Raw genomic sequence first — 113,862 nt, 5'->3', positions numbered from 1 at the left:
GACGACCTTCTGCTGATTGCCGCCGGACATTGATGTCACCTCGAAATCCGGGTTGGGCGCTTTGATCGACAGGTCGCGGATCATGTCGCGCGTGGCCTGTTTTTCGGCGCCGGCATCGATGTGAAAGAAGCGGGCGAAGCGTCCGAGGCTTGCGAGCGTCAGGTTGCTGGCGATGGATAGCACCTGCACCAGCCCCTGGCGCTGCCTGTCCTCCGGTATCAGCGCCAGGCCGCGCCGGATGCGGCGTGTGGTGTCGCGTTCGCGAACCTCGATGCCGTCGATGAAGATCTTGCCGGTTGAATGCTTGTGTCGGCCCATGACGCTTTCGAAGAACTCGCTGCGGCCGGCCCCCATCAATCCATAGATGCCGAGAATCTCGCCGGCGCGAACGGAGAGCGAGACATGGTCGACGGCAAGGCCGCCCGTGGAGCGCGGTAGGCTTATCTCCTCGGCGCGGAAGGCTTCCTTGCCGATCGTGTGGCTGTCGCCCTTGGCAAAATCCTTGGCGTCCGATCCGATCATCGACCGGACGATCCATTTCGTATCGATATCGCGGACCATCGCCTGGCCGGTGATCTGTCCGTCGCGCAGGACGGTGATGTAATCGCCGATCCGCATCAGCTCTTCCAGCCGGTGCGAAATATAGACGATTGCAACCCCTTGCGTCTTCAGTTCGGCGATCACCTTGAACAGGATGTCGACTTCCGCCGCAGACAGCGCCGATGTCGGCTCGTCCATGATCAGGATACGGGAATTGAGCGAGATCGCCTTGGCGATTTCGACAAGCTGCTGCTGCCCGATCGGCAGATCCTCGATCATGGTCTCGGCATTGATGCCCGCATCCAACCTCTTCAGGAACTCATTGGCCTTGGTGATCTGTGCCTTGTGATCGATGCCGAAGATGCCGCGCGTGATTTCCCGTGTCGCAAAAATGTTCTCGGCGACAGACATGTTGGCGAAGAGGTTGAGCTCCTGGAAAATCATGCCGATGCCGCGTGCCTGTGCGTCAGCAGGGCTGTCGAAATGAACAGCTTCGCCTTCGAGGACGATGCGGCCGACAGTCGGCCGTTCCACGCCGGCGATGATCTTCATCAGCGTTGATTTGCCGGCGCCGTTTTCACCGACAAGCACATTGACCGCGCCGCGCCGCAGCTCGAGATTGGCGCGCTTGACCGCAACGATGCCTGAATAGACCTTTGATACGTCTTCCAGGCGAAGAATGATGTTGCCCTCTGTCGTATCGCTCATGCTCATTGCCTCAACGCCAATGCCGAAGGGGTGATCAGGGGAAGCTGGCCGGAGGTGGGAAGCGGGAACGCGCCAGTCACTGTGACCACCTTGCCCACAAGGCCATCGCGCGGCAGGGCCGCGAGAAAGGATGTGTTTGCCTTCTCATTGAACGCTTTGCCGAACTGCGCCCATTCGATCTGGTTTCTGAATTCGTTGAAGTCGAGGAAACCCAGCGCGTCGCGCAAGGCTGTGCCACGGATCGCAGGACCGATCTGTACCTTCGCGTCCGCCTTGCCGTCGCCATCCACGTCGATGTCGAGGGTCGCTGCACGAGAGGCCGTATCCGCGGCGACGATCTTGCCGGTGAGCTTGACCGCATAGGTCCAGGGCGATGAGGTCTGCTTGCGCGGATTGCCATAGTTCGCGCCGGCCTCATCCGGGTTGGATGCGACTGCCTGCAGCACCGTCTTGAAGTCGCCGGCGCGCTTCTCAAGGTCGGGGAGCACTTGCGACTGCCAGATCGCGTCGACCTTGGCGGCGGGGTCGAAAGTGGTCTTTGCCGCCTCCGCCGCCTTTTCCTCAGGCGTCGGTGTTTTAATGATCTTGCAGCCAGGCAGCGCTGCGACCAGCATGACGGCCACGACCGCGCCTCTGATCCTCAACATGCAATGCACCTCTATCTCACAGGAAACGTATCTGGAGAGCGTGGGTTTTCCACGCTCTCCTTGGTGCTCGGTCCGCCATCAGTTCTTCAGTGCGAAGGTCTCAAGCTTGTCGGCATTGTCAGCATTGATAAGGACGCAATCCATCAACTGCTTCTCGTCTTTCGGGACCGTCTTGTTCTTGATGTAGGCGTCGGCCTGTTGAACCGCGGTCTGGGCCTGGGCATAGGCCGGCTGCATCACCGTCGCCTTGATGCCGCCCGCCTTGATCGAGTCGCGCACATCGTTGGAGCCGTCGAAGCCGACGACGATCACGTCCTTGCGGCCGGCTGCCTGAAGCGCTGCGATTGCGCCCATCGCCATGGTGTCGTTGCCCGAGATCACGCCCTTGATATCTGGGTTCGCCTGCAGGATGGTTTCCATCTTGGCGTAGGCTTCGGTCTGACTCCAATTGGCTGATTGCTTGGCGACCAGCTTCAAATCCGGATAGTCGTTAAGGACGTCGTGATAGCCCTGCGAGCGGATGCCGGCATTGGTGTCAGCTTCACGGCCGACGAGTTCGGCATAATTGCCCTTCTCACCCATCAGCTTGACGAACTCCTGCGCGCCGAGCTGTGCGCCCTGGTAGTTGTTGGAAACGATCTGGGCGACGGCGATACCGGTGACGTTGATTTCGCGGTCGATGAGGAAGGAGGGGATGCCGGCATCCTTGGCCTTCTTAACGGCGGCAACCGTCGCATCGGCGCCGGCATTATCGAGAATGATGGCCTTGGCGCCACGGCCGATCGCTGTGTCGATCACTTCGGACTGCTTATTCGCGTCATCGTCATGCGACATGACGAGCGTGTCGTACCCCAGCTCCTTCGCCTTGGCTTCGGCGCCGACGGACTCAGCCTTGAAGAAGGGATTGTCGAAGGCCGGCGTGATGATGGCAATCAGATCGGCCGAGAAGGCAGGTGCGGTCGTGCCCAGGGCAAGAGCGCCGGCAAAGGCCGCGAGCGTCAGTCTGCGTGTCAGTTTCATGGTTTCCTCCCAGTTATGAAACAGGCCCTGTTCCCAGCAGGGCAGAAAGGGAGGGCAAGCCCTCCCAGGATGTCCTCAGGTGATGCGCTGAATGCTTGCGGCAATCTCCTGCGGTTCGAAAACCTTCCTCCAGTCGTCGCGCATCAGGGCGGGGATACCGAACTCGATTGCCTTGTTACAGGCATCGGAGAACACGCCGTCGACTTCCTTGAAGATCACGGCGCCGAGCACGTTCATATGGCCGAGCAGGAAGTCGCGGGCAGCTTCCGCCGGCACGCCGCGGGCAACGCATTCATCCATGGCCTGACGCATGACGACGAGCAGGGATGCGCAGACCGTCTCGGAAAGGCCCGGCTCGAGCATCGCCATCTGCTCGACGGTGACGCGGTGTGAGCGCATGACGGGTGCCCAGATGACCTTGGCGATTTCTTCGCCGAGCGCGTAGGCGCTTTCCGGCCCCTGCATCAGCGCCGAAACGATGTGCTGCTTGGCAAACAGGCCGCCGAAATGGTCCTTCTTCGCCTGCATGTCCGTTTCGTCATTGAAGATCGGCGGATGGCAGGGATGGGTGACGAAATAGGTAAGATTGTCTCGCTGCGGCAGATGGCCCGCGAAGGGAGCGGCGGCATCGAGCGCCACAACCATTGTTCCCGGCTTCAACTTGTCGACGATACCGGCGGCGACCTTGCCGATCGCCGTATCCGGTACAGCAAGGATGACCACATCGGCACCGTCAAGGGCGGCGTCCGCCGGTACGCAATCGATGGCGAGGTCATTCTTCAACCTGGCCTTGCCGGCATCGCCGACCTCGACATGGCGCACGTCGAAACGCGAGCCTTTCAGATTCTTGGCGAGCCGGTAGCCCATTTTGCCGCCGGCGCCGAAAAGAGCAATTGCAGTCATGTCTTCCTCGCTCTGTTCATTTCTACGGATTGGAGCACATACTGGTGTAATGAGTCAATCACCATGCCATGTGATATCTTACCGGGGCGTCGATAGACCTTCGCAATGCTCCCCGCGCACAGATTTGTTAGGAAGCAGACGAGACTTAGATTTGGTCTGTACATAGATAGGCAGCCGCGTTGGCGCTTCGTGAGAACCAACGGGTTGAATGCCTAAGCGCCAAACAATCGCCTACTTTATTAAGTTACAAATTATAAAAATGAACGTATTAAAGTATATTTTGAAGTTATATCTGGCGGGTCGCGCTTAAACCGCTGGTATTATCGCGCTGTAGTTTTGGATATTTCTAGTAAATTCTTAATTTAATCATCGAAAGATTGATCGGCCGTGTTATAATCCGCTCTTCCGATGGCAAGGGCACGGAAAGGTAATTCTCGGATTACTCGCCAAAATGATCGGAAGAAACTTAATCGTGAGTCGAAGGGTCAACTCGATAGGCGGGGGATGGGAATGGTCATCGACGAACCTGAACCCATTGGGCATCGGCCCCCAGCGACATCAGGTGAAACCTTACGAGCATTGTGCGCGGAGATTTGCGCTGCAAGGCAAAGTCAGAAGTTGAATATCGTCGTAGATGCCGGGCAACGGTTCAAGCCTGAGTCAGTCTTGCTTCCACAAGGTATGTCGAAAACCCTCGAATTACTTGGTTCTATCGACACGCGATCTTCGGTCGAGCGCGCCGCGCTTGCTCGGAAAACGTTCAAAGACCCGCGACCACAAATCCGCGCGCTATTTCGGCGCGCTCGGCTGCATCATACGCTGCAGATCGAGATAGCATACGGCGTCGTTGAGACGCTCATGTCAGCAGCTTTGGCCAACTCCATCTCCTTGATGCCACAAGCAAAGCTCGAGGACAAAGACGGGGGAATTGCTTATCATTCGTTGGCTGTCAGCGCCTTGATGATTGCATTCGCCCGAAACCTAGGGTTCAACTCAGAAACCGTAAGGCTGCTTGGCTTGGGCGGGCTGCTGCACGATATCGGAAAAATGGCTATACCGGTCGCCTTGCTGCAAAAATCAGGCCCGCTTGCAGTCGCAGAGCTCACGGTTATCCGGAAGCACCCGGAGCGGGGTCGCGAGATGATTGCGCAGATCGCTGGCGTGCAGACAGAAGTTTTGGATGTCTGCCTCTATCACCATGAAAGGTTTGATGGCACTGGCTACCCACACGGACTTGTCGGGCGCGATATTCCTTACGTAGCCCGCATCGCGTCGATTTGCGATGTGTATGACGCCCTTATAGCGGTGCGACCATATAAGCGGGCTTGGTCTCATCCGGAAGTGATCAGCTGTATGCTCCGATCAGAGGGACAATTTGACCCTGATCTTCTGGATGCATTCGTATCCTTCGTTGGTGTTGAACGGGATTTGTAACCGCTCGAGCGCGCAGGTCCAGCCTTGTGGCGATAGAGCCATCCAGCATGGCGTCGAGGGCAATATCGTGGGCGCGCATGGTAGAAATCCTGTCGAACCGTCGCTGGGATCGTTGGACTAGCTATGGCGAGAGCCATCGCTTCCAGGCCTTCAACGCCAGATCGCCTCATGCTGGCCCGGAGGTAGGAATTGTGTTTTGCGGTATCTCAATTGAAAGCTGACTGAAAGGTTGCTCGTGCAAGCCTGCCTGGCTTCGTGGAGGAAGCTTATGCCAAGGCGGTGACCAAGTGTTGCCGCGGCATTCAAACAGGAGGAGAATTTCATGCGTGCATCCAGCGTTCTCACATATTCGGCGGCTTTTTCCCTTGCCGTGACTGCTGCCTCTTTTGCAGCAACGGCCGCGCATGCGGCCGACAAGATTTCGATCATGGTGGGTGGCTATGAGAAGCAGATCTATCTGCCGGCCAAGCTTGCCGAGGCGCTTGGCTATTTCAAGGAGGAGGGGCTTAGCGTCGAACTTCTCAACGAGCCCGCCGGCGTCGATGCGGAAAACGAGATGCTCGCGGGCGCCGTCCAGGGCGTCGTCGGCTTCTACGATCACTGCATAGATCTTCAGGGCAAAGGCAAATTCGTCGAATCCGTCGTGCAGTTCAGCCAGGCGCCAGGCGAGGTGGAGCTGGTGTCCAGCAAGCATCCCGAGATCAAGTCACCCGCCGATTTCAAGGGCAAGAGCCTCGGCGTCACCGGCCTCGGTTCCTCCACCAATTTCCTCACGCAGTATCTTGCGGTTAAAAGCGGCTTGAAGCTCAGCGACTTCACCTCGGTTCCGGTCGGCGCCGGCCAAACCTTCATCGCCGCCTTGCAACAGGACGCCATCCAGGCCGGAATGACGACCGAGCCGACGATTTCGCACCTCTTGAAGACTGGCGAAGCCAAGGTTCTCATCGACATGCGCACCATGGCCGGAACGAAGGCGGTTCTCGGGGGCACCTATCCCGCCGCGTCACTTTACATGCAGGCATCCTGGATCAAGGATCACAAGGAGGAAACGCAGAAGCTGGCAAACGCCTTCGTCAAGACGCTGCATTTCATCAACACCCATTCCGCTGCCGAGATTGCCGACAAGATGCCGAAGGATTTCTACGTCGGCGACAAGGAGGGCTATGTGAAGGCGCTCGAAAACGGCAAGGCGATGTTTACCCCGGACGGCGTGATGCCGGAAGACGGCCCGAAGACCGTTCTTGCCGTTCTTTCGGAATTTTCCAAGAATGTGCAGGGCAAGACGATCGACCTGTCGAAGACCTATACGACGGAATTCGTCAAGAATGCCAAGTAAATAGTGCTGCTCCGCTCCCGGTGTTGTCCGGGGGCGGTTTACGCCTCGAAATTCAAACTCTCCCTTCATCGTTGGATGAAATCGGCAGTAAAACTCAACAGCCCCGACGCGCTCGATCGTCATGCGTACCTGCGACTTGGCCGACAGATCGACATCGAAACTGGCGTCGCGCGCGGTCGCAGTGTGGTGGAGTATTTCACCGTTGCGCCAGAGATCACGTCGCCGACGTGAAGTTGGTCGGTGGCGGGTCGAACTTCATCTTCGCAACGACATTGATATTCGTCCGCCGCCGTGCCGATCGCCGTCGGCCGCAATCCGGCGACGATGACGGGCGCACTATTGACCGCTTTGTGACAGGCCGCTTCGTTATCAATATAAGCCTTGGCGAAAGCAGATCCGTTCCGCGGCCCCCATTTGGCCAGTTCTTTGGTCGCCTGAGCGTTCACGACCTGCTGACCTCATTGTCTTCCGGCGAAACTCCTCCCTCAACAGAATTGATATCGGTGCCTTTGTGATTGGAATGCTATTTTTGAGCATATCACCCATTGCGGCATTCTGGTTTGCATATCTTTCACTTCGTCAGCATCTCAGAATCATTCAGGCCGCCACCGTCGCTTTCGCTCTTGTTGTCTTCGCAAGCTTCGTTTTTATCGCCTTAATTGGCTGGGCGAACAATTGAACTGCGATGGAGCGGTCGCTGGTGCAGACCCGTTCGAGAGTACGATTTGAGCATTGGTTGCCGCCAACCTCTGCCGGCGATCCATGAGTTCAGCAACCACGATCGCCGCCTTTCGCGAGTATGAAGCCTGCGTTGACAGGATTGTCTGCCGGTTTTGCAATCTTGAACCGCTCGATCCGGCCGACGATTACCCAATAACTGATGACCGCGCCGATGACATGCAGTCCGACATAGAGGAGTGCTCCATGGAAAGAGCCGGTGCCCTCGATAATATAGCCGATCGCGACAGGAGTGATGACCCCGCCGATACTGCCTGCAGCGTTGAACAGGCCGCCGGTCAAGCCGATCGCTTCTTTCGGCGCCGTGTCGGCAACGACGGTCCATCCCAACGCCCCGAAGCCTTTGCCAAAGAAGGCGGCACACATGATTGCAACAACCACGGCATTTGCATCCGTATAGTTGCACAGGATGATCGCGGAACTCAGGCCAAGCCCGATGGTAATCGGTACTTTCCTGGCAAGGCTGAGGGAGCCCGATCTACGCAGCAGCCAGTCAGAGAAAAATCCGGTCGAGACGCCGCCGATGCATCCGAAAATCGCCGGCAAGGATGCCACGAACCCGGCCTGAAGCATGGAAAAATGTCTCTCCTGAACCAGATAGCTCGGAAACCATGAAATAAAGAATGTCGAGAGCGTTGAAATACAATATTGGGCAAGGAAAATCCCGAGCAACATGCGGTTTGTCAAAATTTGCCGAGCGACTTGTCGAGCCGGAACTTGTGCTTCGTCGCCTTTGATTTTCTCTCCACCCACATCGGTCAAGGCGCCGCCAGCCTTGATGTAGGCGATCTCCTCCTTCGTCACCCGCGGATGACGGCTGGGAGCGAAATAGGCCACCCACCAGATGATCGCCAAGACCAATCCGGTCACCCCCATGACCGAGAAGATGTGTTGCCAACCGAAGTAATGGAACAGCGCGCCCATCAAGGGGGTAAAGATAGCCAGCGAAAGATACTGGGCCGAATTGAAGATTGCGCCTGCGACGCCTCGTTCGTCAGAAGGGAACCACGCTGCGATGACGCGGGCAGAGGCCGGAGTTACCGGTCCTTCCAGTAACCCAAGTACAAACCTCAAGACGTAAAGTGCAACCACCGGATAGGCAAAATAACCAACACCGCTGACAAGGGCGATCGCGATCGACCATCCGGTCAACGAAATCAACATGGCAGCCTTAGCACCCGTCCGATCGACGATATATCCCGATGGGACCTGCGCAATGAAGTAGCTCCACGAGAATGCAGAAAAGAGCCAACCCATATTCACGGCGCTGATGCCGAGATCTTTTGCAATGCCTGGGCCCGCGACGGAAAGCGTTGCCCGGTCTCCGGTGCTGACAGCCAGGATAACGGTGATGAGCGCGAGTACAATGAACCGTTGATAGCCGGCACGCGGCACGCCGAATGCTGCGGAAGCATGGGTTGTCATTCAAAGAGCCTTTCGGAGGTCCGGATCCTGCAACATCCTTTGATAGCTGCGCGTCCAGCTCGACCGAGGAAGTGCGATCGTTGTTTGAGGGCAAGCTGCGGCTGGATCAGGCCCTATGGCGTGATGATCGATGGCCCACCGAACGCTGGCCCCAAGTCGCGGATATTCGCCGCCAAAATGCTGGCAAAAGCGTTAGGTTTTCTTGCATGGCGCATCCTCCTCAAGACTCCTCAACCTTGTGGCGACTCCATCTGCCGAATTCCGATGTCGACAGAAATCTGAAATCTGATATACCAGATGTCATACCCATGAAGGCCAGTCAATGAGATTCAAAAGATGATTGAAGTGAAGCAGGACGCGGGAAGAAGCGTGGCCTTTGAAAGAATTGATCCGGCTTTTCAGGTCACCGTCCGCGATCATGTCTATCGTGCGATCAGAAGCGCCATCTTGTCGGGTGCTTTCGCCACCGGCGAAAGGCTCAAAGAGCGTCAGCTAGCGGAGCAATTCGGTGTCAGCACGACGCCCATCAAAGAGGCGTTGCGTCAGATCGAAACGGAAGGCCTTGTCGAGACCTTACCGCGCCGCGGCGTTGCCATCCGTTTCGGTACGCAATGGGCGGAGGAGATGATCCTTGCCCGTGCAGCACTTGAATCAATGATCGCTCGTCTTGCCGCGAAACGCATAGACAAGCGGTCGGGAACGGAGCTTCTTGCGACCGTTGATGTCATGGAAAAGGTAACGGCATCCGGCGATGCCGATAGGCTAATTGCACTCAATGAGAGCTTCCACGATGACATCCATCGCATCTCTTGCTGCGGCTATCTGGCGAAACTCATCGAGCGTCAGCAATTTTACGACGCAAGCATTCGACGCGTCATTCACCTCGATCCCACGGAGCGGCAAAAGGCGCTCGATGAACACGCAAGCATCGCAAAAGCGATTATTTCGGGTGATGCCGATTTAGCGGAGCGAGTGATGCGGGATCATGTGGTTCGTTCAGGCGAGACCTATGTAGGCATCGTCTTTGGAAAGCAAAGAGATATATACGCAGTGGCGAGAACATGATCTTCAACGGAGCTTAAAACGCGACCACGTAGCCGGCTCTGCCGGAAGACTGTTCACTGAGGATTCGGTGAAAAATGGGATAAACGCAGGACGATCTAGGTCAATCGCATAGCAAGGCGCGAAAAGGTTGGCGACGGTACGGAATGCCAATTGGTTACTCTAGGCTCGGTTGGGAGCGGGCGCCGCCTGGCTCCGGTCGTCGCTGAATGAGTGTTCGGTGACAGCCTAGGTTGCGACAACCATTTTTTCCTTTACGATCCAATGTTTTAGCCTATCTAAACACAGGCGTTGCTCTGACTTTATTGCGACGCTCAAAAGCGGAGTTGGGCGAGATGGCATCAATCAACGATTGACGCCCCTTCTGTCTATCATTGCGTGCAAGATTTCGTTCGGGCGGGGCGACATGGAATGAAAGATGCGCAAGAGGCTCGGGGACGAGCCGATTTCAGAGACATTGCCTCTGAGCTCACGGAGCGATACGTTTTCGACATGATCCCGGAAAGTGGAAGTGCGAGAAAGGCAACCATGCGTGGGAGCGCGATATACTCCGTCCGCTCTGCAGGATCGCAGAAGTTCCCAGCCAGCGAACATTCCGTCGGAATTGTGCTGGCGACCGCACGGAAGTTGAGAGCTTCGCGCGGCAGCGACAGGATCAAGGAGTACGATGCACCGGTTGGCTGCATCGCCATTAGTCCTGCGGGCGTCGATGATAGCTTAGCCTGGTTGGCGACCAGAAAAAATCTCGTCGTAGCGATCCCCCCCGAAATTCTAGCCGAATTAGCGGTTCATGAGTTCGACGGCACGGATGTGGAGCTTGAGCCGCCGGCTTTCGGTACAGTCGATCTCTGGGTCCTCGACATAGCTAAGAGGGTCTGCGCCGAGCTAACCGGAGACGTCGCTCCAAATGAGCTCTATCTGGACTCATTGGTCACGCTGTTCGGTGTTCACCTTCTTCGTACCTACACCAGCCGAAAGAGACCCTCTGTGTCACTCAAGGGTGGACTCTCCCCCGGTGGCGCTCGACGCGTACGGGAGTATCTAAGCGAACATTTTACGCAAAAGACAAACGTCGCCGAACTCGCGTCTGTGGCCGGAATTTCACCGAACCATTTCATAGTGAGGTTCGCGCGGACGTTTGGAACACCGCCGAACCGATATCTCATTAACCTGCGTTTGGATTTTGCGGAAAAGTTGCTGGTCGAGGGCGAGCTCGCGATTGCCGAAGTCGCCTACATGGCCGGATTTTCGGATCAAAGCCATTTGACTGCTACCATGAAGAGGTACAGGGGAAAAACGCCGACGGAGCTGCGATTTCGCGGGTAATGGATAGGATGTTGATTTGCGTGGGCCGAGCTGCGGGGCTTCGATGGAGAAGCCAGATCCCGTTGATCTGGACGTGAGCGAGCGAGGAAGGCTCTGCCTCGTTGTGACATGAGGCGGAGCCTCGCTCGCCTCATGTATTGCTCTTCAGCGGGCAATCTGGAACATCCGGTCGTCGGTTACGCGACTGAACGCTCCGGGGCGAAGGTGTCACGACGCTTGTGCGAGAGATAGGCCTGGAGATCTTCGATCGTCACCAGGAGCAAGCCGTGGCGTTCCGCGAAGCGTTCGAGGTCGGGCAGGCGAGCCATGGTTCCATCGTCATTCGCGACTTCACAAATCACGCCAGACGCCGTCCGCCCGGCAAGTCTCGCCAGATCGACAGCGGCTTCGGTATGTCCAGGCCGGCCGAGAACGCCTTCGAGGTGCGCGCGCAAGGGAAAGATATGACCCGGACGCGCGAAATCATCGGGGCGGGAACCGGGTGTGACCAGCGCGCGGACCGTCGCGGCTCGGTCAGCCGCCGAGATTCCCGTCGTTGTTTCCGGAATATAGTCAACGGACACCGTGAAAGCGGTCTTCAAAACTTCCGTGTTGCGCGGCACCATGAGTGGGATTTAAAGCTCGTCGAGTCGCTGGGCAGATCTTCCGTCGCCACCTTGATTTATATCGTAATACGATATAAACAGTCGAACTACCGCAATAGCAGCGTACCGCGCGCACAAGTCAATCGCATCGCGCTACGCGACATCCCTGCGCGGCTTTCGATAAAGCGCTTGAGGATTAGCGTTAAAAGTTCATGATTTGCTCGACCAACTGCGTCACGATGGCGGACAAACGAGAAAGAGCAAGCGGTGGTAAACGGGCCGATCCATCAGTTCCTGATTTACAAGATCGTGCCGATCGAAATCGACGGAATCGATTTTTCGTTCACCAACGCTTCGCTATTCATGGTGGCTGCAGCGGTCATCTCTGCGGGTTTCCTATATTTCGCCACTTTCAGTCGAAGCGTCATCCCGACCCGCACGCAGTCTGTCGCGGAAATGTCTTACGAATTTGTCGAGTCGATGCTCAGGGAAGGAGCGGGGACAGAAGGGATGAAATTCTTTCCGATGGTCTTCTGCCTGTTCATATTCGTATTGACCGCGAATATGATTGGCATGTTTCCCTACTTCTATACCGTTACAAGCCAGATCATCGTCACATTCGCGCTTGCACTGTTCGTCGTCCTGACCGTCATCATCTATGGTTTCCGGAAGCACGGCCTCGGCTTCCTGAACCTCTTCGTGCCGCATGGTGTGCCCGCAATACTTCTGCCGCTGGTCGTGACGATCGAAATCATCTCCTTCTTGTCGCGGCCGATTTCACTCTCGGTTCGTCTTTTCGCCAACATGCTGGCTGGCCATATCACAATCAAGGTGTTTGCAGGGTTCGTCGCCTCGCTCGGTGCTCTGGGAGTGTTCGGCGTCGGCGGTGCCACTTTTCCCCTGATTATGACCGTCGCCCTCACCGGTCTTGAGTTCCTCATGGCCTTCCTACAGGCCTATGTCTTTGCCTTACTGACTTGCTTGTACCTCAATGACGCGATCCATCCTGGTGGACACTGAGGTATCTAAATTGAATCGCGGTATGGAGTGATGATGTGGACGCCTCCGCCCGAGAGAACGGCTCTCGTGGTATCCGTTTTACGGTTGGATAGAGAAACAAGGAGCATCCGCATGGAAATCACCACGATCGGCCTTGATCTGGCCAAGAGCATTTTTCAAGTTCATGGCATCGATGCGGAGGGGAAAGTTGCCGTGCGGCGTAGCCTGCGTCGCTCAGATGTCCTGATGTTCTTCAGCAAGCTTGAGCCGTGTCTGGTCGGCATTGAGGCCTGTGCAACGGCACATCATTGGGCGCGAGAGATCGAAAGCTCTGGGCACACCGTTCGTCTAATGCCACCGGCATATGTCAAGCCCTATGTGAAGCGGAACAAGAATGACATGGCCGATGCCGAAGCGATCTGCGAGGCAGTGATGCGGCCAAATATGCGGTTTGTCGCCGTGAAGACAGCAGCGCAACAATCGGTTTTAATGCTGCATCGCTGCAGGGCGCTGCTGGTCCGGCAGCGAACTATGCTCGCCAATGCAATCCGTGCGCATCTCGCCGAATTAGGCATCGCCATGCCGAAAGGCATTCGCACTTTCCTGACAGCGCAGAGTGCGCCCCAAAATGAGGGGAATGATGTTCCCGATCTCGCCCGAAGAGCGCTCGAGCCCATGGCATTGAGCCTCATCGAGCTGGGTAAGCGCATCAGAGAACTAGAAGTGGACATTGTGCGCGAACACCGCGCCAATGAGACCAGCCGCCGATTGGAAACAATTCCCGGATTTGGTGTGACCTCAACAGCGATGGCCGCAACCGTTGCAGATCCGACGGCCTTCAAATCAGGCCGTGAGTTTGCCGCCTGGCTCGGCCTGACGCCACGAGAGAATTCCTCGGGCGGCAAGCAGCGCCTTGGAGGTATCACCAAAATGGGAGACGGATACCTTCGAACATTACTCGTCGTCGGAGCGACAGCAGTCATTCGCTTCGCCCGCGAGGAGGGATCCGCCAAGACAGCGTGGATCCGCAAGCTCATGGAGAAAAAGCCCGCGAAGGTCGTGGCGGTTGCGCTCGCCAATAAAATGGCGCGCATAGCTTGGGCGATCATGACGAGAGGGGAGGTTTACCGTGTTATCCCCGCTTAAACAGACATGGGCTTTAACACGATAACGCGTTGGTGAGGACGAAAGACACTTGATGAGAACCGGTCAGAGCCGGGGCTTGGAAAGCCCGAGGGGTTCAGCGACATAGAGCGCGCTGGAGTGATTAGGGATCCAATCCGCGGAGGTTCATCAGGGCCAGCAGCACAACATGCTGCATCGAAAGGCCGGACATATGACTGCAACCGACCAAGCTCAGAATGGTGTCAATTATCGTCTTGCCAAGGAGGCGTCCACATATGAACCCCTCGGGCTGGACCACGGGATACGGATAAACTGATACACTCTGAGTATGGTTTTCTGATCAGGCTTTGGTCAAGGGATTGGCCTTTTCTCTTCTCTTTTGTGCCGCGGCGGCCGAGCTGGCTTTGAAGCGGAAGCTGTCGTTTCCTGCTTCCAGGATATGGGAACGGTGGGTCTCTGTTGAAATTGATCGTTTCGAACGAGAGATTGAAGCGTTCTATCGACGATCGCGATTTTTCACCGTGGCATGAAAGTTAATTAGTCCAAGGATTTTCCCGCTTCGGTGAATTCAGCCGTCCATGGGATCCTAATTCAGATCTCCTGGCCCGATACTGCAGCCAAGGTCTGTTAGCAATCCATCTGTCAGGCCGTAGATCCAACCGTGAATGACAACTTCTTCGTTGGCCCGCCACGCGGAGCGAATGATCGGTGTTCGCGCCAAGCGATCCACCTGCGCAATGACAGAGAGTTCACAGAGCCGCTCGAGGCGTTGGTCCTCGTTCTTGATACATTCAAGACAGCTAAAGTTTCTGTCGGCAACATCGCGGATCGGCTGCAGCCAATGGTCTATGATACCGTGACTTTCACCATCCATTGCCGCGCGTACGCCGCCGCAGCCATAATGGCCGCAGACGATGATCTGTCGCACACCGAGTGCCCCAACGGCGAACTCGACAACCGACAACAGATTGAGATCAGTTGGATGTACGAGATTTGCGACGTTGCGCTGGACAAAAACCTCACCCGGTTCAAGTCCCGTGATGACATTCGCCGGTACGCGGCTGTCCGAGCAACCGATCCACAGATAATCAGGTTTCTGGATAGCCGAAAGATCGCGAAAGTAGCTCGGATTCGCGTTGATTTTTTCGGCGGCCCAGACCTTGTTGTTGGAAAGCAGTTTGGCGATCATCTGTGAAGAGGCCCCGCGAGCAAGGCCAAAAGAACAATCGCAAGGGCTTCTTCTGTCCTACGCTTTACAAAACAGTCAAACATGCTGATCTCCGACGCCGATTGCTCAAGACCATTTCGCTGGGATAGTCAAAAGTCAATGCCCAGCCAACGGGAACTTTGCGGTGCGTTTTCCACGAGCAGGGAAATAGAGAAGTATCTAATGCCAATTGGGTAGAGGTTTGTTGGCTGTTTGCGTTCAGCGACCGATATTATGGAGTTTTGGGAGAGGATGATTTAGGCCGCTCGAACAACTAACCTCGCTCCCGCTTAATTCGTCGCATGCGCATCCTGTCAATAGACGGCTCCCGATCCTCTATGAGGACACTCATTGTTGTAGGGTGCTTTCGTTTTCGAAGGCTAGGTGCGATAGCGTCCAAAAGCTGGTGTGCGTCAGGCAACGCTATAGATCGTGGATCGGTGTCAGCTTCTCGGACAAATGCGCGGATTCCAATGATTTCAGGGCGTCCAATCGCTTGCAGTGACAAGAGCGGTGTCCTTACGGAACATGCATTGTGAGCTGCAGATAGGCTGCAAGGCTGACGACTGAAAGGCCGACAATTGCGACCGGGTAGGAGAAGCTCTTGCTGATGACCGCAAGCGCCAGACCAAGCAGGACGATTGCTGTTCCAAACAACAATCCCTTATCGGCAACAGACAATGCAAGGGCGGACAGGCTGACGGCTGCTGCGACCATCGTCACGGGCATCTGGTTTTGGAGACTGTCGCTCAGGCCGGAAAAGGTGAGCAAGAACCTATTCCAACTCAGCCCAATCGCAACGCTCAAAAGCAACGGAAGGAAAATTTGCAGCATGAATATGGTCTCTTCGGATGGTCTTACTATGGAGAGGCAATTTATATGCCAATGAAGAAAGACAACGGTCGAACGAGATAAATAACCAGCAGGCGCTGGTCATTGCCTGTTTAAAGAGCGGCCTGCCGTTCTGTTTCGCACTCGGGCGAAATCCGGTGGGCTTAAAGCCTTGCGAGAAACAGCAGCATGGACATCGACGACAACATGATTATTGCCGGATCGGTTGCCTTTGAAGCCCAAAGGCGCGAAAAACCGAGGCCAATTCCTAAGACGACGCTGCCGCTTATTGGGCCATAGTAAAGGAAGCCGAAACCAATTGCGGCGACGGCGACACTGGACGCAAGGCTCGTTTTGAAAGATAGCAGTAGTTGTGCGGGAGCCTTCGGGTCAAAGACCGGAATGAAGGCGTTCCAGCTCAGCCCGATTGAAAAGACCAGCAGCAACTCGTTCACCAGATTGGCCGGCATGAATTGCGTCCTGGCGCGGATGGAAGAAGAGTTGCATGGGAGTTCATCGGCGCCACGATCCGAGTTGCGTGATAATCACGTCCATCGGAATGTCGTGACCGAGTGGATGAATCGTTTCGATTCTTTGCGATTCAAAGCCGACGCCGATGATCAGAGGCTTGCGGTCGAGGGCAGCGAGGGTTCTATCGAAAAATCCGCCGCCATAGCCAAGCCGGAATGATTGCGCATCGAAGCCAACGAGCGGCGCTATGACGACGTCTGGAACGGCTTCTTTGCCTTCTGCCGGCACCGGGATGTTCCATACCCCGCGTTCAAGCCGCTCACCTATTTTCCAGGATCGGAAGATCAGGGGTTTTGCCTTGTCGACGACCACGGGCAACAGGCAATCCACGCCGCGGGCCATCAAGGCTGCCATCCATCCTCGAAGGTCCGGCTCTCCCAGGAATGGCCAGAACAGGCTGACATGCTTGCCGGCGACATCCGTGACGATCTGATCGAGATAGGTCGCGATCAAGCGTGCGTAGTCTTCGCGTTGTGCGAGCGACAAGGCCTTTCGCTCGTCGATCAGCCTTAGCCGTTGCGCCTTTCTCCATGTGACGATATCCGAGACGCGGTCCTCGCTGGACGAGATGCCGCTATAAGCGGGATCGACTTCATGCAGCATGCAGGCGGGTGACGCGTATTCGTGGGTTGCTTCGTCCCTTTGATCCCGATCCGATTTTGCCATCCGCTCTTTAACGCTCCCGTTCCATGGCTCGATGTCGAAACATGCTTGAGCTGCGACAATGATTTTTATATAGGGAATGATAGGGCAACTTAATTCCTGAATCGAGATCTTTCCGTTGAACCTTTCATCGATCGAGATCTTCCTCGCCGTCGCCAGCGAGCGAAGCGTCACCAAGGCTGCTAGAGCACTCGGGCGCGTGCCATCGAATGTGACGACACGCATCCAGCAGTTGGAAGATTATCTTGACGTTTTGCTCTTCAGCCGCGACGGCAAGAAGATGACCCTGACGAAGGAAGGCGAGACGTTTCTGATCTATGCTAATAGGCTTGCCGCGCTTGCACTTGAGGCACGTCAGGCGGTCAGGCCTCTGCGCCCATCGGGCACATTGCGTTTGGGAACGATGGAAAGTACGGCGGCAAGCCGGTTGCCCGCGGCGCTTAGCCAATTCAATCAGATGTGGCCGGATATCTCGCTCCAACTAACCCTTGGCGCGTCCCGTGATCTTGCCCGAGATGTTCTGCTAGATGTTTTGGACTGCGCGCTGATCGCCCGGCCCCCCAAGGCGATGCTGGATGAAGATGCAGGTCTTGATGCCGAACTCGAGCAGCTCGAGGCCGAGCCGGTGTTTGTCGAGGATCTGCTCCTTGTATTGCCATCCGGTCATCCATCGATCCGATCGGCAGCCGACTTGCGGGTCGGATCAATTGCCGCCTTGGAACCCGGATGCACCTATCGAAGGATCGCCGAAAGCTGGGCGCGCCAGTCGAGCATATTGCAAACGACCGAGCTTGGTTCCTATCATGCGATCCTGGCAAGTGTGGCGACGGGCAATGCGGCCGGTGTCATGCCAAAGTCGGTCCTCGATCTCATGCATTGGCCAATGACGTCGCCGACGCATCAACTCGCCACCGTCGACACCGTCCTCATCTATCGTAAAAACGATCGTCCGAGCGCGTTCAATGCGTTTCAAGAGGTTCTCGGCACCACCAGGGGCAGGGGCCTGCGGCTGGCGACGAACTAGCCGGAGCTCTCCCTTCATTCACGAAATACCCGTCTCAAAACTGGTTTCATCATGCAGCACCCAGACTCCCAGAAGGCCGGATCCAGCCGGTTCCGCTTGTTTGCCCCGATCCTTGCCGGAGCAACCTTACGCGAACGAATGATCGCTTGTCTCGGCGCCTTGATCGGTATCGGCCTTACCGGCGTCATCAGCGGCTATCTTTTCGGGCAGGGGCCACAACTTCCGCTCATCGTTGCGCCCATGGGTGCGTCCGCGGTGCTGCTTTTCGCGGTGCCTGCAAGTCCGCTTGCGCAACCCTGGTCGATCATTGGCGGCAATACCATTTCCGCCATGATGGGTATTATAGCAGCCTATCTCATTCATGATCCGATCATCGCAATCGGCGTCGGCGTCTCGCTTGCGATCGGTGCCATGTCGTTGACGCGGTGCCTGCATCCGCCGGGCGGTGCCGCAGCCTTGACAGCCGTCCTCGGTGGCCCGGTTGTTGCGGGCTGGGGGTTCCTGTTTCCATTTGTGCCGGTTGCCTTGAACTCTTGCATACTCGTCGGCCTCGGGTTGGTGTTCCACAAACTCTCCAGACGCAATTATCCGCATGTGGTCGCGAAGCCCGCGGAGAATACCCATCAGACGCGCGACTTGCCGCCGCCCTTGCGCGTGGGTTTTCAGGAGGAAGACCTCGACGCGGCGTTGGAAGTGCTTGATGAGACCTTCGATATCGACCGGGCAGATCTCAGCCGCCTGTTGCGGCAGGTCGAACAGCAGGCGGTGGTGCGCTCGCATGGAGACATTCGCTGCGCCGACATCATGTCGCGCGATGTCATCGCCATCGGCAGGGATGCCGAGCCGGATCATGCGCGGCATCTCCTGCTGAAACATAATATCCGCACATTGCCGGTGAAGGACAAAGAGGGCCGGCTGCTTGGAACGGTCGGTTTGCGCGAACTGTCGGAAAGCAATGACACCATCGCGCAAGCGCTATCGAAGCCCGCCATGGCCGATGCCGGCGATCCCGCTCTGTCGCTATTGCCTGTTTTGACGGATGGGCGCACGCATGCGGTGATCGTCGTGGATACCGAACGGCAAATCCTCGGTCTGATATCGCAAACGGATCTGTTGAGTGCCATGGCGCGGCTTCTGCCGAACAACGACGCCGCCTCCGTCAGTGTCGCTTGAAATAGGCGTGAAGCATTCGAAGCGGGTTCCCTAAGCGCGGTGACTGGCCGACTACTCGATTTTCGCCAGGCTGGCGGCGAGATCCGATAGCAGATCTTCTTCGGCCTCCAGGCCAACCGAAACCCTAAGCAACCCTTCCTTTATGCCGGCGGCGTGGCGAGCCTCGGCACCCATGCCGACATGGGTCATGCTTGCTGGATGCGCAACAAGGCTTTCAACGCCGCCCAGCGATTCGGCAAGAGTGAATATCCTCAGCCCCGCCACGAAATGGCGGACCGCCTCAAGCCCCCCTTCAAGTTCGAAACTCAACATGGCTCCGAAACCGGATTGCTGCCGCGCCGCAAGCTCATGGCGGGGGGGGGTCGGCAGACCGGGATAGTGGACCACACCGACCTGCGGATGCTGCGAAAGAAAACGGGCGACGGCCATAGCCGTCGTCTGCTGTCGTTCGATCCGGGCAAAAAGGCTCCGAATGCCGCGCAGAGTGAGATAGGAATCGAATGGCGATCCCGTGACACCGATCATATTTGCCCAAGCCTTCAATTCTTCCACGTCATTCGAGCTTGCCGCGACGACGGCGCCACCAACGACATCGGAATGGCCGTTCAGATACTTTGTCGTCGAATGGATGACGAAGTCGGCGCCAAGGGCGATCGGGCGCTGCAGTGCAGGCGACAAAAAGGTATTGTCGACCACGAGGCGTGCCTGCACGGATTTCGTCTGCTGGGCAATGACGTTGATGTCGACGATGCGCATAAGCGGGTTGCTCGGCGTTTCAACAAAGACGAGCGTCGCGCCGCGGCTCAAAGCTGAGGCCAGGGCTTCGTGGTTGCCTTGATCGATGAACTCGACGTGAAAATGTCCTTTGTCTCGCAAGGCGGTCAATAGCCGATAGGTCCCGCCGTAACAGTCATGTGGGGCAATCACCCGATCACCTGGTTTCAGGAGGCTGAGCACAAGATTGACGGCGGCCATCCCGGACGAGGTCACCACGGCTCCGGCGCCACCTTCGAGCTTTGCCAGTGTATCGGCCAGCAGATCGCGGGTCGGATTGGACGTTCTGGAGTATTCATAGGCCTGTGCTTGCTCGAACTGTCGAAAGGCGAAGTTGCTTGAAAGGTAAAGGGGTGGGGTGACGGCACCATAAGCGATGTCGTCTGCTATCCCATTTGCCGCCGCAATCGTTCTGAAGTCCTTATTGATCGACACCGGTCAATTGCCTTTCACGAATTGGAATTGCCGCTTGCGGCGTTGCGCATCGCCAGTCGATCGATGGGTCGCAAGCTGCGCGAAGGAGATATTGCTGTCCGTGGGACGCCTCCATCGCAGATCGCGCCCTTGTGGCAACTATAATTTCTATTTTAAGAATGACAATGATTGATCATTCTTTATTATCGCTGAATAGCGCTTTTACGTCCGAGGGAAAGGAGGGCCAACGATGTTTGTCGAGCGTGCGCAAAATGGAGACTTTATCGTAGACTCCTCGGAGATTGCCGATCGGTTCGGTCTGTCACTGAGCGAGTTTCGCGGTCACATGCAGCGGGGTTCTATTACGTCCTCGGTGGAGATGGGCACAGCGGACAATGAAGGCACGAGGCGTCTGTCGCTGCGATTTGGCAATCGACTATGGCGGGTCGTACTAGACGATGAGAACCAGATCCGGCACGAGGAGATGACTTTCCTTCGCAGTAGTGCGCGACCGCCCGCATCTTGATGCGGGCGCGGCCTTCCAGACATTCCGTTCAAGCACGTCGTCGTGGACGAACGCCGCTCAGACTTACTGCTTGGTGATGAAATCCATGAGAACGATGGCCTGATCGTGTTCAATATCCCTCGCTCCGTAGAGAAGCGCCGCCGTTGATTGCCGGATCTTCTCTCTGAACTCGCAAAACACCTTTAAGTTCCTTGTAAGTTACTCTTATGTTCCCCTTGAGTTTCTCCCGGCAGCGACAGAACTCACGTCGCTTTTCGGATCGCGACCGAACCAGTGCCGAAGGTCAGCGCTTGGGGCAATATCCCCCAGCCAGATGTGGATATGTGCTTCATTCTTGCTGGTGTCGTGGGGCCATAACCGGTCGACAAGGACCTGCGTGCCGTCACCTTCGACTGCGGGCTCATAGATCCGTTTGATGTGCACAGTCGTGTTTCAATCTACCGTTTTTCGTGATTGCTCCGAAGTTGTCGTCCGTTCTTGCCGCATTCAACTGAAATGGATCGATCCTAAGTGGTCATCGAGTGGCCGTGCTGGCATGCGGCTGATTGCTATTGGACTGGGGGGTCCGCACCACAGCATAAACTATGCTGAATAGAGACTGTCTGGCTCGAAAACTCGCAAGCCGGAAGTGAAATGGGCAACAATAGCTAGACACGTCTCATGGTGACCCGACAGTCGGAGCCGATTTATCGATGCGCATCTTTTCGAGTGTTGCAACCACTCGATCGGCCATACCGGCACAACGCGTTCCATCGAAGGGAAAGAGGGCCGAGAACGCACCGGCGAACTGCCTTTCAATCGAAAGCCGCATCAATTTGCGGGCTCGATGCAGGCGGGTCTTGATCGTCTCCGGCTTGATGGTAAGGAGCGACGCCGTTTCTTCCGTGCTTAAACCTTCCACCTCTCGCAGGATGAAGACCGTGCGGAATTCGTCGGGCAGCGCATCGATCGCAAGTTCCAACAGATGTCTGGTCTGATTTCGTGCAAGTTCTGCCTCCGGATCGACCGGTGACAACGAGGAGGGGAAGTGCAATATCCCGCTACTCAACGTCTTGCTTTGCATATCGATGTCCTCAAGCCCGGTAAAATCGCGCCGCCGCCGCACGCGGCCGAGGGCTTCGTTAAGCGCAATCCTTGTCAACCAGGTCGATAATCTCGAATCTCCGCGGAAAGCCGAGAGGTTGGTGAATGCGTGCACATAGGTTGCCTGCACAGTGTCCTCCGCCTCTGCATCGTTGCCGAGGAGGGCGCGAGCCGTGCGAAACAGACGTTGGTTGTTGCGCTGGACGATAGCTCTGACGGCGTGCTCATCGCCGGCCTTGGCGCGGGTCACGAGTTCATCTTCCGAACAGGCAGAAAGATCCGGCCAGTGTCGTTTGGCGGCGGGGAGAGCGATCATTCGCAACTCCTCTTTCCATCATCTACGAGAACGAATGGCGGCTTATGGCTGGACATTCAGCTTTCCGGTCATCGTTGGGTGAAACCGGCAGTAAAACTCAACAGCTCCCACGCGCTCGATCGTCATACGTGCCTCCGACTTGGCCGGCAGGTCGATATCGAAGCTGGCATCGCGCGCGGTCGCAGTATGGCGGAATATATCATCGTTGCTCCAAATGATCACGTCGCCCACGTGCAACTGATCGGGCGGCGAGCCGAACTTCATGTTCGCAACGACAATTTGATATTCGGCCGCCGACGCCGCCGAGCCGATCGCCATAAGAAGCAACCCGGCGGCGATGACGGGCGCACGGATCGCTTTCATCGCGCCCATCGTCGGTCCTACTTCATCATAGCGGCAAGGTGTTCCGCATGCATCTGATGCTCCTTGAAGAGTGCAAGACCAATTTCTAACAGCGACTTGAGCTTCGCATTCTTGGCCGATGGGATCAATTGATCGGCGAGCGTGCTATTGACCGCCTTGTGATAGGCGACTTCATTGTCGATATATGCCTTGTCAAAGGCAGATCCGTCGAGGGCGCCGAGTTTGGCCAGTTCCTTGGTCGCCTGAGCGTTCAGCGACTTGCTGATCTGATTGTCTTCTGGCGTAACCTTGAGCTGTTTGACCAGAGCCAGTGCCTGGTCGTTAACCGCCTTGTGGTCACGCTCCATGGTCTTGGCGAATTCGATCACGTCCGTGTTCTTGCTCTTCTTGAGAGCCTGTTCGGCAGCAGTCACATCGATTTGGCCCGCCGTATAGGCGATATGAGCGATCTGCGGATCGGAGATTTTGGCATCAGCGGCGATCGCCGCGGTGCCGGCGAGGCCGAGCAGGAATGTCGCGGCAAGAATGTTTTTGAACATTGTTTTCCTCCTATTGTCATACGATCCAGAGCGGTCAACGGATCCGAGACCCGCCATCGATCACTAGCTTCGAGCTGAAGCCAGTCATTGGATGGAGTTTGGAGAAAAAGGTTCCCGAAAAAATCGCGAATGTTTGCGAGACAACTCCGACGGCAATGTTGGGATCATTTGCGGCGACTCGCGGTCGCCACCAGGACAACGCAGGTGCGTCTTCTATGTATATCCATGCCTTTATGGATCGCGATTGAAATCGCGGTCAACAGTATACATCCAATGGCGCATGTGATCGAGCAAAAGCGCAATGTCATACCGCCATTCCAAAGCGAGAAGCCTGAGATCCATGGGGCCGGATCGTAGCCGCATATAGAGTGTTCTTTTGAGGTCGGCGAGCTCGTCCGCGGTCGGTGAATGCTGCGGTGGGTGCCTCAGTTTGCCGCCACGCGACAAGCGCTCGGCAAAAAGCTCTAAATCAGTCTTCGTTTCGACGGTCGGCTCTGCCATCAAACTATCCTCCCGGGCCGAAAATATATCGTATTGCGATATATTGCAACATCACCATGCAAGCACCGTCGTCGTCAGGTGACTTTCGCTTGAAGGCGTTGCAGGATCGTGATGAGTTCGGGCGCCATTTCCCGTATTTCCGTCAGGTGCACAGCGCTGAGCCGCAGCAAGACAGCGTCTGCCTTCGCGGTCAACGTCAATGTCTGGCGCCGCTTGTCCTCCGGGTCTGAATGTCGTGTTACCAAATCGGCGGCGCTCAGTCGCCCAACGAGCTCGGTCGCCGTGTGCGGCGCGATCAGCAGACGGTTCGCCAGCAATCCGATCGTCATTGCGTCCTCGACAGGATGTCCCTTGATTGCCAGTAAAGCCTGATGCTGCTGGCTCGGCAGACCCTCTTCCTGGGCAGCAGATGTGCTGAAATCCATAAATCTGCGCAGCGTGTGGCGTAAATTGGCAAGCGCCTCATAGTCGCTGCCACTCAAAGTTTCCTTCGTCATCTTCACAATCTCAGGTTTTTCGTTGACTCTAGCCAAAAAGATTTATGCCATCCAGGCGATCTTCTCCAGCTTGCGCCGATCTTGCAGGACGCGTAGTGCCTCCATCAGCTCCGGGGCCATTTCCCTGATCTCGTGCAGATGTGCACCACTAAGCTTCGCCAGAATGCGCTCGGTCTTGTCCATCAATCTTACGATCTGACGTCGGCCATCGACCTTGCTTGATACACGCTCGATGTAGCCCGCGTCGGCAAGCCTGTCCACAAGCTCTGTCGCGGAATGTGGCGCAATCAGCAGTCGGTCGGCGAGCATCCCGACGGTCATCTCCTTTTCGGGAGGCAATCCTTTGATCGCTAGCAGCGCTTGATGTTGCTGTGGCGTCAGGCCGAGGTTCGATACTTCAGCGTTGCTGAACTCCGTAAATTTTCTGAGCGCAAAGCGCAGGTTCGCAAGGGCCTCATAGTCTCCTGGCGAAAGCGAATCCTCACGTGCTTTTGTGGTCATGCTCCAACTCCTTCGCTTGCACATATTGATTTATATCGTATCACGATATATGTGAAGCGCCGATGAGAAAATGTGCCTCCGCTGAAGAGCAGCGTGGTTTGGAGACAACGCATTGAAAAACCCCGAAAGCATACCCCAATATCGTCAACATGATTTCACCGGAGGCCTCGCTCGACGAGAGGCAGGAGATTTCACCACAGACAAACGCGTGCTTTTGTTGATCGGCATGGCCATCATTGTCGGCACTGGCGGCGCGCTGGCAGCCTGGGTGCTCGTCAATTTGATCGCGCTCGTGACGAATGTGGTGTGGTTCGGACATTTCAGCACTCAAGCCTCTTCACTTGCGAATGCGTCACGGTCGCCCTGGATGGTGGCAGCCCCGGTGCTCGGCGGTATCGTGATCGGCCTGATGGCCCGGTTCGGTTCAGAAAAGATCCGAGGCCACGGTATTCCTGAGGCCATCGAGGCCATCCTGATCGGGGGAAGCCGGATGTCACCCAAGGTCGCGCTTCTGAAGCCGCTTTCATCGGCCATCTCCATTGGAACGGGTGGCCCCTTCGGCGCGGAGGGCCCGATCATCATGACCGGCGGCGCCATCGGCTCGCTGTTTGCGCAATGTTTCCACATGAGCGCTGCCGAGCGAAAAACGCTGTTGGTTGCCGGCGCGGCAGCTGGCATGACAGCCATTTTCGGATCACCGATTGCAGCGGTGATGCTGGCTGTCGAATTGTTGTTGTTTGAATGGAAACCGCGCAGCTTCATTCCGGTTGCCGTGGCGGCTTGCGTCTCGATCTACTGGCGACCACTCCTGTTCGGACAGGGCCCGCTCTTCCCGACCAATTTTCAGAGCCATCTTCCCTGGTGGAGTGTGTTCCTTTGTGTTGCGATGGGCATCGTCTCCGGCCTGCAGTCGGGCTTACTGACGACGTTGCTCTATAAAATTGAGGATGCCTTTGAACGACTGCCGATCCATTGGATGTGGTGGCCTGCACTCGGTGGTCTGGTGGTTGGGCTCGGTGGGCTGATCGAACCGCGTGCGCTTGGCGTCGGCTACGATATCATCTCGGACCTATTGGGCAGTCATATTGTTGCCAAAGCCGTCCTTGCCATCCTCCTCGTCAAGGCCGGAATTTGGCTGGTGGCACTGTCTTCCGGAACGTCAGGGGGCGTACTTGCGCCGCTCCTTATTCTCGGGGGAGCGCTTGGATGGCTTGTTGGACTGATCTTTCCCGGAGATCCAGGCTTCTGGGCCCTTCTTGGCATGGCCGCTATGATGGGTGGTACGATGCGCGCACCTCTGACCGGGACCTTCTTTGCCGTAGAGATTACCGGCGACATCAGCGCGCTTGTGCCTTTGCTCGCGGCGACGGTTACAGCTTATGCAGTGACCGTCCTGCTGCTTCGCCGTTCCATTCTGACCGAAAAGATCGCACGTCGAGGCCAGCATATCACCCGCGAATACGGTATCGATCCCTTCGAACTGACACGCGCTGCTGACATCATGGTCCATCCGGTTGACACCTTGCCCGGCTCCATGACAATCGGCGCGGCCTGCGACTTCTTTTCCTCCAGAGAGAAAACGCATCGACTCTATCCTGTCGTCGAAGACGATGACAGGCTTTTGGGCGTTGTGTCGCGTGCGGACGCACTTCGTTGGCAGGGCGACAAGGATCTTGCGGATCAAACCCTTACAGACCGGGTTTCTGATGCATCAGGCCCAATTGGCCATCCGGATGACACGGTTGGCTTCGTCGCAGACCTCATGCTTGCTGCAGAAACTGGCCGAATACCGATCGTGGATCGCGCGTCGGGAAAGCTTGTGGGTCTAATTGCCCGCAAGGATCTGCTGCGCCTTAGAAGTGCGCTGAAATCCTCGGAACTGGAGCGCCGCCCTTACTTGGGCACGCAGTCGGGAGCTAAGACAGTGACGGAATGACTTTGGTGGAACACCGAGCGAGCATCCATGCAGGTAATGAGGCCGCAGTCGGCGGCCTCGCAGATCTTTCCATGTCCTTCGCCAGTACGTTGGTCCATGCGTTTGGAGCGTCGATAAATAGCACCTTTCGATAGCATCCCGCGACCTCTTGGTGGAAGTTGCCGATTCCCACGTCAAGTCAGCCGCCATTTCGCGGCGTGGTGCGTCAAGCGTAGATGACGGGGTAGCCCGGTTAAGCAATTCGCTATCTTTGTCGGCTAGTTTATTGAAAATTTACCATGCCGAGGAGGAGGCCGTAAATGAAGATCTCTATCAAGACAGGACTGACATCGCTTCTGGTCGTGCTTGCACTCGGCTTCTGCGGCAACGCACTTGTGTCGTTGGTGGGATTGAACGAAACAAACGCATCGACGATCTCACTCGGCAAGGATATGCTACCGAGCGTTCGGACCATCGGCGACCTAGAGGCCGTCCTTACCGACAAGCGCTTGGCCTATGCCCAGCACATCCTATCGCTAACGCCGGAGAACAAAGGCAAGGCGGAGCAGCGCATCAATGACGTCAAGCAAAAGGCCGCTCAAAAAATCGCCGCCTACCGTGCTCTTGCCGCGTCCGATGTCGAACGGAAGCTAATTGACCAGATTGATGCGGGTGTTGCGACTTACGACACTCTCGCACAGCCAATGATAGAGCTGTCGCGGCAAAGCAAAAACGAGGAGGCGGCCGTCATCCTCAATGGGGCGATGCGGGATCAGGCAATCAAAAACGGTGAGCTGCTCAATCAACTCAAGGACGTCAACCTGGACGCTGCCAACCAAGCCGTTGGCAGCGCAGCAAAGGCATTCTCGTCGGCAATGGAAATCTCCATCGCGACCATCGTCGTTATTCTCGGGCTGAGCGGTTTTGGCATCTACTATGCAGTCAGGATCGTCTCGTTGCCGCTGACCCGGATCACCGGCTCCATGAAGGAGTTGGCGGAAGGCGCGCTTGATCGAGAAATCCCTTATCGGTCGCGTGCCGACGAAATCGGGAACATCGCAGCTGCGCTGGAAGTCTTCCGCGAAAGTGCGCTTGCCAATCAAAGATTGGAACAAGAGGTTGCTGCCCAGCGAACGCTCTCCGAGCGGGAGCGCGACCGCATTGCGCAGCTCGAAGAGGTGCGGGCCGAAGCTATGGCGTACGCAACGACGCAACTCGGGAAGGGCCTGAAGCAGCTTTCTCATGGGGACCTGACCGGCCAAATCACGGAACCATTCGTCGCGGAACTCGAGAGCCTGCGGGCGGATTTCAACAGCGCCATGGCCCAGCTTGCTGAAACGCTGCGAGCGGTTGCCGATGCGACCAGTGCCATCGACGTCGGCACGAGCGAGATCAGCCAGGGCGCGCAGGATCTATCGAAGCGAACTGAACAGCAGGCGGCATCGCTTGAGGAAACTGCCGCGGCCCTCGATGAAATTACCGTCAATGTATCGAACTCCTCAAAGAGAGCCGATGAGGCCCGAGCTGTGGCCGCGCACGCAAATGCGGGCGCGGCTCATTCGGGCGTTGTCGTGTCAAATGCCGTCAATGCAATGCAGAGGATCGAGCAGTCATCCAACCAGATCGCGAACATCATCGGTGTTATTGACGAGATCGCGTTCCAGACAAACCTGCTGGCGCTAAACGCTGGTGTGGAGGCTGCCCGAGCAGGGGAGGCGGGCAAGGGCTTTGCGGTTGTCGCGCAGGAGGTGCGTGAGCTTGCCCAACGTTCGGCACAGGCAGCAAAGGAGATCAAGGATCTCATACGCAGCTCGAGCGTAGAAGTGCAGAGCGGTGTCAAGCTTGTTAGCGAGACTGGGGAGGCGCTGAAGACCATCGAAGGCTATATTATTACCGTCAACCAGCATATGGACGCGATAGCAACCTCAGCGAAGGAGCAATCCGTAGGTCTTTCCGAAGTTAACATTGCGGTTAACCAGATGGATCAGGTAACGCAGCAGAACGCCGCAATGGTCGAACAAACAAACGCGGCAAGCGCAACGCTCGCCGGCGAGGCAACCAGGCTGCGAGAGCTGCTCAACCAGTTCCAGCTCGGCGTGACAAGAGCATCGCAGGATGCACCGCGCCGCAAACCTCCCGCTTTGCCGGTTGCCGTCACCGCTCTCCACAAGCCGGCCATTTCTCCGGCACGCAAAATGGCCAACGCTGTTGCCGCAGCCTTCGGCGCAAAGACAGACGTGAGTGCTGGCAGTTGGGAAGAGTTTTGACGATAATTGGGGTTGATCCGTCAACCTTTGGAGTGTCAACCGGCGCGGAGAGCGGACCGCTCGGGCGGAGCGCAAAGTGCCGACCTTTCAAAATAATTTGAAAAAGAAAATGGGGCGGCAAACACCATCGATGACGGTTCTATGGCATCTGCCTTTGACATCAGCACCACATCTTTCAGAAGTGGCAATTCCGATCACAATATTCCCCGCCGCTTGAACGCGACGATATGTTCTTAACGATCATTGTTGTGACCTGTGTTGGGTTTTGGCTGCCACGCAGCAATCAAATCGGCATCCGATATCCGTAAAATTCGTGGTCCTCGTTGTAACCACCCTGGCCGGCGCCGAGATCAGCGAAGTCGTGGACGAACTCGATCGCCGTAACCCATTTGACCATCTTGAATCCCAACTCGTTCTCGCAGCGCAGCCGCAGCGGAGCCCCATGTAGGACGCTGAGCGGCGCACTATTCATCTCGTAGGCCAGGATCGTGAGTGAGTGTCGCATGTTGCGCATACTATGCACGTCATAATATCGACCGCCCTCGGCTCCATCGGCTAGGGAATAGAACACGGCGTAACGCGCTTCCGGCATCGGCTTCACCAGATCGAGGATGTCACGCATTGGAACTCCGCCCCATTCGGCGACGCCCGACCAGCCCTGAATACAGAAATGCGTGGTGATTTGCTCCTGTTTCACCATCGCTTTGAGGTCTGCCAGCGAGAACTCCCGTGATCTTTCGACCAGGCCGCCAACCCGAAGCCTGTAGCTCGCGAAGTTCTCCGACAGGAGATCATCAAATTCTTTGGAGTTCGGCATTGTGCCATTCGGCCAAAAGTAGGGAGAAATGTCTTCCTTCATGAGCTGAGATCGCGGATCCCAGCCTTCGGCGAATTGCATGAGCCAGCCGATCATGAACGTGCCCGCGCGCTGGACGAGGCGGGCGTAGCGGATGGTAAAGGGTGAGGCGACAAGCCAAGCGGCGACCAAAATGGCCATGGCGACGAGAAATAGCGGCAATCCTTTCCATGAGGCGTCGTTGACGCCACCGAACATATGATTGGTGTTCTGCCGGATGCCGGTGATGAACACCATTGCGCCATGTGCCAGAATGAAGACAACGAACCAGGTAAACGCAATAAAGTGAACCGACCGCATCGCCTGCCGGTTGAGCAACCGGCCGAACCATCCAAGTGCGTTGGAAATTGCCGGGCTCTGCATCAGGCCGGTTAATATCGAGACGGGCGCTGCGACAAAGACGGTGATGAAGTAGCTGAACTGTTGGAGGCCGTTGTACCGGGTCCAGCCTTCGTCGACCGGAAAGTTCAGCGAAGCATATTGGATTGCTGTTGATAGCGCTGCGGGAAAAACCTCCCATGTCAGCGGTACAAGCCGGCGCCACTGGTCGGTGGAGAACAGCAGTGCATAGAAAGCGATACCATTGATCAGCCACAAAAGATTGATCGAGAAGTGCCACCACCGCGCAAGGCCAAGTGTATGACGCAAGCCAGGGATGCCAAGCCAAGTGGGTAGGGTGACGGAATCATCCTTGGCGGTCCAAATGCGATCTTTGGGCACGGGCACCTGAAACCGGAACCAATCGGTTCCCGGCGTGCAATCCCGTCTCCAGTAGAGCCGTGGATGATCGGCCAAAATTTGCAGTCCGGCCCGCATGATAAACAGCATGAAAAACATGTTCAGGAAGTGCTGGACCTGGAGCCACCAAGGGAAGCCGGAATCAACTGACGGCGCCGATTGTGCAATCCCAGGATGGCTCTGGATGAAGCTTGCAACAGAGTGCAATTCGCGCAAACTTTGCGCAAGGGCAATCAGACAAAGCAACGACGCCGCCGCAATAGGTAGGCACCACAGGGTATTGATCCAACGCTGGCCGATCCTAATGTGTGGAAAAATTCCTTGCTGGGGCGGCATCCAGTGATTGAGCCGGATGCGATCGTCCGCATCGCTGAGGCTGGCACGAAGCGGTTCCGTCGGCGGGGGCTGCGGAGCCTTAGACATGGGTGATCGCTTTCTGTCATCGATTGCGTCTGGCGGGAGCGTCAGTCGCGAACTTTGGTGAGCGCCGAGCCTTTGTGGAAAGCGACGTGCTCGGTCTTGATGCTCTTGATCTCGTATTGCGGCGTCTCGGCGCTCGCGTGATGTGTGTAGCCGTTGACGTCAAATTCGCTGGTATGGACGCGAATAATCATGCCGTTTACACGGCCAGCCTCCGAATTCCAGCTCACGCGGTCGCCGATCTTGAAGTTGTTACCCATCGACATTTTGCTCGGGATTTGGCGCGTCCGTTCGCCGACGCGTTACGACAGTACTCTCCGCATCGATCATGCGCCCAAAGCTCCGTCCACAACAGCACAAATTTGCCTATTTGACTTTCACTCCCTCCGCCGCAATCCTGAGCGTGGAAAATGAAGCGCTTTGAAGAATGCAGCTGTAGGCTCGTTGAGGCGCTCGTTGTTGAAGTCGAAGCCTATATCGCGGCCACGCTCCTGCCGGCTTTGCGGCAAGCAATCAGCACGCGATATTGATCTATCATCAAGTACCCGGGTTATGACGCCGCGGCATTCCTGGCCAGAGGTACCGGTTGCCAACCTATTTCACAATGTCCCCCGACATGATACCTCGTCTTCACGCTGCGTGACGCGAAATCAGATCAAGCTACAGCAACTAAACTCAGGGCCACGGCGGGCGTTTCTGCAAGACTGTCAGCATCCGCGCCAACGGTCACGCAGGCTGAAACAGCGCCACCCACGGCGATCAGCACGGGATTTTCGTAACCGATCTTCTCCATTCCCTCGGCAAGATTTTGGAGGCTGCCGTGCCATTCCCGCTGCGTGGTGCGGCCGACGTCGGCCATGATCACGGAACGAGTGGACGGCTGCAGACCCTCAGCGATCAGCCGGTCGGCGATGAGCGGCGCTGTCCTCCCGCCCATATAGAATACGGTTGTCGTATGGGGATCGGCGACCGACGCCCAGTCGACGTCTGCCGGCAGTCCGCCATGGCGGGAATGGCCAGTGATGAAGCGCACGGACTGGGCGTGGTCCCGGTGGGTGAGCGACATGCCGAGGGACGAGGCCATGCCGCTTGCTGCCGTGATGCCGGGAATAACGTCGACAGGGATGTTTTCGCGACGAAGATGAGCAATCTCTTCGCCGGCACGGCCGAAAATCATCGGGTCGCCTGACTTGAGGCGAACGACTTGCTTGCCGGCCTTGGCGAGCGCCAACATCGTTGCGTTGATGTCCTCCTGCCTGCAGCTTTGGCGGCCACCACGTTTGCCCACCAGCATGCGTTTGGCCTCACGGCGGGCAAGTTCCAGCACCTCCCCGGAAACAAGATCATCGAACAGGATTACATCGGCGGCTTGGAGGGCGCGGACCGCCTTCAGAGTCAACAGTTCAGCGTCGCCGGGGCCGGCGCCAACGAGCGTCACGTGGCCTGAACGGTTGGCATTGGTACGAGTTCGGTCGGCGTCGGTGATCAAGTTCGACACTGTATCGGTCTCAGGCTCTTTGCCCGCGAAGGCGCGATCGACAAAACGTTCCCAGAAATGTCGTCGTTGAACCGACGTCAAGGTGTCTGTCACATGGGTGCGGATGGCTTGGGCAAGCTGAGCCCAGACTTTAAGTGACTGAGGGAGGAGCGTTTCGATGCGCCGGCGAATAGCCTGGCCGAGGATAGGAGCGGCGCCGTCGGTCGAGATGCCGATCACCACGGGCGAGCGGTTAACGATCGAGCCGAACTTGAACTGACAGAATGTCGGCTTGTCGATGACGTTGACGGGAACTCCGGCAGCGACAGCGTGATCGTGGAAGCAGCGCGCCTCCTCTTCGGTCTTGCAGTCGCCTACCGCCAAAGCAAAGCTCTTGAAGTATGCCGCCTGCCAAAATGCATCGTGGTGGATAAACTGGTCAAGTTGCTTCCGAAAGCCCTCGGAAAGCTCATCCGCAGGACAGAAGACATGGACCTCCGCGCCCGCTGCTGCCAGAAGTTCGGCCTTCCACGCCGCCCCGTCGCTGCCGCCGGCGATCAATACGGATTTCCCCTTGAGATCGAAAAACACTGGCAGCGAGGTGAGTGGAGCGATACGCTCCAGTCTATCATTCCGCGGCTTGACGAAGGCAACCATCGATAATCCCCTTAATTTCCATGCGGCAAGAGCCACAATTGGTTCCGGCGTTGAGCCGTTTGCCGACAGCCTCGACTGTATGGCAACCGCCCGCGATGGCGCCTATGATCTGGTTGACGCCGACTGAGAAGCAGGAGCAGACGGTTGCGCCAGGGTCCATCTGATCGGCACCCGGCCGACCGGCGAGCACGGCAAAGCGCGCCCGGGCAGTCTCCAATGGTGTGCTGAGTTGCTTGACGGCCCAGTCACGCGATACGGCGACAGGGTCTGGCGCGGCGTAAAAGGCAAGCAACAGCCGTTCTCCGTCGAAGAAACCATGACGTTGCTGTCGCGTCGGGTTGTCGACATAGGCGAGATGCTCGCAACGATCAGAAAGACCGAACGTATCGCGACACCACGTTTCGACATCGTCCAGTGCCTTGTCGAAGCCAAATTCCACGCGCCAGCCGGCTTCTGTCTTCGCGATCGCCCAATAGGGCGCCTCAAGCCGCTCGGGGCGGAAGGCGACAACCGCAAATCCGTAATACGCCATTTCCGCTGGTCGTATCCTGACGCCGATATTCTTGAGCGCCGGTTGGCCAGATATGGGGTCTGTGCGTGGTGCCAACAATGCGGCCACTCGCGCATTTGCAGAATACTCATCGTTCCAATGCATCGGCACGAAGACGCCGCCGCGTGGCTGCCGCTCTGTGAGCAATGCGCGTAGCACGACTGCGCCGAAGGAGTTATCTACCTTTACCAACCCTGCCTTATCGATGCCGAGTTCAGCGGCGTCCGCCGGGTTGATTTCGGCGAAAGGTTCGGCGAGATGCGAGGAGAGCCGTGCCGCCTTGCCCGTGCGCGTCATCGTGTGCCACTGGTCGCGGATACGGCCGGTATTGAGAATAAAGGGGGCATCCTTGCCTGTTCGGTCATCGCGCTCAGATTTCACGGCGATGAACCTGGCCTTGCGGTCCGGCGTGTAGAACTCACCATCGGCAAAGAACCGCGTGGCGCCTTCGGGGGTGCCTTTGCGATGCGGCCATTGGAACGGTGGCATAGCCTCGAAGGCTTCACGGGAGATGTCGGCTTTCGCGCCTATGTCGAAGTCGCGTATCCCGCCATTTTCGAATCCAGAAAGGGCCGCGTGTTCGGCGAAGATTTCGGCGGGACTGTCGTAGTGGAAGCCGTTGAAGCCCATCCGCGTGGCAACTTCGGCCATATGCCACCAGTCGGGCTTCGCGTCGCCGGCCAGATCCAGAAAATTGCGCTGGCGAGAAATGCGCCGCTCGGAGTTAGTAACGGTTCCGTCCTTCTCGCCCCAGCCGGCGGCTGGCAATAGCACCTGGGCGAGTGCAGCGGTGTCGGTGTTCTTTTGGATATCGGAAACGACGACGAAGGGGCAGTTGCGGATGGCTTCGCGCACCCGGTCGGCATCTGGCATCGAAACGACCGGATTGGTCGCCATAATCCACAGTGCTTTGATGCGCCCGTCCGCCACGGCCTCGAACATTTCGACGGCCTTAAGACCGGGCGTTGCGGCCATGGTTGGTGAATTCCAGAAGCGTTGCACGCGGTCGCGCGCGGCTTCGTCCTCGATATTCATATGCGCTGCCAGCATGTTGGCAAGACCGCCCACTTCGCGGCCACCCATGGCATTCGGCTGGCCGGTCAGCGAGAAGGGCCCCATACCGGGCTTGCCGATGCGGCCGGTGGCGAGATGGCAATTGATGATCGCATTGACCTTGTCGGTGCCGATCGAGGACTGGTTGACGCCCTGACTATAGCAGGTCACCACCTTTTCGGTTGTTTCAAACAGACGATAAAAGGCCCGCAGTTCGGCGACCGATAAGCCTGTTTCCTCCGAAATATCCAGCATGCTCCTGGTTTGTGCGGCTTCCAGCGCATCGTTAAAGCCGATCGTATGCGCCGATAGATAATCGTGATCCAAAACAGGCGATCCGGCGAGATAGGCAAGCAGCCCATTGAAGAGGGCGACATCGCCGTCGCCTTTGATCATCAAGTGCATGTCCGCAAGATCGGCGCTGACCGAGCGTCGCGGATCGATCGTGACGATTTTCATCTCCGGTCGGCTTTGTTTTGCCGCTTGGATCCGTTGGTTGAGCACCGGATGGCACCAAGCAAGGTTCGAGCCAACGAGTACGATCAAATCAGCGAGTTCGAGATCCTCGTAAGTGCCGGGTACCGTATCCGAACCGAACGCGCGGCGATGACCTGCGACGGAGGAGGCCATGCAAAGCCGCGAATTCGTGTCGATATTGGCTGAACCAATGAAGCCTTTCATCAGCTTGTTGGCCACATAATAGTCTTCCGTCAGGCATTGACCTGAGACATAGAATGCGACCGAGTCCGGCCCATGCTCGGCGATGGCTTCACAAAATTTCGACGCTACCAGATCGAGCGCGTCGTTCCAGCTTGCACGTCGACCGTGGATTTCCGGGTAGAGGACACGGCCGTCGAGATCGATCGTTTCGGCCAGCGCCGAGCCCTTGGAGCAGAGCCGACCGAAATTGGCCGGATGCTCGGGATCGCCTGTAACGGAAACTTTTCCGTGATCGTCGACCTTGGCGATAACACCACATCCGACGCCGCAGTAGGGACATGTAGTCTTCGTTTCAGTGGCCACCCTTGGTCTCCCCGATGCTTGGTCGCCAATCGTTTACACCCCCTTCTGTCATCTCCCCCTCAAGGGGAAGGATCAGGAGCTCACCGCGCCACTGGTCTCCATCCACTGAACAAAAGCGATACATGCTTTTCTTTTTCAAACGGGCAGCAGCAAACTCAAACTGATCTTCCGTCTTGAGGGGAAGATGTCTCGAACGAACAGAGGGGGGTATCGCCGTGCACACGGACATGACCTATTCCGCCGCCATCATCATGCTGTCGAGGGCGATCGACAGCACTCCGTTCTCGTTGCGCACCGGAATGGTCCTGACGGACCCCTTGTCCGCACCCAGCGCCTCGCCGGTTTCGAGTGAAATCACCCAGTTGTGCAGCGGGCAGGTGACGGCGGCTCCATGGACAATGCCCTGGCTCAGCGGGCCACCCTTGTGCGGGCAATGATCCTCTATGGCGAAGACCTGATCCTCGGCGGTGCGGAACACGGCGATCTTGCCTTGCGGGGTTTTCACGCAGCGTGCGCCGCGCAGGGGAATGTCCGAGATATCGCCGATTTCGATCCAGTTCATATCCATCTCCTCACTCGGCCGCCTGATGGAAACCGACCGTCGCCATCGGCCGGAATTCGTGCTTGTCCTTGCCCGAGACACGCTCGGACCACGGATCGACCTGGGCGAATGTCTGGCTGAAGACGAAACGCTCGTAATAGGCTTTGCGTTTGTCGACATCCGTCATGATCTGGCGGCGGATCTCGTCGAGACCGATGCGTTTGGCCCATTTGTAGATGCGTTCGAGATAGCGGCCCTGCTCGCGATACATCTGCGTCAGCGCCACGATATGCTCCAACGCTTCGTCTTCGGTCCTAACAAGGCCGAGCACCTCCGTGCCCTTGATGTCGAGGCCGGCGGCACCGGCGAAATGGATCTCGAAGCCGCTATCCACACAGATGACGCCGATGTCCTTACAAGTCGCTTCGGCGCAGTTTCTCGGACACCCCGACACGGCCAGCTTGAGCTTTGCCGGTGTCCACGAACCCCACATGAACTTCTCGATGCGGATGCCAAGGCCGGTCGAATCCTGCGTGCCGAAACGGCACCAGTCGGAACCGACGCAGGTTTTCACCGTGCGCAGGCCTTTGGCATAGGCCTGGCCCGAAATGAAACCGGCCTTGCCGAGATCGGCCCAGACGGCAGGCAGGTCTTCTTTGTGAATGCCGAGCAGATCGATGCGCTGGCCGCCGGTCATCTTCACCATCGGGATCTCGAACTTGTCGACGACATCGGCGATGGCACGTAGTTCACCGGAATTGGTGACGCCGCCCCACATGCGCGGCACCACCGAATAGGTCCCATCCTTCTGGATATTGGCGTGGACGCGCTCATTGATGAAGCGGGACTGGTAGTCGTCGGCATATTCATCCGGCCAGTCGCAGACGAGGTAGTAGTTCAGCGCTGGTCGGCATTTGGCGCAGCCGCAGGACGTCTTCCACTCCAGTTCCTGCATAACTGCAGGAATGGTCTTCAACCCCTTGGCTTTTATAAGTCTTCTGACGTCGTCATGGCCAAGCTCGGTGCAGGTGCACATCGGCTGCACGGCAGCGGGGTTATAGCTGTCGCCAAGCGTGATCGACATCAACTGTTCGACAAGGCCGGTGCAGGAGCCGCAGGAGGCCGACGCCTTGGTATGGGCGCGAACATCGTCGAGCGATGTCAATCCCTTGGTGGTCATTGTTGACGTGATTTTGCCTTTACAGACGCCGTTGCAGCCGCAGATTTCCGCATCATCCGGCAAGGCTGCAACGGCCGCCATAGGGTCCAGCGGAGACCCTCCCTGATAGGCCTGGCCGAAGATCAGCGTCTCGCGCATCTCGGAGATGTCGGTTGCCTTCTTCTTCAGGTCATTGAACCAGGCGCCGTCGCCTGTCTCGCCATAGAGCACGGTGCCGATGATGCGGTTGTCTTTAAGCACCAGGCGTTTGTAGACCCCGCCGGCCGCGTCGCGCAGGACGATCTCCTCGCGATCGTCACCATCGGCAAAGTCTCCGAGCGAGAAAAGGTTGATGCCGGTGACCTTGAGCTTGGTCGGCGTATCCGAATGCACGAAGCCGGCGGACGTATCGCCGGCAAGCTGAGCGGCCGCAACGCGCGCCATCTCATAAAGTGGAGCGACCAAACCATAGACCTGTCCGCCGACTTCGGCGCATTCGCCAAGCGCATAGATATCGCCATCCGATGTGCCCATACCGGCATCGACGACAATGCCTCTGTTGACGGCAAGTCCAGCATCCTTGGCCAATCCGATATTCGGGCGAATGCCGACGGCCATGACGATCAGCGTGGCGGGGATGATACGGCCGTCATCGAGTTCGATCCCCTCGACCTTGCCATCGCCGACAATCGCCTTGGTATTGGCTTTGGTGATGACCTTGATGCCACGTTCCTCGACAGCCTTCTGCAGGAGATAGCCGGCCGCAGGGTCGAGTTGGCGTTCCATCAGCGTCGGCATGACGTGGAGAACGGTGACATCCATACCGCGGGACGCAAGGCCGGCGGCGGCTTCGAGGCCAAGCAGGCCGCCACCGATGACGATCGCCTTTTCGCGCGACTGGGCGGCAAGCAGCATCGCCTGTACGTCGTCAAGGTCGCGATAGGTAATAACCCCTCGCAGCTCCTTGCCCGGAACGGGAATGATGAAAGGCACGGAGCCGGTGGCGATCACCAGTTTGTCGTAGCTCTCGGTGACGCCATGATCCGAGGTGACGGTCTTGGCGGCGCGATCGATGGCGACGATCTTGTGGCCCTTATAGAGGGTGATGTTGTGCTTGATGTACCAGCCGTCCCCATGAATGATGATCTGCTCGTAGTCCTTCTCTCCGGACAGAACGGGCGACAGCATGATGCGATCGTAATTGACGCGCGGTTCGGCGTTGAAGATCGTGACTTGATAGCGATCGGGCGCCTGTTCGAGGAGGTGCTCCAGCATGCGTCCGGGTGCCATGCCATTGCCGACGATGACAAGTTTCTGGGTCATAGTTCCAAGTCCTTGAGATTAGGTAGTGGCCACAACAGGGGTAGAGGCCCCACGGCGCTCGATCTGCCTCACGGACAGATGCATCCAGACGAGCGAGATCGCGACAATCGCGAAAAGCAGCAGGAAACAGCTGGACCAAAGGCCGGTGATGTCCTTGAGCAGGCCAAAGACGATCGGCAGGATAAATCCGCCAAGGCCTCCCATCATGCCGACAATGCCGCCGACGGCGCCGATGCTCTCAGGGTAGTAGGCGGGGATGTGCTTGAAAACGGCCGCCTTACCGAGGCTCATGAAAAAGCCGAGGACGAAGATGACGACGACGAAAACAGCCGGGGTGATGCCAAAGGTTGGGCTCGTTGGTGTGGCAGCGGGCACGGAAAGGACGAGGGTAGCGACAGCCGACACCGCCAGCATTGCATACATGACGCTGCGTGCCCCCTTCTTGTCGGAGAGTACGCCGCCGAAGGCACGAAAGACGCTCCCAGGAATGGAATAGGCGGCGGCGACCATGCCGGCAACCTCGAGATTGAAGCCATAGGCGCCGACCAGATAGCGCGGCAGCCAAAGCGAGAGGGCGACAAACCCTCCAAAGGCGAAGAAATAGTAGAGCGAGAAGCGCCATACCTGAACGTTTTTCAGCGGTGCGAATTCCTGAAGCAAGCTCCTGGATGCAACCCCGCGATCACGACGGGCGCGGAAGGCTGGATCGTCGGTGGTGGTGAACCAGAAAACGATCGCCGTGACCGCGAGCACCAGAGCCCAGATTTCCGCAACCGCCTGCCATCCCCATGCGATCAGCACGAAGGGAGCCGCAAACTTAGTGACAGCTGCTCCGACATTGCCGGCGCCGAAGATACCGAGCGCCGTTCCCTGCTTCTCTGATGGAAAGAACGGGGAAATATAGGCGATGCCTACCGCAAAGGAGCCGCCAGCAAGGCCGACGCCCAGGCCGGCAATCAGCATTTGAGTATAAGTCGTTGCGTAGGACAGGAGGATGGTTGCCACCGCTGCTGCCATCATTGTGAGCGTGTAGACCAGGCGGCCGCCGTAACGCTCTGTCCATATCCCAAGCAGGATGCGAGCGACGGACCCTGTGAGCACAGGCGTGCCAACCAGCAAGCCGAATTCGGTCTCGTTGAGGCCGAGTTCCTGCTTGATGCGAATGCCTATGATCGCAAAGATCGTCCAGACGGCGAAACAGATTGTGAAGGCGAATGTGGAAGTCCACAATGCTTTCGCTGGTTCGCCGGCGGACATGGGCTGTGATTTCTTGATTACAGACATGGCTTCTCCCAGGCTCGACAAGGTCGTGCCAATCCATCATTGAGGGTCGGAAACACAAAAAGCCGCACGTCAGGGTACGCGTACGAAAGTACACGGAATATCCTGATCAGCGGCTTTGCCTGAGGCGCCCGTCATTGGACGCTAGAATGCGGCCTTTCGGCTTGTTAGTTTAGAAGCAAGGACCGTGCCAATTCGGAATTTGGGTCAAATTGCGGTGTTCTCGGCAAAAAGCTTCCGCTAGGCAGGGCTACAAAGCGATTAAATCAGCAGCGATCTGCTATTATTTAGGCATTGATCACAAAATAGGCGCATCAGCCGCGTTTTTTTGAGCTGCGACATATTCATCGATACGATCGGGATCAAAAAGGGTGCCGTCGAAAAAACCGTCTGGGCCAAGCGTCAGCATGCCACTTGAGCCAACCGGCGTTTCGATACGCAAGGCGCCCTCGACCTTGGAGCTTGCAGCCGGCATCGCGAGACCCAACGCCTTCAGAGCATTTCGGTAAATATCCGGTCGATAGGTGTTGCCGGCGACACGCTGGTGAGACGCGGTGTGTTTGACCTGACCCCAGCGAACCATCTGTGTGTAGAACCAAAGCGCGTGGCTCTTCCAAGGAAACGTCGCCGCCTTCGCGTTTGGGACGAAAAAGTCCTTTACCGTTAGTGTGTGGCGCCCACCGATTCTAAGCTCGCCCGTCACTGCAGGTCGCAACCATTCCACAGACTTGTCGATGTATGCAGGTCCCGAAAGCAATAGGGCAAGCTCCTCGTGGTTGGCCACATCGGCGCACCAGAGTGAGGCATTGTAAAGTGCCGTGAGCAAGGCAGTGAGGGCTTCGGGGTGGCTATCGCCCCAACGGCCATTCACTCCCAGCACCTTTTCGGGACTGGATTTCCAGATCGCTGCCTTGACCGTCGCGAGATGCGCACCGCGTTTCAATACGCCGAACGTATTCCACGGTTCACCCGCACAATAGCCGTCGATGAAACCAGCCTTCAGTGCATTTCCCATATCCGCAGGAGGTAGGGTTACGATCTCAACATCCCGATCAGGATCGATGCCGCTCGCAGAAAGCCAATATCGAAGCTCGTAATTATGTCCGGAATAGGGGTGCACCACAGCGAAACGAAGCTGATCGCCAGTTCGCTTCGAGATTACCCGCCGTAACGCGATGCCGTTTGAGCGGGCATCAAGATTGCCCGTCGCACCATTGTCGACCATTGCCCACCATAAGCCACCCGCTACCGCAACGGCATTTCCGCCGAGGCCAAGCGCCATAGGCACGATCATTCGCGGCGCGGGCGCCGTCAGTCCGAGGTTACAGGCGATCGGCATCGGCGCGAGGATATGTGCCATCTCGAAATGCCCGACCGCTAATTTATCTCTGATCGTTGCCCATGAACGCTCGCGCACGAGCGTGAGATCCACCTGTAGCGCTTCTGCAAAGCCCTTCTCCTTGGCGACGACCAGGAGGGCACTGTCCAAGAGCGGCAAGAAGCCCGCAGTGATTTCGTACCTACTCGTCTTCATGTGTCCCCTCCCGGATCGAGCAGGCTTGCCGCGGTGATGAGACTTTGAGCAATCTCGATGATTTTCCTGTTCTGGTCCATGGCCGTGCGCCGCAGAAGTGCATAGGCCTCCTTCTCCGAAAGCCCGCGGGCGCGCATCAGCAATCCCTTGGCGCGCTCAATCAGCTTGCGGTTTTCCAGTTCGCCGCGTGCTTCTTCAAGCTCGCGGCTCAGTCGCGAAAACGCATTGAAACGGCTTATCGCCATCTTGAGGATGGGACGAACGCGTTCCTGTTTTAAGCCGTCGACGATATATGCCGAAACCCCGGCTTCCACGGCGGCCTCGATCGACGCTTCGTCGGACTTGTCCACGAACATGGCGATGGGTCTTTTTACCGCACGTGATATCTGGAACATACTTTCCAACACGTCGCGATTGGGGTTTTCGAGATCGATGACGATCACATCGGGATTGATCTCGGTAATCCGCCTTACAAGACCCGTCATGTCGGCGATGATTGTGACACTATCGTATCCAGCGTCCCGCAGGCCTTCTTCGATCACGGATGCGCGAATGCGGTTCTCATCAATCACCAGTACATTCAGAATATTAGGCTTCATGAGATCGACGCCACAGGTTTATCGGCATTCATTCAATATCAGACGTGCGGACAGTCAAGGTCGAAACGACAAGACCGCACATGCGGGAAGTCTGCTTCAAAATCAAGCGGTGTCTTGGGTATTGTTCACGAATAGTAGCACGGTAGTTTTTGGGCGGTCGTCTTCGCTTGTTGAAGATCGTGCGACTGCCATCAATAGTAAAAGCATAGCCATTAGCTAAAACTAACCGCTTTATATGGCCGCAGGAGATGGCCCTATATTGCTTCTGATGACGCGGTAAGAGTTAACAATGTCCCTGTCATAAATGCTTAATGCGTTTCATCGCGCCTCCAGTTTGGTAACTCCATGGGGACAATCGTGACGACGCCATACACGGAGGGGCTGCGCGTCAATCGCGCACGTGCTCTCAATCTTGAGTTCGTCTCGCAATTGAAGCAAGCCCCTCGGCCTGGGCATGAAGTGTTAACCAGGCTTGATTCAGCTAAGATATTCAGAAGCTTAATATTCTCAATTATCCTCGTGGTTCCAATTGTGGGCGCCGGTTCGATTTCTCAAGAGCCGGGATTGGAAGCTGGATAGAGATCGCGGATATTCGCCGGGGTTGATTGGGGCTTAAAGGAGACTCCTATAAGGCGCTACACGGTTTCGGCCTGCTTCCTTGGCATGATAAAGGGCCTGATCCGCTTGGCTTTGAAGTTTCTCTGGCGTGGCGGTCTGGATACTTTCTACGTGGCTCACTCCAATGCTAACTGTTACATAAGGCGATACTCGCGACGCGGGATTGGGAAGGGATGCTATTTCCACGCTTTCTCGGATTTGCTTCGCGACTTCAATTGCTTCCTCTTCAGCGATGCCGGGTAGAACGACCAGGAATTCCTCGCCCCCGTAGCGAGCCACATGATCATGGCTTCCCCTCAAGTTGCTCTGGATAATGCCGGCGACCTTCACAAGGCAGCGATCGCCCTCGCCGTGACCGAGGCTGTCGTTCAGCGCCTTGAAATGATCGATGTCGCACATCAGCAGGGCTATGCCCGCCGTCTCGGACCCTGCATTCCAAAGACGATTGAGCAATTCCATCATCCAGCGCCGGTTCGCGATGCCGGTAAGTGGGTCGGTTCTTGCCAGGAGCTCGAGCCGAGCATTCGCAGCGCCTAGTTCCGCCACGCGACTTTTGTCGCGCAGCTCGAGAAGAAAGGCCTTTTGCGCCAGGATCGTCATGGTGCGCCGCGATACCACCGTTGCCATGATGCCGGCCGCGAAGAATAGGGTGGCTGCTTCTGAGCTTCCCACCGTAACGCCTGGATTACGCATCTGGAAGAACAGGTAGAGACCCAATGCCATCGCGGCGATGATCGCCGTCGTTACCAGCGGAATGGCAAAGATGATGATGGCGGAAATGGCTACGAACAACATGATGTTCAAATGTCGCTCATAAAATTCGCCCCCAGCGTTGACCCCGACCAGGGCGACGGAGAGGAGGATAAAGAACATGCCCGCGACAAGAATAGTCACTTGACGCTTGGTAGCGCCAGGCTTCCTCCAGAAAAAGGCGGTGACTAAGGCCGCAGGAGGCAAAATGCAGGCCGGCGCAAGCATCGAGACAGCAACTGCTTTCGGAAGCAAAATCGCGTTAAGCCCCAGTGTAATCAGGTCGATGAAGATCACCCAGATCATCCATGAGCGAATGATCTTGGCCGTCCTGGACCAGGAGCGCTCTTGAAAGTGCCGAAGAAGCTTGCCTTTCAGCCGGATATCTCGGGTACGGCCGTTAAGGAGCTGTTCAACCTCTTCGATAGGCAAGGCGCTTGATGCGCTCTGTGGGGTTCTAAGATCAAAAGTCGGCTTGTTAGCCGGAACCTCGTTTTCGGACAGTTCCATCTCCAATCGCCAATGAAGGGTCGTTCGTTCGCAATATAGAGTTGTCAATTCTACCGACCAGTTGTTAGCGTCTCCTTGTCGTCGTTATCGCAATTTTAACGTTCACTCGCTGGAGTGAGCCGACCGACGCGGAGCCGGTCAGCCTGCAACGTAAAATTAGTAATATAAATCTAGTTTCACCGTGTGGGATGGGAGGTTTCGCCGTGATGGATGCGCAACAATGGGCTATGCAGCAGACAGATGGCCTGCTCGATATCGCGCTGGACAACATGCCGCATGGGCTATGTATGTTTTCGGCCGATAAAAGGTTGATTTTATGCAACCTCTCCTATGCCAATATGTATCGCCTGGGAGAAGGCCTGACCGTCGCAGGCACGCCGCTTCGATCCATACTCGACTATCGCTCGCAGCTGGGTAACGGCCCCCTTCATACGGCGACATATTTCGATGTGGTTGGATTAGCTGCGCAAAAAGGCGGAAGGGCAAGCCAGGATGTTGCCCTTCAAGATGGGCGCGTAATCCGTATTACGCATAGCTCCATGGCCGATGGCCGTTACGTCGCCACGCATGAGGATATCTCGGAAAGCGTTCGCAACGCCGAGATCCTGGTGCGGCACAAGGAGACGCTTGAAGCAACGGTTGCCTTGAGAACGAAGGAGGTTGAGGAGCAGGCTCGCGAATTGGAGCGTCTCCTGCAACAGGAGCGCAACATCAATGAACTCCAGCGCCAGTTCGTTGCACTCGCATCCCATGAATTTCGAACGCCTTTGGCCATCATTGATGGCGCCGCTCAACGCCTGCTGCGCGCGAAAGGAGAAGTTTCCTCTCAGTTTGTCCGAGATAAAGCGGAGCAGATACGATCGTCCGTCGTGAGAATTGTCGATTTGATGGAAAGCATCCTTGCCGCCGGCCGAATGGACAATGGGACAATTGAAATTCGCTATGATCGTTGTGCGCTGAGAGCGATGCTCGAAACCTGCTGTCAGCGAGAGGCCACGATCAGCAAATCCCATCGCATCACAGTGGATCTTGAAGATTTGCCCGATCATATCGATGCTGACAAATTTGCTCTTGAGCAGGTTTTCTCGAATTTGCTGTCCAACGCGACCAAATATGCTCCCCATCACCCAGACGTCGGCGTTGCAGGTCGGCAGGAAGGCAATCACGTGCTAATCGTCGTGCAGGATCACGGCGTTGGCATCGACGCAGAAGACGTGCCCAAGATCTTCCAACGATATTTTCGTGCACGGACGTCCACCGGGATCCCTGGAACTGGTCTCGGTCTATACTTGGTAAAAAAAATCGTCGATCTGCATGGCGGGTCGATCGAAATCGATAGCCAGAAGGGGAAGGGTACCTCTCTCATCGTTAAGCTCCCGATATCCCAAAAGAATTCTCAGATCTCAACAGATCGTACGAACGTAGCGTGATCGCCAAAAGGGTAAGCCAATGACCACTATTCTTTGCATTGATGACGAGGCGGAAATCAGAGGTTTGATCGTCGAAGAGCTGACCGAGGCCGGCTTCAAGACTTTGGAGGCTGCAAATGGCCGCGAAGGCCTGGAACTCATGGTGGCCAAATGGCCGGATATCGTCATTTGCGATATCACCATGCCGGAAATGGATGGTCATCAGCTACTTGCAGAAATTCAGATCAACTATCCGGAACTTGCCAACGTCCCGTTCATTTTCCTGACGGCAATGACCGACAAGCAAAACGTTGTCATGGGCTTGCGGGCAGGGGCCGCCGATTATTTGACCAAGCCCATTGATTTCGAAATTCTGCTGGCAAAAATCGAAGGTTGTGTAGCGCGCATCGAAAGCGACGTCCGCAACGACAGAGCATTCTGACTGACCAAGACAGTATTGAGGAACCTTGCTCTGTGCTGGCGACTGTAGAGCGTTTGGGCAACGTTTTCGGCGAGCATCAATTTAGGGCACTTGGAGCGTCCTAAGCCTCTGTCATCGACGCCGTTGCCACTCCGCTTCCATCGTCTTCAGATCGAGTTCCAGCATCTCCCGCATCAAACGATGCGTATCAGCAAGCTCTTGGTGTCCTGGAGTATCCTGAAAGCCCGCCGCGCCGGCGATCAGCTTCGCCGTGATCAATTTTTGGCCCTCAATCATTGCTTCCGTCCGGTCGATCGCCAGCGATAGATCATCGTCGGAAAGCCTCTTCCCTATGCATGATAAGGACATTATCATAGATTTCAGCGGCTCGGCGATCTGACTCGAATGGTCGCGCGCTCACTTTCATCCAAGAGCAACTCACATTGATCTCAATCGAAAAACGCCGTCACTTGCAATGATAGCAGCAGAGCGGCGGAGGCGATCTGCTCACTCGTCAGTTCGCCGGCCGCCTTACATACACCGCACAGGTCCTCAGCCTTACTTGTCTTTGAGCATGAGTGCGCTGGTTAGATCGCCGAGCGGCTTTTGCTTGTGGGCGGCGACGGCTGCGTCTCGAACAGTAATACCGTGAAGCGTCGGCAGCTCGAAACGGCGCGTGATGAAACGTAGGATCGAGGTTGTGTCCATCGACGTATGATCGACATAGCCATGCCGCGCATAGGGCGAAACGATAATGGCCGGAATGCGCGAACCGGGACCCCAGCGGTCACCCTTGGGCGGCGCGACGTGATCCCATAAGCCACCATTCTCATCATAGGTGACGACGACAAGCATATGCGGCCATTGCGGGCTTTTTTCGAGATGCGTGATCAGATCGGCAATATGGGCGTCGCCAGCTTCGATACTGGCATAGCCTGAATGTTCATTGAGGTTGCCCTGCGGCTTATAGAAAGAGACCTGAGGCAGCGTGCCGGCGTCGATCGCTTTGATGAATTCGGCGCCAGCCAGGCCGCCATCCCTCAGGTGTTCGGTCCTGGCCGCGGTGCCAGGGGCGAAATTCGCATAATAGTTGAACGGCTGGTGATGATACTGGAAATTCGGCGCCGGCTCCTTGTTGCCGTGGTCGAGCACATCCTGCCAGGCACCCCCGTACCATGCCCAGGTCACGTGCTTGAGGCTGAGCATGTCGCCGATGGTGGGCTCGGTCTGCGGTGGCAAGGTCGTTGGCTTGCCCGGATCTGCAAGAGCCTTGTCGCCATCCGTAGCAGGACCATTGCCGCTGGGTTGATAAGGGGGCTGCATGGTGTTGACGGCATAGAAATCGGGCGTGAGATTGCCATCGCCGACAAATTTCGGAATTCCGTCGATTGCCGACTTCGGCGAATTGGGTGCGGCCTTCAGCGTCACCCCATCTGCCTCGACAACCGCGATGGACGGTTTGGCTGCACTGGTGTCGGCGTTGGGGTAATAGGGGGCACAGGCGCAGATCAGCCATTGATGGTTGAAGAACGAGCCACCGAACGCGCCCATGAAGAAATTGTCGGCCAGCACGTATTTCTGAGCCACCTTCCACATCGGCGTCTTTGCACCATCCCACAAGCCCATGGGTAATGCGCCTGAATCGGCATAAGCGACGAATTTGTCGTTACGTCCGCCATCGATCTGCATCTGGTTCTGGTAGTAGCGGTGCCAGAGATCGTGCGTAATCGTATCCAGTCCCAGGTTGAACCCTTTGGGATCGTCGACGCGGAATGGCCGATTGGGCAGGTGCTCGGTCTCGGCCTGTGTTACCGGCGGTGTCACGCCCTTGGCGGTAAGCCCGTCCCAGACCGGCGGCAACTCCCTAAAGGGTTTGCCGTCGCGGTCGCGCTGGGTGCGCGCGGCTACTGTCGCCTTTGCGACCCCATTGGCGCCCGGGAAGCTGCCATAGAGATTGTCGAAACTCCGGTTTTCCGCATAGATGACCACGACGGTGTCGATCAGTTTCAGATCACTGGCGGCTTTCCCGTTCTGTCCTGGCTTTACGTCGGAACTTCCGGCAAGGGCGGGGCCGGAGGTGGCCACGGACAGACTTAACGCACAGATGGCGGTGGCAGTGATCGACTTCATTTGGATTGTCCTCCCCAGGAGTTCAGTGGATGCGCCTCCACCTCAATAAGGCAACATATTCCGGCCGCTAACCAAGGCAAGCGCTAATTGAAACGATTCTAAAACCCGGCTAACGATTACTGCTGGATGAGATATGGATTGCGATAGGGAGCAGCGGCCGTAGCAATGCAGTTGAAGCCGCGTAAAGGACCATGGTTCGGGATCGGCGCCGTCGCCGCGATGCTATCGCTGATGACGTCTGTTGCTGCGGGCCAGGCACTGTCGCGCGCGGAGGTTCATCGACAGACACAGGCCTTGGCGACACTTGGCAAGACCCTCTTCTTCGACCAATCGTTGTCTGCATCTGGCAAGATGGCTTGTTCATCCTGCCATGATCCTGGTCACGCGTTTGGACCTGCTAATGATCGTTCGGTTCAGCTCGGTGGTGGCGATTTGCATCAGCCGGGGTTAAGGGCGGCGTCATCGCTCAAATATTTGCAGGTCGTCCCACCCTTTACCGAGCACTTCTTCGAATCCGAGGATGAGGCAGACGAGAGCATCGACAACGGACCGACCGGCGGTCTGACCTGGGACGGTCGAGTCGATCGCGGTCGTGAGCAAGCCAAGATCCCTTTATTTTCCGATTTCGAGATGGGTAATAAAACAGAAGCTGACGTCGGACAGCATGTGCTTGCGGCGGGCTATGGCAGGGCGATTGCAGATATCGCCGGACCGAAGGGTAGTAAGGACCCGGCAATCGCCTTTCGCACGGTGCTCAAGGCTTTGGAAGTTTTTCAGCAGGACTTTCAGACCTTCTATCCCTATTCGAGCAAATACGATGCGGTGCTGGCCGGCAAGGCAGTGCTCACGGCACAAGAGGCAAAGGGCCTCGAATTGTTCAATGCGCCTGAGAAGGGCAATTGTGCCTCCTGCCACATCAGTGAGCGTGGGAATGACGGCACGCCGCCACAGTTTACCGACTACGGGCTGATCGCCATCGGAGTGCCCCGCAATCGCGATATTCCTGCCAACAAGGATCCGGCATTCTATGATCTCGGCCTATGCGGCCCCTTGCGGACCGATTTCATCGGACATCAGGACTATTGCGGGCTCTTCCGGACGCCGACGCTGCGCAATGTCGCGCTACACAAGGTCTTCTTCCACAATGGCAGCATCCATTCCCTGCAAGACGCTGTGCGTTTTTATGTCGAGCGGGAGACGCATCCGGAACGTTGGTATCCTCGAAAGCCTGATGGGAGCGTGGACAAGTATGATGATCTGCCGGTGATAGCCAAGGCTAACATCAATATGGATCCGCCCTTCGATCGCAAGCAAGGGGAGGCCCCAGCGCTCTCTCCCGCTGAGATCGATGATGTGGTCGCGTTCCTGCGTACGCTCACCGACGGCTACGATCCGCCAAAGTGAGGCCGTCGCGTCCTTGGTTCCTAGGTGCCGCTTGCCCTCAGGTCAAGGAGATCAAGGACCGCGTCCGAGCCTTTGCCCGAGGTGTTGATCTTGCCATCGTCACCGATCGTGAGCTCGGCGCCATTGGCGAAGCTGAGAGACCAGCCATCATCTGAACTGGTTCGGCGTCTGTCCGTCAGCTCGATCCCTGCTGCCGAAACCAATGCGATAACCTTATCAACATCCATACTTGCGCTCTCCTTGTAGCCGACACCTGTCAATGATCCGATACATCGGCTTTTCGTTGCCATTCGCTAAGGACATGCATTCGCATCGATCCATCCACGTATGGCAAAATATATCGAAATCCAGCGTGACGTCGACAAGTTCGTCCAGGCTTAAGACATCGCGATGCAATTGAGACGAAGGTGGAAATCTGACAAGCTGAATGGCATGAAGCCAAAAAAGGAAGGCCGAAAGCCTACATCCCCCAAATCAAAGCACTTGCTGCAGCAGCTTGCGAGGACGCCCGAAAAGCTGTTTTCTAGCGCGTTCCGCAACCAATATGGCGCACTTTGCTTCCGCTACAGAGGTGGTGACGGCGAGATCGATATATTGGTGATTACGTCACGGGACAGCGGCCGTTGGATTGTGCCAAAGGGCTGGCCAATGAAAGGCAAGCAGCCTCACGAGGCGGCTGCGATTGAAGCCTGGGAGGAGGCCGGGGTTCGCGGCAAGGTGAGGAAAGTGCCAGTTGGCCGGTACACGTACCTCAAAGAACTCGAGGACGGAAAATTTGTGCCATGTGTCGTCGACCTGTTCCAGATCGAGATGAAAGAGGTCAGGGCGGATTTCAAGGAGCGAGGGCAGCGTCTTCTCGACTGGGTTAGTCCCGACGAAGCGGCCCGGCGCGTGCGCGAAATCGAGCTTAAATCACTGCTCGTCAATTTTAAGCCACAAGGAAAGTAGTTGCTACGGGCCTTGCTGGCGGGCGCTAGCTCATGGAGGAGGGTGCATGTGATTGCATCTCGCGAGGTGTCGACTTAGTTCCTCGAGCAGATAGCGTTTTCCTGATATTGGTGATGAACTTGGGGGCGTTGTCGCTTTCGATCAATCTGAGAAGCTCCTTTAGCTCAGGTTCTCGAACCACGTCCTGACCCTCGCCTGCTGACATCCAGACACATTGTCTGCCGGCTTGTGGCCGAAAATCCTTCATTTCGGCTTCGACAAACAGCAGATGCACTAATACCGTAGATGGGCTCCAAGACGAGCTGCCGCGATGGGTATACTGGCCGATAGGCATCTTGCCGATCCGGCCGGTGACGCCAGCGTTCTCAAGTGCCTGTCGCTGGGCGCATCTATGTTGCAGTTCATGCCGGCGAATATTGCCTCTCGGGATTGCCCAGTAGTCGGTGTTCCCGCTCGATATCAGTAGCAATTCGATCTCTGTATCGCTGCCGATACGCCAGCAAATCGCTCCGCACTGGCCAGCTCTTCGAAATGGAAGAGCGTCGGACTCCTCGGCTTCTCCAACCAATTCAGGTGAATAGGATCCCATCCATGCTCCCTCGCTAGTAAGAAGGATAGGGCGACAATCGGATTTGTGAACAAGCGAGAGCCGTACTGCCGTCAGGCTTGTCGCAATCCCCACTCCCTTTCGAACTCATCCGCAAAGTCGTCAGATGGGGAGATCGGCTCTTGGGCCGGGGATTTGGTGTCAACGTCGGCAGAAACCAGCGATAGATCTTTGGCCGATGGTTTGGCGCCTCGATGCTCGATAGAGTAGGCGACGGGCATGCCGGATTGGAGATTAGGGATGTTTGCCTCCAAGACTTTACTCACATGCAGGAAAATGTCCGGACCATCGTCGTCGGGCTTTATAAAGCCGTAGCCCTTTGCAGCGTCGAACCACTTGATCTTTCCCTTCGCCATTGCGTTTCCATGTTGGATTTTGAGTGGACTCTGCAGCTATTTTCGAACTATTCCGCCGATGAGGAACCGCTTCGGCTCTCATTCCGGTCACCGTCAGCGTTTAGGCGATGCTGCATGTCCCTGCTCGCTCTGAAGAATGGCACCCACTTATCTTCAACAAAAATCGCCTTGTTTGTCCTTGGGTTGCGGCCGGACCTCTGCGGCCGAAAGCGAACACTGAATGCGCCAAAGCCGCGGAGCTCGACCCGATCTCCCCGCATCAATGCTTCTGCCATTTCCTCCAGGATCGCATCGACGATCCTCTCGGCGTCTTTTAAGTGCAGATGGGGATAATCCCTTGCGACGGATTCGATAAGTTCGGATTTGATCATGTCCCAATCTAGTTCGCTGCGAATATTGATTTTCTGTACATCGGCCGTCGAGCTGACTTCCGCGCCGATTTGCGATGTCTCAACAGGGAGACTTGCCCAAATTTCCTCCTGTCTGGAAAATTTGCAATAGATGATGTCGTCCGATTTCCCGAAAAAATTGCTTCGCCAAGTCTATCGCGCAGCTCCAACGATCGCCCAGAGGGCAATAGTCGCCGAGTTCGGGAGCAGCTAGCCTGGTGTTAGAACTCCTCCCAGTCCGCTTGGCGAGCGGCTGCCCCGCTGGTGGAGAACGTTTTGGCGGGCTTGCGACCGAGTGCCCGTGCGGGTGATGTGACCGGTTTTGTGGTCCCGGCAATCAGACGCGGCCCAATTACGGGCTCGAGCTTGAATCGAGCGACCAACTCGCGAAGCGTCGTCACCTGATCCGCTAGACCGCTTGTGGCTGCGGTCGATTCCTCCACCATGGCGGCATTCTGCTGTGTGGCCTGGTCCATTTGGTTCACGGCGATGCTGACTTCCGAAAGACCCGTCGACTGTTCCCTTGCCGCTGTCGAGATAGAATGCACGTGCTCGTTCACCTTTAAGACGTGGCTTTCAATAGTCGCCAGGGCAGAACCCGTCGCTGTGACCAGCTTCACGCCAGTGCTGACCTCTTCGCTGGAGCGATTAATCAGCGCCTTGATGTCTTTTGCGGCATTCGCCGATCGCTGAGCCAGTTCGCGGACTTCCTGCGCAACGACGGCAAAGCCCTTGCCGGCATCTCCGGCGCGGGCGGCCTCAACCCCCGCATTCAGCGCAAGCAAGTTTGTCTGGAAGGCGATCTCGTCAATCACATTGATGATTTGGCCGATTTCGCCGGAGGCCTGTTCGATCCTGCCCATGGCTGCTACGGCTTCCCTCACCACGGAGCTAGATTGCTCTGTGCTCTTGCGTGCTTCATCAACCATATGGCTGGCTTCGAGCGCCCGAGCCGTGGAATTCCTCACCGCCACGGTGATCTCTTCAAGCGCGGAGGAGGTCTCTTCGAGCGAGGCTGCCTGTTGCTCGGTGCGCTTTGACAGGCTGTCGGACGCAATTCGCATCTCGCCAGCGTTGCTATTGATGGTATCGATCGCTCCCGATACCTCGCCAAGCACTGAGTGTAGGTTGGCCATCGTTGCGTTGACGTTGTCCTTCAACTCGCCGAAAGCTCCCTGAAACTCTCCCCGCATTGCTTCAGTCAGATCACCATCGGCAACGGCAGCGATAACCCGGCGGGTTTCCGCGATGCTAGTGTCGACGGAAGCCAGCAATTCATTGACGCTGGCGGCGAAGCGATCGAGATCCGGATTGTCATAAGCCTTAGTGATGCGCTGCGTGAAGTTGCCCGCCACTGCCGCGGAAACGACAGCGCCTATGCTCACCTGCAGATCCGCACTCTTGGCCTGCAACGCCGTCTCTTGTGCGTTCAAATCTCGAACTTTGATACCATTCTGTTTGAATACCTCAACTGCGTGCGCCATCGCGCCAATTTCGTCTGCCCGGCTGACGTAGGGCACGCTTACATCGAGATTTCCAGATGCAAGCGCACCCATGCTGGTTGTCAAACCGCTGATCGGACGGGCAATGGCCTTGGAGCCAAAGATGGCCGAGACGATCAAGGTGACAATTGCCAGCAGGCCGACGGTAAGATTGAGCAACAGGATCAGATTTGCGGCCGAATTGGCATCTTCGCCAGCCTGATCTGCCGTTTTCTTCGCAGCGTTTACACCATCGTCGAACAGCTTCGCAGCTTGATCGGATGTCGTCTGAAGCTCCGCTGATTTCGCTTGGCTGGCGGCGGCGGTATCCTTGCCGTGTAGCGTCGTCTTCAGGATATCGACCAGATCGCCTGCCATAGCAAAATAGCTTTCGCTCAGCGTTTTGAGGCTTTGTATGCGATCCCGATCCACTTGAGATTTTAGCTCGACGCTTGCCTCGTCAAGAAAGGAAATTACCGAATGGTGGCGGGCCGAAAGATAATCGACGGCTTTGGCCACGTCCTCTGGGGACGCTGCCAATCTCAGATCGCGAACGCCAATCTGCATTCCGCGGAGGGACGCTTTCGCGTCAACCAAGTTCCGGGAAACGATCAGCTGATTCTTAAGAAGGGCCGAGCGATCACCGATCATCTGGCCACCATAAAGAACGATCAAAAGCATCGTCGCGACCATCAGGATGCCGATAGCGGAGAGTGCTGCTAATTTTGTACCGATGCGGGATGAAATAGCTGACAACATTTCTGGTCACTCAAAATGGTCCGCAAGTTGCCATCATAGGACTGGCAGAAATGAAAAATAGCGCCAAGCCGTCATGCCATGCGCGAGGTGAGTATTACGCGAGTATCCGAAATTTCGTTGCCCCACCGCTACCGTCATGAAACTGTTATAATGGTAAATAAGTGCTTTCGTGTAGGGGACGAATGCGTATAAATTTCGAAAATTGGCCCTCGATTGCGCAGATTGATTATCACCTCGGCCCGCTAGACAAAGTAAATACAAATAAAGGTGGCACTGTTACATGTTATTGCAGTCGAGAAGTGTATCAATAACAGCGATATTGTGAATTGACGGCGCGGCGCGGTGGTAGCATTCCTGCAACGGGAGGCGGATTGATGTTGGCAGATTTCGAGAGAAGATCGGCATTCGCGCAAATGAGCACCGCGCAACGGCTCGCACGGGTCGATTTTGTGACGGCCGCTCTTGCCGAAATCATCCAGCAAATGGGTGGAAAATATGATGGCAGCGTCCTCAGCGGTCTTCTCTATATCAATCGAATGCTTGCGATCCTGCGTGAAGATCTCGCAATGGTCGATGACGCATGTAATCGAGCAATTGTCGGCCAAGTTCAGGACTTGATCTCTGTCCTACGGCATCGTGCTGAGCGAGAGACTTTGGCGACGGCCAATCTCTGAGGGTCGAGGTGCAACCTCGGTAGCGCGGGCCGACGTTGCGCGCAATATCCCTGGCATAAGAACCTTGGTCCGAATCGGATCTGCTAATATAGTAGTGCGCGATATTTGGAGGTCCGATGGCCGATCAAAAGCCTCAGCTCGCGCATTTTGCCGCCCATATGAAGGCAATTCCAGGCAGCCATTCTGCTGCCCAGGTAGGCGCGCTCTGCTTCCGACATACTGAAATTGGTCAAATCGAGGTGCTTTTGATTACCACTCGGGAGACCCGCCGTTGGACGATACCCAAGGGGTGGCCAATCAAGGGGCTGAAGCCCCATGAGGTGGCTGAGCGCGAGGCCTGGGAAGAGGCCGGAATCAAAGGTAAGGCGAAAAAGAAGCCCTATGGCTACTATACCTATCTGAAGCGACTGGCCGACAGCCGAACAATACCTGCTGTCGTCGAGGTGCATGCCCTGGAGGTCAAGGAGGCCTGCGACATTTTCCCGGAGTTCGGTCAACGCGTGCTAATCTGGCTGCCGCCGGCCGAGGCGGCATTGCAGGTTCCAGAGCCTGAACTGAAAGGGTTGCTGGCTGCCTTCGACGAGAGGTCGCTCATCCACGACCACATAGTTCCCATCGGGCCTTGAAGGCTCGGGGGAATTCTTGTCATCGAACAGTGTCATGACGCGCTGGATCGCCGATCCTTCCAAGCCGATAAACATACTGCCATCAATCGTTAAGCCGAATTGAATAGCGAGCCATTAGTCATCATCGCCTATCTCTTCGAGCCAATCGAAGCATCGGCGACGAGCGGTGGATGACAGGCTTGTCAGCGGCCGGTTCGGAAAGGCCCGAAGCAATGAGGGGAGTCGCCGAAGCCGAGCGATGAAGATGCCAAGTGCAGGACAGCCTCCCGTTTGGGGATCTGCTGATTGTGTCAACTGCCAGTCCTAAGCACTGCGCTAACGCTGCAACAGGCATCTTACGCTCGTGACGCACGTCGAATCCGCAGAATGCACAACAATGGTGCGGAATGAGCTGACGTTGGTAAAATGGCATGATCCTTTTTCGACAGGATGGGCAGTTATCGCGCAGCCCGCCGCCGCGAATGAAACAAGAGATCCGCGTTGCCAGATGCCAATGGCTCCGAAAGAAATTCATCGGTGTAGAGACATTGCGGACAATGCTGTAGCCATGTCGAAAAAGCCTCTCTTGTGATATGTATATCACTCTTACGATCCCTTTCGCGTGTCACCTCTAGCCGAGCCCGCTAATCGTTTCCCTATCCACTCGGTTTTGAGGCATAGGTGACGGCAGAGGCCAGGTTCGGGTTCGGAGTGAGTTTTGCTTTTCCTAGACCTTTGAGCGATGGACAACATCCGATGGCTCGGCTCTTTCCTTTGAAGCGGAAGGGGTAGTAAGACGTGCATGCCGCCGCTGACAGCATTCACGCTCGCTTGAGATATCGCCAGGCTGCTATGCTGCCAAAGAGCTGGATACTACCCCCGCAAAGCATGGCCACGACGAATCCAAGAGCCGGTTCGCGGAAGAGTGCATAGACCGATCCAAGCGCGGCCACGCCGATGGTTGCGCCAACCATGCGTGCGACATTGATCAGTGCGCTTGCGGTTCCAGCGCGTTCACGGGTGACACTTGAAACCGCAACCGCGCCCGGTTGCTTTGCCCATTCCGATACCGGTCAGCAGCAAACCGAATTCCTCGGCAATCAGCAGGTTTTCGGCAAGAGCGACACCAAGCAGCACATTGCCCAATCCTATTGTGGCCAACCCCAGGCTAATGGTGCGTCGTTTCCCCAAGCGCTCTGAAATGAAGCCGGAGAAAGGCGAAATTGCTACGAAGCTTAGCGCCATTGGCAGGAGTGCCAGGCCAACCTCGGTCGAGGCCAGCTGATCGAGGCTGAGGGAGGTGAGTGGGAACAGAAAGAGCGTCCCATACATGCCGAATGTCATTGCGGCCGTTCCCGCCATCGCACCGTTGAACTGTCCCGTGGAAAACATAGACACCGGCATGAGAGCTTGCTGATCGAGACCTCGCTCTACCGCAATGAAGAGCAATAATAAGCCGAAGCCACAAAGTGCCAGCAGGGCCGTCCAGATTATCGGCAAATGTGACGACTCGATTGCCGCAAGAGTGATGGCAGCCAGCGAGGATATGCCCAACAATTGACCAAGTGCGTCGAAGGTTCTTCCCTTTCGGTCCGCACTTTCCGGGACCAAAAAATAATGCTCCGATAGCGGCCGCGACACCGACGGGAACCACGACGAAGAAGACTGTTCGCCAACCGAAATTGTGGATCAGGTATCCGCCAAGGCTCGGCCCGATGGCAAGCGACATGCCGTTGCACCCGGCCCAGATACCAAGCGCCTTGCCGCGAACACGCTCATCCGGGTAAATCACGCGAATTAGCGACAGGGAGGCTGGTATAAGAAGGGCCGATCCTAGCCCGGTCACTGCTCTGGCGGCGATCAGGATCGCGATCGTCGGGGCCATGGCGCATCCAAGACTTGCGACTGTGAATATAATACAGCCGATGATGAACATCAGGCGGCGGCCATAGAGATCAGCAAGCAGGCCGCCACTGATGAGAAGGGCAGCGTAGACAAGATTGTAGGCATCCACGACCCATTGCAGCTGTGTCATCGAAGCCTCGAGGCTCGTGCCGATTGGTTGAGCCGCCAGCTTGACAACCGAGGTGTCGACCTGCGCAACGATCACACCCAGGCAAAGGATGGCGAGGGACGCGGGATGTAGTTGCGAATTCGGCTCGTCGCGCTGCTCGATCGAACGCATGACATTTCCTCTCGGACACAAACGTAGCGCAGCTTGATTGGTTTCACCTTGGCGACACCTACGGGTTTGCTGAAGGCTGAACAGGAAAGCGATTAGACGTCAGATCGGAAGAGGTGACTTGCAACAGGGATTTCGGCGCGTTCGGATTGATATCTTCAAGATCGCCAATATCAGAAGAAGTATGCACATTCGCCGCGGCCAAGCCACTTTGGTCCCTACCGTCATACCCTCTATCAATTGCGAAATGCGTGACATGCCGAGCATGGAACGAAATGTCGTCTGCACTATTCCGACATTAGAAAATCGTCGTGCTACTATTCTGCAGGAGGATGCCTTGCTAAGTCTGATGGATAGCATGTCCGTGGATCTGAGCTGGCTGGATATTGCCGTGCGTCTTTTGCTGGTGATCACCGCCGGAGCCCTGATCGGGATCAATCGCGAGATGGGTGGCCATGCAGCCGGGTTTCGCACCACGATTCTGGTCGGGCTTGCCGCATGTCTGACGATGATTCAGGCCAATCTCCTGCTGTCGACATTGGGCAAGACGCCAGAATCATTCGCTTCGATGGATGTGCTGCGTTTTCCACTCGGTGTGCTGACCGGCGTCGGCTTCATCGGTGGTGGTGCCATTCTCAAGCGCGGCGATCTCGTGACCGGCGTGACGACCGCGGCGACCCTGTGGATCATGACGGCTGTCGGTCTGTGCATTGGCGGCGGCCAAGTTATCGTCGGTTTGGCGGGGGCCGTCCTCGCCTTCGTTGTGCTGTCGCCGCTCAAAATGCTTGACAGGCTGATATCACGCAAGCAGAAGGCGCGTCTCATGATCGAACTTCCCCCGGACGCCGACGTTGCGATCACAAGCATGCAATCCGCACTCGAGCCGCGTGGATTTACTTTCTCCTTCGTCGGCAAGGCGATGGGGCCGTCCGAGACCACTGCATATATCTCCTACGACGTGCGCTGGAGCTGGGCAGGACTGGATGGCGGCGGCGCACAACTGCTTGCAACCCTTCAGGAGCATCACAAAGTCGTATCCTTCGAAATGCTCACAACCGGAACCTGATGCGGGCACCGTGATCGGAACATTCCTGAATGGCAAAAGTTGTCCCATGAGAGGCGAGTAAATCCGCGAGCTATGGGAGAAAGCGATGATTGAGATCAAGAACGAGCCAATGTCACAGGATCCTCCGGATCGCGGCGATATCCGCAATCTGCAGGCGCTCGATCAGGCGGCCGGCGGTTCGGGGAATATCGCGTCTGCGCACGAAAAACAGGCATCTTCAGCGAAGATCCGACCCGACCATGGGACCGACGATGCGCGCTGCGACGATTCAGCCGAACGCGATCTGCAGCGCAGGCAAACGGCCGATAAAGTCTCTGCCAGGATTTCCGACATCAGGACAGCTTCCGGATTGAACGAGAGCGATGACGATGCACTGTCTGAGGATCGTTCCCTAGCTCCCTCGACACGGATGCAGGCCAGGACGGATGGGGAAATTCGCACGGAAATCGAAGCCAGGCTGAAGGCCGATCGATTGCTCAAGGAGGAGAGCATCTTCGTGACCGTCAGTCGCGGGCGCGTGATTGTCGAAGGGTCCGTCGAAAATCATGAGGCCAAGCAGCGCGCGGAGGCTATCTCGCGGCAAGCCAGCGGCATAGTCGCGCATGACAGCAATCTCACCGTGCGTAAATCCTCATAAGGTGAGGACTGCGACATGCGAATGTTGTTGCTCGTGATCTTCGGCTTGATGATCGCATCCATTCTGGCGATCCCCGTCATCAAGCCGTTTACGTCGAGTGACGGTCGAGACTCTGGCGCCGTGGCGTACGGCCCGATCGAACAGCCCGAGCCGAAGCCCTGAGAGATTGGTATTACTTGTCCGGCTGTTGACCGTTCTGTTGTTCTTTCTGCTGATCTCCAGGCTTTATGACGGGCGTGTTTCCGACCTTTGGCGCGGGTTTTTCCATCTTGTTGTCACCAACGGCTGGCGGTTTCAGCACACCGCCGCAGTCGGCCAGTTTCTGGCTGGGATTGCTGTTCGGCGCCGGAGATGCCTGTCCGCTCTCGACCTGCTTGTTGTCGGTCTGCCGGTTGGCGTCCTCGGCCTTGCATCGATCGTCGTTTGGTTGTTGCTGTGCGAATACAAAATTCGATGACATGACGGCTGCTGTCGCCGCCATCAGCAGGAAGCGGCCGCATTTGCTCAGGCCCAAGCCACTCGAACGGCGCGGGCGATCAGACCTGCGTGGAGATGATGGTGTCGACGCTGATAGTTCCATCGACGACACCGCGCTGATGATAGTCTTTGCCATTGTCCACCTCGATGACGGTATAGAGTTTCTCATTGCGAAAGACGCTTGCCATGTTGGTCGTTTTGTTTTCCGCCGGTGCCGCGTCGATGTCCATGAAATCCAGCTCCCTTTCGGACGCAACGATACGAGCGTCCCCGGAGGTGCGCGCGGCAACCAAAACCTCACCATGTGATTTAGCATTTAGCCAATTGGGATCGTCGTCAGCAGCAATCGGCACCAGGCGATAAAGCTTAAGGGGCTCAGCCACCGTCAATCTCCTTGAGACGTTGGAAAGGCTGCGGATCGGATGGGTAGGAAGCTCGCCTGCCGTTTCGTTGGCTATGGAGAGAAAGCGGAAAAATCTCCATATTCTTCAGCACCATCGCGTCCGCTTGGCACGATCTGCAACCTCATAGGGCTAACGCCGCGCTTTGCGCATTGTTCCGGTTCGATGCCAATCGGATGCGGTCGCTCCTCCATGGAACCATATCCCGGTGTCTTGGTTAGGCTAGCATGGCATTCCTGAGAAATGGAGGTTTGCAATGACATTCCAGGAACCGAAGAAGACTTCGGAAGATAAGACGTCATTGTCCGCGACTGAGGCCCGGCAGGGCGTGCGTGGTACACACCTATTCGCCATATTGGTCGCGGCACTGGTTCTGGCGGCAATCGTTTGGGGTGGTGTGGAAGTTTGGGGTCGTTATATCGAGCCAAACAAACACCATAACGCGGCGCCGACGATAAGCTCCTCCAGCGGGCAGCCGCAGGCGGGTACGGTCGACAATACCCCTCCCGCCGGGCAATCGGTCCAGCCGGCGCCGACAGATCGCACGGAGAACAATCAACAGGGAACGAAGAGTACGCCGGCCCAGCCGAGTCGCGATGGAACGCAGAACTGATACTGTGGCATCGCGCGCCGCGCTCACTCGTTCCGCTGCTTGAATTGTATTAATCGCATGTTGCGAGCCAACTTGTCGGCGATGATTTCACCCACCCTCTCTCCAGAGAGACAAATTTGTACCGCTTCGGACATCGCGGTACGCCCGCGATCACTATCTATCGAGACCTGATGCGTCTCACACCATTCGCGGACAACTGCGGTGACGGTGTCGAGGTCCTGATCCGACAAGGTCAGTAAATTGAGAAGAGACATTGTGCGCGCCTCCCTTGCAACACATCCAATCTTCCAAGCGGCCTCCATTGAGGCATATCTGAAATATAATCTTGGCTTGATGATGAGTCGAGCGGTGACGCCTTTATCGGCAGGCATCTTTGCGCCTTAAGGCGTCATCCCTCGCAACTATTCTGGGCATCGAGGCAGATAAGCGCGGAAGGAAACGCTGTGATCGACGCCGCAGATCTTGGTTCAACGTAAGAGAGCGACGGGCAATCCGATGCAGTTGCGGCAGGATTCGGCCCTGCGGGTCAGCCACGGGCGCAGTGCCAAGCATGCTTTTATACTCGCGATCAAATTGCGACGGGCTTGCGTAGCCTACTCGCGGCTGAACGAGCGGTTATACAGGTCGGTCACCGTTCATCGAAAGCTTTGCCATTGCAGTGCCTCCGGCTGTCCCAGCCTTCAGCAGCAAACACGCATGTCGCGCCGCACCATCTTTTTTGGTTGATGGACTGCGCTATCGAGTTAAAATCTTTCCTCGCAGAACATCGATGGAGGATTGGAGATGAAACCTGAAAAGGACGATATCCAAGGGCTGTTGCTGTGGGATACCCCTGTTTATGTCAGGATCGGTAGTGGGCTGAGAGAGACGATTGGCGGCCCGGAGGAAGCCTTATCCTATCTGTTGACCAGATGGCCCGCCGAACGCGGCGGATGTTACGAGCGGGCAATGATTGAGTGCAAGCGAACACTGGAACAGTATGGCTCTCCAGCAAGGGCGCGAGAGGCCTTCATCGCCGCTGCCGATGAAGGCCGCATCCTGGCGTAGCAGCGATACGACTCTGCGGAGCCTTGCACTCCAGCATCACGAGATTACTAAACACATTGAGAGCATCGCCGCTCATGCGAAATGTCTCGGTTCAAAGCGATCCTCGTGAGGGCTCGATGGGTTTGTATGAGTAAGGGGCGTTCTCCGATAAGGAGTGAGTTTTGGGCATGATGTCGTAATTGCTGCCGGTATATCCCAGTCTTCTTGATAGTGGCAGACTGGTCTCAGTGACAACGCGACGACATCACAACGAAACAGTATGTCGGATTGGACGTCTCACAGAAGGAGAGTAAGCGATCAGCCGACAGCGTCTGGCGTAAAGTTCCACGGCATCAGGGCCTCAATATTCTGAACGGGCCATCCATTGGCCATGCGAACTAAGGTCTGTGTCAGCCAGGCGAGCGGATCGACGTCGTTCATTTTAGCTGTCTGTAAAAGTGTTGCGAGCGTCGCCCATGTATTGCCGCCGCCTTCGCTTCCGGCAAACAGGCTATTCTTCCGCGTAATTGTTTGGGGACGAATTGCCCGCTCGACGATGTTGGAGTCGATCTCGATGCGGCCGTCAGTGAGAAAGCGTTCCAGAGATTGTCGGCGGGTCATTGCATAGCGGATCGCTTCCGCCGTCTTGGACTTGCCAGAGACTTTCGCCAGCTCTTTTTCCCAGATGTCAAAAAGGCTCGCGACAATGGCTGTAGACCTCTGCTGTCGGGCGGCAGCCCGGGTGGTGGCATCCTTGCCGCGGACCTCATCTTCAACCTTCCAGAGTTCCGCCATGGCTTTCACCGACGCTGTCGCTGCGTCATTGATACCGCCGACATGAAGCTCGTAAAATTTGCGCCTGACATGCGCCCAGCACCCGGCCAACGTGATGGTCTCGTTGCTGCCGGATTTGGCCTGTTCTTTGACCATGCTCGTGTAAGCGCCGTGTCCATCCACCTGGAGGATGCCGTTGAAGCCGCTCAGGTGGCGAGCAACACAGCGCCCACCGCGGCTGTCTTCGAACCGATAGGCGACCATTGGCGGTCCTGATCCACCGAACGGGCGATCATCACGTGCGTAGGCCCAAAGCCACGCCGTCATTGTTTTTCCTGAACCAGGCACCAGGGTTGGCAATGTCGTCTCGTCGGCAAAGACCCTTTCACCCGCCTTGATCTTTTCCAGAATGCAATCGGCCAGGATCTTGAGCTCGAAGCCGAGATGGCCCATCCATTGGGCCATCAACGAGCGGCTCAGCACCACGCTATCACGAAGGTAGATCGCCTGCTGACGGTAGAGCGGAAGGCCATCGGCGTATTTCGATACGGCAATGTAAGCCAGAAGCCGTTCGCTCGGCAGGCCGGCTTCTATGATATGGGTCGGAGCAAGAGCCTGCAGAACGCCGTCACGCCCCCTGAATGCATATTTGGGCCGGCGGGTCACGATGACCCGGAACTTCGGTGGAATGACATCGAGCCGCTCGGATCGGTCCTCGCCAATCAGAACCTTCTCCAAGCTCTGGCACTCTTCAGGGATATCTGGCTCGATAATTTCTTCGATGCGTTCGAGATGAGCGGCAAAGCCTTTGCGTGGGCGTGCTTCCCGCCTTGGCTTGTCTTTCCGGGACTGATCGAGCTCGCTGTCGATTGCCGAAAGGCCGGTCTCGACTTCCTCAAAGGCAAAATCAATCTGATCGTCGTTGATTCCAAGCCGCAGTCGTTCCGAGCGGGTGCCTTTCTGGGCCTGCTCCAGCACTTTCACAATCGCTGTGAGAGTGGCGATCCGCTCGTCGGTATCCTTTTTGATCGCCTCAAGCCGAGCGATCTCCGCTCTGGCAGCCGCACCCTCTGCATTCATGGCGACGATCATCGCCTTGAGTGCATCCACATCGTCAGGAAGGTCCGAAGCAGACAAAACCATAGCAGGAGTAGACCACAGATCGCGGGCTTTTCCTAGCGTTTACAGCGACATATGTCACCTTCCGTGGCTCTGTTCAGCCTGTTGAATGCGGCCTCCTGATCGTCGCTGAGCGGATCTTCTTCCAATCCAAACCAGCCAGAAGAGCCATGAGCTGAGCGTGGTCGAGACGGATGCGCGATGCCGTCGCTGGTGGCCAGCAGAAGCCATTCTCCTCGAGAATTTTCGAATAAAGGCAGACCCCGCTGCCATCCCACCAAACGATGCGAACACGGTCCGCCCGTTTGGAGCGGAAGACATAAAGGGCACCACTAAACGGATCGAGACCGCCATCCCTGACCAGAGCCATCAACGAGGCTGCTCCCTTGCGGAAGTCGACCGGTTGGCATGAGACGTAGACGACAACGCCAGACGCAATCATGCCTTACGAACCGCCGAGAGGATCTTTGCCAACTGATCCGGTTCGACATCTCCGGTCACACGCACCACAACGTCGCGCACAACGATCTCCACCGCCGGACGCGTAATCGCCTCGACCTGCGCAAACCGAACCGGCGCATGAACCGACTTCGAGAGAGGAGCAATCGATCCCGAGGCGATTGCTTTGCGACGCCAGTCGTATAGCTGGGAGGGATCTAGCCCTTCACCACGCGCAATCGATGCTACGGTCGCCCCCGGCAGCAGGGTTGCGGCAACCAGACGAGCCTTCTCCTCATCCGGCCAGTCTCGGGGCTTGCGTCGCTTCTGGATCGGCGTCGCCGTCAAAACCTCAAAGGCTCGGGTCTGATTCACAGTCTCGCTCATAGGACTCTCCGCATGACTCATGCCGAAGATGAGCGATCTTGCCATCCATCGCTACGTGGGATGGCCTGCCCGCTTACGCTTCAACCCCATCGGCTACCGAGAGCGTGAGCGCCCCGGCTATTTCCTCAAAAGGTGAAGTGAAAGGCGATCGGACGTTCGGCCGCGATTTCACCAAGCTCTCGAAGGATGGCTTCGATGCCTTTCGAGACATGCGGCTTGCCCGTCTTGCCATCTTCGATGGCCACACGGATGACGCCAAGACACTTGTGAAACAGGCTGCTGCATCCCTCGGCAAGTCGTCGAAGGACGACTCGGTGTTTTCCAAGGCGGCTTCCGATATAACGCCCCCCTTGCACATGACCGAAGGCCAGCAGGAGCGCAATAACGATACGACACAGGTCAAATGGATCCCGATCGACGGACAGATGGCGCTGACAGAGGGATATGACTTGACCCCCGAAAAGACGGCGGCGATCGGTAAGGCTAACCAAGCACTTAAGGGCGGCGACCGTAAGGCCGCTGTCGACACGTTGAAGCTTGCCGGCATCAATATGAATTATGTCATGACCCTGGCACCAATCGACAAGACGACTAAGTCAGTCGATCAGGCGTCGAGCGATCTTCAGAGCGGCAAATTCTACGAGGCTAATCTCGATCTGAAGAAGATCGAGGACAGCGTCGTTTACGATTCGATTGATGTCGTCGGGACACCGGCAGCCGCGACCAAGACAGACCAGAGCGCCAAGACAACGGTAAACGGGAGCAATGCTCCGTCGCAGCCGAAAGTAAACTAAGGTCTTTACGCAGTTAAGATCGCCGGGCCTTGCAGTGGCCTGGCGCCACTATCTTCGTTCGTTGCTTCGGAAAATACCTACATCCGATCGTTGTCTTCGCGCAAATGTTTGACGATTTTTCGTGTCGCTTGGCAGATGGGGTCGTCTAATTTCACGGCCGATCTCGAATAGCAAATGGCCATTGCGCTGCTGATCCGGAAGGACGCCATGCACCGCGCTGCTGAAGCCTATGATCGCGCGGACGAGCGGACTTTCGCGCAATTCTTGTTGATTTTGACACGACTGCGATTTCTTTAAATATCGCCATGCCGGTCTCCCGCCGAGACAGGCGCCTACACCCGACCGAGATCAACCATCGGCTCTCATCATAATCGTTCAATCAATTTCGGGGTCGCTTCGACTTATTGCATAGACATGAAATGTCTAGCGTCTCGGATGCGCTTGCAGGCGGACCTGTCAGCCATGGTTGGAAACATGGAGAAGTGCCGCGCGATCGTGCGGTGGGAACAAGCATTCATTTTCGAGTAGATTCCGGGGCTGCCGCGGCGAGGCGGGTGCAGCTAGTGTTAGTGCTTGGCTCGCGGCCTCGGCTTGTCGCGAGAAAGATCCTCCAACCCAGTCGGAGATATGAAGATGAAACATCTGGCATTATTCGGTTCGGTAGCAGCATGTATTGGATTTGGTCTAGCGGCGCCAGCGTTTGCGACTGCGGTAAATCCACCATCTTCCAGCGACCGAACTTCGGCTTCCGTCAAGCCTTCGGAGACGTGTTGGACGGACCTTCGTACCTTCACCAAAGAGATGCAGAAGGACGGTTACTGGCTAAGCGGCGTTGGTTACGGCTATGGCTATCCGATGATGGGTGGTAATGCTGCTGCGGTGGATGCCAATCAGCGATCAGCCGCCAGCGGCTATCAGAGTGCGCGACCGGGCTACGACGTGCGAACCCTAATAGCGGCCGCCACTATTCTTGCCAGAGACGGCAAGCAGCAAGCGTGCGAGGACACGCTCGCGACCACACGAGACGTCTACAAGGTCTACATTTCCGAGATGAAATCCGGGAAGACACCTATGGCGGACTTGCCAGACTGGCAGACTCAACAGCTTGTCGCTGCACAGCCAATCGCCGCAACAAACGTCGCACTGCGCTCTGACCAGCTCATTGGTGTCGATGTGCTCAATAAGCAAAATGTTGCTCTTGGCAGCGTCGAAGATCTCGTCATGAGCCCTCAGACCGGCAAGATCGCTTATCTTGTCATCGCGCACGGCGGCATTTTCGGCATCGATAAAAAATATGTGCCGGTGCCCTGGGGTGATTTCAAGATTACGCCGAGCGGGAGTTTGCTTGTACTCGATGCCAAGGAAAGTGTGATGCAGGCCGGCCCTATGGTGAGCCATGATCAATTTGCGACCCCGGGTCGCTTTGATCAGGAAAGCCAGACTGTCGATAATTACTGGAAAGCCCACATCTCAACCGATGCCATCGCCATTACGCAGGATTGACGCTGATTTCTATCATAATTCAGCACTCAACGTGATATTGTGAGGAAGACGAAATGCTCATCAAGACATCAGCAATCAAAGGCTATGCGATCATTGGAAGCAATGGTGCGATCGGGTCCGTTAGCGATTTCCTATTCGACGACACCTCATGGATGGTTCGTTGGCTTGTCGTGGAGACTGGATCATGGCTCTTCGGACGAAAAGTCCTTCTGCCACCCTCCGCTCTTGGGCACCCCGATGCGAACGCCAAGCAATTCCCGGTCAGACTGACTATGGAGCAGATAAAGGATAGTCCGGACGTCGGGACTGAACGGTCGGTATCGCGACAGATGGAGACCGTTATCTATGACCACTATGGCTGGAGCCCATACTGGGGCAACGGGTTTTACATGGGCGGCTACGGCTATGGCTATGGCGGCGGTTACATGGGCAGCGCCATGATGACCAGTCCGACGCCAGAAATGAAACAGCGACTGGAGCGGCAGCGCGAAGAGGATGATCCGCATCTGCGCAGCATTGACGTCGTGACCGGATATCACCTTCACGCCGCCGACGGCGAAATTGGTCACGTTGAGGACTTCTTGGTCGACGATACGGATTGGAGCATCCATTATCTCGTCGTCGATACGAAGAACTGGTGGCCGGCAAAGAAGGTTTTGATCTCGCCAAGATCAGCACGCACGATCGATTGGCAGCACAGCCTGGTGAACCTTGATGTCGATCGTCGAAAGGTCAAGGAAGGCCCGGCCTACGACGCCTCGACCGTTGTCGACCGGACCTATGAGGACCAGTTCGCCAGTTACTACGGCGCCGGCCGTCAGGGCGATCCGAATGAACTAAAGTCGGATGCCCGCGGCATTTCCTGATTGTTGTCTGCTCGCCTCGACTTGTCACGTTCCAGTCCGACGAAGCAAGTCGTGGTGAGGATTCACTCGTGGCAGGGGATCTCTATGCGGCATCGCGCCCGCTTCGCTCCAAATAGTCTTCGAGCCGGCCGTTTATCCCTCGGATTGGCTAGAGCGCCAATGTCGCCAGTCTTGATACCGGCGGCAAGGTCTGCCTGCGTTCCGTCATCGTCGGTTGGTCACCAGGGTGCCTTGCGGCAGGCCGAGGACATGCCGTCGCGGTCGACCAGCGGACCACCGGAGTTGGAGTAGTCGATCGGAACATCATCTGGATGAAGTCGCCATATGAGGCTCGCTGCCGTTGGAGACAGTGGGCGACGTCGAGTCGGCCGGATTTGACACACAGCCATAACCAGTCCGTTTGCACGGTAGACAATGGAAAATCACATCCCGATCGCGAGCAAGGAATATAGAACTTCGGTCTCGAATTAAGCAGCCGCTTTTCGATCCACATTTGACTCCGCTGGGTAATTGGATGAATCGGCCGGCCTTAGGCTCGGTCGAGGCTGAGCGGTGACATGAACTAAAGCCACATCGCATGGGCGATATGTCACCACGAAAGCCGATCGGATCGGGTGGCCATCGCGATCAGCAATCTTGTGGGCGGGGCAGGGTGACGCAGAGGTGACAGTTTCAACCGCGACGGCGGCAAGCGACGCCAGTATCACAGACGTGCCACGCATCGTGATCTTGAGGAGAAGTCTTCAATTGTGAAGAGCATGGATAGCATCGAAAGTTGCGTCAACCAGTTCCTGGGCGTAACCAATTGCGGAATCTGCGTCAGATGGATTGAGCTTTATTTCGTCGCACTTTGCCCGCATCGCCTCTCGGATCTGGATGACAACATCCACCGCAGCGTGCCTATCGCCAGCTTCGAGCAAAAGACCCAGAGAGGTCATCGCGACGACCTCAAGGACGGTGATGCGACCTTCGATCGCCCCCAGACAGGGAATGGCCTTGGATGCGCCATTTAGATATCCGTCACGTTTCGCGTTATACATGGCTCGTCTCTTAATTTTCAGTTGTCTCACGCTCGCGTATTGAGCATCGAAGTGGATGCTCCCTGGACAAAAGCACCCGGCGCAAGTCAGCTTCGCTTCCTCCTCTTGCGAGAGCCACCATTGTCCCGAAATGTCTCTGGTCTTGACGTCTCTTGTGCGACGATCTCGGCTTGGATTTCGGGTTCATAGGGCGAAGGGGTGCCGCCGCCGAGGTCCCCAAAATCTGCAACTCTTCCGACCATGCCTGTTCGCGTCGGAAGGGGTTCGGATGGCATCGGGGTTATTTCTTCCCCGTTCCAGACTTGATACGGGTCTAGGAGCTCCTTCGCTGCAAGGGTCCCACTCATACTTTGATGATTAGTGACGGCTTTGGCCATCAGAGGCTCCTCCTGCTCTCCTATTCTCGCGCTGATGCGTATCCTAATCCAGACGACGCAGGACGGTGAGAGCCGGAAATTACCTATAATGCAGGCCCAAGGCGTGACGAGTGGCGTTGTTGTTGGGATCCCACAGAGGCTGTTTGTGAATATGCGTCGCGTAACGATTCCGATCACCTTTGCAAAACAATTACTTTTGGTGCCGATTGGCAACGAGACTCTATTGCGATTCACAAAGGGTGGTGCGCGGACGATGGAGGGTTCAGCGGAGACGGCGACCGAGACGCGACGGCTTCATCGAGAGTGAGAGATTGGACCGGATTTTCGTGACGGGTTAAGGATCGGGAGAAGGGCTTCCGGTGCCCGTTATGGAGACGACCCATGACCGAGATTCAAGCGCTGGATGCCGCCCGCGACCATACCTGCGGCTACAAGGTGGATGTGAGCCGCGGCAAAAGGATTGGCCGCGTATCTTCTGAATGGTTTTCGAGGCCGGCGGACGAGCGTTACCTTTCGCTGTCAGACCTCTATTCCGCCGCGCGCGGACGAATCGAGCGCAGCCGAAGCCGGACGGTCGAGAGCGCGGCGATCCGCGTCGAAGCCAGCCGTGATGATGCCGAGCGCTTGACGCTGTTGTTGCCTGGCACCGATTTGCCGGTCGCACCAACGCATTGGAGCTTCGGTCAACTCGCCAGCCTGGTTGGTGCTCCGGCTGCCTATCTGCGGCAGCTCCCCGCGCCGCTGGCCGGTATCAATCTTCAATACGGCCTGACCTCGCGTCGAGCCGAGCAGGTGAAGACGTTGGAAATTGAAGACGGCCGTGCGGAACTGCGCGCAGTGACCGGCCCCGACTACGGGCGCATCTTCGACCATGAACTGGTCGCCGCTGTCCAGCGCATTGCCGGCAACGGCACGGGTGATACCCGTTGGAAAGTGCCTGGCGTGCTCGACTGGTCGACCGGCTTATACAATCCGCGTGTGGATATCACGAAGGACATAACGACGCTCTACGCTTCCGACCGGGATGTCTTTCTCTTCCTGGTCGACGATCTCAATCCCATCGAGGCCGGAAGGCTACCTGACGGAACGCCTGATCTCTATTTCCGCGGTTTCTACTGCTGGAATTCCGAGGTCGGAGCCAAAGCGCTCGGCATGGCGAGCTTCTATCTCCGCGCCGTCTGCCAGAACCGTAATCTCTGGGGCGTCGAGGATTTCGAGGAGATCACGATCCGCCATTCCAAATACGCCGCCTCGCGCTTTGCGCATGAGGCCGCGCCGGCACTGACCCGCTTCGCCAATTCCTCAGCTCTCCCCTTCGTCAATGGCATCAAGGCGGCGCGAGAGAAGATCGTCGCCCGTACTGACGACGACCGCAGCGACTTCTTGCGCAAGCGCGGCTTCTCCAAGACTGAGACCACGAAGATTATCGAGACAGTGCTCGCCGAGGAAGGCCGCAAGCCGGAGAGCGTCTTCGATTTCGTGCAGGGTATCACGGCGGTCGCACGCGACAAGACTCATCAGGACGGCCGCCTCGATCTGGAGGCGCGGGCAAAGAAGCTCCTCGATCGGGCAACCTGAAATCCTGAAAGTCGGAGACACGGAATTACGCGTCTCGGGTTTCATGCAGTTGCGCGATTGCTGATCGTTGTCGTCAAAGCGCCGTCCTCAGAGTGAGAGGGCGGCGCTTCGCTTTGTGACGGGTTGGAGGCCGAGAGAGAGGCTTTCGGCCGCCCGTCGCGGAGTAAATCCCCATGGCTAGTGTTGCCAAGAAGATCACCCTGTCGTCCTCGCGCGACATTCCCTTCAACCAGCTCGTTCTCAGCCAGTCGAACGTCCGGCGCGTCAAGGTCGGTGTTTCGGTTGAGGAGCTGGCCGAGGACATTGCCCGACGTGGCCTGTTGCAGGGCCTCAGCGTCAGGGCCGTTGTCGACGAAGCGGGAGCAGAGACCGGCATGTTCGAGATCCCGGCCGGCGGCCGTCGCTATCGGGCGCTAGAGCTGCTGGTGAAGCAGAAGAGGCTGGCGAAGACCGCTCCGGTGCCGTGCGTCGTACGCGAGGGTGGTATCGCCGAAGAGGATTCGCTTGCCGAGAACGTGCAGCGTGCGCCGCTGCATCCCCTCGACCAGTTCCGCGCCTTCCTCGCACTGCGCGAAAAGGGACAGTCCGAGGAAGAGATCGCGGCCACCTTCTTCGTCTCGGTCAATGTCGTCAAGCAGCGGTTGAAGCTTGCATCGGTCTCATCGAAGTTGCTCCACCTCTACGCCGAGGACGGTATGACACTCGACCAACTCATGGCCTTCACTGTGTCTGGCGACCATGAGCGGCAAGAGCAGGTGTTTGAGCGACTGAAGGCCTCCTATGACAAGCAGCCCTACACCATCCGCCGGATGCTCACCGAAGGTGCCGTTCGCGCCTCCGACAAGCGGGCGCAGTTCATCGGCATCGACGCCTATGTCGCTGCTGGCGGCATGGTACTGCGTGATCTGTTCCAGGGCGATGACGGTGGCTGGCTACAGGATGTGGCGTTGGTCGATCAGATGGCGGCTGAAAAGCTGAAGGCTGAATCCGAGGTTGTCGCAGCGGAGGGCTGGGAGTGGATCGAGGTCGCGAGCGACTTCGCCTATGGCCACGCCTTCGGTCTTCGCCAGCTTCGTGGCGAGACCATGCCACTCACAGCCGAGGAAGAAGCGACCCGCGACGCCTTCCAGGCGGAGTTGGGTCGCCTGTCTGAGGAATACCTGGACGCCGACGAAATACCGGACGAGCTCGATGAGCGCTTGTCGGAGCTTGAAACTGCGCTTGAGGGTTTCGAAAAGCGACCGGTCATCTTCGATCCTGCCGACATCGGACGCGCCGGCGCCTTCGTCAGCATCGCCCATGATGGCAGCTTGCGTGTTGAGCGCGGTTATGTGCGGCCGGAGGACGAGCTACCTGTGGAGCCGGAGATCGATCCGGCCGATGATGGACAGGCCGTCTCGGCCGCGGCGGCGAGCTATGGCAGTGATGGCAATGTCGTAATCGCGAACGAGCCCGTGTCAGATCCCGACGAGGACGACGGCCTATCGCCAATATCCGACCGGCTGATGACGGAGCTCACGTCCCATCGCACACTCGGCCTGCGCCAAGCACTCGGCGAGCGGCCCGACATCGCCTTCCTCGCGGCTCTGCATGTTCTGACACTCAAGACATTCTACCATTACGGATCGGATAGCTGCCTGGAGCTCGATCTGAAGAGCGTCGGCTTCAGCGCCCAGGCGCCGGGTCTGAATGACAGTGCCTCGGCGCAAGCGATTCGCATGCGGCACGAGAGTTGGGCGAAACGGCTTCCGAAGGAAACCGCCGATCTTTGGGATGCGCTGCAGGACTTCGATGGAGAAGCACAGGCCGACCTCTTCGCCCATGTCGTCAGCCTATCGGTCAATACCGTGCACGAAGCCTGGAGCCGGCGGCCGCGGGCACTTGCCCATGCCGACCATCTCGCCCAGGCGGTCGATCTCGACATGGCGGCGGTTGGGTGGAAGCCGACCGTGGATAATTTCCTCGGCCGCGTGACCAAGGCGCGGATTCTTCAGGCCGTGGCCGAAGCGAAGGGCCAGCGCGCCGCCGATCGCATCGAGCACCTGAAGAAGGGTGACATGGCCAGCGAAGCGGAAACGCTGCTCGCCGACACCGGCTGGCTGCCCGAGCCGCTGCGCACACCAGACAACGGATCGGCTGCCGCCTTGCCGACCGGTGCGACCGGCGAACAAACGACGGCAGAAGGCGGCGAAACGGCTATGGGCGATCAGATGACGTCGGACGAGAATGAATTGGCCGACGACGTTTCCCACGCGATCGCCGCCGAATAACCCGTCAACGACTTGCGAGACTGGCCCGCCGGCGACGGCGGGCCTTTTTGTTCGAAGGAGGTCATCATGGGGCAAGCTCCGCATGACTTGGCCCGCCGCCTCGCCGACCAAGCCGAGGGGGTGTGCCGTCACTATCTTTCCAGCGGACATCGCGAGGGCCGTTATTGGCTGGTGGGCGATGTGCGCAACACGCCGGGCCGCTCGATGTATGTCCGGCTGAAGGAATCGCCCAAGGGCCTCGCCGGTAAATGGACCGACGGAGCGACCGGTGAGCATGGCGATCTCCTCGACGTCATCCGCGAGAGCCGCGGCCTGATCGACTTCAAGGACGTCGCCGACGAGGCCCGAATGTTCCTCAGCATGCCGCCACCGGAGCCGGAACCTCGCGAGCAGCAGCGGCAAAGCCCAGCGCCGCACGGCTCACCCGAAGCGGCCCGACGGCTGGTCCGCATATCGCAACCGATCTGCGGCACGCTCGTACAGGCGTATCTCCGGGAACGCGGCATTGCGGATTTACGCGGAACCGGAAACCTACATTACCACCCGCGCTGCTATTATCGCCCCGACGAGCATTCGCCGTCCGAGACATGGCCGGCGATGATCGCGGCTGTAACCGACCACGACGGCAAGATCACCGGCGCGCACCGCACCTGGCTCGATCCGCGCCGCCACGATAAGGCTCCGATCGACACGCCGAGGCGGGCGATGGGCGATCTTCTCGGTAACGCGGTCCGCTTCGGCATCTGTGGCGAAGTGATGGCGGCAGGCGAGGGCATCGAGACCGTACTGTCGCTTCGCCAAGTCCTTCCCGACATGCCGATGATGGCAGCGCTCTCGGCAGCCCATCTCGCCGCCATCCAATTTCCTGACCCGCTACGGAGGCTCTACATCGTCCGCGACAATGATCCGGCGGGTGACGGCGCGCGTGACAGGCTGGTTGAACGAGCAAACGCGGCCGGGATCGAGTCGATCGTCATCTCGCCGGAGCTTGGCGACTTCAACGAGGATCTCCGCGCCCTCGGCATCGACGCGCTCCGCACCGAGGCCAGGCTTAAGGTCGCGCCGCAAGACATCGATCGCTTCATGGTCCAAGTGGCATAGCTGGCAGGGAGAACGGGTGGCAGGCGTCGCCATGCCCGCAGGATGCGTCGAACATCGGAGAGGACCGCGCCATGGCCTTCGAGAGGGCGAAAGGCCCACAAGCCGGCCAGCCCGGCAATGGCTGCGCCCGACTATTTTCCGGCGGCGCGTGCCGCGCCTTTCCATCGCGAGGCAAAATAGCCAGCCTCGCCATCCTCCGCTGTCGCTCCGGCCCTGCGCTTCGCTTCGGGTGCAGGTCAGTCCAGCTGGTGGGCTTCCTCGCCATGAAGGTCGCGACGGTCGCGGTCCAACCGACGGAGCATCCCATGCGCGAGCACGACGACTACGACGCTACCCAGGAATCCTCACCCACCGACCATCTCCTCAACGAACTCCAACTCCACAGCTACCGACCCTTCGCTGACGAGCCCGACCAGCGGCTTCTGCCCGACGGCAACCAAGTTGCAGGCGCCGTCGCCGATATCTTCGACGCCCTGATCGGCACGCTGGAGGACACACGCCTCGAGCCCGATCTCGACGATCTCCTATGGTCGACGGTCAATGTCTTCCACCGCGCCACCGAACGGATTGTGCGCGAACTCGACGACAACGAGCAATCACAGCGCCGAGGGCAAAGGGAACAGGACGGCAGCGAGGTGAAATCGGTCGAACTGGAGCGCCTGATTGCCGAAGGCAAGACGCTGATCGAGCGCCAGAACGCATTCGAGCTGATGCGCGATCAAGCCGCCGAACACTATGAACGCCACCTCGGCAAGGCATGGCTTCCACGCAGTGGATCAAAGGTCAACCATCGCAATCTCACCGCAGCGATGATCGACAGCCGCGACTTCCTCATGGCGAAGAAGCGCGCCGACCAGGAGGTGCTCCTTCCTCCGGGCCCGAAGATCGTCGTTACCGGTGGACTCGACTTCAACGACCACCGGCTGATCTGGGCCAGGCTCGACCAGGTCCGTGACAAGCACCCGGACATGGTGCTGGTCCATGGCAAGTCGCCAAAGGGCGTCGAAAAGATCGCCTCCCTCTGGGCGAAGAACCGCAACGTGCCGCAGATCGGCTTCGCCCCCGACTGGACCAAGCACGGCCGTGCAGCACCTTTTAAGCGCAACGACGAGATGCTGGAAATAGTGCCGAAGGGCGTAATGCACTTCCCGGGAACCGGCATCAATGACAACCTTGCCGACAAAGCTAAAAAGCTCGGCATCCCGGTCTGGAAATTCGGTGGCGCGTGAGCGCCGCCTAACCCAACTCGACCTTCCAGAATCTCAGCACTTCTTCGACTTCGACCTTGGGATAATGGAGATAGTCAGCGCTGGCGAGATCGGACCGCATCTTCGATTTTCGCTTCGCGACTTCACGCTCGATGCGGGGCGTGAACGGCGCGGTACCTGGCGGCAAGATGCCCCGCCGCTCCGCACAGGGCCAACTTTTCGGGTAGTCATCGGGTGTCCAACCGGATCGCACCTGCTCCGCCTGCGCAGCAACTGACTCGTTCTGGCATGCCCATCCATACAAATGGAAAGAGCACACGCGCAGCATCGCCTTGATCTCTGGCAACGTGTCGGTGAAGCCCTTCAGCGACGTCGGCAGCCACACCATGTTTGCGACGCACGAGAAGTACCGCGGATCTTGCTGCCTTTGCTGCGCGAGACATCCGGCTGAAGTCTTGGCACCTGCGCTGTTGAGATATTCATCGACTACCATTTCGGACCGGCTGACGCATCCCCGCTTATCTGCGCTGATCCTTGGTCCGACTGATCGCTTGTCGCCATCAACCCGTGAAGGGTCGGCTATGCGAGCATGCCGCCGCTTCGGCTGCGCCTGCGCGGTGATTGCAGCGCTCAATCCGACACATCGGGCGCCTGTCAGCGGGGGATGGTCCTCCGCTCGAAACAGGAGCCGGATCGATGTCTCTCAACGACGCCAATGCCTTCGCCTTCAGCCTCGCCACTACGCTGATGGCGGCCATCGTCATATTCCAGGCCGGCGACGGCACGCTGTCGGTCACGCCCGCCAGCGAATACGACGGCGACACCGCCGCCATCATCCATGAGATCGACCCCTTCGCCCCCTGACCGGGGCGACCCGGTCGCCCGGGCGGGAATCGCCAATGATTTCCGTTCCCGGCGCGCCCACTCTTGCGTTATACTCCCGATGCGCCGTGGTGATGGTGGATGGCGCGACCGTTAGACCTTATCCTTACGGAGGCCACCACATGATCATCCTCGCAATACTTGCATCCCTCGCAGCGATCGGGCTGCTTTGCTGGCTCCTGTTCACGCTGGCGGTCTTCGCGCTGCCGGCGTTTGTGGGCGTGACCGCGGGCGCCTGGGCGTATGGCACTGGGGCCGGCATTTGCGGCGCCATCCTAGTCGGCGCGGTTGCGGCCGCTATCATGCTGGCGGCCGGGCATCTGCTGATCACCTTCCTTCGGCCCGCGTGGCTGAAGCTGATCGTGGCCGCCGCCATCGTCGCCCCGGCAGCGATTGCTGGTTTCCATGCAACCCATGGCATCACCAAGCACCTCATGCCGTCCGATGCATGGCAGATTGCATTTTCTGTCGTGGGCGCGGTCGCGGTCGGCATCACTGCGTTCAGGCGAGTGGCGGGAATGACGGCGGCCCCAAGGCCTTCCGGCCAGGATCTCGCGCGGGCCTGATCTTGATCATCGCATCAGGAGGGCCGGAGCAGTGGCGTGGGTACTGGTCGCCGCCTTCTCATGCTGTTGCGATGAGTGCGCGTGGCGCGTATCGACGCTTGGCCCGGAGAAGCGATCATCAATGGAGTGTAGTCTGGGCAGAACCATGTCTCGGCGAAGCATCAATACCCGGCGCGGCGATCTCCGTCAGGGCGCTGGAAGACCAAGATGCGACAGCGCAGGCCTGCCGGGAGGAGATGAAGCCGGTGACCTTTGCAGTGACGCCGGTTTGCCGATGCGGGACGGCCGCCATCTTCTCCGTTCTCTGACCGTGCCTCAACCGCTCCAAACGGCCTCTTCAATGGCCTGATCTGGCCGAAGGACGGCTTCGCCTCGATCCCCTATGACGCAACAGCCGCGTCAAACTTTCTTCGCCTGCCGGCTGCGCCGCCATTCCTCGCGAGACAAGAAAGCCCTCCTTAGCTGTCAGGCCCCTTCGGGGTGCGCCGTCGATCGCCTCCGGCCTGCCGATCGCCATCGAGGCCGCAATGGTGCGGGCTCGGAAACGGAAAACGGAGACTTACAATGGCGACCATCGGCACCTTCAAGAAGTCCGGCTCGAACGAGTTCACCGGCGAAATCGTTACTCTCAGCGTCCAGGCCAAGAATGTGCGCATCGTCCTCGACCAGCGCCCCGCTGGCGAGAACGTCCCCAGCCATCGGGTCCTGGTCGGCCGCGCCGAGATCGGCGCCGCCTGGTCCAAACGCTCCAACGAGGGCCGCGACTACCTGGGCCTCAAGCTCGACGATCCGAGCTTTAACGCCCCGATCTACGCCAATCTCTTCGACGACGAGGACGGCGAGAATTACTCGCTGATCTGGTCGCGCCCGAATGGGCGGCGCGGCGACTAAACTCCGGCCAAGAGGCCCCGGCTTAACAAGTCGGGGCCGTCGAATCTTCGACTGAGGCGCGTGAGCAGACGGCGACGCATCAAGAGGCCAGCAGCTCCGGTGATAGAGTATACATCCCCCAGCTATCCGCGGGGTGTGATGCGGAATCCGCATCGCCTGATGTCTCATATCAGCCTCCGTTTAGATGGCGGTTTTGCTATAATCTACGCTTCGCTCCCGATTGGATGTGAGATGTGGGCAAGGCTGTGATTGAACCGTTCGACGACATCGCCCCGGTAGGTGACAAGCTTACCGACTATGATCGGACACATATGAAACTTTATATGCGTCTGCTCGATGCGGTCGCTGATGGTGCGGATTGGCGTGAGGTCGTGCGGGTGTTGTTCGACATCGATCCCCGCCTGGAGGCGGAGCGTGCCCGGCGCGTCCATGACAGTCATCTGGAACGCGCGCGTTGGATGACCCAAGCTGGTTACAAGCACCTCTTGCGCAAACCCACGTCCGGTTCCGACGATCCGCTCGGAGGCGGGTGATGCTCTTGTTGCATCACCCGATGCACGACACCGACCTTCCCACATGAGCAGATCGCCGGAATCATTTTCGCTCGACTTATGTTGCGTCTGCAGGGAGTTGAGTGATGAAGCCAGATACATCGCGCTGGCACGATAGCGATGCTTATGACTTTTTTGATACGCTGCCGGTCGAAGGCCTGGCCTGGGAATGCCTTCGGCGTCACGAATCTTACCAGCGATATTATCGCAAGCTCGTAAGGACGGGGCAGGAATCCGTCGCGTTCTCGCCTGACGCCCAGCGCCGCTGGGGGTTGCGATTTCCCAGCGCGGCCCGATCTGTCGGCGCTCGCACAAGAGGTGCTCTGGTCTCCCCTGGCTGATCCGGCCATCGTCATTCTTACCCAATCGCCCGATTTCTTGCCGCATGCCTCGACGATGGCAGGGGTGGGTCCTCCTGCCAGTCGCCACAGCGATGAGGGGTTCCACGCTATCCATCCGGGCGATGGGGCCATGCAGTTTCTTTTCCTTCCGGACAAGGTTGAAGACAAGCGGCTGGCGGCATTGATACCTCTGGATACCGACATCCTTGGCCGCCTTGAAGCGCTGAGCCGCTTTTGGCGCGCCCTGCAGGGCGGACGGATACCTCCAGACACTCGCATGACGGCACAACAGCGACGGCGTCTCCGCCTGATGATGCGGGCCGCCGACGGGCGCGGGAATGGGGCCAGCTATCGCGACATCGCGATTGCCATTTATGGAGGCGAGCGTGTCGCGTCCGACCCGTGGAAGACATCGGCATTGCGCGATGCTGCCATCTCGCTCGTTGAAGGCGGGCTTGACCTGATCGGTGGCGGCTATCTCAAACTCCTGCGGCATCGACGCAGAGCCTAGAGGATCCGTTGGTGCTGGGGTGGTGATTTTGACCCGGCCAACTTCACCATCCCCGGCGAAGCCAGTTCTCCCCCACAGTGGTCGTCAGCCGCCGCTTGAAGCCGGCGCTCACTCTTAAAACCAAGGAGACACGATCATGCGACCTGATCTCGCCGTTCTGCCGCCACGCTTCCTGCGCACCAAGGAGGCGGCCGAGTTTCTCAGCCTGTCCGCCCGTACCCTCGAAAAACATCGCACCTATGGAACCGGACCCGCCTACCGCAAACTGGGTGGTCGCGTCGTCTATTCCGTCGAGGAACTGCAAGCCTGGGCTGCTCGCGGGGCCGTCGTCTCGACCTCCGATCCGCGCGGCGACGTTCTGCCGGCAAAGCGCCAGACCACAGCCATGGTCCGCACGCCTGGCCACCATTCACGCTGATCGAAGGTGTCTTTCGATGGCAGACCCGAATCCACCCCTATCAGAATTCCAGCGTGGACAACTCGAATTGTTTCGAGCCTTGCCTGGCGATTTCGCGGTCAGAGACGCGCAGGACCTGATGGCCTATCCGTTCTTTTCCCTATCCAAGACTCATCGCGTCAAGCCGATCGACTATAGCGTCGGCAATATCACGATCCGTGTCGAAGCAGTGCCGGATCACGGTATGGCGACGATCTGGGACGCCGACATCCTGATCTGGGTAGCAAGCCAGATCGTCGAGGCACGAGACACCGGCCTTCGTACGTCGCGGCTGATGGCGGCAACACCCTACGAGATCCTCACTTTTGTCGGCCGAGGCACGTCCTTGCGCGACTATCAACGCCTCAAGGCTGCGCTCGACCGGTTGCAATCGACCACGGTGTCCACGTCGATCCGCCAGCCGATCGAGCGCCGGCGGCATCGCTTCTCGTGGATCAATGAGTGGCAGGAACGCACCGATCGCGACGGCAAGGCAGATGGTATCGAGCTGATCGTCCCAGACTGGTTCTATCGCGCCATCCTCGACGACGCCCTCATCCTGACCATCGACCGGGACTACTTCGATCTTACCGGCGGTCTCGACCGTTGGCTCTATCGGCTGGTGCGCAAGCATGGTGGTCGCCAGCGTGACGGCTGGCGTTTCGACTTCCGGCATCTTTATCAAAAGTCCGGAAGCCTCTCGCCCTTCAAGCGCTTTTCCTTCGAGCTTCGCGACACGATCCGCCGCCAGCCTCTGCCCGGCTATACGCTGTTTCTTGAGGTGGAATTCGGCGGACGGATTCTGCTCGCCTTCGAGCCGCTCGCCGCCTGTGGACAATCTGTGGATGGCCTCGTGCTATCGGGAACCCAGGCCCTCGTGCCATCGGGAACCCGGCTCACGTGCTATCGGGAACCGAAAGAAGACCTAACGCACGGATCCGGAAAGCGAATTCGCGCTTCTAACATAGACTCTAACCAAGATTCTAACTTTGAAGCGCAGGTGCGCAATCGCAAAGCCGTCGCTGCGGGACCGCATACCTCAACGTTGCGAAGAGCTGAAAAGACGGCGCTCGTCCGGAAGGGCAAAGTGTCGATTTTCGACACTGCCGAAGCACCACAGCTTCCTCTCGATGACCAGCCTGAGGATGTGCGATGAGGACGGCACAGCACGAGCAGAAGAGCAGCTTCTGCGCAATGGCGCTGGCGCAATCTCGGCAGAAAGTCCAGCGGCAGGCCGCAATCGGCCACCGCACCCCGGAGAGTTCGACGGAGCCGCGTGACGTTTTGTACGGCCGCGACCCGGCGGCTTGCACCCTGTCGTCTCGATGCCAGCGGTCGTCTCTCCCGTTTATTCCAAACCGACGGAGATCGCTTATGACCGGTAGTATGGCGGCAGGCGGCGTCGCGCCGTCCGTCAACAATGCGGATAATCTCACCCATGTCGAGTTGATCTGGGTTGCCAAGAAGATCGAATATTGGATCAGGTTCGGTCGCGAGGCTCACGAACAGATACTCGACCGCAGCCGATCCGTACTCGCCTTTCGGCCGAATAGCATCTTTGCCTTCGTGCGCTGGGCGGCCAACGATTTCGGCACCGTCATCTCGCGTATCGACATTGTTCGCGCAGTCGCACCGGGTGAGCCATACCAGACGTTGCCGTTCGTGCGCCCTGGAGGCGAGATTCTCTTGAAGATCGAGGGCTGGCCGAAGGTCGAACGCGTGTTGCGACACATCGATTCGATAGAGGCGGCCGGCATTGATGCCTGCGATGTCGCGCCCGATCACTGGCGCCATGTCGCCAACCGGATGATCGCACACCAAGAGCCGCTTGCCTACACATCCGCTCGCCATAAGGCCTGGTTGAAGAGACGGGAGATCGAAGGATGACCCGCTTCAGCCCAGTCATGCTCATGTCTTGTGCGGCGATCGGTGTGGCGGCTTGCCTGCTCCCCCAAAGCTCGACCTTGTTCATCTGGAATGCTTCGGCAAGCGTTCCGATCGGCCTCTATCGTGTCACGTCTGAGCGACGGGTTTCTGTCGGCGATCTGGTAGCAATGATGCCGCCCGCTCCAGTCGCAGACTTCATGGTGCAGCGCCGTTATCTCAGACACGGCGTGCCTTTGCTGAAGCGCATCGCGGCTCTGCCCGGTCAGCAGGTCTGCCGGATCGGAAGCGCCGTCACGGTCGACGGCATGCCGCTTGGTGACGCGCTCGATCGTGATCGGCGTGGCCGCCAACTGCCGGTCTGGCAGGGTTGCGGGCGCATCGCCAACGGTGAACTGTTCCTGATGAATTGTGGCGTCCGAGACAGCTTCGACGGGCGTTACTTTGGACCGGTCGCGGCGCAAACCGTCATCGGCCGAGCGGTCCCGATCTACACGGATGAGAACGGTAATGGGCGCTTTGTCCTGACGCGCAGCGGTACCCCGATTACCGACCGATCGGCCGTAACCACCTGCTTCGACTTTCTCTCACACCACCCATAAGGAGGCATCCATGCCACAGATCGGCATGTTTTCGCGCGATGCAACAGGCTTTGCCGGCCGCATCCACACCTTCACACTGAACCGGGACATCATCATCGTGCGGATTGAGCCCTCCGACGTCGAAAACGCACCCGACTACCGCATCCATCAGGGCGACGACGGACCGCCGATCGGCGTGGGTTGGAACCGTACAGGCGAGCGTGCCGGCGAATATGTTGCTCTTCTCATCGACGATCCCACGTTGCCGCAGCCCATTCGCGCCACCCTGTTTCGCAACGATGACAACGGCGCGACCTGGTCGCTGCATTGGAGCCGGCGCCACAAGCGCAGCGGGGGTAGTTGATGTCATGCGTAGCCTTTCCTGGCGCTTTGCCTTCCTTCTCCTTTACGGTCTGTCGGCCGCTGCATGTGCGACGACTGCATCAATGGCACGGGACGATCCTTACGCGACGCACATCGCCGAGGCGTCGCTGCGGTTTGGTATTCCCGTCGAGTGGATCAGGGCGGTGATGCGTATCGAGAGCGCAGGCAATCCGCGTGCGATCTCCTCTGCGGGGGCTATCGGCCTGATGCAGATCATGCCCGACACCTGGGCCGAATTGCGCGCCCGCTATGGCCTTGGAAAGGATCCCTTTGATCCGCGCGACAACATTCTGGCGGCGACGGGCTATCTCAGCGAACTACATAGCCGCTATGGATCGCCGGGCTTCCTGGCTGCCTATAATGCTGGCCCCAAACGCTATGAGGCCTCGCTTGCCGGCCGTCCGCTACCGGCTGAGACGCGTGCCTATCTTTCCGTGCTCGCCCCGATCATCGATGGCAAGGCAAGTATAGGCACCATCATCGCGGCTGCAGTCGGTTCACCGAACTCACGCGGCGCATCGCTGTTTGTCCGGCATCAGGACGCTGGGTCTGCTTCCACTTCCCGGCCGGCCGACCGGCCGCCGAACGACCCTGCGGCGACCTCCAAAGCGCACGATCTTTCCGGGATCGTGCCGCAGTCAATCGGGCTGTTCGTGGCGCGAGCTGCCGAAAGGCCAGTCCCATGACGGCTTCTCCTCCTGTTCGCAATCTGTCGGGCTCTGGCGCAGCATGGTGGGCGCTGAGGCGGGGGCCGGGCATCACGACCGAAGGAGGGCAGGATAAAAGGGCGCACATTGCGCGGCGGTCGGGGGGGTGTTTTTGTTTGGGTTTCTGCCCCGTTGCGAACATTTCCCAGCTTTGCCGCAATGTTCGTAAGCGGTCCAGCACCCTGTTTCTGCGCGATCTTTTGAACATTGCGGGGCTGCGCCATGGCCGATGAGCGCGAGTTCCGCGTCCGTCCGGGGCGCATCCGGTCCAGCCGGGCACAATCGGCGCGGCCCTTCATCGCGCAGGCGCTCGCCGCGGCGAAGAAGGCTGGCGGCGGCGTATCGCGCTCCGGCCGCGTGGTCGCCGGCAATCGCTCGCGCTTCGGTCACGGCCAGCGCGCCAGCATCCAGGCCAATCGACTGATTTCGTCGCGCTCGCGCGGCGCCGTCGTCAAGGCGCGTGTCGTGCGTCATTCGGCACGCACTGCGCCGCTCGGCACCCACCTCAGTTATCTGCGCCGAGAGGGCGTGACCCGTGACGGGGAAAAGGCCCGCCTGTTCGGGCCGGACACTGAGAATGCTGACGCCAGCGCCTTTGCCGGGCGGAGCCGGGATGACCGTCATCATTTCCGGTTCATCGTCTCGCCGGACGACGCTGTGGAAATGTCGGATCTCAAATCTTTTACCCGTGATCTCGTCCGGCAGATGGAGAAGGACCTCGGCACCCGGCTCGACTGGGTGGCCGTCGATCACTGGAACACCGAGCATCCCCATGTCCACCTGATCGTGCGCGGGGTCCGCGACGACGGCCAGGATCTCGTCATTTCGCGCGACTACATCAAGGAGGGGATGCGCGACCGGGCGCGAGATCTCATCACCCAGGAGCTGGGGCCGCGCACCGACCTCGACATCCGCCGCACGCTGGAGCGCCAGATTGAAGCGGAGCGATGGACCCAGCTCGACCGCCAGCTTGTCCGGGATGCACGAGAAACCGGCGTCATCGATCTTGCGCCGCAACCGGATCGCCAGCCAGACGAGTTTCATGCCCTGAAGGTCGGACGGCTGCGCAAGCTGGAAGTCCTTGGTCTGGCTGGACAGGTTGGCCACTCGCAATGGTCCATCAAGCCGGAAGCCGAAGCGGTGCTGCGCGAACTCGGCGAGCGCGGCGACATTATCAAGCGCATGCACAAGGCGCTGACGGACTGCGGCATCGAACGCGGCTCGGCCAGCTATGTGCTGGCCGGTGAGAGCCTCGATGAGCCGATCATCGGCCGCCTGGTCGATCGCGGTCTCGACGACGAGCTGAAGGGCTCGGCCTATGCCGTCGTCGACGGCGTCGATGGCCGCACCCATCACATCAAGCTGCCCGATCTCGATGCGGCCGGCGACAGCGTTCCCGGCTCGATTGTCGAGCTGCGCAAGTTCGATGACATGCGCGGCGAGCGCCGCGTCGCGCTCGCCGTTCGCTCCGATTTCGACATTGAGCGACAGGTCACGGCATCGGGCGCGACCTGGCTCGACCGGCAGGGGGTGGCAAGAGAGCCGTTGTCGCTCTCCGATGGCGGCTTCGGCGCCGAGGTGCAGCAGGCCATGGACCGCCGTGCTGACCATCTTGTCGAGCAGGGTCTTGCAGAGCGTCAGGGACGTAGCGTGGTATTCGCCCGCCGGCTGGTCGACACCTTGCGCCGCCGCGAACTCGATGCGCTTGGCGAGAAGCTCGCCACCGAGAGGGGGCAGCCATTCAACCGCGCTGGCAGTGGCGAATATGTCGCCGGCACCTATCGCCAGCGCTTTACGCTCGCCTCCGGCCGCTTCGCCATGATCGACGACGGCCTCGGCTTCCAGCTCGTTCCCTGGAGTCCGTCCCTCGAAAAGCAGCTTGGTCGCCACGTCTCCGGTGTCGCCCGCAATGACGGCGGCATCGACTGGAGTTTTGGCCGCAAACGGGGGCTCGGCCTCTAACCCGCAATATCGAAAAGGACCAACGCCATGTCCGCGACGAAAATCCTCTGGGGCCAGATCCTCACTGTCTTCCTGATCGTGCTGATGACGACCTGGGGAGCGACACAGTGGACGGCCTGGCGCCTCGGCTTTCAGCCCCAGCTCGGCCAGCCCTGGTTCGAGGTGGCCGGCTGGCCGATCTATTATGCACCGGCCTTCTTCTGGTGGTGGTATTTTTACGATGCCTACGCGCCGCCGATCTTCGTCGAAGGCGGTATGATCGCGGCGTCTGGCGGTTTCATCGCCATCGCGGTTGCGATCAGCATGTCGGTCTGGCGAGCACGCGAGGCCAAGAATGTTGCGACCTACGGATCGGCCCGCTGGGCCGAACTGGAGGAAGTGAAGGCCGCCGGCCTGCTCGATCAGGACGGTGTTGTTCTCGGCAGGCTCGACCGGGCCTATCTGCGGCATGATGGCCCGGAGCACGTCTTGTGTTTTGCGCCTACGAGATCGGGCAAGGGCGTCGGCCTGGTCGTGCCTTCGCTGCTCACTTGGCCGGGTTCGGCCATCGTCCACGATATCAAGGGCGAAAACTGGACACTCACCGCCGGCTTCCGATCCCGGCACGGCCGCGTGCTGCTGTTCGACCCGACCAATGCACGATCGGCCGCTTACAATCCGCTGCTCGAGGTGCGGCGGGGAGAATGGGAGGTCCGCGACGTCCAGAACATTGCCGACATCCTGGTCGATCCGGAAGGGTCGCTGGACAAAAGGAACCATTGGGAGAAGACCAGCCACGCGCTGTTGGTCGGCGCGATCCTGCATGTTCTTTATGCCGAGAAGGACAAGACGCTCGCCGGCGTCGCGGCATTTCTGTCCGATCCGAAGCGGCCGATCGAATCGACGCTCGCCGCCATGATGAAGACGGCGCATCTGGGTGAAGCAGGTTCGCACCCGGTCATCGCGTCGGCGGCGCGTGAGCTGCTGAACAAATCCGACAACGAGCGATCGGGCGTGCTTTCGACGGCCATGTCGTTTCTGGGCCTGTACCGCGATCCTGTCGTTGCAGAGGTGACGCGGCGCTGCGACTGGCGCATTACCGACATCGTCGGCAGCAAGCGTCCGACGACGCTTTACCTCGTTGTGCCGCCGTCCGACATCAATCGCACCAAGCCGCTGATCCGCCTGATCCTGAACCAGATCGGCCGCCGCCTGACCGAGGATCTGCAGGCGAAGGGCGAGCGTCACCGGCTGCTGCTGATGCTGGACGAGTTTCCGGCATTGGGCAGGCTGGATTTCTTCGAGAGTGCCCTGGCCTTCATGGCGGGATATGGCCTCAAATCATTCCTGATCGCCCAGTCGCTGAACCAGATCGAAAAAGCCTATGGGCCGAACAATTCGATCCTCGACAACTGCCATGTAAGGGTGTCGTTCGCCACGAATGACGAGAGGACCGCGAAGAGGGTGAGCGACGCGCTCGGCACCGCCACCGAAATGAAGGCGATGAAGAACTATGCCGGGCATCGGCTGTCGCCCTGGCTCGGGCATTTGATGGTTTCGCGCTCGGAAACCGCGCGGCCGCTGCTCACCCCTGGCGAGATCATGCAGCTTCCGCCGGCTGACGAAATCGTCATGGTTGCGGGAACACCCCCGATCCGGGCGAAGAAGGCGCGATACTTCGAGGATGTGAGGTTTCAGGAGCGAATATTGGCGCCGCCGAAACTGGTCCGCACCGGCGAACCGCATCCGGACGACTGGAGCCGCCTGCCGATCCCGACCCGTCCCCCGTTCGATGATGCTGTGGCGGGCTCCGCCGAGGAGGATGAGGATCCGACCGAGTCCGAGCGCCGGCGTCAACAAGAACTGGGCCGCTTGAAACCCGTCGAGAGGAAAGAGCCGATCGAGAATGAATTCGAGATCGAGCCGCCCGACGAGATGGAGGAGGAAGCCACCCAGAACCGTCGTATGACCCGTCTCATGCAAGGCGTGGCACGGCAGGTCTCGCTTGATCCGAATGACGGGATGGAGCTGTGAGCACCATGACCGGCCGAAAGAAGAAGGCGCAGATCTCCGTCTATCTCGAACCTGACGTCATGACGATGCTCTCGGATTATGCGGCTCGCCGGGAGCAGCCGATGTCTTTGATCGTGGAGGCGGCCGTCGCCTCGTTTCTGTCGCCGGACGACGCCGAACGGCGAGAGGCACTGATCGCCAAGCGCCTCGATCAGATCGACCGTCGCATGACGCGGCTGGAGCGCGATCTCGGCATATCGGTCGAGACGCTGGCCGTATTCGTCCGTTTCTGGCTCACGACCACGCCAGCCTTGCCAGAACCGGCCGCACAGGCGGCGCGGGCCAAGGCCGGCGAGCGCTACGAGGCGTTCGTCACGGCACTCGGCCGCCGGCTCGCCCAAGGCCCAAAATTGCGGCAGGAAATCTCCGAGGACATCACCGACTCATCCGACGGACAGGTCTCGCCACACGCGGGCACATACCGCGAATAGTCGTCGCCTCAGTGGGTTCAAGAAGACAGCCCCATCGCCGTTTTCCTGTATTTGCACGCTGCACTACTACGACGCCAATTCCTTGTTGAATCGGCATAATTTCTGGCTCCTTTAATCATCCCCGTCCGGGGGCCGTCTGATTTCCCCGGCGAGAAACGGGGATCGGATGGCAGTCTCGCATCAAAATTCGGAAGGCTTTGCGCGTGGCGCACGGATGCTGCGCACCGCGCTGGGTGCTGCCATCGCCCGCTTTCTGGAAGATCCCGGCGTTGTCGAGGTAATGCTCAATCCCGATGGGCGGTTGTGGATCGACCGTCTCTCTGAGGGCATGTCCGACAGCGGCGAGCGCATCTTGCCCGCAGATGGCGAACGCATCATCCGTCTGGTTGCCAACCATGTTGGCGCGGAAGTTCATTCCGGCGCTCCGCGTGTTTCGGCCGAATTGCCCGACGGCGGCGAACGCTTCGAAGGTCTGTTGCCTCCGATCGTCACAGGTCCGGCCTTCGCCATCCGCAAGCCGGCGATCTCGGTGTTCACCCTCGACGACTATGTTTCGGCAGGAACCATGACCGCCGATCAGGCGGCATTGCTGCGCGAGGCCGTCGCCTCGCATGCCAATGTGCTGGTCGCCGGCGGCACAGGCACCGGTAAGACCACGCTCACCAATGCGCTGCTTGCCGAAGTCGCGAAGGCGCAGGACCGGCTTCTGATCATCGAGGACACGCGCGAGCTCCAAAGCCAGTCCGAGAACAAGGTGCCGATGCGTACCAAGGACTTCATCGCCAATCTCACCGATCTGGCGCGCTCGGCCATGCGCTTCCGGCCCGATCGCATCATCGTCGGCGAGGTACGAGGCCCCGAAGCCCTCGATCTCCTGAAACTTTGGGGAACGGGGCATCCCGGCGGCATCGGCACAATCCACGCCGGTACCAGCATCGGTGCGCTTCGCCGGCTCGAGCAGCTCATTCAAGAAGCTGTCGTGACCGTCCCCAAGGCACTGATCGCCGAGACCATCGACATCGTGGCTGTTCTCTCCGGCCGCGGCTCCGCGCGCCGGCTCTCTGAACTCGCTCGTGTCGATGGGCTCGGTCCTGACGGCGACTACCGTGTCACCCCCGCTCAACCTTCCCCTGTCCGCCAACCGCTCCCGAAAGGAGAATAGTCATGCCCCTCCGTGTCCTGCCTGTTCTGCGGCAGCTCTTCAGCCCGCCCATCATCCTGCCCATAGTGCCGGTTCAGGCGAGAGCTCACACGCCGTCTCTGCGCGGCTTCCGCCGCCGCATCATGAGCCCGACGGCCGTCGCCACGATCCTGGTGATGGCGGCCGTGCCGGCTCATGCTTCCGGGTCCTCCATGCCGTGGGAGGCGCCGCTTCAGTCGATCCTCGAATCCATCGAAGGGCCGGTCGCCAAGATCGTCGCCGTCATCATCATCATTGCGACCGGCCTTGCTCTGGCTTTTGGCGATACGAGCGGCGGCTTCAGGAGGCTGATCCAGATCGTCTTCGGCCTGTCGATCGCCTTCGCGGCCAGTTCCTTCTTTCTCAGCTTCTTCAGCTTCGGCGGCGGAGCGCTCGTCTGATGGCGGGTATTCTGGAACACGCCAACGACCTGCCGGGCTTCACCGTCCCCGTACATCAGGCGCTGACCGAGCACATCCTGCTCGGCGGCGCTCCGAGAGGCATCGCCATCATGAACGGGACGCTCGCTGGAGCCGTCGGCCTCGGCCTCCGTCTCTGGCTGGTCGGCCTCGCCATCTGGGCCATCAGCCACTTCGTCGCCGTTTGGGCCGCGAAGCGCGATCCCCTGTTTGTCGAGGTGGGCCGCAGGCATCTGCGCATCCCTGGTCATCTGTCGGTGTGAGGGCGGCCATGATGAACCTTGCCGAATACCGCCGCACCGCCAGTCGCCTCGCGGACTTCCTGCCCTGGGCCGCGCTTGTCGGCGAAGGTGTCGTTCTGAACAAGGACGGATCGCTGCAAAGGACCGCACAATTTCGCGGTCCGGATCTGGAATCCTCTGTTGCTGCCGAACTGGTCGCCGTCGCCGCCCGGCTGAACAATGCCTTCCGGCGTCTCGGCTCCGGCTGGGCGATCTTCGTGGAAGCGCAGCGACGGGAGGCCGCGACCTATCCCGACGACCGCTTTCCCGATCCGGCCTCGGCCCTGCTTGACGCCGAGCGCAAGGCGGACTTCGAGGAGCAGGGGAGCCATTTTATTTCCGGTTACTTCCTCACCTTCACCTATCTCTCGGCTGCCGAAGATGCGGCACGCGCCGAGGCCTGGCTCTATGAGGGGCGCGAACGATCCGGCGTCGATCCGAACGAGATCCTGCGCGGCTTCGTCGATCGTACCGATCGCGTGCTGGCGTTGCTCGACGGCTTTATGCCCGAATGCCAGTGGCTCGATGATGCCGAGATGCTGACCTACCTGCACTCGACCGTTTCGACCAAACGGCACCGTGTCCGCGTTCCCGAAACGCCGATGTACCTGGACGCGCTGCTGGCCGATCAGTCTCTGACCGGCGGGCTGGAGCCGCGCCTTGGCGACGCTCATCTGCGCATCCTCACCATCGTCGGTTTCCCGACCGCGACCACGCCCGGAATTCTCGACGAACTGAACAGGCTCGCCTTTCCCTATCGCTGGTCGACGCGCGCGATCCTGCTGGACAAGACAGACGCCATAAGGCTGCTCACCCGCATCCGCCGCCAGTGGTTTGCGAAACGCAAGTCGATCGCCGCCATTTTAAAAGAAGTGATGACCAACGAGGTTTCGGTCCTCGTCGATACCGATGCCGCGAACAAGGCGACCGATGCGGATATCGCGCTTCAGGAACTCGGCGCCGACTATGCCGGCATGGCCTATGTCACGGCGACTATCGCCGTATGGGACGCCGATCCCCGCCTTGCCGACGAAAAGCTCCGGCTTGTCGAAAAAGTCGTCCAGGGCCGCGACTTCACGGCGATGCCGGAATCCATCAATGCCGTCGATGCCTGGCTTGGCTCGCTGCCGGGGCATGTTTACGCCAACGTGCGCCAGCCTCCGATCTCGACGCTCAATCTCGCCCACATGATTCCCCTCAGTGCCGTGTGGGCGGGGCCGGAACGGGATGACCACCTGGGTAGCGCCCCCTTGCTCGTTGGCAAGACCGAGGGAAGCACCCCGTTCCGGCTATCCATTCACGTCGGCGATGTCGGGCATACGCTCGTCGTCGGGCCGACCGGCTCGGGCAAGAGCGTGTTGCTCGCCTGTATGGCGCTCCAGTTCCGCCGCTACGCCCAAGCTCAGGTCTTCGCCTTCGATTTCGGGGGCTCGATCCGGGCCGCCGCCCTCGCCATGGGTGGCGACTGGCATGATCTGGGCGGTGATCTGACCGAAGGCGATGCATTTTCCGTCTCGCTCCAGCCGCTTGCGCTCATCCATGATGTGCCGGAACGTGCCTGGGCGGCCGACTGGATCGTTGCCATCCTGACGGGCGAGAGCATCGCGATCACGCCCGATGTCAAGGAGCATATCTGGACGGCGCTGACTTCTCTCGCTTCGGCGCCGGTCGAGGAACGCACCATCACCGGCCTGACGGTGCTGCTGCAATCGAACGACCTCAAGCAGGCGCTCAGGCCGTATTGCGTCGGCGGTCCCTATGGCCGGCTGCTCGACGCCGAAACCGAGCACCTCGGCAGCGCGTCGGTTCAGGCCTTCGAGATCGAGGGGCTGGTCGGGACCGGCGCCGCTCCGGCCGTCCTGTCCTATCTGTTCCACCGCATCGGCGACCGGCTCGACGGCTCGCCCACCTTGCTCATCATCGATGAGGGCTGGCTGGCGCTCGATGATGAAGCCTTTTCCGGGCAGTTGCGGGAATGGTTGAAAACCCTGCGCAAGAAGAACGCCAGCGTGATCTTCGCCACGCAGTCGCTGTCCGACATCGACAATTCGGCGATCGCCCCCGCGATCATCGAAAGTTGCCCGACGCGCCTGCTTCTTCCGAATGAGCGCGCCGTCGAACCGCAGATCACCGCGATCTATCAGCGATTTGGGTTGAACGCGCGCCAGATCGAGATCCTCGCGCGGGCTACGCCGAAAAAGGACTACTACTGCCAAAGCCGCAGGGGGAACCGCCTGTTCGATCTGGGCCTGTCCGAAGTGGGGCTGGCGCTGACGGCCGCCTCCTCGAAATCCGACCAGTCTGCCATCGGCCGCGTCTTCGCTGAGCACGGCCGGGACGGCTTCCTTTCCGCCTGGCTGCGCCTGCGCGGCGTCGATTGGGCAGCCGACCTCATTCCTGACCTCACCAATCTCATCCCACAGCCCGACAAGGAGGCTCAATCATGAAGACTCGCCCTTTCCGCACGGCACTGCTTGCCGCATCCATTCTCACCTTCTCAGGCCCGGTCTCGATCGTTCTGGCGCCGCCGGCGTCCGCCGCCTGGATCGTCTACGACCCGACGAACTATTCGCAGAATCTCCTGTCCGCCGCGCGTGCCCTGGAGCAGATCAACAACCAGATCACCAGCCTGCAAAACGAAGCGCAGATGCTGATCAACCAGGCACGCAATCTCGCCAGTCTGCCGTACTCGTCTCTCCAGCAGATCCAGCAGTCCGTTCAGCGCACGCAGCAGCTTCTGTCCCAGGCGCAGAACATCGCGTTCGACGTCGGTCAGATCGATCAGGCGTTTCAGTCGAAATACGCCAAAGTCTCGCTTTCGGCTACCGACGCGCAACTCGTCGCCGATGCAAAGGAGCGCTGGAAGAACAGCGTCGGCGGCCTTCAGGACGCCATGCGCGTGCAGGCCACCGTCGTTGGCAATATCGACACCAACCGCACCGAGATGTCGCAATTGGTCGGTCAGAGCCAGAGCGCGACCGGCGCGCTTCAGGCCGCGCAGGCAGGCAACCAGCTCCTCGCCCTTCAGTCGCAGCAGCTTTCCGATCTTACGGCACTGCTTGCCGCCAATGGACGGTCCACCGCGCTCACCGAAGCCGAACGGGCCGCCACGGCCGAACAGGGGCGCGTGCAGCGCCAGCGCTTCCTGACGCCAGGCTCCGGCTATCAGGCCGGCAGCGCCAAGATGTTCAACTGAGGGCGCTGGCCATGGACGGCAAGATGCTGGCCCGTCTGGGCGCCGTCGTCTTTGTCGCCATCGCGATCACCGCGACGGCGACCGAGATGATCAGAAAGAGAGAGGCCCCCGCGCCGTGGACACGATCCACAGCCGCCGTCGCATCGCCGGCGGATCCCCTCCGGCTCGGCCAGCGCCGGTGCCAGCAGCTTGGGCAGGCTGCCACGAGCGATGCCGAATGCCTGCGCATCTGGTCGGAAACCCGCGACCGCTTCCTTGGCAGGGCTTCCGCGCCGGCCGGCCCACAGATTGTCGAAGGGCAGTAAATCATGGGCGGCAGCGGCGTCATCGACAATTTCCTCGGGGTCTTCACCTCCTATATCGACAGCGGGTTCGGTCTTCTCGGCGGCGAGGTCGCCTTCATCGCCACCACGCTGATCGTCATCGACGTGACGCTCGCCGCCCTGTTCTGGAGCTGGGGCGCCGACGACGACATCATCGCCCGTCTGGTGAAGAAGACTCTGTTCGTGGGTGTCTTCGCTTACCTGATCTCAAACTGGAACAATCTTGCCCGCATCATCTTCGAGAGTTTTGCCGGCCTCGGTCTCAAAGGGTCGGGCACCGGCTTTTCGACGGCGGACCTCCTTCGCCCCGGACGGGTGGCGCAGGTCGGCCTCGACGCGGCCCGGCCGCTGCTGGAATCCATTTCCGACCTCATGGGCTGGGTCGCATTCTTCGAGAATTTCATTCAGATCGCATGCCTGCTGTTCGCCTGGGCGCTCGTCTTGCTGGCGTTCTTCATTCTGGCCATCCAGCTGTTCGTCACGCTGATCGAATTCAAGCTGGCGACCTTGGCGGGGTTCGTCCTCATTCCGTTCGGACTGTTCGGAAAGACGGCCTTCATGGCCGAAAGGGTTCTTGGCAATGTCGTCTCTTCCGGCATCAAGGTCTTGGTGCTCGCCGTCATCATCGGCATCGGCTCGACCCTGTTCAGCCAGTTCACCGCCGGTTTCGGCGGCGCCACACCGACGATCGACGATGCCATGGCCGTCGTGCTGGCAGCACTTTCTCTCCTGGGCCTCGGGATATTCGGTCCCGGCATTGCCAACGGTCTCGTGTCCGGTGGCCCGCAGCTCGGCGCGGGTGCTGCCGTCGGCACCGGCCTTGCCGTTGGTGGCGCAGCGCTTGCCGCAGGCGGCGCGGCCGGTCTGGCCTTGCGGGGTGGCGCCGCGGCATTGTCTGGTGGCGCGGCGGCTGTTCGGGGTGGAGCGGCGGCGGGTGCCGCATCGACCGCCTATAATCTTGGATCGATGGGGCAGACTGGCGCCGGAGGCGTTGCGTCAGGTCTCGGTGGTGTCGCCCGTGGCGCAGGCTCCGCCGCCGTCTCGCCGCTCAAGCGCGCCGCCGGGCGAGCGGCCGAAAGCGTCAAATCGAATTTCTCCGACGGCGTGAAAGGCGGTTTCAGCGCGACTGGCGGCTCTTCCATGCTCGGCACTATCGGCGGCGCTGAGGCTGCCAATGATGATTCCTTTGCCGCCGCCCCGTCGGCTTCGCACGATGGTCCTCCCGATTGGGCCAAACGCATGAAACGCAGCCAGCACTTCAGCCACGGCGTTTCCGCGGCCGCCCATGCCGTTCGTTCCGGCGACAGCCATGGTGGCGGCTCTTCCGTCAATCTCTCCGAAAGTGACCACTCATGAGCTTGTTCAAACGACCGGCAACCCATTACGGCAAGACGCCGCAACCCGAAACACCCTATCAGAAGGCGGCACAGGTCTGGGACGAGCGTATCGGCTCGGCCCGCGTGCAGGCGCGGAACTGGAGGATCATGGCGTTCGGAAGCCTGATCCTTTCGGCAGGCTTTGCCGCAGCACTCGCCTGGCAGTCCACACGTGGGACCGTCGTGCCTTGGGTCGTACAGGTCGACAAGCTCGGTCAGGCGCAGACCGTCGCCGCTGCCACGGCCGGCTACCGTCCCACCGATCCGCAGGTCGCATGGCATCTGGCGAGGTTCATAGAGCAGGTCAGGAGCATTCCCGCCGATCCCATCATCGTCCGACAGAACTGGCTGCGCGCCTATGACTGGACGACGGATCGCGGCGCGACAGCGCTGAACGACTATGCGCGGTCTAACGACCCCTTCACCAAGGTCGGCAAGAGCCAAGTCGCCGTCGAGGTATCGAGCGTTATTCGCGCGTCTCCCGACAGCTTCCGTGTCGCCTGGATCGAGCGCCGCTACGAGAACGGCCAGCTTTCCACCACCGAGCGCTGGACTGCGATCCTGACCATCGTGATCCAGACGCCCCGCGATGCTGAACGGCTCAAGGCCAATCCCCTCGGCATCTACGTCAACGCGATTTCATGGTCGAGGGAGATGGGCGAATGAACAAGCCGCCAATCCGCAAAGCCGGAAACCCGTCTTTCCGTAAACCCGCATTTGCTGCCGTGCTTTTGTCCGCCGCCTCCCTTGCCGGCTGCGCCACGCCGCAGAAGCCGCCACATATCCGCTACGATGCCGATGTGCCGGCACTGCCGGCCGTTCCTGCCGTGCTGACCGATGACCGTCCGAAGCCGCTGCACATTCCGCCTGGCTGGACGCCGGCGCGCGGAGGAGCCACGGCAACTACCCCGACCGGGCGGATTCAGAATGCCAATGACGCGGCCCGTGTCGAGCCGCGCCGGGAGGGCTACTACAACGCCATCCAGATCTATCCTTGGAGCGAAGGCGCCCTTTATCAGGTCTATGCCGCACCCGGCCAGATCACCGACATCGCGCTCGAACCCGGCGAAAGCCTGACCGGAGCCGGGCCGATCGCCGCCGGCGACACCACGCGCTGGATTATCGGCGATACCGAGAGCGGCAGCGGCACCAGCCGGCGCGTGCATGTGCTGGTGAAACCCTCACGTCCCGACATCACCACCAACCTGGTGATTTCCACCGATCGCCGTACCTACCTGATCGAATTACGCTCCGGTGAGAAACCCTATATGCCATCGGTTTCATGGTCTTACCCGCAGATGCCGGGCTCGCGGCAGTCCATTCCCGACACGCCAGCTATTCCGACGATAGCGGCGCGAAACCACCGCTATGGCCTCACCGGCGATACGCCGCCCTGGCGCCCGCTCTCCGTTTATGACGATGGTCGCAAGGTCTATGTCGAATTTCCGCGCGGTATCGTACAGGGGGAATTTCCACCGCTCTTCGTCATCGGTCCGGAAGGCGAGGCACAGATCGCCAATACCCGTATCTATCGAAACATCCTGATCGTGGATCGTCTCTTCGGTGCGGCGGAATTGCGCCTGGGCAGCGGCAACCATCAGCAGACTGTGAGGATCGTCCGAACAAGCGGAGTCGTCAAGGAACCGGCTGTCCGAGACAAGGAAGGAGGGCGGTCGTCATGAGCGAGGCCGACAACAACGAAGATGCAATCCAGCCCTCGGATCCTGTTCCACCCATGCGGCTGCGGGCAGAACCGCCGCGCGTTACCCGGCTATCGCGCAAGGTGCTCGCCGGCCTCGGCCTAGTCGTGTCGCTCGGCATCGGTGGAGCATTGATCTATGCGCTTCAGACCCGAGATCGCGGCAATGCTGGCGAAGAACTCTATTCAACCGAAAACCGGACGACTGCCGACGGTCTGGCAGGCTTACCGCGGGACTATACCGGTCCGATCCTCGGGCCGGCTCTGCCGGGGGATCTCGGCCGTCCGATCCTCAGTGCGCAGGATCGTGGCCAGCCTGTCGTTGTGCCGACAACGCCGGGTGTCGATCCGGCCGAGCAACGACGCCTCGCCGAAGCGGAAGCTGCCCGAACCAGCCGCGTGTTCTTCCAGACAGAAACGCGGACAACGGCCAGTGCGACAACGCCCAACGCGAATACCACGCCCAATCTTGCCGGGCTCGATCAGGCCGGCACTCCCACGGCACAGGACCGCCAGGCCGCCTTCCTCAACGCTGCCGTCGATCGCCGCACCGTTGCAGCCGATCGCGTGATGCCGCCGGCCTCGCCCTATGTGCTGCAGGCCGGCTCGGTGATATCCGGAGCGCTTATCACCGGCATCCGCTCCGATCTCCCCGGCCAGATTACCGCCCAGGTCACCGAGAACATCTACGACAGCCCGACCGGCCGTGTTCTGCTTGTGCCGCAGGGCACTCGCATCATTGGCCAATATGACAACAATGTCGGGTTCGGCCAGAGGCGTGTCCTCCTGGTCTGGAACCGGCTGATACTCCCGAATGGACGATCCATCGTCCTTGAACGACAGCCTGGCGCCGATACACAGGGCTACGCCGGTCTCGAGGATGGGGTCGACTACCACTGGTGGGATCTGGCGAAGGCAGCCGGTCTTTCGACGCTGCTCTCGGTTGGTGCAGAGCTCGCTATGGACGACGAGGACCGGCTGATCCAGGCCATCCGCAACGGTGGCCAGGATACGATCAATGACGCCGGACAACAGATCATCCGCCGCCAATTGCAGATCGCGCCCACCCTGACCATCAGGCCCGGATTTCCGGTCCGGATTGTCGTCACCCGTGATCTCGTGATGGAGCCCTATAGAGGTTAGACCAATGGCCAAATTAAAACTCGGACCGTTCATTGACGATAAACCCGTCAAGGTGAGCGTTGAGCTACCCGGATCGCTATATCGGGATCTGGTTGCGTATGCCGATTTGCTCGGCAGCGAGCAGGTAAATCCGATTGGGGATCCGGTTCGGCTGATCGTGCCGATGTTGCAGCGGTTCATGGCAACGGATCGGGGTTTTGCCAAGGCGCGGCGTTCGCAATGATCGCCGATGCCTTTGGAGGTGGACAAGAAGTGCCACTTCATTTGCCGCCGGCGATTCGGCTCGCGATGCCACCGGCCGGTTTCATTTTACGCGAAAATATATACCCAGGCGGTAGAAGTTGCCCTTCTTGCAAACCCATCGGGGTTGATCATCCGTAGACAGGCACGTTTCGGCGAGGGCGTGAAAAATCAGTTACGGTTTTGATCTTCCTGCATCGCCCTGACCCCGTCGATTCTGCTGCAGACCTTACGCGTGCCCATCAACGTCTCCATCTTCATCTATTTCCCGCACTGGCAGATATGCGTTGGTCTCCAGCCATTCCTTGACGATGTAGCGGATCATGTCGTTTCTCGTCATCCCGAGCTCCTGGGCAATGGAGAGCAAGGCCTCTTCAGTTTCGACATCCAGGCCAATCGGTGCGGCATTCCGGATCATGAGCGCCGCGCGTCGCAGCAAGACTTGCAGATCGGCACGCGATGCATCGCCAATGCGGTCTGCTGTATGATCAAGCTGACCTGCCATATCCCTTGGCATGCGTGTGTCTCCGTTTTGAAAGATGGTATTGCCCATCATTCCACTCCTTCAGGTCTGGTCAAGACTTGGTTCCCAACCACGCACCATGCCTTTGCTCATCACAGCAGAGGTGAGCGTAAGCTGATATCTGAGGTGCTGAATTCGTTGCACGAGGTCGGTGATGGCCGCCCTCGAATCGCCACCATGTGCGTCAAGGATCACTTCAATCGGATCGAGCTCCGGTTCTGAGGTCAATTTGGTAGCTTCAGCATTCATTGGACGCACGTCTCCATTCCGCCGGAACATGGCGGTTGTCATCATCAAGTTATAGGTAAACTCAGGCCGGGGCGCAGCTCGCGTTTGTTCTTATTATGTTCTCATCTGGGCGAGAGTCAAGCTCATGAGATCTTGGTAGCGCTGAGAAGGTTTTCCATTTTCGCAAACGGGACATGACAGGAGATCGTGTTAGAGGCCGAGCGACTGTCAGACCGAATACTCAATGGGAAATGACGACTCCGCGTGGCCGAGCCGGCTTGAGAGAACGAAATCTCTCCAATCTCCAACTTCCAGAAGGCCGTGGTCGCGACTTTTCTATCAAGGTTTGAGGGATGGCCAAGAAACTCGATCAATGCATCTGATAATCTATCAGCGATCTTGACCGAGTAAGAGCAGGCTTTGCGCGCATATGGCCCTCGCGCTACCCAAAACGAAATCGGTTCTTCATTTTCGAGCTTTGCCGTCTTCGGCAACCACTTGAATCCGACCATTCATGCTCAGGGAGTAGAAGAATGACGCCGTGCCGTTGAGGCTCTTTGCGCGTTGTGGGCTGCTGACATACCAATCGAAATCGCCAGTCACCCGGCAAAGGTCTCCGCCGCAGGAGACCACAACGCTTTCCGGTCTCAGCCGATACACTCTATTCGGCCACCGCTCAAAAAACTTGGCCTTGTCATCGAGTATCTCGCTCAATCTCTTTTGCTTGCCATAAAAGCTGACTTCACCCGCATAAACACTGGAAGCGAACGCGACCGCCTGATTGGCCGGCAAGCTTCCGGAATTCACCAATTCAGAGACAAAGTTTCTGGCCGTCGTCTCTTCTTGCCTCATCGCGTTGACCGAAGCAGGCGCTGACTGAATTGTCGGGGTAGCGGACGGTGCAGACGAAATCTGGCTGCCTGCTGCATCGGACGAGAGATGCTCTATCCCGAACTGTTTGATTTCGTCTGCGCTGAAGAAATGGATGTCATCAGACAATGTCCGAAACATAATCGGAAAAATACGGGCATCGACGCCGTACTTGTTCAACGTGTCGAGGATATCGGAGATATTCAGCTGCGCGTCGCCCAGGCCGACATTGCCGCTGATCTGATGTACGCCGAGCCGGCCCTGAACAATTCTGTTTCTGCCGGCAAAGAAAACGTAGGCACAGGCCGACGCACAGACGGAATCCGAAGGTATGACAGTGCTCATGCCTTTCGTGTAGACGTCATCAGCAATAAGCAAGCCGTTCTGAACATCACCGCCCGGGCTATTCAGCACCAGGATTTTCACATTCGGGTTGGCCGCCAAAATCCTTCTAAAAGACAGAGCAGACCGAGAATCGATTGGCCCATCCAAGCGTATTGCTAGCGGCCAAACAGGCGATATGGAAAACGGCGCGACATTGTCGTCTGCTCGGACATTGATAGCCCATAAGAGAAAGACAACTCCTATCAAGAATACCCGACTAAAAGACACGACACGGACCCTCTACTCCGCGGATCATTACCAAATAGCGAGCGAATGTCGATAAAGAGATTTCGCCTCAAAGTTACAGCGGCTGGATTTCTAGTGTCCCAGCTTGATTTATTATTTACAGCACTCGAGGATCGCTATCAAACGCGAGGGCGATGCCTTCCAGAGACAACATAAAGGTCCCCGCTTCACCAACATTTCCAGGCAGCGGTGATGGGCCAAGTTATTTGAGTGGGGACAGCTTTGAGGATTTCATTGGAAGTTCGAACATTGCACCGCCTGACACGTTTCCCGCAACTGTGCCAATGGCCGGCCACAATGCAATAAGTCGCTCTGCCTGTTTCAACACGCTGGATTTGTACAGCCCCTGCGACAGAAACATGCCCACGAGTTTCGAGCTTTGAAAAGCCGCCTTCTCAGCGCGGTTTCTGGTGATCCGACGATCGCCCGATATGAAAATCCATCCGCCCTGCTTTGACAGTTCGGCAATGAGATCGACATCTTTTATATTCGGTGGAAACTTGTCTCGCAGCGCTACGATCTCGTGGTCGTCTCCCATCAGAGCCTGAAGGCTCCTTGCCAATCGGGGAGAAAGGTTGTGATCGAAGAGGACCTTCACGCTGCCAGTGATTCCTCAAAGGCTACGGCGTCTCTAACGACTGCTATGGGGATCTCATAGAGTTTTGCGACCGCCCGCTCGGATCCTTCCGCCTTGACCGCCTGTGCCAGCGCAATTGTGGGTACATTGTAGACAGCGGTTGTCGGCTGGCCAAACACAAGCTCAGGGTCAACGATGATAGTCGCCTTCCCCTTAAACGGACGCCAGCGACTTACGGCGTCATTATCGATGTCCAGATCTTTGAACGTCCGCTCGATGATGGTCTTGATCGTGTATTGCTTCTTCTTCAAATCCAGAAGATTTTCGTCGCCAGACGTATTGACGCTTTCCAGAAAGATCGTCTTTCCATCCGTCTGAAAGCGTCGCGTTGAAAAAGGCCTGTCATCGTTGACGCATTCTCTTGCATAGACGAGGCAATGCCTGATTGTTTTCAGGCCGAGGCCGGCGTCGATGAAGGCACCGACAAACCGCAGTTCGATGAGGTCACGAAAACCAAGTTCAATATGCCCGTCAGCCTGCGGCAACTGGCTTTGCCACAGGGGATCGACGTGCAGCGTTTCGCCCTGGTGTGTGTAGTCGTACCCGCCAAGCCATCTGCGGACGTTCCGCACGGGAATATTCAAGAGGCGTGCGGCATCGCTGGCGGAATAATAGCCAATACCGAATGGAATAGGCTTCTCGCTGCCACTCATTGTGATTTGCCATCCCCGCTTGAATTCGCCGGCATTATCCGCTTGCCGATCATCTCGTCAAAGAATTTATTTTCTTTATGACGAATATCGCAGGACAACGAAAAATTGTTCCTTCACCGAAGCCAGTTGTTCCAACGTTGAAGCAACATGGCGGCGTTGGCGTTGATCCAGTCCGCATCCGGCACGACGATGTGATCGCGAACATCCTCAGCGCTTGGCATCGATTTTCGAATATCCTCGGGGATCAATGCGACAGCATCGCTACTTGGCGGCGTGCAGGACAATATTGCGCAAGCCTTTGCCTGAGCCTGCGGCGAATTGAGCCAGAATGCGATCAGTTTCAACGCGTTGTCATGATGTGGAGCGCCTTTGATCAACGCGATGCGATCGCCAACCAGAAAGGATGCCTTGTAGGACCAGCTAATGGGCAGGCCTTCAGTTTGCATCGCCTTTGCCCGTGTCAACCAGATCTGCCCGAGCGAATAATCCCCGTTGCGGAAACCCTGCACGCTCTGGTCGCCGGTCTTCCACCAGATGGAGACTGAGGAACGGATCTCATCGAGCTTTTTCAGCGCGCGGTCGACATCAAGGGGGAACAATTTGTCCCGGCTCACGCCATCGGCTAGAAGGGCGGCAGCCATCACCCGCCAGGGGTCGTCAAAATTGGGAAAGGCGCGGCCGCCGGGAAATTTGCTCGTATCCCACATATCCGCCCATGTCTCGGGCACCGGATCGCCGGCCTTTCCGATCCGGTAGGCAAGCAGTGTGGCCGTCGACTGTAGAAGGGCACCGCCAGCAGCGCAGGTATGCGGCTCGAGATCCTTGCGATCGGCGAATTGCCGGCAGAACTCGGTGAGATCCTCAGTGACCTCACGATGCGCCTTTGAGGCTGCCTGTATCTCGCCGTCAAGATAGAGGTCCCAGGTGACGTTACCCGTCTTCACCATCGCGCTGGCTTTGGCGCGCATTTCAGAATTGGTGGCGACAACCGTCACGACCTCAATGCCTGTCGCTTTGGTGAATGGGTCGAACCACGCCTCTTTGAGCGCACGGTCATATGCGCCACCGGTTGAGGCGATGATGACCTGCTGTGCGGCTGTTGCCGACTGTGGAAAAGAGAGAGGCCAAAGCAGGCTGGCCGCCGCGTAGAGAAATCGGCGGATCCGGATCGAGCGCGCAGAGTGGCATTTGGATGACATGCAATGTTCCCTTCGTGTGTGCTTTTGAATTTGTCGGCTTTGGTGTCATTGCCCGGCTTTGCGGGTGGTCAGCAGATGCGCCGTTGCCATCAGAAGCAGGGAGACGGCGACGAAAACCGCAGACGCAGCCGCAATCACCGGCGTCAGATTGAAATCAATGTCTTCGAACATCTTTCGGCCGATCGATTTTCCGCCAGTGTCCGAGATGAAAAAGGCGACCGTTGCTTCGTCGAATGATGCGAGGAAGGCGAAGACGGCAGCAGAGGCGATACCGGGCGCGATATTGGGCAGCACAATTCGAAAGAATGTTTGCCGCCGGTTTGCGCCACAGCTAAGGCTAGCCAGCTCCAACATCGGATCGAGGCGCTGGAGCGATGCCGTCACCGTAATAACGACATAGGGGATGGCAAGAACAGTGTGAGCGATCAGGAAGCCGACAAAACTTCCGGTGAGTTGCAGGGGTGAGAAGACCAGATACAGGGCGACGCCGAAGACGACGTGCGGAACGATCATCGGCCCGACCGACAGGACCTGCAGTGCGTTTTTGAAGGGAAGATCCCCCCGGACAATGGCAAGCGATGCCATGGTTCCGATGATGGTGGCGCTTGCCGTCGTCGCAATTGCAATCCTGACGCTGAACCAGGTCGCCGCCATCCAGTCCGGGTCACTGAAATAGACCCGGTACCAGTGCCAGGTCAGTCCCTGCGGCGGGAACTGAATGTAATCGGTTTGGCTCAGCGACATTGGGATGATGAGCAAGGTCGGCAGAATCAGAAAGAACAGGATAATTCCCACGAGCAGGCCAGCGCCGATGAGTGCTGCCGCCCTGCCAAGAGGATGCAGAACCGCGAGCCTAAGCTTGCCGGTGGCGGCGAAAAGCGGTGGCAAGGTGGACGATTGATCAATGAACACTGCTGAATCCTTTGCTGAAGGAAAGCGCCTTGCGAAACACGATGATGAAGACGATCGTCATGGCGAGAAGAACCGTCGACAGGGCGGCGGCAAATGGCCAGTCAAGCAGAACAGTGGTCTGCTGGCCGATCAGATTCGCCATCAGCATCGATCCCGGGCCTCCGACCAGAGCCGGTGTGATGTAAAAGCCCAGCGCAAGGACGAAACACATGGTTGCGCCGGCAAACACGCCTGGGAGGCTGAGCGGCAAGGTCACGAAAAGGAAGGACCGGATCGCGCCAGCTCCAAGATTGCGTGCCGCCCGGACATAATCCTTCGGCAGCATTTGCAAGGTCGAAAAGATTGGAACAATGACGAAGGGCAGCAGCACATGCGTCATTGCGAGCACGACGGCGCCTTGCGTGTAGAGAAGCTTGAGCGGCCCATCCGTCAGGTTTGTCGCAACGAGCAAGGAATTGATGATGCCGTGGCGTTGGAGCAGCACGATCCAGGCATAGGAACGGATCAGTATCGAGGTCCACAACGGAATAAAGACGCATGCTGCGATGACCAGGGCCAGCCGTCCTTTAAGGCGGGCCATGAGAAGCGCGACCGGATAACCCAGGAGAACGCAGCTTAAGGTGACAGCCGTGGCGATCCCCACGGTATCGGCAAGAACAGCTGCGTACAGAGGATCATCCAGAAGGCGCCCGTAAGTAGCGGATGGGCCTCCTGTGAAGCTGAGGGCGACCAACTTGGCCAAGGGATAAAGAAAGCCGATCGCAAAGGTCGCCAAAAGCGGGAGGACCAGCAGCCATGAAGGAATGGCTGCATAATGCCGCGAAGAGCGGGGTCGCATCCATCTCGCCAATGGCAACTGGCGTCTCGCGATCAAAGGTGAAGCAGGCAACGTCATGCGGCAACCCCCTCCTTGATCGGAAAGGTTTGCAGTCTCGTCTCATCGATGAGAATGCCGACACTGCTTCCTTGCTCGAAAGCGGCGGCCTGTCCGGCGGGCATCTGCACCCGCAGGATAACGCTGGGCAACCTCGTGAGGCGGACAAGCAGGATGTTGGTTGAGCCGAAGAAGACGGAGGCCTCGACGATGCCGGCAGCCGTATTTTCGGGGCTTTGGCCTGATGGTGTCAGGTTGATATGTTCCGGCCGGATGGCGAGATGAACCGCTGTTCCTTTTGCCGGACGGGTTCCATCGCCATGTGAAATGGCCGGCGCTCTCAACAGGACGCCATCCGCGAGTTGGATTGCAAGGTGGCCGCTCTCCGTTCCGACATAGGTACCGGGCACGAAATTCATTACGCCTATGAAGTCAGCGACGAAGGCGTTGGCAGGTTTGCAGTAGAGCTCGGCTGGCGTTCCGATCTGCTGCAGTTCGCCTTGCCGCATCACCGCGACGCGGTCCGACATCGCCAAGGCCTCATCCTGATCGTGCGTGACATAGACGACGGTTGCGCCAAGTCGTCGCTGGATGCGTTTCAACTCGAACTGCATCGCCTCGCGCAGTTTCTTGTCGAGTGCGCCAAGAGGCTCGTCCATGAGAATGACCGGCGGATCGAAGACCAGGGCGCGAGCGACGGCGACCCGCTGCTGCTGCCCACCCGACAGTTGGTTCGGATAGCGGTCCCTGTATCCGGACAGCTGAACGAGCTGAAGTATCTCCTCCACTCGCGATTTAAGCGGCGCTCCCGAAAGAGCACGGCGCATCTTGAGCGGAAAAGCAATGTTCTGCCCGACTGTCAAATGCGGAAACAGCGCGTATTTCTGAAACACCATGCCGATATCACGGCGGTTGGGCGGCAAAGGCGTGACGTCTTTGTCGCCAATGCGGATCTTGCCCGCAGTCGGCATCTCGAAACCGGCAATCATGGTCAGCAGCGACGTCTTGCCGGATCCGGACGGACCGACAATCGAGACGAATTCGCCCGGCTCGATCTCCAGATCTGTTTCTTTGACAGCCCAGATGTCTGCATAGCGTTTCTGGAGACCCGAAAGGATTAATCTTCGGCCAATCAAATCATTGCCCTCCTTCAGTTGAGTGAGAATTCCCCGTTTTTTTGGCGCGCAGCGTCAGCCGTTCGCGGACGGTGCTGGTCTTTTCTGGCAGTCCGGCGGATCGCTTGAATGCGAAATTCATCGAGCCAGCAGCCCCGTGACAGGCAGAAAGCGGGCTGCTAAAGCTGTTTTGATGTGACAATCGCTTTGCGAAAACTTCACATAATCTTTTTGTTGCATCAAAAAAGTGCACTGTCAACATGCAGGAACGGGAAATGGTATTTGAGTCGGACGAGGGTTCGGGCGTCGATCGGCACGCTGTCGGCTTGGGAGATGCTGCCTACCGGGAAATGAAGGAGCGCCTGATCCGTGGCGTTTATGGACCCGGTTACAAGATGACGGTGCGCGCCGTCGCGGAAGACTTGGGCATTAGTTCGACGCCGGCGCGTGATGCCATCAATCGCCTGATCGGTGACGGTGCATTGGTTTATGCCGGGCCTAAGACGGTGATCGTCCCCATTCTCAGTGAGGCCGATCTAAAGGAAATAACCTTGGTTCGCCTTGCTTTGGAGGGGCTCGCAGCGGAGCGAGCGGCACAGGAAGGATCCGGTCAAATTATTGGAACTCTTGAAGAACTACAAGAGAAGATCAATTCCGCCTTACTTGATAAGGACTACACGGCAGCGCTTTGGCACAATAAGGAATTTCACTTCTCAGTCTATCGCCTCGCTGGTCTTCCTCACCTTGTTGCGATGATTGAGGGTCTTTGGCTGCGCATTGGTCCGTCGCTCTATAACCTCTACCCGGAGTTTGCCGAGGAGAAGTATGGGGTTCACAATCATGAGATGGCGATGGAGGCGCTCGCTGAGCGTGACGGTGCCGCATTAAGGGCTGCTTTCGAGAGCGATATTCGCGACGGTTTTCGCAGCTTGCGGCGCGCGGCGCGTGCAAATCTGCGCTCTTAAACTCAAAATTTTGATGCATTGACTTGACGACGAGGATTTTTGTTGCAACAAAAATATAAAGGCGGTGCAAAGACACGCGTCTGACCTTGCAACAGAAAGCTTCCTGCCATGTTTACGGATAAAGCTCAGGGACGAGGCTGGTCGGCTATTCGAGCCCGATCAACTCATCTCTTTCGCCGGGGAAAAGGTGTTTTCCCGGCTGGTATCACACGCTCCACGATCGAGATGGATCCCATCCCGATTTACGTCGCCAAAGGCGAGGGAGCGTATGTGTGGGATGCGGACGGCAACCGGCTGCTCGACCTCAACAACAATTTTACGACATTGATCCATGGGCATGGTTTTGCGCCCGTCACGGAGGCTGTCGAAAAGGTCCTGAAAACGGGCACATGCTTCGCCAATCCCACGGAGCATGAGATCGCGCTCGGCGAGTTGCTGGTCTCGCGCATCCCGGCGATGGAGCAGGTGCGGTTCGTCAATAGCGGTACCGAAGCCGTCATGTTTGCCATCAAGGCTGCCCGCGCCTTCACCCGCCGGTCGACAATCGTCCGCTTCGCAGGGTCGTATCACGGCGCCTATGACTGGGCCGAAGCCGGCCAGGGCGGCATCATAGTAGACAGCGCTTCCGGCCAAAATCGGCCTAAGCTCGGTTATCTGGGTGCGCCTCACTCGATCGCCGACAATGTCCTCGTTCTGGATTTCAACGATGCGGCCGGTATAGAGTCGGCAATCGCGCCTAGAGCAAACGACGTTGCTGCCATTCTCATCGATCCGATGCCGAGCAGGGCAGGCCTGCTGCATCCAGCGCCCGACTTCATCGCTACTGTGTCCGCCGTCGCGCGCAAATACGGCATTCTTGTCATTGCCGATGAAGTTCTCAATCTGCGACAGGGTTTTGCCGGTGCTTCGGCCCGCTATGGGCTTGAACCGGATCTGATCACCGTCGGCAAGATCATCGGGGGCGGCTTTCCAGTCGGCGCCATTGGCGGCCGCACGGACGTCATGACCGTTTTCGGGACCGACAATGAGGCGCCGCTCGTTTCACAAGGTGGGACGTTTTCGGCCAATCCCGTCTCTATGGTTGCCGGAAAGGCTGCAATGGAGGCGATGACGATCGAGGCCTTCGATCGCCTGGAGCGATTGGGCGATGGTTTGCGCAAGGGGTTGGCGCATGCAGCCCTGAAATGGGGCGCGCCGCTTTCAGTTTCCGGAGCGGCGTCCTTGTTTCGCATCCATCCGAGGATGATTGCACCAACGAGTTTCCATATGGCGGCCATGACTCCGCACGAGAATGATGTCATGCGGGCGCTTTCAAGACATTTCCTGGCAAGCGGGATTTTGCTGCCGTTTGGCGCCGCCGCATGCCTGTCGACACCGATGACTGATGCCGATGCCGAAAGCATCGTCGCAGCATTTGATGACTTTCTGGAAAAGAACAGCAGAACGGGTTGGGAGGGATAGCAATGACGGAAACCTCAATGACGGGTACGGTCGCGGACCGGATTGCAGAAGCGCTCCGACGTCATGGCGTCGAGATGATTTTTGCCCAGAGCCTGCCTTCGGCGCTGATCCTTGCCGCCGAGGCGCGCGGCATTCGACAGATTGCCTACCGGCAGGAAAACATGGGCGGAGCCATGGCGGATGGCTATGCCCGTACCTCAGGAAAAGTCGGGGTCGTAGCCGCCCAGAATGGCCCGGCTGCGACCCTGCTTGTGCCGCCGTTTGCCGAGTGCCTGAAGGCAAGCATTCCGGTTGTAGCAATGGTCCAGGATGTTGAGCGCGATCAGACGGACAGGAACGCTTTTCAGGATTTCGATCAGATTGCCCTGTTCCAATCCTGCACCAAATGGGTCCGGCGCGTCACGGTTGCCGAACGCGTCGACGACTATGTCGATGCGGCGTTCACCGCAGCCACCTCCGGTCGCCCCGGCCCCGTAGCCTTGCTTCTGCCTGCTGATCTGTTGCGTTCGCCGACACCCGCTATTGAGGCGTCCCGCACCAGCAATCTCGGTCGGTGGCCGCTTGATCGAACCCGGCCATCGGATCGGGATCTGCAAACAGCTGCTGAACGGATCGCCAATGCCCGATCGCCCGTCGTCCTGGCCGGCGGTGGTATCCATTGCGGTGGGGCAGCAGAGGAATTGTCACGCTTGCAGGACGAGGCCTGCCTGCCTGTCTTCACGACCAATATGGGGAAGGGTGCTGTCAGCGAATTCCATCCGCTGTCTGCCGGTGTCCTGGGCTCATTGGTCGGTCCGCGCTCGCTTGGCTTCTACAGCCATGAACTCATGTCGGAAGCCGATCTGGTCGTCCTTGTCGGGACTCGCACCAATCAGAATGGTACCGACAATTGGCGGCAGATACCGGCCAAGGCAGGCGTTATCCATATCGATATCGACCCGACGGAAGTGGGCCGCAACTATGAGGCTCTCCGACTTGTCGGCGATGCCCGGGAAACATTGGCGGCGTTGCGCCGGTCGCTTGAAAGCTGCGACCTCGCGCTCAGACGAAACTTGCGCGCGCCTCTCGAAGAGCGGATTGCTTCATTCTGGCGACATTTCGATGAAGCGCGCCATGCTCAGTATGCCTCGGTCAATTCTCCCATTCGTCCGGAACGGGTCATGGCTGAATTGCAGTCCTGGCTCGCGCGCGATATCGCAATTGTCGCGGACGCCAGCTATTCCTCCATGTGGATTCTTGGGCAGTTGAGGGCGCCACGCGCGGGCATGCGGTTCATTACGCCACGAGGCCTGGCGGGACTTGGATGGGGTTTCCCGCTTGCACTCGGCGCCAAAGCTGCCGAGCCGAAACGTCCGGTGGTCGCGGTCGTTGGCGACGGCGGTTTTGCCCATAGCTGGGCCGAACTCGAAACGATGATACGCATGCGTTTGCCGGTGACCGTCATCGTGCTCAACAATGGCATTCTCGGTTTCCAGCGTGACGCCGAGACTGTGAAATTCGGCCAATATACGTCCGCATGCAGTTTCGCCGACGTCGACCACGCCGCGCTTGCGAAAGCCTGCGGATGCCCGTCGATCCGCATCAACGATCCGGCAGCGCTCGCTGCAGCTCTGAAACGTGGCATCGAAGGCAATGAACCGCTGCTCATCGAAGTGATGACAGATCCAGAGGCACACCCGCCGCTGTCGCTGTTTGCGCAGATGGATCGTGCCGCATGATCCCGGCTCCCCGACAAAGGCTTGCTGTCGTCACCGGCGGCAGCTCGGGGATTGGCCTGGCAACGGCTTCAAGCCTGCTTGAGCGCGGCTACAAGGTGGCCTTCTTCGGCCAGCGCCGCGACCATGTGACGGCCGCAGAGCAAATACTTTCGGCGCGATTCGGCGCCGAGAGTGTCTTTGCCCGAACGGTCGATTTGGCCAAGCCGATACAGATACAAAGATTCTTTCACGCGCTGGAACGCGCGTGGGCCATGCCGGATATTCTCGTCAGCAACGCGGGGATATCCCCGAAGGGCGAAAGTGGTGCCACACCCTTCGTGCAGATCACCAGTAACGAATGGCACTCGGTTCTCGCGGTCAACCTGACCGGTGCGATGCGGTGTAGCCAAGTCGTTCTGCCGCATATGATGGAGCATGGTTTCGGGCGCATCGTCTTCGTCAGTTCGATTGCTGGCCGCACGATTCCAAGGATCTCGGGCGCGGCCTATGCTGCGTCAAAGTCTGCGCTCGCGGGCTTGGCCCGATCTCTGGTGGCGGCGTCTGCCGGTCACGGCATTACCATCAATCTTGTCGCTCCCGGCAGAATTGCCACTGAAATGGCGGGGCCACCAGACAGTGAAGTCAACAAGGCAGCGCTTGCGCGGATTCCGGTCGGGCGTATCGGGACGCCAGAGGATGTTGCAGCAGCCATCTGCTTCCTCGTCTCGGAGCAAGCAGGGTTCATCAACGGTGCGATCCTTGATGTCAACGGCGGTGAGTTCGCTCCGTTGTGAGGCAAGCTGGAGGAGGAAATATGGATTTTCGCATCCTGGTCCATTCGCACAATGCGCAAATGTTTCTGATGCTGCAGCATGTCCTCGCAATCGAAGGGTTCTCTGTTTCACTCACGGCGAGTATGGAAGATGCGGTAAATGAACTGCACGATAAGTCCGTGCGCGCCATCATTATCGATCATTCTGCGTCTGAAGTTTGTTTGAGAGATGTAGCTGCTCTAAAGGCGGCGCGGCGCGAAATCGCGATCGCGCTGCTTTGCAATCAATCCGATGGAGCGCTTGATGTGCCGTTCGATGAAACTGGCGCCGATCTTGTTTTGTCACGCCCGTTCGACCCAGCGCATCTCATCCAGTTTCTTCGCCGGCTAAGGCTTGACGCATTGATCGCGAAAGGTGGAGCAGAGGCAAGCGCCGATGTACTTCGCTTCGCCGATCTCGAGATGAACTCAGCGACTGTCAAGGTGCGCAGAAATGGTCGCGATGTTCCGCTGACAGCCTTGCAGTTCCGTCTCTTGCGGCATCTTCTGCAAAATCCCGAGGCGGTTCGCAGTCGGGAAGAGCTGATTGCCGCGGCTTGGCCTGCGGACTCTGATGTCGAGCCGCGGACGGTGGATATTCATATAGGTCTTCTTCGCAGAGCACTTCGGACGTTTGGGCCGGATATTATTCGCACTGTTCGCACGCTTGGTTATGCGCTGGATCTAGACACTTGTCCTAAGGCCTGAGCCATGGTGAACCCGCTTTATCGACCATTGGATGATCGCCAAAACGCCTAGCTATTCGTGCTGTTTCGTATGTCAAGAAGGTTGATCTTGCTAACCGCAAAAATTGCGGTAACCTCCGATGCGTTTCCGTGGAGGTTGCAATGATTGATTTTAATAATCTGCCAAGACCGAAAGCTAATTTGGCACCGCTAGATCCCCTGGAAATTTTCGCTAAGACACCGAACCTTAGTAATGCACCCAATGATCTTTGGAAGGGGCAAGCGGAAGCGCTAAGACGATGGCACGATCAACGAAAGTCCGAAGACACTGCAATACTCTTGAATACTGGGGCCGGTAAATCGATCGTAGGGGTATTGATTGCTCAAAGTCTCGTAAACGAGCAAATTGGCCCTGTAGTATTCACTTGTAGCACCATCGACCTTGTTGCCCAAACCGCAAAGGAATGCGATCGGCTCGGCATAGCTTATAGCGCTCGTGTGCAGGGTACATTTTCTAATGACCTGTTTGAGACGGGCAAGGCTTTCTGCATCACAACCTACCAAGCACTATTCTCTCCAATGAATGCGTTTACTAAAGAGAAGAAGCCTGCTGCGGTTATCTTCGATGATGCGCACGTTGCTGAACGCATGATTCGAGACGCCTTTACGCTCAGCATCTCAAAGGCCGACTTTCCGCAGTTATACGCGGAGATAGTTGAGATGGTGCGCCCGGAGTTCGAACGGTTAGGAAAAGGCGCTCATTTGCAATTTATCTTGGACCAGGTGGGCCAGCAATCGGTCACCATGTGTCCTCCTGTAACTGCCTCTGACTGCCAAAACCAAATTCTGGAAGCTATCAAGCGCGTTAATAACTGGCGCGGTACAGAGCTAGCATTCGGTACAATCAGATTGTGGGAGAACATTGGTCGCTGCGCAATTTTTGTTTCTTCAAACGAAATCGAAATCACGCCTCCATTCATACCCACTGGTGTTTTCGATTTTCTCGGGAAAGGCGTTAGGCGGGTATATCTTTCCGCCACTCTTGAGTTCGAGACCGACTTCGTCAGGGCATTCGGGCGGCGCGTTGCAAATCGGATAGAGCCTGACAACGATGCAGGTAACGGTGAGCGGTTAATTCTACTAAGCAGCGAATTCAGAGACAAACCCGAAAAGAAAGCTGTCGCAGATGAAATTCTGAAGGCTCATAAGCTTCTGGTTTCAATCCCATCGTACCCGAAGGCTCAGGCTTGGAAAGCAATAGGCACACCGCCAACGAGGGTCAAATTTTCTGAGGAACTTCAGGCATTTAGGAATAGTTCCAGCGGCGCATTCATTCTCGTCTCAAGAATTGATGGGATAGATTTGCCACAGGATACTTGTCGCGTGATGTTGATTGACGGTGCTCCATCCGGCGCGAACCTCATGGATCACTATCTTTTTCAGCACCTTTCTCTCAGCAATCTGTTTTCAACAAAGATGGCTAGCAGAATTACTCAATTGTTGGGTCGGATAAATCGAGGTAGGAGCGACTACAGTGCTTTTGTCGTTTATGGCGGAGACCTAAACGTCTGGCTAAAAACGGAAAGAAATGTTGCCCTTCTTCCTCCACTCATCCGAAAGCAAGTCATTCTTGGAAATACTGTCCAACAGGGCATGACCAAAGGCGATGCAGCCGCGATTTCCACCATTATATCTCAGGTCATTTCGCGTGATTCGGGATGGCTTCAATTTTATCGAGATACCGTTGATGGTCTCGAAGTTTCCGACGAAGCCCTGAAAAAGGTGAAGGAACGTGAAGCGCAACTCTCAAAATCTGCGGTGGCAGAATGCGCGTTCATGACGCGGCTCTGGCAAGGGGATACGGAAAATGCGCGCGTTGCACTTCTCGATGTGCTGGACGACACTGCGATGGCAGATGCGAGGTTGGCGGGATGGTATTCGGTGTGGTTAGGGGCTTCCTATGAGGCCGAGGGCGACAAGATAACTAGTACGGCTCACTACAAAAAGGCGCGTTCTCGGCTATCTGCGTGGCTGAATGTCCCGTTTAAGAGTGAGTTTGATGGCGTCGTCCAGGCGGCCGAAATTACTACGATGTTGCAAGAAGGTCTGCTTGCGGTCAATCATCATGGACCACAGGCGGTAGGTGATCTTGTTGCAAAATTGAAAGTGCAGGCCCGCGTGCTGCTCGAGGAGGCTGCGAGCTCAAACCAAAAGGAAGAAGCCGTTCGTCTCTTCGGTGAGTTGCTAGGTTTCACGGCCTCTCGGCCGGACAATGAATTTGGATTGGGTCCGGATGTAATCTGGGTGGACGAAGTATCTAAAAGTGGCGTCGCATTCGAGCTAAAGACACAAAAAAATTACCCGGCGGAATATAGCAAGCAGGAGGTTGGACAGGCTCACAATCATGTGCAGTGGCTTCAGGATAATCACCCGGATATAGTTTGGGATGGCTTGTTGGTCGTTGGTCCGGCAGGGATATGTAAGCCGGAAGCAAGCCCGTCCGATGCGCTGTTTTTGGTTGAGACGGGTGCACTTGCAGTGAAAATGCGAGAATTAACGGCGAAGATAGATGACACGCGAGGAAAAATAGCTATCGAACGCTGGGCGCTTCTAAAGGAAATCGGTTCCCTTGCAGAGTGGCAGCTGAAGGGCTGGTTCAAGGTGCTCGCGACCGTCCCATTAAAAAGCTTAAAGCAATGATCCTGACATGTTAGCAAAGGGAGACTAGGTTCTCCCTCTCGGTCTATGAGCGCGCGGAGTAGCTCTATCTATCCATCCTTTCAGAAAAGGATGATCGTGACGAACGACACCAGCTCCTGTCCCGGTCGTGACAAATCGTGGGCGAAGGCGGAATTTCAAGAACCCGCTCCAGCGACTCGGATGGATCTGCGTGATATGGAAGGTGCTCAGAAACTGTTTATCTCCCGTAAACGCCATCTCTTGTACTCGTTCGAACCTTTCTAGGCCGCCTATCTCCCCCTTCTTCTCAAAGTAATCAAATCTGACCCAAACTTCGGGCCGCGACGTCGCATAATTTTTGAACTCCCTCTCTATGGTCGACCCACTGTGGGAGGCTGCAAAATAAAGATTTCGTCTGGCATGAAGGTACTGGAGCTCGTTTAACGCCAAGATCTCTTGATTCTCGTTTATGTTGATCAGGTCGCCTTGACGGCCAGGTATATGATAGACTTTCCCGTCGAAAGCTATGAATGTCAACCGGCTCGGAATATTGACCCCTTATCGGCGTCCAATCTTCACCCCCCTGTAGGCGATCAGCGCTTGGCCTGCCCGGCGCTGGCCGGGGTTGCAGAGGGTAGGCCAAGTGCGGGTGTCTTCGGCTTTAGCTTTGAGAGCGGTTCTTGAAGCGCCAGGACTCGTTTCCTGTTTCCACGATCTCGCAGTGATGGGTCAGGCGATCGAGGAGTGCTGTCGTCATCTTGGCATCACCAAACACCGACGCGACG

Annotated in this window: 116 protein-coding genes and 2 pseudogenes (1 of these 118 only partly in view); 62 read left to right on the top strand and 56 right to left on the bottom strand. The window is 58.0% G+C overall.

Features of this window, described 5'->3' with window-relative positions; translation table 11 throughout:
* From QD409_RS00590 to QD409_RS00575, 4 genes are all read right to left on the bottom strand, one after another.
* Nucleotides 1-1,254, bottom strand: partial view of a sugar ABC transporter ATP-binding protein gene (locus QD409_RS00590; RefSeq protein WP_430761559.1) — the 5' portion only. 297 nt of this gene lie to the left of the window's left edge; 1,254 of the gene's 1,551 nt are visible here — the first part of the coding sequence; the start codon lies at nt 1,252-1,254; its stop codon lies off the left edge, out of view.
* Nucleotides 1,251-1,895 (bottom strand): DUF2291 family protein, encoded by a 645-nt coding sequence (locus tag QD409_RS00585; RefSeq protein WP_430761558.1) that lies wholly within the window; start codon nt 1,893-1,895, stop codon nt 1,251-1,253. Before QD409_RS00585 ends, QD409_RS00590 begins: the two co-directional genes overlap by 4 nt.
* A 78-nt stretch (nt 1,896-1,973) precedes the next feature.
* Entirely contained in the window at nt 1,974-2,915 is a 942-nt protein-coding gene (locus QD409_RS00580) for a D-ribose ABC transporter substrate-binding protein (protein ID WP_430761557.1), read from the bottom strand.
* A gap of 75 nt (nt 2,916-2,990) precedes the next feature.
* Nucleotides 2,991-3,818 carry a phosphogluconate dehydrogenase C-terminal domain-containing protein gene (locus QD409_RS00575; RefSeq protein ID WP_430761556.1) on the bottom strand — a complete coding sequence of 276 codons (828 nt, stop codon included), beginning with the start codon at nt 3,816-3,818 and terminating at the stop codon, nt 2,991-2,993.
* 510 nt (nt 3,819-4,328) lie between these two features.
* Between QD409_RS00575 and QD409_RS00570 the strand changes: the two genes are divergently transcribed.
* Complete coding sequence (locus tag QD409_RS00570; RefSeq protein WP_430761555.1) at nt 4,329-5,252, top strand: HD-GYP domain-containing protein; 924 nt, start codon at nt 4,329-4,331, stop codon at nt 5,250-5,252.
* Between the two features lie 322 nt (nt 5,253-5,574).
* Nucleotides 5,575-6,588 carry an ABC transporter substrate-binding protein gene (locus QD409_RS00565; protein WP_430761554.1) on the top strand — a complete coding sequence of 338 codons (1,014 nt, stop codon included), beginning with the start codon at nt 5,575-5,577 and terminating at the stop codon, nt 6,586-6,588.
* A gap of 119 nt (nt 6,589-6,707) precedes the next feature.
* On the opposite strand, the gene QD409_RS00560 is transcribed toward QD409_RS00565, so the two are convergent.
* Together QD409_RS00560 and QD409_RS00555 are read right to left on the bottom strand one after the other, a co-directional pair.
* Complete coding sequence (locus tag QD409_RS00560; RefSeq protein ID WP_430761553.1) at nt 6,708-7,034, bottom strand: hypothetical protein; 327 nt, start codon at nt 7,032-7,034, stop codon at nt 6,708-6,710.
* A gap of 322 nt (nt 7,035-7,356) precedes the next feature.
* Entirely contained in the window at nt 7,357-8,751 is a 1,395-nt protein-coding gene (locus QD409_RS00555) for an MFS transporter (protein ID WP_430761552.1), read from the bottom strand.
* A gap of 336 nt (nt 8,752-9,087) precedes the next feature.
* Between QD409_RS00555 and QD409_RS00550 the strand changes: the two genes are divergently transcribed.
* Nucleotides 9,088-9,816, top strand: coding sequence for a GntR family transcriptional regulator (locus QD409_RS00550; RefSeq protein WP_430761551.1), 729 nt, complete (start codon nt 9,088-9,090; stop codon nt 9,814-9,816).
* 408 nt (nt 9,817-10,224) lie between these two features.
* Nucleotides 10,225-11,139 (top strand): helix-turn-helix domain-containing protein, encoded by a 915-nt coding sequence (locus QD409_RS00545; RefSeq protein WP_430761550.1) that lies wholly within the window; start codon nt 10,225-10,227, stop codon nt 11,137-11,139.
* A 176-nt stretch (nt 11,140-11,315) separates the two neighbouring features.
* On the opposite strand, the pseudogene QD409_RS00540 reads toward QD409_RS00545, so the two are convergent.
* Nucleotides 11,316-11,753 (bottom strand): annotated as a pseudogene (locus tag QD409_RS00540) (3,4-dihydroxy-2-butanone-4-phosphate synthase); the annotation flags it as partial.
* A gap of 237 nt (nt 11,754-11,990) precedes the next feature.
* Here QD409_RS00540 and QD409_RS00535 point away from each other — a divergent pair.
* Nucleotides 11,991-12,743 carry a F0F1 ATP synthase subunit A gene (locus QD409_RS00535; RefSeq protein WP_430761549.1) on the top strand — a complete coding sequence of 251 codons (753 nt, stop codon included), beginning with the start codon at nt 11,991-11,993 and terminating at the stop codon, nt 12,741-12,743.
* 111 nt (nt 12,744-12,854) lie between these two features.
* Nucleotides 12,855-13,868, top strand: coding sequence for an IS110 family transposase (locus tag QD409_RS00530; protein WP_430761548.1), 1,014 nt, complete (start codon nt 12,855-12,857; stop codon nt 13,866-13,868).
* A gap of 565 nt (nt 13,869-14,433) precedes the next feature.
* Here QD409_RS00530 and QD409_RS00525 read toward each other — a convergent pair.
* From QD409_RS00525 to QD409_RS00510, 4 genes are all read right to left on the bottom strand, one after another.
* The gene (locus QD409_RS00525) at nt 14,434-15,036 is read right to left on the bottom strand and encodes a carbonic anhydrase (protein ID WP_430761547.1); all 603 of its coding nucleotides are present in this window, start codon (nt 15,034-15,036) and stop codon (nt 14,434-14,436) included.
* Nucleotides 15,037-15,573: 537 nt separating this feature from the next.
* Complete coding sequence (locus QD409_RS00520) at nt 15,574-15,825, bottom strand: hypothetical protein (RefSeq protein WP_430761546.1); 252 nt, start codon at nt 15,823-15,825, stop codon at nt 15,574-15,576.
* 224 nt (nt 15,826-16,049) lie between these two features.
* Nucleotides 16,050-16,355: a hypothetical protein gene (locus QD409_RS00515; protein ID WP_430761545.1), complete on the bottom strand. Its 306-nt coding sequence runs from the start codon at nt 16,353-16,355 to the stop codon at nt 16,050-16,052.
* 43 nt (nt 16,356-16,398) lie between these two features.
* Nucleotides 16,399-17,082: a 5-formyltetrahydrofolate cyclo-ligase gene (locus QD409_RS00510; RefSeq protein WP_430761544.1), complete on the bottom strand. Its 684-nt coding sequence runs from the start codon at nt 17,080-17,082 to the stop codon at nt 16,399-16,401.
* A gap of 115 nt (nt 17,083-17,197) precedes the next feature.
* Here QD409_RS00510 and QD409_RS00505 point away from each other — a divergent pair, with 115 nt between their 5' ends.
* Nucleotides 17,198-18,103, top strand: a complete 906-nt coding sequence (locus QD409_RS00505) for a LysR family transcriptional regulator (RefSeq protein WP_430761543.1) — start codon at nt 17,198-17,200, stop codon at nt 18,101-18,103.
* A gap of 51 nt (nt 18,104-18,154) precedes the next feature.
* Nucleotides 18,155-19,276, top strand: coding sequence for an HPP family protein (locus QD409_RS00500; protein WP_430761542.1), 1,122 nt, complete (start codon nt 18,155-18,157; stop codon nt 19,274-19,276).
* Nucleotides 19,277-19,327: 51 nt separating this feature from the next.
* On the opposite strand, the gene metB is transcribed toward QD409_RS00500, so the two are convergent.
* On the bottom strand, nt 19,328-20,485 hold the full coding sequence (metB, locus tag QD409_RS00495; protein WP_430761541.1) for a cystathionine gamma-synthase: 1,158 nt from the start codon (nt 20,483-20,485) through the stop codon (nt 19,328-19,330).
* Between the two features lie 229 nt (nt 20,486-20,714).
* Here metB and QD409_RS00490 point away from each other — a divergent pair, with 229 nt between their 5' ends.
* Complete coding sequence (locus QD409_RS00490) at nt 20,715-20,990, top strand: DUF6522 family protein (RefSeq protein ID WP_430761540.1); 276 nt, start codon at nt 20,715-20,717, stop codon at nt 20,988-20,990.
* 204 nt (nt 20,991-21,194) lie between these two features.
* Here QD409_RS00490 and QD409_RS00485 read toward each other — a convergent pair whose 3' ends face one another.
* The 7 genes from QD409_RS00485 to QD409_RS00455 all read right to left on the bottom strand — a co-directional run bounded on the left by QD409_RS00485 (nt 21,195) and on the right by QD409_RS00455 (nt 24,790).
* Entirely contained in the window at nt 21,195-21,413 is a 219-nt protein-coding gene (locus QD409_RS00485) for a DUF488 domain-containing protein (RefSeq protein ID WP_430761539.1), read from the bottom strand.
* A 235-nt stretch (nt 21,414-21,648) separates the two neighbouring features.
* On the bottom strand, nt 21,649-22,389 hold the full coding sequence (locus tag QD409_RS00480; RefSeq protein WP_430761538.1) for an RNA polymerase sigma factor: 741 nt from the start codon (nt 22,387-22,389) through the stop codon (nt 21,649-21,651).
* Nucleotides 22,390-22,431: 42 nt separating this feature from the next.
* Nucleotides 22,432-22,752: an amicyanin gene (locus QD409_RS00475; RefSeq protein ID WP_430761868.1), complete on the bottom strand. Its 321-nt coding sequence runs from the start codon at nt 22,750-22,752 to the stop codon at nt 22,432-22,434.
* 17 nt (nt 22,753-22,769) lie between these two features.
* Nucleotides 22,770-23,291, bottom strand: a complete 522-nt coding sequence (locus QD409_RS00470) for a DUF4142 domain-containing protein (protein WP_430761537.1) — start codon at nt 23,289-23,291, stop codon at nt 22,770-22,772.
* Nucleotides 23,292-23,522: 231 nt separating this feature from the next.
* A complete protein-coding gene (locus QD409_RS00465; RefSeq protein WP_430761536.1) occupies nt 23,523-23,792 on the bottom strand; it encodes a hypothetical protein in 270 nt (89 codons plus the stop codon).
* 74 nt (nt 23,793-23,866) lie between these two features.
* Nucleotides 23,867-24,289, bottom strand: a complete 423-nt coding sequence (locus QD409_RS00460) for a MarR family winged helix-turn-helix transcriptional regulator (RefSeq protein WP_430761535.1) — start codon at nt 24,287-24,289, stop codon at nt 23,867-23,869.
* Nucleotides 24,290-24,331: 42 nt separating this feature from the next.
* On the bottom strand, nt 24,332-24,790 hold the full coding sequence (locus QD409_RS00455; RefSeq protein ID WP_430761534.1) for a MarR family winged helix-turn-helix transcriptional regulator: 459 nt from the start codon (nt 24,788-24,790) through the stop codon (nt 24,332-24,334).
* 112 nt (nt 24,791-24,902) lie between these two features.
* Here QD409_RS00455 and QD409_RS00450 point away from each other — a divergent pair, with 112 nt between their 5' ends.
* Both QD409_RS00450 and QD409_RS00445 read left to right on the top strand, forming a co-directional pair.
* Complete coding sequence (locus tag QD409_RS00450; RefSeq protein WP_430761533.1) at nt 24,903-26,726, top strand: chloride channel protein; 1,824 nt, start codon at nt 24,903-24,905, stop codon at nt 26,724-26,726.
* 299 nt (nt 26,727-27,025) lie between these two features.
* Nucleotides 27,026-28,972 (top strand): methyl-accepting chemotaxis protein, encoded by a 1,947-nt coding sequence (locus QD409_RS00445; protein ID WP_430761532.1) that lies wholly within the window; start codon nt 27,026-27,028, stop codon nt 28,970-28,972.
* Nucleotides 28,973-29,255: 283 nt separating this feature from the next.
* On the opposite strand, the gene QD409_RS00440 is transcribed toward QD409_RS00445, so the two are convergent.
* From QD409_RS00440 to QD409_RS00395, 10 genes are all read right to left on the bottom strand, one after another.
* Complete coding sequence (locus QD409_RS00440) at nt 29,256-30,989, bottom strand: molybdopterin-dependent oxidoreductase (protein WP_430761531.1); 1,734 nt, start codon at nt 30,987-30,989, stop codon at nt 29,256-29,258.
* Between the two features lie 41 nt (nt 30,990-31,030).
* Nucleotides 31,031-31,246, bottom strand: a complete 216-nt coding sequence (locus QD409_RS00435; RefSeq protein ID WP_430761530.1) for a DUF2945 domain-containing protein — start codon at nt 31,244-31,246, stop codon at nt 31,031-31,033.
* A 395-nt stretch (nt 31,247-31,641) separates the two neighbouring features.
* Entirely contained in the window at nt 31,642-33,120 is a 1,479-nt protein-coding gene (gene cysG / locus QD409_RS00430; protein ID WP_430761529.1) for a siroheme synthase CysG, read from the bottom strand.
* A complete protein-coding gene (locus QD409_RS00425) occupies nt 33,092-35,746 on the bottom strand; it encodes a molybdopterin-dependent oxidoreductase (RefSeq protein WP_430761528.1) in 2,655 nt (884 codons plus the stop codon). Before QD409_RS00425 ends, cysG begins: the two co-directional genes overlap by 29 nt.
* 232 nt (nt 35,747-35,978) lie before the next feature.
* Entirely contained in the window at nt 35,979-36,314 is a 336-nt protein-coding gene (gene nirD / locus QD409_RS00420) for a nitrite reductase small subunit NirD (RefSeq protein ID WP_430761527.1), read from the bottom strand.
* A gap of 4 nt (nt 36,315-36,318) precedes the next feature.
* Nucleotides 36,319-38,769, bottom strand: a complete 2,451-nt coding sequence (gene nirB / locus QD409_RS00415; protein WP_430761526.1) for a nitrite reductase large subunit NirB — start codon at nt 38,767-38,769, stop codon at nt 36,319-36,321.
* Nucleotides 38,770-38,787: 18 nt separating this feature from the next.
* Nucleotides 38,788-40,053: an MFS transporter gene (locus QD409_RS00410; RefSeq protein ID WP_430761525.1), complete on the bottom strand. Its 1,266-nt coding sequence runs from the start codon at nt 40,051-40,053 to the stop codon at nt 38,788-38,790.
* Nucleotides 40,054-40,348: 295 nt separating this feature from the next.
* A complete protein-coding gene (locus QD409_RS00405) occupies nt 40,349-41,584 on the bottom strand; it encodes a CmpA/NrtA family ABC transporter substrate-binding protein (RefSeq protein ID WP_430761524.1) in 1,236 nt (411 codons plus the stop codon).
* On the bottom strand, nt 41,581-42,183 hold the full coding sequence (locus tag QD409_RS00400; RefSeq protein ID WP_430761523.1) for an ANTAR domain-containing response regulator: 603 nt from the start codon (nt 42,181-42,183) through the stop codon (nt 41,581-41,583). The genes QD409_RS00405 and QD409_RS00400 overlap by 4 nt, the downstream gene beginning before the upstream one ends.
* Before the next feature lie 612 nt (nt 42,184-42,795).
* Nucleotides 42,796-44,061, bottom strand: a complete 1,266-nt coding sequence (locus QD409_RS00395; RefSeq protein ID WP_430761522.1) for a GGDEF domain-containing protein — start codon at nt 44,059-44,061, stop codon at nt 42,796-42,798.
* Between the two features lie 206 nt (nt 44,062-44,267).
* On the opposite strand from QD409_RS00395, the gene QD409_RS00390 reads away from it, so the two are divergent.
* Both QD409_RS00390 and QD409_RS00385 read left to right on the top strand, forming a co-directional pair.
* Entirely contained in the window at nt 44,268-45,491 is a 1,224-nt protein-coding gene (locus QD409_RS00390) for an ATP-binding protein (protein ID WP_430761521.1), read from the top strand.
* A 19-nt stretch (nt 45,492-45,510) separates the two neighbouring features.
* Entirely contained in the window at nt 45,511-45,912 is a 402-nt protein-coding gene (locus tag QD409_RS00385) for a response regulator (RefSeq protein WP_430761520.1), read from the top strand.
* Nucleotides 45,913-46,023: 111 nt separating this feature from the next.
* Here QD409_RS00385 and QD409_RS00380 read toward each other — a convergent pair whose 3' ends face one another.
* Together QD409_RS00380 and QD409_RS00375 are read right to left on the bottom strand one after the other, a co-directional pair.
* The gene (locus tag QD409_RS00380; protein ID WP_430761519.1) at nt 46,024-46,188 is read right to left on the bottom strand and encodes a hypothetical protein; all 165 of its coding nucleotides are present in this window, start codon (nt 46,186-46,188) and stop codon (nt 46,024-46,026) included.
* A 261-nt stretch (nt 46,189-46,449) separates the two neighbouring features.
* Entirely contained in the window at nt 46,450-48,021 is a 1,572-nt protein-coding gene (locus tag QD409_RS00375; protein ID WP_430761518.1) for an acid phosphatase, read from the bottom strand.
* Between the two features lie 165 nt (nt 48,022-48,186).
* Here QD409_RS00375 and QD409_RS00370 point away from each other — a divergent pair, with 165 nt between their 5' ends.
* A complete protein-coding gene (locus QD409_RS00370; RefSeq protein ID WP_430761517.1) occupies nt 48,187-49,425 on the top strand; it encodes a cytochrome-c peroxidase in 1,239 nt (412 codons plus the stop codon).
* Nucleotides 49,426-49,445: 20 nt separating this feature from the next.
* Here the strand turns inward: QD409_RS00370 and QD409_RS00365 are convergent, their stop codons facing one another.
* Nucleotides 49,446-49,652 (bottom strand): hypothetical protein, encoded by a 207-nt coding sequence (locus tag QD409_RS00365; RefSeq protein ID WP_430761516.1) that lies wholly within the window; start codon nt 49,650-49,652, stop codon nt 49,446-49,448.
* Nucleotides 49,653-49,857: 205 nt separating this feature from the next.
* On the opposite strand from QD409_RS00365, the gene QD409_RS00360 reads away from it, so the two are divergent.
* Nucleotides 49,858-50,373 (top strand): NUDIX hydrolase, encoded by a 516-nt coding sequence (locus QD409_RS00360; RefSeq protein WP_430761515.1) that lies wholly within the window; start codon nt 49,858-49,860, stop codon nt 50,371-50,373.
* A 25-nt stretch (nt 50,374-50,398) separates the two neighbouring features.
* Here the strand turns inward: QD409_RS00360 and QD409_RS00355 are convergent, their stop codons facing one another.
* From QD409_RS00355 to QD409_RS00340, 4 genes are all read right to left on the bottom strand, one after another.
* Complete coding sequence (locus QD409_RS00355; protein ID WP_430761514.1) at nt 50,399-50,962, bottom strand: NUDIX hydrolase; 564 nt, start codon at nt 50,960-50,962, stop codon at nt 50,399-50,401.
* A 71-nt stretch (nt 50,963-51,033) separates the two neighbouring features.
* The gene (locus QD409_RS00350) at nt 51,034-51,336 is read right to left on the bottom strand and encodes a cold-shock protein (protein ID WP_430761513.1); all 303 of its coding nucleotides are present in this window, start codon (nt 51,334-51,336) and stop codon (nt 51,034-51,036) included.
* A 47-nt stretch (nt 51,337-51,383) separates the two neighbouring features.
* Nucleotides 51,384-51,707: an integration host factor subunit beta gene (locus tag QD409_RS00345; RefSeq protein ID WP_430761512.1), complete on the bottom strand. Its 324-nt coding sequence runs from the start codon at nt 51,705-51,707 to the stop codon at nt 51,384-51,386.
* A 239-nt stretch (nt 51,708-51,946) separates the two neighbouring features.
* Nucleotides 51,947-53,584 carry a methyl-accepting chemotaxis protein gene (locus QD409_RS00340; RefSeq protein ID WP_430761511.1) on the bottom strand — a complete coding sequence of 546 codons (1,638 nt, stop codon included), beginning with the start codon at nt 53,582-53,584 and terminating at the stop codon, nt 51,947-51,949.
* 102 nt (nt 53,585-53,686) lie between these two features.
* On the opposite strand from QD409_RS00340, the gene QD409_RS00335 reads away from it, so the two are divergent.
* The 3 genes from QD409_RS00335 to QD409_RS00325 all read left to right on the top strand — a co-directional run bounded on the left by QD409_RS00335 (nt 53,687) and on the right by QD409_RS00325 (nt 55,265).
* The gene (locus QD409_RS00335; RefSeq protein ID WP_430761510.1) at nt 53,687-53,929 is read left to right on the top strand and encodes a hypothetical protein; all 243 of its coding nucleotides are present in this window, start codon (nt 53,687-53,689) and stop codon (nt 53,927-53,929) included.
* Between the two features lie 410 nt (nt 53,930-54,339).
* Nucleotides 54,340-54,639, top strand: coding sequence for a hypothetical protein (locus QD409_RS00330; protein ID WP_430761509.1), 300 nt, complete (start codon nt 54,340-54,342; stop codon nt 54,637-54,639).
* 116 nt (nt 54,640-54,755) lie between these two features.
* Nucleotides 54,756-55,265, top strand: coding sequence for an NUDIX hydrolase (locus QD409_RS00325; protein WP_430761508.1), 510 nt, complete (start codon nt 54,756-54,758; stop codon nt 55,263-55,265).
* 993 nt (nt 55,266-56,258) lie between these two features.
* On the opposite strand, the gene QD409_RS00320 is transcribed toward QD409_RS00325, so the two are convergent.
* Together QD409_RS00320 and QD409_RS00315 are read right to left on the bottom strand one after the other, a co-directional pair.
* A complete protein-coding gene (locus QD409_RS00320) occupies nt 56,259-56,855 on the bottom strand; it encodes a hypothetical protein (RefSeq protein ID WP_430761881.1) in 597 nt (198 codons plus the stop codon).
* Between the two features lie 52 nt (nt 56,856-56,907).
* A pseudogene (locus QD409_RS00315) lies at nt 56,908-57,429 on the bottom strand (MFS transporter); the annotation flags it as partial.
* A gap of 346 nt (nt 57,430-57,775) precedes the next feature.
* Between QD409_RS00315 and QD409_RS00310 the strand changes: the two are divergent.
* The 3 genes from QD409_RS00310 (at nt 57,776) to QD409_RS00300 (ending at nt 59,291) form a co-directional block, all read left to right on the top strand.
* Nucleotides 57,776-58,492, top strand: a complete 717-nt coding sequence (locus tag QD409_RS00310) for an MgtC/SapB family protein (protein ID WP_430761507.1) — start codon at nt 57,776-57,778, stop codon at nt 58,490-58,492.
* Between the two features lie 85 nt (nt 58,493-58,577).
* Complete coding sequence (locus QD409_RS00305) at nt 58,578-59,129, top strand: BON domain-containing protein (protein ID WP_430761506.1); 552 nt, start codon at nt 58,578-58,580, stop codon at nt 59,127-59,129.
* Nucleotides 59,130-59,144: 15 nt separating this feature from the next.
* Nucleotides 59,145-59,291 carry a hypothetical protein gene (locus tag QD409_RS00300; protein ID WP_430761505.1) on the top strand — a complete coding sequence of 49 codons (147 nt, stop codon included), beginning with the start codon at nt 59,145-59,147 and terminating at the stop codon, nt 59,289-59,291.
* Between the two features lie 10 nt (nt 59,292-59,301).
* Here QD409_RS00300 and QD409_RS00295 read toward each other — a convergent pair whose 3' ends face one another.
* The gene (locus QD409_RS00295; RefSeq protein WP_430761504.1) at nt 59,302-59,742 is read right to left on the bottom strand and encodes a hypothetical protein; all 441 of its coding nucleotides are present in this window, start codon (nt 59,740-59,742) and stop codon (nt 59,302-59,304) included.
* Nucleotides 59,666-60,091: a hypothetical protein gene (locus QD409_RS00290; RefSeq protein ID WP_430761867.1), complete on the bottom strand. Its 426-nt coding sequence runs from the start codon at nt 60,089-60,091 to the stop codon at nt 59,666-59,668. Before QD409_RS00290 ends, QD409_RS00295 begins: the two co-directional genes overlap by 77 nt.
* A 172-nt stretch (nt 60,092-60,263) precedes the next feature.
* Here QD409_RS00290 and QD409_RS00285 point away from each other — a divergent pair, with 172 nt between their 5' ends.
* A complete protein-coding gene (locus QD409_RS00285; protein WP_430761503.1) occupies nt 60,264-60,620 on the top strand; it encodes a hypothetical protein in 357 nt (118 codons plus the stop codon).
* A gap of 23 nt (nt 60,621-60,643) precedes the next feature.
* Here QD409_RS00285 and QD409_RS00280 read toward each other — a convergent pair whose 3' ends face one another.
* On the bottom strand, nt 60,644-60,874 hold the full coding sequence (locus QD409_RS00280) for a hypothetical protein (protein ID WP_430761502.1): 231 nt from the start codon (nt 60,872-60,874) through the stop codon (nt 60,644-60,646).
* A gap of 529 nt (nt 60,875-61,403) precedes the next feature.
* Here QD409_RS00280 and QD409_RS00275 point away from each other — a divergent pair.
* Entirely contained in the window at nt 61,404-61,667 is a 264-nt protein-coding gene (locus QD409_RS00275; protein WP_430761501.1) for a DUF982 domain-containing protein, read from the top strand.
* 297 nt (nt 61,668-61,964) lie between these two features.
* On the opposite strand, the gene tnpC is transcribed toward QD409_RS00275, so the two are convergent.
* From tnpC to QD409_RS00260, 3 genes are all read right to left on the bottom strand, one after another.
* On the bottom strand, nt 61,965-63,563 hold the full coding sequence (gene tnpC, locus QD409_RS00270; RefSeq protein WP_430761500.1) for an IS66 family transposase: 1,599 nt from the start codon (nt 63,561-63,563) through the stop codon (nt 61,965-61,967).
* Nucleotides 63,564-63,636: 73 nt separating this feature from the next.
* On the bottom strand, nt 63,637-63,981 hold the full coding sequence (gene tnpB, locus QD409_RS00265; protein ID WP_430761499.1) for an IS66 family insertion sequence element accessory protein TnpB: 345 nt from the start codon (nt 63,979-63,981) through the stop codon (nt 63,637-63,639).
* Complete coding sequence (locus QD409_RS00260) at nt 63,978-64,364, bottom strand: transposase (RefSeq protein WP_430761498.1); 387 nt, start codon at nt 64,362-64,364, stop codon at nt 63,978-63,980. The genes tnpB and QD409_RS00260 overlap by 4 nt, the downstream gene beginning before the upstream one ends.
* 137 nt (nt 64,365-64,501) lie before the next feature.
* On the opposite strand from QD409_RS00260, the gene QD409_RS00255 reads away from it, so the two are divergent.
* From QD409_RS00255 to QD409_RS00245, 3 genes are all read left to right on the top strand, one after another.
* On the top strand, nt 64,502-65,158 hold the full coding sequence (locus tag QD409_RS00255; protein ID WP_430761497.1) for a YfdX family protein: 657 nt from the start codon (nt 64,502-64,504) through the stop codon (nt 65,156-65,158).
* A 633-nt stretch (nt 65,159-65,791) separates the two neighbouring features.
* Complete coding sequence (locus QD409_RS00250; protein WP_430761496.1) at nt 65,792-66,661, top strand: PRC-barrel domain-containing protein; 870 nt, start codon at nt 65,792-65,794, stop codon at nt 66,659-66,661.
* A 53-nt stretch (nt 66,662-66,714) separates the two neighbouring features.
* A complete protein-coding gene (locus QD409_RS00245; protein ID WP_430761495.1) occupies nt 66,715-67,527 on the top strand; it encodes a PRC-barrel domain-containing protein in 813 nt (270 codons plus the stop codon).
* A 743-nt stretch (nt 67,528-68,270) separates the two neighbouring features.
* On the opposite strand, the gene QD409_RS00240 is transcribed toward QD409_RS00245, so the two are convergent.
* The gene (locus tag QD409_RS00240; RefSeq protein WP_430761494.1) at nt 68,271-68,567 is read right to left on the bottom strand and encodes a hypothetical protein; all 297 of its coding nucleotides are present in this window, start codon (nt 68,565-68,567) and stop codon (nt 68,271-68,273) included.
* Nucleotides 68,568-69,325: 758 nt separating this feature from the next.
* On the opposite strand from QD409_RS00240, the gene QD409_RS00235 reads away from it, so the two are divergent.
* The 4 genes from QD409_RS00235 to QD409_RS00220 all read left to right on the top strand — a co-directional run bounded on the left by QD409_RS00235 (nt 69,326) and on the right by QD409_RS00220 (nt 75,122).
* Entirely contained in the window at nt 69,326-70,522 is a 1,197-nt protein-coding gene (locus QD409_RS00235) for a DUF932 domain-containing protein (protein WP_430761493.1), read from the top strand.
* A 173-nt stretch (nt 70,523-70,695) separates the two neighbouring features.
* Nucleotides 70,696-72,792, top strand: coding sequence for a ParB/RepB/Spo0J family partition protein (locus tag QD409_RS00230; RefSeq protein ID WP_430761492.1), 2,097 nt, complete (start codon nt 70,696-70,698; stop codon nt 72,790-72,792).
* Nucleotides 72,793-72,858: 66 nt separating this feature from the next.
* Complete coding sequence (locus QD409_RS00225) at nt 72,859-73,893, top strand: DUF7146 domain-containing protein (RefSeq protein ID WP_430761491.1); 1,035 nt, start codon at nt 72,859-72,861, stop codon at nt 73,891-73,893.
* A gap of 305 nt (nt 73,894-74,198) precedes the next feature.
* Nucleotides 74,199-75,122, top strand: a complete 924-nt coding sequence (locus tag QD409_RS00220) for a DUF2493 domain-containing protein (RefSeq protein WP_430761866.1) — start codon at nt 74,199-74,201, stop codon at nt 75,120-75,122.
* A 7-nt stretch (nt 75,123-75,129) separates the two neighbouring features.
* On the opposite strand, the gene QD409_RS00215 is transcribed toward QD409_RS00220, so the two are convergent.
* On the bottom strand, nt 75,130-75,594 hold the full coding sequence (locus QD409_RS00215) for a hypothetical protein (RefSeq protein ID WP_430761490.1): 465 nt from the start codon (nt 75,592-75,594) through the stop codon (nt 75,130-75,132).
* 203 nt (nt 75,595-75,797) lie between these two features.
* Here QD409_RS00215 and QD409_RS00210 point away from each other — a divergent pair, with 203 nt between their 5' ends.
* The 26 genes from QD409_RS00210 (at nt 75,798) to QD409_RS00085 (ending at nt 97,120) form a co-directional block, all read left to right on the top strand.
* Complete coding sequence (locus QD409_RS00210) at nt 75,798-75,965, top strand: hypothetical protein (RefSeq protein ID WP_430761489.1); 168 nt, start codon at nt 75,798-75,800, stop codon at nt 75,963-75,965.
* A gap of 140 nt (nt 75,966-76,105) precedes the next feature.
* The gene (locus QD409_RS00205) at nt 76,106-76,549 is read left to right on the top strand and encodes a hypothetical protein (RefSeq protein WP_430761488.1); all 444 of its coding nucleotides are present in this window, start codon (nt 76,106-76,108) and stop codon (nt 76,547-76,549) included.
* 564 nt (nt 76,550-77,113) lie between these two features.
* Nucleotides 77,114-77,440 carry a DUF736 domain-containing protein gene (locus QD409_RS00200; protein ID WP_430761487.1) on the top strand — a complete coding sequence of 109 codons (327 nt, stop codon included), beginning with the start codon at nt 77,114-77,116 and terminating at the stop codon, nt 77,438-77,440.
* A gap of 233 nt (nt 77,441-77,673) precedes the next feature.
* On the top strand, nt 77,674-77,973 hold the full coding sequence (locus QD409_RS00195; protein ID WP_430761486.1) for a DNA -binding domain-containing protein: 300 nt from the start codon (nt 77,674-77,676) through the stop codon (nt 77,971-77,973).
* Nucleotides 77,974-78,077: 104 nt separating this feature from the next.
* A complete protein-coding gene (locus QD409_RS00190) occupies nt 78,078-78,332 on the top strand; it encodes a transcriptional regulator domain-containing protein (protein ID WP_430761485.1) in 255 nt (84 codons plus the stop codon).
* Nucleotides 78,333-78,462: 130 nt separating this feature from the next.
* Entirely contained in the window at nt 78,463-78,843 is a 381-nt protein-coding gene (locus QD409_RS00185; protein ID WP_430761484.1) for a DUF2285 domain-containing protein, read from the top strand.
* 136 nt (nt 78,844-78,979) lie between these two features.
* Nucleotides 78,980-79,261 (top strand): helix-turn-helix transcriptional regulator, encoded by a 282-nt coding sequence (locus tag QD409_RS00180; RefSeq protein WP_430761483.1) that lies wholly within the window; start codon nt 78,980-78,982, stop codon nt 79,259-79,261.
* A 16-nt stretch (nt 79,262-79,277) separates the two neighbouring features.
* Complete coding sequence (locus tag QD409_RS00175; protein WP_430761482.1) at nt 79,278-80,435, top strand: replication initiator protein A; 1,158 nt, start codon at nt 79,278-79,280, stop codon at nt 80,433-80,435.
* A gap of 218 nt (nt 80,436-80,653) precedes the next feature.
* The gene (locus QD409_RS00170) at nt 80,654-81,166 is read left to right on the top strand and encodes a DUF2840 domain-containing protein (RefSeq protein ID WP_430761481.1); all 513 of its coding nucleotides are present in this window, start codon (nt 80,654-80,656) and stop codon (nt 81,164-81,166) included.
* Nucleotides 81,163-81,765 (top strand): conjugative transfer signal peptidase TraF, encoded by a 603-nt coding sequence (gene traF / locus QD409_RS00165; RefSeq protein ID WP_430761480.1) that lies wholly within the window; start codon nt 81,163-81,165, stop codon nt 81,763-81,765. Before QD409_RS00170 ends, traF begins: the two co-directional genes overlap by 4 nt.
* Nucleotides 81,766-81,775: 10 nt before the next feature.
* The gene (locus QD409_RS00160) at nt 81,776-82,108 is read left to right on the top strand and encodes a DUF736 domain-containing protein (protein WP_430761479.1); all 333 of its coding nucleotides are present in this window, start codon (nt 81,776-81,778) and stop codon (nt 82,106-82,108) included.
* A gap of 4 nt (nt 82,109-82,112) precedes the next feature.
* A complete protein-coding gene (locus QD409_RS00155; RefSeq protein ID WP_430761478.1) occupies nt 82,113-82,814 on the top strand; it encodes a lytic transglycosylase domain-containing protein in 702 nt (233 codons plus the stop codon).
* A gap of 243 nt (nt 82,815-83,057) precedes the next feature.
* Entirely contained in the window at nt 83,058-84,797 is a 1,740-nt protein-coding gene (locus QD409_RS00150; protein WP_430761477.1) for a relaxase/mobilization nuclease domain-containing protein, read from the top strand.
* Between the two features lie 27 nt (nt 84,798-84,824).
* Nucleotides 84,825-86,810 carry a conjugal transfer protein TraG gene (locus QD409_RS00145; RefSeq protein WP_430761476.1) on the top strand — a complete coding sequence of 662 codons (1,986 nt, stop codon included), beginning with the start codon at nt 84,825-84,827 and terminating at the stop codon, nt 86,808-86,810.
* 5 nt (nt 86,811-86,815) lie between these two features.
* Complete coding sequence (locus QD409_RS00140; protein WP_430761865.1) at nt 86,816-87,280, top strand: CopG family transcriptional regulator; 465 nt, start codon at nt 86,816-86,818, stop codon at nt 87,278-87,280.
* 166 nt (nt 87,281-87,446) lie between these two features.
* Nucleotides 87,447-88,442 carry a P-type conjugative transfer ATPase TrbB gene (gene trbB / locus QD409_RS00135; protein ID WP_430761475.1) on the top strand — a complete coding sequence of 332 codons (996 nt, stop codon included), beginning with the start codon at nt 87,447-87,449 and terminating at the stop codon, nt 88,440-88,442.
* A gap of 122 nt (nt 88,443-88,564) precedes the next feature.
* Nucleotides 88,565-88,861, top strand: coding sequence for a TrbC/VirB2 family protein (locus QD409_RS00130; protein ID WP_430761864.1), 297 nt, complete (start codon nt 88,565-88,567; stop codon nt 88,859-88,861).
* A complete protein-coding gene (locus QD409_RS00125; RefSeq protein WP_430761474.1) occupies nt 88,861-89,142 on the top strand; it encodes a VirB3 family type IV secretion system protein in 282 nt (93 codons plus the stop codon). Before QD409_RS00130 ends, QD409_RS00125 begins: the two co-directional genes overlap by 1 nt.
* An 8-nt stretch (nt 89,143-89,150) precedes the next feature.
* The gene (gene trbE / locus QD409_RS00120; protein WP_430761473.1) at nt 89,151-91,607 is read left to right on the top strand and encodes a conjugal transfer protein TrbE; all 2,457 of its coding nucleotides are present in this window, start codon (nt 89,151-89,153) and stop codon (nt 91,605-91,607) included.
* Nucleotides 91,604-92,356: a P-type conjugative transfer protein TrbJ gene (gene trbJ / locus QD409_RS00115; protein ID WP_430761472.1), complete on the top strand. Its 753-nt coding sequence runs from the start codon at nt 91,604-91,606 to the stop codon at nt 92,354-92,356. The genes trbE and trbJ overlap by 4 nt, the downstream gene beginning before the upstream one ends.
* Nucleotides 92,357-92,367: 11 nt before the next feature.
* Entirely contained in the window at nt 92,368-92,661 is a 294-nt protein-coding gene (trbK-alt, locus tag QD409_RS00110; protein WP_430761471.1) for a putative entry exclusion protein TrbK-alt, read from the top strand.
* A gap of 3 nt (nt 92,662-92,664) precedes the next feature.
* Complete coding sequence (gene trbL, locus QD409_RS00105; RefSeq protein ID WP_430761470.1) at nt 92,665-94,035, top strand: P-type conjugative transfer protein TrbL; 1,371 nt, start codon at nt 92,665-92,667, stop codon at nt 94,033-94,035.
* Nucleotides 94,032-94,721: a conjugal transfer protein TrbF gene (gene trbF / locus QD409_RS00100; RefSeq protein ID WP_430761469.1), complete on the top strand. Its 690-nt coding sequence runs from the start codon at nt 94,032-94,034 to the stop codon at nt 94,719-94,721. Before trbL ends, trbF begins: the two co-directional genes overlap by 4 nt.
* Complete coding sequence (gene trbG, locus QD409_RS00095; RefSeq protein ID WP_430761468.1) at nt 94,718-95,737, top strand: P-type conjugative transfer protein TrbG; 1,020 nt, start codon at nt 94,718-94,720, stop codon at nt 95,735-95,737. The genes trbF and trbG overlap by 4 nt, the downstream gene beginning before the upstream one ends.
* Entirely contained in the window at nt 95,734-96,897 is a 1,164-nt protein-coding gene (locus QD409_RS00090) for a TrbI/VirB10 family protein (RefSeq protein ID WP_430761467.1), read from the top strand. The genes trbG and QD409_RS00090 overlap by 4 nt, the downstream gene beginning before the upstream one ends.
* A 4-nt stretch (nt 96,898-96,901) precedes the next feature.
* Entirely contained in the window at nt 96,902-97,120 is a 219-nt protein-coding gene (locus QD409_RS00085) for a DUF2274 domain-containing protein (RefSeq protein ID WP_400666289.1), read from the top strand.
* Between the two features lie 246 nt (nt 97,121-97,366).
* Here QD409_RS00085 and QD409_RS00080 read toward each other — a convergent pair whose 3' ends face one another.
* From QD409_RS00080 to QD409_RS00040, 9 genes are all read right to left on the bottom strand, one after another.
* A complete protein-coding gene (locus QD409_RS00080) occupies nt 97,367-97,693 on the bottom strand; it encodes a CopG family transcriptional regulator (RefSeq protein ID WP_400666290.1) in 327 nt (108 codons plus the stop codon).
* A 9-nt stretch (nt 97,694-97,702) separates the two neighbouring features.
* On the bottom strand, nt 97,703-97,909 hold the full coding sequence (locus QD409_RS00075; RefSeq protein WP_400666291.1) for a dehydrogenase: 207 nt from the start codon (nt 97,907-97,909) through the stop codon (nt 97,703-97,705).
* 444 nt (nt 97,910-98,353) lie between these two features.
* The gene (locus QD409_RS00070; RefSeq protein ID WP_430761466.1) at nt 98,354-99,202 is read right to left on the bottom strand and encodes a hypothetical protein; all 849 of its coding nucleotides are present in this window, start codon (nt 99,200-99,202) and stop codon (nt 98,354-98,356) included.
* 388 nt (nt 99,203-99,590) lie between these two features.
* Complete coding sequence (locus tag QD409_RS00065) at nt 99,591-99,986, bottom strand: DUF5615 family PIN-like protein (protein WP_077472029.1); 396 nt, start codon at nt 99,984-99,986, stop codon at nt 99,591-99,593.
* On the bottom strand, nt 99,983-100,678 hold the full coding sequence (locus QD409_RS00060) for a hypothetical protein (RefSeq protein WP_077472028.1): 696 nt from the start codon (nt 100,676-100,678) through the stop codon (nt 99,983-99,985). Before QD409_RS00060 ends, QD409_RS00065 begins: the two co-directional genes overlap by 4 nt.
* Nucleotides 100,679-100,791: 113 nt before the next feature.
* A complete protein-coding gene (locus tag QD409_RS00055) occupies nt 100,792-101,877 on the bottom strand; it encodes an ABC transporter substrate-binding protein (RefSeq protein ID WP_400666299.1) in 1,086 nt (361 codons plus the stop codon).
* 45 nt (nt 101,878-101,922) lie between these two features.
* The gene (locus QD409_RS00050; RefSeq protein ID WP_430761863.1) at nt 101,923-102,720 is read right to left on the bottom strand and encodes an ABC transporter permease; all 798 of its coding nucleotides are present in this window, start codon (nt 102,718-102,720) and stop codon (nt 101,923-101,925) included.
* Nucleotides 102,721-102,778: 58 nt separating this feature from the next.
* Nucleotides 102,779-103,627 carry an ABC transporter permease gene (locus tag QD409_RS00045; RefSeq protein ID WP_400666301.1) on the bottom strand — a complete coding sequence of 283 codons (849 nt, stop codon included), beginning with the start codon at nt 103,625-103,627 and terminating at the stop codon, nt 102,779-102,781.
* Nucleotides 103,628-103,680: 53 nt separating this feature from the next.
* Nucleotides 103,681-104,799 (bottom strand): ABC transporter ATP-binding protein, encoded by a 1,119-nt coding sequence (locus tag QD409_RS00040; RefSeq protein WP_430761465.1) that lies wholly within the window; start codon nt 104,797-104,799, stop codon nt 103,681-103,683.
* Between the two features lie 254 nt (nt 104,800-105,053).
* On the opposite strand from QD409_RS00040, the gene QD409_RS00035 reads away from it, so the two are divergent.
* The 6 genes from QD409_RS00035 (at nt 105,054) to QD409_RS00010 (ending at nt 113,098) form a co-directional block, all read left to right on the top strand.
* Nucleotides 105,054-105,743 carry a GntR family transcriptional regulator gene (locus tag QD409_RS00035; RefSeq protein ID WP_430761464.1) on the top strand — a complete coding sequence of 230 codons (690 nt, stop codon included), beginning with the start codon at nt 105,054-105,056 and terminating at the stop codon, nt 105,741-105,743.
* Nucleotides 105,744-105,851: 108 nt separating this feature from the next.
* Entirely contained in the window at nt 105,852-107,204 is a 1,353-nt protein-coding gene (locus tag QD409_RS00030; protein WP_430761463.1) for an aspartate aminotransferase family protein, read from the top strand.
* 2 nt (nt 107,205-107,206) lie between these two features.
* Nucleotides 107,207-108,922 (top strand): acetolactate synthase catalytic subunit, encoded by a 1,716-nt coding sequence (locus QD409_RS00025; RefSeq protein WP_430761462.1) that lies wholly within the window; start codon nt 107,207-107,209, stop codon nt 108,920-108,922.
* Nucleotides 108,919-109,695, top strand: coding sequence for an SDR family oxidoreductase (locus tag QD409_RS00020; protein ID WP_430761461.1), 777 nt, complete (start codon nt 108,919-108,921; stop codon nt 109,693-109,695). Before QD409_RS00025 ends, QD409_RS00020 begins: the two co-directional genes overlap by 4 nt.
* A gap of 20 nt (nt 109,696-109,715) precedes the next feature.
* Nucleotides 109,716-110,420, top strand: a complete 705-nt coding sequence (locus tag QD409_RS00015; RefSeq protein WP_430761460.1) for a winged helix-turn-helix transcriptional regulator — start codon at nt 109,716-109,718, stop codon at nt 110,418-110,420.
* 140 nt (nt 110,421-110,560) lie between these two features.
* A complete protein-coding gene (locus tag QD409_RS00010) occupies nt 110,561-113,098 on the top strand; it encodes a DEAD/DEAH box helicase family protein (protein ID WP_430761459.1) in 2,538 nt (845 codons plus the stop codon).
* 640 nt (nt 113,099-113,738) lie between these two features.
* Here the strand turns inward: QD409_RS00010 and QD409_RS00005 are convergent.
* Nucleotides 113,739-113,862: ATP-binding protein (locus QD409_RS00005; protein WP_430761862.1), on the bottom strand; the 124-nt coding region annotated here is incomplete at its 5' end.

It is taken from the genome of Rhizobium sp. BR 315 (genome assembly GCF_050577975.1).
Classification (GTDB): Bacteria; Pseudomonadota; Alphaproteobacteria; order Rhizobiales; family Rhizobiaceae; genus Rhizobium; species Rhizobium miluonense.
The sequence above is the reverse complement of the archived record's forward strand: the minus strand, read 5'-3'. Positions and strand labels throughout refer to the sequence as shown.

Bases quoted from the DNA above. Each gene is read 5' to 3' on its own strand.
- QD409_RS00395 (WP_430761522.1), bottom strand. From the start codon at position 44,061: ATGGAACTGTCCGAAAACGAGGTTCCGGCTAACAAGCCGACTTTTGAT.
- QD409_RS00235 (WP_430761493.1), top strand. From the start codon at position 69,326: ATGACCGAGATTCAAGCGCTGGATGCCGCCCGCGACCATACCTGCGGC.
- QD409_RS00465 (WP_430761536.1), bottom strand. From the start codon at position 23,792: ATGGCAGAGCCGACCGTCGAAACGAAGACTGATTTAGAGCTTTTTGCC.
- QD409_RS00240 (WP_430761494.1), bottom strand. From the start codon at position 68,567: ATGTATAACGCGAAACGTGACGGATATCTAAATGGCGCATCCAAGGCC.
- QD409_RS00530 (WP_430761548.1), top strand. From the start codon at position 12,855: ATGGAAATCACCACGATCGGCCTTGATCTGGCCAAGAGCATTTTTCAA.
- QD409_RS00285 (WP_430761503.1), top strand. From the start codon at position 60,264: ATGACATTCCAGGAACCGAAGAAGACTTCGGAAGATAAGACGTCATTG.
- QD409_RS00230 (WP_430761492.1), top strand. From the start codon at position 70,696: ATGGCTAGTGTTGCCAAGAAGATCACCCTGTCGTCCTCGCGCGACATT.
- QD409_RS00435 (WP_430761530.1), bottom strand. From the start codon at position 31,246: ATGGGTAACAACTTCAAGATCGGCGACCGCGTGAGCTGGAATTCGGAG.
- QD409_RS00085 (WP_400666289.1), top strand. From the start codon at position 96,902: ATGGCCAAATTAAAACTCGGACCGTTCATTGACGATAAACCCGTCAAG.
- QD409_RS00205 (WP_430761488.1), top strand. From the start codon at position 76,106: ATGATCATCCTCGCAATACTTGCATCCCTCGCAGCGATCGGGCTGCTT.
- QD409_RS00380 (WP_430761519.1), bottom strand. From the start codon at position 46,188: ATGATTGAGGGCCAAAAATTGATCACGGCGAAGCTGATCGCCGGCGCG.
- QD409_RS00090 (WP_430761467.1), top strand. From the start codon at position 95,734: ATGAGCGAGGCCGACAACAACGAAGATGCAATCCAGCCCTCGGATCCT.
- trbL (WP_430761470.1), top strand. From the start codon at position 92,665: ATGGGCGGCAGCGGCGTCATCGACAATTTCCTCGGGGTCTTCACCTCC.
- QD409_RS00030 (WP_430761463.1), top strand. From the start codon at position 105,852: ATGTTTACGGATAAAGCTCAGGGACGAGGCTGGTCGGCTATTCGAGCC.
- QD409_RS00475 (WP_430761868.1), bottom strand. From the start codon at position 22,752: ATGAAAGCGATCCGTGCGCCCGTCATCGCCGCCGGGTTGCTTCTTATG.
- QD409_RS00020 (WP_430761461.1), top strand. From the start codon at position 108,919: ATGATCCCGGCTCCCCGACAAAGGCTTGCTGTCGTCACCGGCGGCAGC.
- QD409_RS00350 (WP_430761513.1), bottom strand. From the start codon at position 51,336: ATGGCGAAGGGAAAGATCAAGTGGTTCGACGCTGCAAAGGGCTACGGC.
- QD409_RS00340 (WP_430761511.1), bottom strand. From the start codon at position 53,584: ATGGCAGGCGATCTGGTCGATATCCTGAAGACGACGCTACACGGCAAG.
- QD409_RS00215 (WP_430761490.1), bottom strand. From the start codon at position 75,594: ATGGTAGTCGATGAATATCTCAACAGCGCAGGTGCCAAGACTTCAGCC.
- traF (WP_430761480.1), top strand. From the start codon at position 81,163: ATGACCCGCTTCAGCCCAGTCATGCTCATGTCTTGTGCGGCGATCGGT.
- QD409_RS00060 (WP_077472028.1), bottom strand. From the start codon at position 100,678: ATGAGTGGCAGCGAGAAGCCTATTCCATTCGGTATTGGCTATTATTCC.
- cysG (WP_430761529.1), bottom strand. From the start codon at position 33,120: ATGGTTGCCTTCGTCAAGCCGCGGAATGATAGACTGGAGCGTATCGCT.
- QD409_RS00125 (WP_430761474.1), top strand. From the start codon at position 88,861: ATGGCGGGTATTCTGGAACACGCCAACGACCTGCCGGGCTTCACCGTC.
- QD409_RS00305 (WP_430761506.1), top strand. From the start codon at position 58,578: ATGATTGAGATCAAGAACGAGCCAATGTCACAGGATCCTCCGGATCGC.
- QD409_RS00055 (WP_400666299.1), bottom strand. From the start codon at position 101,877: ATGTCATCCAAATGCCACTCTGCGCGCTCGATCCGGATCCGCCGATTT.
- QD409_RS00175 (WP_430761482.1), top strand. From the start codon at position 79,278: ATGGCAGACCCGAATCCACCCCTATCAGAATTCCAGCGTGGACAACTC.
- QD409_RS00170 (WP_430761481.1), top strand. From the start codon at position 80,654: ATGACCGGTAGTATGGCGGCAGGCGGCGTCGCGCCGTCCGTCAACAAT.
- QD409_RS00300 (WP_430761505.1), top strand. From the start codon at position 59,145: ATGCGAATGTTGTTGCTCGTGATCTTCGGCTTGATGATCGCATCCATT.
- QD409_RS00045 (WP_400666301.1), bottom strand. From the start codon at position 103,627: ATGCGACCCCGCTCTTCGCGGCATTATGCAGCCATTCCTTCATGGCTG.
- QD409_RS00325 (WP_430761508.1), top strand. From the start codon at position 54,756: ATGGCCGATCAAAAGCCTCAGCTCGCGCATTTTGCCGCCCATATGAAG.
- QD409_RS00295 (WP_430761504.1), bottom strand. From the start codon at position 59,742: ATGGCAAAGACTATCATCAGCGCGGTGTCGTCGATGGAACTATCAGCG.
- trbF (WP_430761469.1), top strand. From the start codon at position 94,032: ATGAGCTTGTTCAAACGACCGGCAACCCATTACGGCAAGACGCCGCAA.
- QD409_RS00525 (WP_430761547.1), bottom strand. From the start codon at position 15,036: ATGATCGCCAAACTGCTTTCCAACAACAAGGTCTGGGCCGCCGAAAAA.
- QD409_RS00365 (WP_430761516.1), bottom strand. From the start codon at position 49,652: ATGGATGTTGATAAGGTTATCGCATTGGTTTCGGCAGCAGGGATCGAG.
- QD409_RS00010 (WP_430761459.1), top strand. From the start codon at position 110,561: ATGATTGATTTTAATAATCTGCCAAGACCGAAAGCTAATTTGGCACCG.
- QD409_RS00280 (WP_430761502.1), bottom strand. From the start codon at position 60,874: ATGTCTCTTCTCAATTTACTGACCTTGTCGGATCAGGACCTCGACACC.
- QD409_RS00510 (WP_430761544.1), bottom strand. From the start codon at position 17,082: ATGGCAAAATCGGATCGGGATCAAAGGGACGAAGCAACCCACGAATAC.
- QD409_RS00370 (WP_430761517.1), top strand. From the start codon at position 48,187: ATGCAGTTGAAGCCGCGTAAAGGACCATGGTTCGGGATCGGCGCCGTC.
- QD409_RS00585 (WP_430761558.1), bottom strand. From the start codon at position 1,895: ATGTTGAGGATCAGAGGCGCGGTCGTGGCCGTCATGCTGGTCGCAGCG.
- QD409_RS00015 (WP_430761460.1), top strand. From the start codon at position 109,716: ATGGATTTTCGCATCCTGGTCCATTCGCACAATGCGCAAATGTTTCTG.
- QD409_RS00080 (WP_400666290.1), bottom strand. From the start codon at position 97,693: ATGATGGGCAATACCATCTTTCAAAACGGAGACACACGCATGCCAAGG.
- QD409_RS00555 (WP_430761552.1), bottom strand. From the start codon at position 8,751: ATGACAACCCATGCTTCCGCAGCATTCGGCGTGCCGCGTGCCGGCTAT.
- tnpC (WP_430761500.1), bottom strand. From the start codon at position 63,563: ATGGTTTTGTCTGCTTCGGACCTTCCTGACGATGTGGATGCACTCAAG.
- QD409_RS00385 (WP_430761520.1), top strand. From the start codon at position 45,511: ATGACCACTATTCTTTGCATTGATGACGAGGCGGAAATCAGAGGTTTG.
- tnpB (WP_430761499.1), bottom strand. From the start codon at position 63,981: ATGATTGCGTCTGGCGTTGTCGTCTACGTCTCATGCCAACCGGTCGAC.
- trbJ (WP_430761472.1), top strand. From the start codon at position 91,604: ATGAAGACTCGCCCTTTCCGCACGGCACTGCTTGCCGCATCCATTCTC.
- QD409_RS00460 (WP_430761535.1), bottom strand. From the start codon at position 24,289: ATGACGAAGGAAACTTTGAGTGGCAGCGACTATGAGGCGCTTGCCAAT.
- QD409_RS00140 (WP_430761865.1), top strand. From the start codon at position 86,816: ATGACCGGCCGAAAGAAGAAGGCGCAGATCTCCGTCTATCTCGAACCT.
- QD409_RS00330 (WP_430761509.1), top strand. From the start codon at position 54,340: ATGTTGGCAGATTTCGAGAGAAGATCGGCATTCGCGCAAATGAGCACC.
- trbG (WP_430761468.1), top strand. From the start codon at position 94,718: ATGAACAAGCCGCCAATCCGCAAAGCCGGAAACCCGTCTTTCCGTAAA.
- QD409_RS00245 (WP_430761495.1), top strand. From the start codon at position 66,715: ATGCTCATCAAGACATCAGCAATCAAAGGCTATGCGATCATTGGAAGC.
- trbB (WP_430761475.1), top strand. From the start codon at position 87,447: ATGGCAGTCTCGCATCAAAATTCGGAAGGCTTTGCGCGTGGCGCACGG.
- QD409_RS00480 (WP_430761538.1), bottom strand. From the start codon at position 22,389: ATGATCGCTCTCCCCGCCGCCAAACGACACTGGCCGGATCTTTCTGCC.
- QD409_RS00500 (WP_430761542.1), top strand. From the start codon at position 18,155: ATGCAGCACCCAGACTCCCAGAAGGCCGGATCCAGCCGGTTCCGCTTG.
- QD409_RS00375 (WP_430761518.1), bottom strand. From the start codon at position 48,021: ATGAAGTCGATCACTGCCACCGCCATCTGTGCGTTAAGTCTGTCCGTG.
- QD409_RS00075 (WP_400666291.1), bottom strand. From the start codon at position 97,909: ATGAATGCTGAAGCTACCAAATTGACCTCAGAACCGGAGCTCGATCCG.
- QD409_RS00025 (WP_430761462.1), top strand. From the start codon at position 107,207: ATGACGGAAACCTCAATGACGGGTACGGTCGCGGACCGGATTGCAGAA.
- QD409_RS00445 (WP_430761532.1), top strand. From the start codon at position 27,026: ATGAAGATCTCTATCAAGACAGGACTGACATCGCTTCTGGTCGTGCTT.
- nirB (WP_430761526.1), bottom strand. From the start codon at position 38,769: ATGACCCAGAAACTTGTCATCGTCGGCAATGGCATGGCACCCGGACGC.
- QD409_RS00130 (WP_430761864.1), top strand. From the start codon at position 88,565: ATGAGCCCGACGGCCGTCGCCACGATCCTGGTGATGGCGGCCGTGCCG.
- QD409_RS00440 (WP_430761531.1), bottom strand. From the start codon at position 30,989: ATGTCTAAGGCTCCGCAGCCCCCGCCGACGGAACCGCTTCGTGCCAGC.
- QD409_RS00310 (WP_430761507.1), top strand. From the start codon at position 57,776: ATGGATAGCATGTCCGTGGATCTGAGCTGGCTGGATATTGCCGTGCGT.
- QD409_RS00210 (WP_430761489.1), top strand. From the start codon at position 75,798: ATGTCTCTCAACGACGCCAATGCCTTCGCCTTCAGCCTCGCCACTACG.
- trbE (WP_430761473.1), top strand. From the start codon at position 89,151: ATGATGAACCTTGCCGAATACCGCCGCACCGCCAGTCGCCTCGCGGAC.
- QD409_RS00260 (WP_430761498.1), bottom strand. From the start codon at position 64,364: ATGAGCGAGACTGTGAATCAGACCCGAGCCTTTGAGGTTTTGACGGCG.
- nirD (WP_430761527.1), bottom strand. From the start codon at position 36,314: ATGGATATGAACTGGATCGAAATCGGCGATATCTCGGACATTCCCCTG.
- QD409_RS00550 (WP_430761551.1), top strand. From the start codon at position 9,088: ATGATTGAAGTGAAGCAGGACGCGGGAAGAAGCGTGGCCTTTGAAAGA.
- QD409_RS00345 (WP_430761512.1), bottom strand. From the start codon at position 51,707: ATGATCAAATCCGAACTTATCGAATCCGTCGCAAGGGATTATCCCCAT.
- QD409_RS00250 (WP_430761496.1), top strand. From the start codon at position 65,792: ATGAAACATCTGGCATTATTCGGTTCGGTAGCAGCATGTATTGGATTT.
- QD409_RS00180 (WP_430761483.1), top strand. From the start codon at position 78,980: ATGCGACCTGATCTCGCCGTTCTGCCGCCACGCTTCCTGCGCACCAAG.
- QD409_RS00185 (WP_430761484.1), top strand. From the start codon at position 78,463: ATGCAGTTTCTTTTCCTTCCGGACAAGGTTGAAGACAAGCGGCTGGCG.
- QD409_RS00570 (WP_430761555.1), top strand. From the start codon at position 4,329: ATGGTCATCGACGAACCTGAACCCATTGGGCATCGGCCCCCAGCGACA.
- QD409_RS00390 (WP_430761521.1), top strand. From the start codon at position 44,268: ATGGATGCGCAACAATGGGCTATGCAGCAGACAGATGGCCTGCTCGAT.
- QD409_RS00150 (WP_430761477.1), top strand. From the start codon at position 83,058: ATGGCCGATGAGCGCGAGTTCCGCGTCCGTCCGGGGCGCATCCGGTCC.
- QD409_RS00515 (WP_430761545.1), bottom strand. From the start codon at position 16,355: ATGCCGGCCAATCTGGTGAACGAGTTGCTGCTGGTCTTTTCAATCGGG.
- QD409_RS00275 (WP_430761501.1), top strand. From the start codon at position 61,404: ATGAAACCTGAAAAGGACGATATCCAAGGGCTGTTGCTGTGGGATACC.
- QD409_RS00410 (WP_430761525.1), bottom strand. From the start codon at position 40,053: ATGTCTGTAATCAAGAAATCACAGCCCATGTCCGCCGGCGAACCAGCG.
- QD409_RS00035 (WP_430761464.1), top strand. From the start codon at position 105,054: ATGGTATTTGAGTCGGACGAGGGTTCGGGCGTCGATCGGCACGCTGTC.
- QD409_RS00145 (WP_430761476.1), top strand. From the start codon at position 84,825: ATGTCCGCGACGAAAATCCTCTGGGGCCAGATCCTCACTGTCTTCCTG.
- QD409_RS00200 (WP_430761487.1), top strand. From the start codon at position 77,114: ATGGCGACCATCGGCACCTTCAAGAAGTCCGGCTCGAACGAGTTCACC.
- QD409_RS00355 (WP_430761514.1), bottom strand. From the start codon at position 50,962: ATGGGATCCTATTCACCTGAATTGGTTGGAGAAGCCGAGGAGTCCGAC.
- QD409_RS00405 (WP_430761524.1), bottom strand. From the start codon at position 41,584: ATGAAGACGAGTAGGTACGAAATCACTGCGGGCTTCTTGCCGCTCTTG.
- QD409_RS00400 (WP_430761523.1), bottom strand. From the start codon at position 42,183: ATGAAGCCTAATATTCTGAATGTACTGGTGATTGATGAGAACCGCATT.
- QD409_RS00360 (WP_430761515.1), top strand. From the start codon at position 49,858: ATGAAGCCAAAAAAGGAAGGCCGAAAGCCTACATCCCCCAAATCAAAG.
- QD409_RS00160 (WP_430761479.1), top strand. From the start codon at position 81,776: ATGCCACAGATCGGCATGTTTTCGCGCGATGCAACAGGCTTTGCCGGC.
- trbK-alt (WP_430761471.1), top strand. From the start codon at position 92,368: ATGGACGGCAAGATGCTGGCCCGTCTGGGCGCCGTCGTCTTTGTCGCC.
- QD409_RS00580 (WP_430761557.1), bottom strand. From the start codon at position 2,915: ATGAAACTGACACGCAGACTGACGCTCGCGGCCTTTGCCGGCGCTCTT.
- QD409_RS00220 (WP_430761866.1), top strand. From the start codon at position 74,199: ATGCGCGAGCACGACGACTACGACGCTACCCAGGAATCCTCACCCACC.
- QD409_RS00455 (WP_430761534.1), bottom strand. From the start codon at position 24,790: ATGACCACAAAAGCACGTGAGGATTCGCTTTCGCCAGGAGACTATGAG.
- QD409_RS00575 (WP_430761556.1), bottom strand. From the start codon at position 3,818: ATGACTGCAATTGCTCTTTTCGGCGCCGGCGGCAAAATGGGCTACCGG.
- QD409_RS00470 (WP_430761537.1), bottom strand. From the start codon at position 23,291: ATGTTCAAAAACATTCTTGCCGCGACATTCCTGCTCGGCCTCGCCGGC.
- QD409_RS00190 (WP_430761485.1), top strand. From the start codon at position 78,078: ATGAAGCCAGATACATCGCGCTGGCACGATAGCGATGCTTATGACTTT.
- QD409_RS00155 (WP_430761478.1), top strand. From the start codon at position 82,113: ATGCGTAGCCTTTCCTGGCGCTTTGCCTTCCTTCTCCTTTACGGTCTG.
- QD409_RS00490 (WP_430761540.1), top strand. From the start codon at position 20,715: ATGTTTGTCGAGCGTGCGCAAAATGGAGACTTTATCGTAGACTCCTCG.
- QD409_RS00565 (WP_430761554.1), top strand. From the start codon at position 5,575: ATGCGTGCATCCAGCGTTCTCACATATTCGGCGGCTTTTTCCCTTGCC.
- QD409_RS00545 (WP_430761550.1), top strand. From the start codon at position 10,225: ATGAAAGATGCGCAAGAGGCTCGGGGACGAGCCGATTTCAGAGACATT.
- QD409_RS00335 (WP_430761510.1), top strand. From the start codon at position 53,687: ATGGTGGCGGGCCGAAAGATAATCGACGGCTTTGGCCACGTCCTCTGG.
- QD409_RS00225 (WP_430761491.1), top strand. From the start codon at position 72,859: ATGGGGCAAGCTCCGCATGACTTGGCCCGCCGCCTCGCCGACCAAGCC.